This window comes from Peribacillus sp. R9-11, from assembly GCF_031345095.1.
In the GTDB taxonomy this organism is placed as follows: Bacteria; Bacillota; Bacilli; order Bacillales; family DSM-1321; genus Peribacillus; species Peribacillus butanolivorans.
This window is the reverse complement of sequence record NZ_CP133763.1, coordinates 3,319,264-3,434,606: the sequence shown is the minus strand read 5'-3', so window position 1 is coordinate 3,434,606 and position 115,343 is coordinate 3,319,264. Positions and strand designations below refer to the sequence as shown.

At 37.8% G+C, this 115,343-nt stretch carries 107 protein-coding genes, 1 pseudogene and 1 riboswitch (1 of these 109 running past the window's edge); of the genes and pseudogenes, 80 read left to right on the top strand and 28 right to left on the bottom strand.

Annotated elements, in window-relative coordinates; all coding sequences use genetic code 11:
* The first annotated feature begins 438 nt into the window (after positions 1 to 438).
* Positions 439 to 1,203, top strand: a complete 765-nt coding sequence (locus RE409_RS16570) for a CAP domain-containing protein (protein WP_309557819.1) — start codon at positions 439 to 441, stop codon at positions 1,201 to 1,203.
* A gap of 243 nt (positions 1,204 to 1,446) precedes the next feature.
* Here the strand turns inward: RE409_RS16570 and RE409_RS16565 are convergent, their stop codons facing one another.
* Positions 1,447 to 1,914 (bottom strand): Hsp20/alpha crystallin family protein, encoded by a 468-nt coding sequence (locus RE409_RS16565; RefSeq protein WP_201185383.1) that lies wholly within the window; start codon positions 1,912 to 1,914, stop codon positions 1,447 to 1,449.
* A 158-nt stretch (positions 1,915 to 2,072) separates the two neighbouring features.
* Between RE409_RS16565 and RE409_RS16560 the strand changes: the two genes are divergently transcribed.
* Positions 2,073 to 2,846, top strand: a complete 774-nt coding sequence (locus RE409_RS16560; protein ID WP_053346579.1) for an SDR family oxidoreductase — start codon at positions 2,073 to 2,075, stop codon at positions 2,844 to 2,846.
* 62 nt (positions 2,847 to 2,908) lie between these two features.
* Here RE409_RS16560 and RE409_RS16555 read toward each other — a convergent pair whose 3' ends face one another.
* Positions 2,909 to 4,264: an MATE family efflux transporter gene (locus RE409_RS16555; protein ID WP_201185381.1), complete on the bottom strand. Its 1,356-nt coding sequence runs from the start codon at positions 4,262 to 4,264 to the stop codon at positions 2,909 to 2,911.
* A 129-nt stretch (positions 4,265 to 4,393) separates the two neighbouring features.
* Positions 4,394 to 5,503 carry a mechanosensitive ion channel family protein gene (locus RE409_RS16550; RefSeq protein WP_207196109.1) on the bottom strand — a complete coding sequence of 370 codons (1,110 nt, stop codon included), beginning with the start codon at positions 5,501 to 5,503 and terminating at the stop codon, positions 4,394 to 4,396.
* Between the two features lie 201 nt (positions 5,504 to 5,704).
* Here RE409_RS16550 and RE409_RS16545 point away from each other — a divergent pair, with 201 nt between their 5' ends.
* The 6 genes from RE409_RS16545 to RE409_RS16520 all read left to right on the top strand — a co-directional run bounded on the left by RE409_RS16545 (position 5,705) and on the right by RE409_RS16520 (position 12,460).
* Positions 5,705 to 6,784 (top strand): undecaprenyldiphospho-muramoylpentapeptide beta-N-acetylglucosaminyltransferase, encoded by a 1,080-nt coding sequence (locus tag RE409_RS16545; RefSeq protein ID WP_309557818.1) that lies wholly within the window; start codon positions 5,705 to 5,707, stop codon positions 6,782 to 6,784.
* A gap of 52 nt (positions 6,785 to 6,836) precedes the next feature.
* Positions 6,837 to 6,986, top strand: coding sequence for a DUF2639 domain-containing protein (locus RE409_RS16540; RefSeq protein WP_082527397.1), 150 nt, complete (start codon positions 6,837 to 6,839; stop codon positions 6,984 to 6,986).
* 77 nt (positions 6,987 to 7,063) lie between these two features.
* Positions 7,064 to 8,412 (top strand): IS3 family transposase gene (locus RE409_RS16535; RefSeq protein ID WP_201182105.1). Its coding sequence is split into 2 segments (ribosomal slippage): positions 7,064 to 7,508 and positions 7,508 to 8,412, totalling 1,350 coding nucleotides; the frame shifts between segments, so codons are not numbered across the junction.
* A gap of 319 nt (positions 8,413 to 8,731) precedes the next feature.
* Positions 8,732 to 9,835, top strand: a complete 1,104-nt coding sequence (locus RE409_RS16530; protein WP_201224000.1) for a GerAB/ArcD/ProY family transporter — start codon at positions 8,732 to 8,734, stop codon at positions 9,833 to 9,835.
* Positions 9,816 to 11,288 (top strand): spore germination protein, encoded by a 1,473-nt coding sequence (locus tag RE409_RS16525; protein ID WP_309557817.1) that lies wholly within the window; start codon positions 9,816 to 9,818, stop codon positions 11,286 to 11,288. Before RE409_RS16530 ends, RE409_RS16525 begins: the two co-directional genes overlap by 20 nt.
* Before the next feature lie 2 nt (positions 11,289 to 11,290).
* Positions 11,291 to 12,460, top strand: a complete 1,170-nt coding sequence (locus RE409_RS16520; protein ID WP_201224004.1) for a Ger(x)C family spore germination protein — start codon at positions 11,291 to 11,293, stop codon at positions 12,458 to 12,460.
* 75 nt (positions 12,461 to 12,535) lie between these two features.
* Here the strand turns inward: RE409_RS16520 and RE409_RS16515 are convergent, their stop codons facing one another.
* The 4 genes from RE409_RS16515 to RE409_RS16500 all read right to left on the bottom strand — a co-directional run bounded on the left by RE409_RS16515 (position 12,536) and on the right by RE409_RS16500 (position 15,493).
* Positions 12,536 to 13,219 carry an LrgB family protein gene (locus RE409_RS16515; RefSeq protein WP_201224007.1) on the bottom strand — a complete coding sequence of 228 codons (684 nt, stop codon included), beginning with the start codon at positions 13,217 to 13,219 and terminating at the stop codon, positions 12,536 to 12,538.
* Positions 13,194 to 13,586 carry a CidA/LrgA family protein gene (locus tag RE409_RS16510; RefSeq protein WP_053346572.1) on the bottom strand — a complete coding sequence of 131 codons (393 nt, stop codon included), beginning with the start codon at positions 13,584 to 13,586 and terminating at the stop codon, positions 13,194 to 13,196. The genes RE409_RS16515 and RE409_RS16510 overlap by 26 nt, the downstream gene beginning before the upstream one ends.
* A 216-nt stretch (positions 13,587 to 13,802) precedes the next feature.
* Positions 13,803 to 14,357: a GNAT family N-acetyltransferase gene (locus tag RE409_RS16505; RefSeq protein ID WP_201224009.1), complete on the bottom strand. Its 555-nt coding sequence runs from the start codon at positions 14,355 to 14,357 to the stop codon at positions 13,803 to 13,805.
* A 353-nt stretch (positions 14,358 to 14,710) separates the two neighbouring features.
* A complete protein-coding gene (locus tag RE409_RS16500; protein WP_201224011.1) occupies positions 14,711 to 15,493 on the bottom strand; it encodes an undecaprenyl-diphosphate phosphatase in 783 nt (260 codons plus the stop codon).
* A gap of 222 nt (positions 15,494 to 15,715) precedes the next feature.
* Between RE409_RS16500 and RE409_RS16495 the strand changes: the two genes are divergently transcribed.
* From RE409_RS16495 to dapF, 5 genes are all read left to right on the top strand, one after another.
* Positions 15,716 to 16,036 carry a DUF4870 domain-containing protein gene (locus RE409_RS16495; RefSeq protein ID WP_056520737.1) on the top strand — a complete coding sequence of 107 codons (321 nt, stop codon included), beginning with the start codon at positions 15,716 to 15,718 and terminating at the stop codon, positions 16,034 to 16,036.
* 266 nt (positions 16,037 to 16,302) lie between these two features.
* Positions 16,303 to 17,097 (top strand): hypothetical protein, encoded by a 795-nt coding sequence (locus RE409_RS16490; protein ID WP_201224013.1) that lies wholly within the window; start codon positions 16,303 to 16,305, stop codon positions 17,095 to 17,097.
* Between the two features lie 77 nt (positions 17,098 to 17,174).
* Complete coding sequence (locus tag RE409_RS16485; protein WP_053346567.1) at positions 17,175 to 17,750, top strand: beta-class carbonic anhydrase; 576 nt, start codon at positions 17,175 to 17,177, stop codon at positions 17,748 to 17,750.
* Positions 17,751 to 17,913: 163 nt separating this feature from the next.
* Positions 17,914 to 19,215 (top strand): NCS2 family permease, encoded by a 1,302-nt coding sequence (locus RE409_RS16480; RefSeq protein ID WP_057219073.1) that lies wholly within the window; start codon positions 17,914 to 17,916, stop codon positions 19,213 to 19,215.
* A 249-nt stretch (positions 19,216 to 19,464) separates the two neighbouring features.
* Positions 19,465 to 20,451, top strand: a complete 987-nt coding sequence (gene dapF / locus RE409_RS16475; RefSeq protein ID WP_201224015.1) for a diaminopimelate epimerase — start codon at positions 19,465 to 19,467, stop codon at positions 20,449 to 20,451.
* Between the two features lie 13 nt (positions 20,452 to 20,464).
* On the opposite strand, the gene RE409_RS16470 is transcribed toward dapF, so the two are convergent.
* A complete protein-coding gene (locus RE409_RS16470) occupies positions 20,465 to 22,312 on the bottom strand; it encodes a DNA ligase D (RefSeq protein WP_201225143.1) in 1,848 nt (615 codons plus the stop codon).
* 149 nt (positions 22,313 to 22,461) lie between these two features.
* On the opposite strand from RE409_RS16470, the gene RE409_RS16465 reads away from it, so the two are divergent.
* From RE409_RS16465 to RE409_RS16415, 11 genes are all read left to right on the top strand, one after another.
* Positions 22,462 to 23,307 (top strand): non-homologous end joining protein Ku, encoded by an 846-nt coding sequence (locus RE409_RS16465; RefSeq protein WP_098176335.1) that lies wholly within the window; start codon positions 22,462 to 22,464, stop codon positions 23,305 to 23,307.
* Positions 23,308 to 24,059: 752 nt separating this feature from the next.
* Complete coding sequence (locus RE409_RS16460) at positions 24,060 to 24,695, top strand: MOSC domain-containing protein (protein ID WP_201224016.1); 636 nt, start codon at positions 24,060 to 24,062, stop codon at positions 24,693 to 24,695.
* 126 nt (positions 24,696 to 24,821) lie between these two features.
* Positions 24,822 to 24,920: riboswitch (SAM riboswitch) on the top strand.
* A 103-nt stretch (positions 24,921 to 25,023) separates the two neighbouring features.
* Positions 25,024 to 26,871: a bifunctional homocysteine S-methyltransferase/methylenetetrahydrofolate reductase gene (locus RE409_RS16455; protein ID WP_201185353.1), complete on the top strand. Its 1,848-nt coding sequence runs from the start codon at positions 25,024 to 25,026 to the stop codon at positions 26,869 to 26,871.
* Positions 26,864 to 30,313, top strand: coding sequence for a methionine synthase (gene metH, locus RE409_RS16450; protein WP_201224018.1), 3,450 nt, complete (start codon positions 26,864 to 26,866; stop codon positions 30,311 to 30,313). The genes RE409_RS16455 and metH overlap by 8 nt, the downstream gene beginning before the upstream one ends.
* Before the next feature lie 156 nt (positions 30,314 to 30,469).
* On the top strand, positions 30,470 to 31,177 hold the full coding sequence (locus RE409_RS16445; RefSeq protein ID WP_309557816.1) for a polysaccharide deacetylase family protein: 708 nt from the start codon (positions 30,470 to 30,472) through the stop codon (positions 31,175 to 31,177).
* On the top strand, positions 31,174 to 32,022 hold the full coding sequence (locus RE409_RS16440; protein ID WP_309557815.1) for a dioxygenase family protein: 849 nt from the start codon (positions 31,174 to 31,176) through the stop codon (positions 32,020 to 32,022). Before RE409_RS16445 ends, RE409_RS16440 begins: the two co-directional genes overlap by 4 nt.
* Before the next feature lie 362 nt (positions 32,023 to 32,384).
* Complete coding sequence (gene sucA, locus RE409_RS16435; protein ID WP_098176341.1) at positions 32,385 to 35,237, top strand: 2-oxoglutarate dehydrogenase E1 component; 2,853 nt, start codon at positions 32,385 to 32,387, stop codon at positions 35,235 to 35,237.
* A gap of 1 nt (position 35,238) precedes the next feature.
* Complete coding sequence (gene odhB / locus RE409_RS16430) at positions 35,239 to 36,510, top strand: 2-oxoglutarate dehydrogenase complex dihydrolipoyllysine-residue succinyltransferase (RefSeq protein WP_201224021.1); 1,272 nt, start codon at positions 35,239 to 35,241, stop codon at positions 36,508 to 36,510.
* Positions 36,511 to 36,757: 247 nt separating this feature from the next.
* Positions 36,758 to 37,570 (top strand): DeoR/GlpR family DNA-binding transcription regulator, encoded by an 813-nt coding sequence (locus tag RE409_RS16425; RefSeq protein ID WP_201224022.1) that lies wholly within the window; start codon positions 36,758 to 36,760, stop codon positions 37,568 to 37,570.
* The gene (pfkB, locus tag RE409_RS16420; RefSeq protein WP_056520708.1) at positions 37,570 to 38,490 is read left to right on the top strand and encodes a 1-phosphofructokinase; all 921 of its coding nucleotides are present in this window, start codon (positions 37,570 to 37,572) and stop codon (positions 38,488 to 38,490) included. Before RE409_RS16425 ends, pfkB begins: the two co-directional genes overlap by 1 nt.
* Before the next feature lie 4 nt (positions 38,491 to 38,494).
* Entirely contained in the window at positions 38,495 to 40,393 is a 1,899-nt protein-coding gene (locus RE409_RS16415; protein ID WP_201185345.1) for a PTS fructose transporter subunit IIABC, read from the top strand.
* A gap of 44 nt (positions 40,394 to 40,437) precedes the next feature.
* Here RE409_RS16415 and RE409_RS16410 read toward each other — a convergent pair whose 3' ends face one another.
* Positions 40,438 to 40,806, bottom strand: coding sequence for a VOC family protein (locus RE409_RS16410; protein WP_201185344.1), 369 nt, complete (start codon positions 40,804 to 40,806; stop codon positions 40,438 to 40,440).
* 196 nt (positions 40,807 to 41,002) lie between these two features.
* On the opposite strand from RE409_RS16410, the gene RE409_RS16405 reads away from it, so the two are divergent.
* The 5 genes from RE409_RS16405 to RE409_RS16385 all read left to right on the top strand — a co-directional run bounded on the left by RE409_RS16405 (position 41,003) and on the right by RE409_RS16385 (position 44,234).
* Positions 41,003 to 41,401, top strand: coding sequence for a secondary thiamine-phosphate synthase enzyme YjbQ (locus RE409_RS16405; RefSeq protein ID WP_201185343.1), 399 nt, complete (start codon positions 41,003 to 41,005; stop codon positions 41,399 to 41,401).
* A gap of 42 nt (positions 41,402 to 41,443) precedes the next feature.
* The gene (locus RE409_RS16400; RefSeq protein WP_201185342.1) at positions 41,444 to 42,022 is read left to right on the top strand and encodes a GNAT family N-acetyltransferase; all 579 of its coding nucleotides are present in this window, start codon (positions 41,444 to 41,446) and stop codon (positions 42,020 to 42,022) included.
* Positions 42,023 to 42,155: 133 nt separating this feature from the next.
* The gene (locus RE409_RS16395; RefSeq protein WP_201185341.1) at positions 42,156 to 42,755 is read left to right on the top strand and encodes a cell wall hydrolase; all 600 of its coding nucleotides are present in this window, start codon (positions 42,156 to 42,158) and stop codon (positions 42,753 to 42,755) included.
* 234 nt (positions 42,756 to 42,989) lie between these two features.
* A complete protein-coding gene (locus RE409_RS16390; protein WP_056520697.1) occupies positions 42,990 to 43,634 on the top strand; it encodes a PAQR family membrane homeostasis protein TrhA in 645 nt (214 codons plus the stop codon).
* A gap of 114 nt (positions 43,635 to 43,748) precedes the next feature.
* The gene (locus RE409_RS16385; RefSeq protein WP_201224025.1) at positions 43,749 to 44,234 is read left to right on the top strand and encodes a YusW family protein; all 486 of its coding nucleotides are present in this window, start codon (positions 43,749 to 43,751) and stop codon (positions 44,232 to 44,234) included.
* A 413-nt stretch (positions 44,235 to 44,647) separates the two neighbouring features.
* On the opposite strand, the gene RE409_RS16380 is transcribed toward RE409_RS16385, so the two are convergent.
* A complete protein-coding gene (locus tag RE409_RS16380) occupies positions 44,648 to 45,214 on the bottom strand; it encodes a biotin transporter BioY (RefSeq protein ID WP_201224026.1) in 567 nt (188 codons plus the stop codon).
* Positions 45,215 to 45,574: 360 nt separating this feature from the next.
* Between RE409_RS16380 and RE409_RS16375 the strand changes: the two genes are divergently transcribed.
* Positions 45,575 to 46,093 (top strand): NfeD family membrane protein, encoded by a 519-nt coding sequence (locus RE409_RS16375; RefSeq protein ID WP_309557814.1) that lies wholly within the window; start codon positions 45,575 to 45,577, stop codon positions 46,091 to 46,093.
* Positions 46,094 to 46,114: 21 nt separating this feature from the next.
* Entirely contained in the window at positions 46,115 to 47,656 is a 1,542-nt protein-coding gene (locus RE409_RS16370; RefSeq protein ID WP_309557813.1) for a flotillin lipid rafts scaffold protein FloT, read from the top strand.
* Between the two features lie 174 nt (positions 47,657 to 47,830).
* Here RE409_RS16370 and RE409_RS16365 read toward each other — a convergent pair whose 3' ends face one another.
* Entirely contained in the window at positions 47,831 to 48,436 is a 606-nt protein-coding gene (locus RE409_RS16365) for a TetR/AcrR family transcriptional regulator (RefSeq protein ID WP_201224074.1), read from the bottom strand.
* 445 nt (positions 48,437 to 48,881) lie between these two features.
* Here RE409_RS16365 and RE409_RS16360 point away from each other — a divergent pair, with 445 nt between their 5' ends.
* From RE409_RS16360 to RE409_RS16350, 3 genes are all read left to right on the top strand, one after another.
* On the top strand, positions 48,882 to 50,456 hold the full coding sequence (locus RE409_RS16360; RefSeq protein WP_309557812.1) for an AMP-binding protein: 1,575 nt from the start codon (positions 48,882 to 48,884) through the stop codon (positions 50,454 to 50,456).
* A 109-nt stretch (positions 50,457 to 50,565) separates the two neighbouring features.
* Complete coding sequence (locus tag RE409_RS16355; protein ID WP_056520683.1) at positions 50,566 to 51,873, top strand: MFS transporter; 1,308 nt, start codon at positions 50,566 to 50,568, stop codon at positions 51,871 to 51,873.
* A gap of 29 nt (positions 51,874 to 51,902) precedes the next feature.
* A complete protein-coding gene (locus tag RE409_RS16350; protein WP_201224078.1) occupies positions 51,903 to 52,040 on the top strand; it encodes a hypothetical protein in 138 nt (45 codons plus the stop codon).
* 80 nt (positions 52,041 to 52,120) lie between these two features.
* Here RE409_RS16350 and RE409_RS16345 read toward each other — a convergent pair whose 3' ends face one another.
* Positions 52,121 to 52,393 (bottom strand): hypothetical protein, encoded by a 273-nt coding sequence (locus RE409_RS16345; protein WP_201224080.1) that lies wholly within the window; start codon positions 52,391 to 52,393, stop codon positions 52,121 to 52,123.
* Positions 52,394 to 52,600: 207 nt separating this feature from the next.
* Entirely contained in the window at positions 52,601 to 54,220 is a 1,620-nt protein-coding gene (locus tag RE409_RS16340) for an ABC-F family ATP-binding cassette domain-containing protein (RefSeq protein ID WP_056520681.1), read from the bottom strand.
* A gap of 1,505 nt (positions 54,221 to 55,725) precedes the next feature.
* On the opposite strand from RE409_RS16340, the gene RE409_RS16335 reads away from it, so the two are divergent.
* Positions 55,726 to 58,053: a HelD family protein gene (locus RE409_RS16335; RefSeq protein WP_309557811.1), complete on the top strand. Its 2,328-nt coding sequence runs from the start codon at positions 55,726 to 55,728 to the stop codon at positions 58,051 to 58,053.
* A gap of 48 nt (positions 58,054 to 58,101) precedes the next feature.
* Here RE409_RS16335 and RE409_RS16330 read toward each other — a convergent pair whose 3' ends face one another.
* Positions 58,102 to 58,623 (bottom strand): GNAT family N-acetyltransferase, encoded by a 522-nt coding sequence (locus RE409_RS16330; protein WP_201224082.1) that lies wholly within the window; start codon positions 58,621 to 58,623, stop codon positions 58,102 to 58,104.
* 141 nt (positions 58,624 to 58,764) lie between these two features.
* Between RE409_RS16330 and RE409_RS16325 the strand changes: the two genes are divergently transcribed.
* Together RE409_RS16325 and RE409_RS16320 are read left to right on the top strand one after the other, a co-directional pair.
* Positions 58,765 to 58,956 carry a hypothetical protein gene (locus tag RE409_RS16325; protein WP_056520676.1) on the top strand — a complete coding sequence of 64 codons (192 nt, stop codon included), beginning with the start codon at positions 58,765 to 58,767 and terminating at the stop codon, positions 58,954 to 58,956.
* 77 nt (positions 58,957 to 59,033) lie between these two features.
* Positions 59,034 to 59,447 carry a hypothetical protein gene (locus tag RE409_RS16320; RefSeq protein WP_201185316.1) on the top strand — a complete coding sequence of 138 codons (414 nt, stop codon included), beginning with the start codon at positions 59,034 to 59,036 and terminating at the stop codon, positions 59,445 to 59,447.
* 119 nt (positions 59,448 to 59,566) lie between these two features.
* On the opposite strand, the gene RE409_RS16315 is transcribed toward RE409_RS16320, so the two are convergent.
* Entirely contained in the window at positions 59,567 to 60,760 is a 1,194-nt protein-coding gene (locus RE409_RS16315) for an alanyl-tRNA editing protein (protein WP_201224084.1), read from the bottom strand.
* Between the two features lie 401 nt (positions 60,761 to 61,161).
* Between RE409_RS16315 and RE409_RS16310 the strand changes: the two genes are divergently transcribed.
* Entirely contained in the window at positions 61,162 to 62,034 is an 873-nt protein-coding gene (locus tag RE409_RS16310) for a CvfB family protein (RefSeq protein ID WP_201185312.1), read from the top strand.
* Between the two features lie 47 nt (positions 62,035 to 62,081).
* On the opposite strand, the gene RE409_RS16305 is transcribed toward RE409_RS16310, so the two are convergent.
* Genes RE409_RS16305 through RE409_RS16295 form a run of 3 tightly spaced genes read right to left on the bottom strand, consistent with a single transcriptional unit; the run spans position 62,082 to position 63,164 of the window.
* Positions 62,082 to 62,651 carry a manganese catalase family protein gene (locus tag RE409_RS16305; protein ID WP_053346486.1) on the bottom strand — a complete coding sequence of 190 codons (570 nt, stop codon included), beginning with the start codon at positions 62,649 to 62,651 and terminating at the stop codon, positions 62,082 to 62,084.
* Positions 62,652 to 62,663: 12 nt separating this feature from the next.
* Positions 62,664 to 62,930, bottom strand: a complete 267-nt coding sequence (locus RE409_RS16300) for a spore coat protein CotJB (RefSeq protein WP_053346485.1) — start codon at positions 62,928 to 62,930, stop codon at positions 62,664 to 62,666.
* Positions 62,931 to 63,164 (bottom strand): spore coat associated protein CotJA, encoded by a 234-nt coding sequence (locus tag RE409_RS16295; protein ID WP_053346484.1) that lies wholly within the window; start codon positions 63,162 to 63,164, stop codon positions 62,931 to 62,933. It abuts the gene before it with no gap.
* A gap of 254 nt (positions 63,165 to 63,418) precedes the next feature.
* Here RE409_RS16295 and RE409_RS16290 point away from each other — a divergent pair, with 254 nt between their 5' ends.
* The 4 genes from RE409_RS16290 (at position 63,419) to RE409_RS16275 (ending at position 68,001) form a co-directional block, all read left to right on the top strand.
* On the top strand, positions 63,419 to 64,312 hold the full coding sequence (locus RE409_RS16290) for a 3D domain-containing protein (RefSeq protein ID WP_201224085.1): 894 nt from the start codon (positions 63,419 to 63,421) through the stop codon (positions 64,310 to 64,312).
* 145 nt (positions 64,313 to 64,457) lie between these two features.
* Entirely contained in the window at positions 64,458 to 66,578 is a 2,121-nt protein-coding gene (gene recQ / locus RE409_RS16285) for a DNA helicase RecQ (protein WP_201224087.1), read from the top strand.
* Between the two features lie 134 nt (positions 66,579 to 66,712).
* Positions 66,713 to 66,919, top strand: coding sequence for a cold-inducible protein YdjO-related protein (locus RE409_RS16280; RefSeq protein WP_053346482.1), 207 nt, complete (start codon positions 66,713 to 66,715; stop codon positions 66,917 to 66,919).
* Between the two features lie 887 nt (positions 66,920 to 67,806).
* Positions 67,807 to 68,001 carry a cold-shock protein gene (locus RE409_RS16275; RefSeq protein WP_053346481.1) on the top strand — a complete coding sequence of 65 codons (195 nt, stop codon included), beginning with the start codon at positions 67,807 to 67,809 and terminating at the stop codon, positions 67,999 to 68,001.
* A 106-nt stretch (positions 68,002 to 68,107) separates the two neighbouring features.
* Here the strand turns inward: RE409_RS16275 and RE409_RS16270 are convergent, their stop codons facing one another.
* Positions 68,108 to 69,016 carry a YitT family protein gene (locus RE409_RS16270; protein ID WP_053346480.1) on the bottom strand — a complete coding sequence of 303 codons (909 nt, stop codon included), beginning with the start codon at positions 69,014 to 69,016 and terminating at the stop codon, positions 68,108 to 68,110.
* Between the two features lie 387 nt (positions 69,017 to 69,403).
* On the opposite strand from RE409_RS16270, the gene RE409_RS16265 reads away from it, so the two are divergent.
* The 7 genes and pseudogenes from RE409_RS16265 (at position 69,404) to RE409_RS16235 (ending at position 76,788) form a co-directional block, all read left to right on the top strand.
* Positions 69,404 to 71,587 (top strand): PAS domain S-box protein, encoded by a 2,184-nt coding sequence (locus RE409_RS16265; RefSeq protein ID WP_201250782.1) that lies wholly within the window; start codon positions 69,404 to 69,406, stop codon positions 71,585 to 71,587.
* A 65-nt stretch (positions 71,588 to 71,652) separates the two neighbouring features.
* Positions 71,653 to 72,840 (top strand): MFS transporter, encoded by a 1,188-nt coding sequence (locus tag RE409_RS16260; RefSeq protein ID WP_242485404.1) that lies wholly within the window; start codon positions 71,653 to 71,655, stop codon positions 72,838 to 72,840.
* A gap of 278 nt (positions 72,841 to 73,118) precedes the next feature.
* Positions 73,119 to 73,309: pseudogene (locus RE409_RS16255) on the top strand (hypothetical protein); the annotation flags it as partial.
* Positions 73,310 to 73,354: 45 nt separating this feature from the next.
* Complete coding sequence (locus RE409_RS16250; RefSeq protein WP_053346478.1) at positions 73,355 to 74,143, top strand: GDSL-type esterase/lipase family protein; 789 nt, start codon at positions 73,355 to 73,357, stop codon at positions 74,141 to 74,143.
* Positions 74,143 to 75,057, top strand: coding sequence for an ABC transporter ATP-binding protein (locus RE409_RS16245; protein WP_201185305.1), 915 nt, complete (start codon positions 74,143 to 74,145; stop codon positions 75,055 to 75,057). The genes RE409_RS16250 and RE409_RS16245 overlap by 1 nt, the downstream gene beginning before the upstream one ends.
* Positions 75,050 to 76,030: an ABC transporter permease gene (locus tag RE409_RS16240; protein ID WP_309557810.1), complete on the top strand. Its 981-nt coding sequence runs from the start codon at positions 75,050 to 75,052 to the stop codon at positions 76,028 to 76,030. Before RE409_RS16245 ends, RE409_RS16240 begins: the two co-directional genes overlap by 8 nt.
* A 326-nt stretch (positions 76,031 to 76,356) precedes the next feature.
* Positions 76,357 to 76,788, top strand: a complete 432-nt coding sequence (locus tag RE409_RS16235) for a CBS domain-containing protein (RefSeq protein WP_201185302.1) — start codon at positions 76,357 to 76,359, stop codon at positions 76,786 to 76,788.
* 40 nt (positions 76,789 to 76,828) lie between these two features.
* On the opposite strand, the gene RE409_RS16230 is transcribed toward RE409_RS16235, so the two are convergent.
* Positions 76,829 to 78,805: a S9 family peptidase gene (locus tag RE409_RS16230; RefSeq protein WP_201185300.1), complete on the bottom strand. Its 1,977-nt coding sequence runs from the start codon at positions 78,803 to 78,805 to the stop codon at positions 76,829 to 76,831.
* A gap of 190 nt (positions 78,806 to 78,995) precedes the next feature.
* A complete protein-coding gene (locus RE409_RS16225; protein WP_201185299.1) occupies positions 78,996 to 79,325 on the bottom strand; it encodes a YckD family protein in 330 nt (109 codons plus the stop codon).
* 298 nt (positions 79,326 to 79,623) lie between these two features.
* On the opposite strand from RE409_RS16225, the gene RE409_RS16220 reads away from it, so the two are divergent.
* Entirely contained in the window at positions 79,624 to 79,764 is a 141-nt protein-coding gene (locus RE409_RS16220) for a lmo0937 family membrane protein (RefSeq protein WP_201185297.1), read from the top strand.
* A 116-nt stretch (positions 79,765 to 79,880) separates the two neighbouring features.
* Here the strand turns inward: RE409_RS16220 and RE409_RS16215 are convergent, their stop codons facing one another.
* On the bottom strand, positions 79,881 to 80,801 hold the full coding sequence (locus RE409_RS16215; RefSeq protein ID WP_309557809.1) for an NAD(P)/FAD-dependent oxidoreductase: 921 nt from the start codon (positions 80,799 to 80,801) through the stop codon (positions 79,881 to 79,883).
* 145 nt (positions 80,802 to 80,946) lie between these two features.
* The gene (locus RE409_RS16210; protein ID WP_053346472.1) at positions 80,947 to 81,270 is read right to left on the bottom strand and encodes a winged helix-turn-helix transcriptional regulator; all 324 of its coding nucleotides are present in this window, start codon (positions 81,268 to 81,270) and stop codon (positions 80,947 to 80,949) included.
* 273 nt (positions 81,271 to 81,543) lie between these two features.
* Between RE409_RS16210 and RE409_RS16205 the strand changes: the two genes are divergently transcribed.
* From RE409_RS16205 to RE409_RS16195, 3 genes are all read left to right on the top strand, one after another.
* Positions 81,544 to 82,623: a nitric oxide synthase oxygenase gene (locus RE409_RS16205; RefSeq protein ID WP_201253631.1), complete on the top strand. Its 1,080-nt coding sequence runs from the start codon at positions 81,544 to 81,546 to the stop codon at positions 82,621 to 82,623.
* Positions 82,624 to 82,685: 62 nt separating this feature from the next.
* A complete protein-coding gene (locus tag RE409_RS16200) occupies positions 82,686 to 82,955 on the top strand; it encodes a hypothetical protein (RefSeq protein ID WP_242486037.1) in 270 nt (89 codons plus the stop codon).
* Positions 82,956 to 83,301: 346 nt separating this feature from the next.
* Positions 83,302 to 84,240, top strand: a complete 939-nt coding sequence (locus RE409_RS16195) for a magnesium transporter CorA family protein (protein ID WP_201250785.1) — start codon at positions 83,302 to 83,304, stop codon at positions 84,238 to 84,240.
* 31 nt (positions 84,241 to 84,271) lie between these two features.
* Here RE409_RS16195 and RE409_RS16190 read toward each other — a convergent pair whose 3' ends face one another.
* Complete coding sequence (locus RE409_RS16190; RefSeq protein WP_201224103.1) at positions 84,272 to 84,466, bottom strand: hypothetical protein; 195 nt, start codon at positions 84,464 to 84,466, stop codon at positions 84,272 to 84,274.
* Positions 84,467 to 84,566: 100 nt separating this feature from the next.
* Between RE409_RS16190 and RE409_RS16185 the strand changes: the two genes are divergently transcribed.
* Positions 84,567 to 84,728, top strand: a complete 162-nt coding sequence (locus tag RE409_RS16185) for a hypothetical protein (protein ID WP_309557808.1) — start codon at positions 84,567 to 84,569, stop codon at positions 84,726 to 84,728.
* A 36-nt stretch (positions 84,729 to 84,764) separates the two neighbouring features.
* On the opposite strand, the gene RE409_RS16180 is transcribed toward RE409_RS16185, so the two are convergent.
* Entirely contained in the window at positions 84,765 to 84,899 is a 135-nt protein-coding gene (locus tag RE409_RS16180) for a YuzL family protein (RefSeq protein WP_098176396.1), read from the bottom strand.
* A 98-nt stretch (positions 84,900 to 84,997) separates the two neighbouring features.
* On the opposite strand from RE409_RS16180, the gene RE409_RS16175 reads away from it, so the two are divergent.
* The gene (locus RE409_RS16175; RefSeq protein ID WP_056520657.1) at positions 84,998 to 85,249 is read left to right on the top strand and encodes a YkuS family protein; all 252 of its coding nucleotides are present in this window, start codon (positions 84,998 to 85,000) and stop codon (positions 85,247 to 85,249) included.
* Between the two features lie 45 nt (positions 85,250 to 85,294).
* Here the strand turns inward: RE409_RS16175 and RE409_RS16170 are convergent, their stop codons facing one another.
* On the bottom strand, positions 85,295 to 85,747 hold the full coding sequence (locus RE409_RS16170) for an OsmC family protein (RefSeq protein WP_201224104.1): 453 nt from the start codon (positions 85,745 to 85,747) through the stop codon (positions 85,295 to 85,297).
* A gap of 266 nt (positions 85,748 to 86,013) precedes the next feature.
* Here RE409_RS16170 and RE409_RS16165 point away from each other — a divergent pair, with 266 nt between their 5' ends.
* Genes RE409_RS16165 through RE409_RS16155 form a run of 3 tightly spaced genes read left to right on the top strand, consistent with a single transcriptional unit; the run spans position 86,014 to position 88,375 of the window.
* Entirely contained in the window at positions 86,014 to 86,775 is a 762-nt protein-coding gene (locus tag RE409_RS16165; RefSeq protein ID WP_201250982.1) for an SDR family oxidoreductase, read from the top strand.
* 24 nt (positions 86,776 to 86,799) lie between these two features.
* Positions 86,800 to 87,327, top strand: a complete 528-nt coding sequence (locus tag RE409_RS16160; RefSeq protein ID WP_201250786.1) for a hypothetical protein — start codon at positions 86,800 to 86,802, stop codon at positions 87,325 to 87,327.
* Positions 87,320 to 88,375, top strand: a complete 1,056-nt coding sequence (locus tag RE409_RS16155; RefSeq protein ID WP_242485405.1) for an alpha/beta fold hydrolase — start codon at positions 87,320 to 87,322, stop codon at positions 88,373 to 88,375. The genes RE409_RS16160 and RE409_RS16155 overlap by 8 nt, the downstream gene beginning before the upstream one ends.
* A gap of 189 nt (positions 88,376 to 88,564) precedes the next feature.
* Here RE409_RS16155 and RE409_RS16150 read toward each other — a convergent pair whose 3' ends face one another.
* Positions 88,565 to 88,687, bottom strand: coding sequence for a hypothetical protein (locus RE409_RS16150; RefSeq protein ID WP_274608152.1), 123 nt, complete (start codon positions 88,685 to 88,687; stop codon positions 88,565 to 88,567).
* Between the two features lie 446 nt (positions 88,688 to 89,133).
* On the opposite strand from RE409_RS16150, the gene RE409_RS16145 reads away from it, so the two are divergent.
* The 9 genes from RE409_RS16145 (at position 89,134) to RE409_RS16105 (ending at position 97,916) form a co-directional block, all read left to right on the top strand.
* Entirely contained in the window at positions 89,134 to 90,111 is a 978-nt protein-coding gene (locus RE409_RS16145; RefSeq protein WP_201224106.1) for a ring-cleaving dioxygenase, read from the top strand.
* Positions 90,112 to 90,135: 24 nt separating this feature from the next.
* Positions 90,136 to 91,083, top strand: a complete 948-nt coding sequence (locus tag RE409_RS16140) for a ring-cleaving dioxygenase (RefSeq protein ID WP_201185281.1) — start codon at positions 90,136 to 90,138, stop codon at positions 91,081 to 91,083.
* A 5-nt stretch (positions 91,084 to 91,088) separates the two neighbouring features.
* Positions 91,089 to 91,703: an alpha/beta hydrolase gene (locus tag RE409_RS16135; RefSeq protein WP_201225151.1), complete on the top strand. Its 615-nt coding sequence runs from the start codon at positions 91,089 to 91,091 to the stop codon at positions 91,701 to 91,703.
* Positions 91,704 to 91,717: 14 nt separating this feature from the next.
* A complete protein-coding gene (locus RE409_RS16130; RefSeq protein WP_053348102.1) occupies positions 91,718 to 92,326 on the top strand; it encodes a flavin reductase family protein in 609 nt (202 codons plus the stop codon).
* 413 nt (positions 92,327 to 92,739) lie between these two features.
* Entirely contained in the window at positions 92,740 to 93,183 is a 444-nt protein-coding gene (locus RE409_RS16125; protein WP_053346460.1) for an SRPBCC family protein, read from the top strand.
* A gap of 184 nt (positions 93,184 to 93,367) precedes the next feature.
* A complete protein-coding gene (locus tag RE409_RS16120) occupies positions 93,368 to 93,631 on the top strand; it encodes a metal-sensitive transcriptional regulator (RefSeq protein ID WP_053346459.1) in 264 nt (87 codons plus the stop codon).
* Positions 93,632 to 93,879: 248 nt separating this feature from the next.
* A complete protein-coding gene (gene cls / locus RE409_RS16115; RefSeq protein WP_056520642.1) occupies positions 93,880 to 95,337 on the top strand; it encodes a cardiolipin synthase in 1,458 nt (485 codons plus the stop codon).
* A gap of 82 nt (positions 95,338 to 95,419) precedes the next feature.
* Entirely contained in the window at positions 95,420 to 96,169 is a 750-nt protein-coding gene (locus tag RE409_RS16110) for a (S)-benzoin forming benzil reductase (protein ID WP_309557807.1), read from the top strand.
* A gap of 484 nt (positions 96,170 to 96,653) precedes the next feature.
* Positions 96,654 to 97,916: a LysM peptidoglycan-binding domain-containing protein gene (locus RE409_RS16105; RefSeq protein ID WP_309557806.1), complete on the top strand. Its 1,263-nt coding sequence runs from the start codon at positions 96,654 to 96,656 to the stop codon at positions 97,914 to 97,916.
* A gap of 259 nt (positions 97,917 to 98,175) precedes the next feature.
* On the opposite strand, the gene RE409_RS16100 is transcribed toward RE409_RS16105, so the two are convergent.
* A complete protein-coding gene (locus RE409_RS16100) occupies positions 98,176 to 99,378 on the bottom strand; it encodes an MFS transporter (RefSeq protein ID WP_201185277.1) in 1,203 nt (400 codons plus the stop codon).
* 222 nt (positions 99,379 to 99,600) lie between these two features.
* On the opposite strand from RE409_RS16100, the gene RE409_RS16095 reads away from it, so the two are divergent.
* The 13 genes from RE409_RS16095 to gucD form a co-directional block, all read left to right on the top strand.
* Positions 99,601 to 101,316: an ABC transporter ATP-binding protein gene (locus tag RE409_RS16095; protein WP_201185276.1), complete on the top strand. Its 1,716-nt coding sequence runs from the start codon at positions 99,601 to 99,603 to the stop codon at positions 101,314 to 101,316.
* A 171-nt stretch (positions 101,317 to 101,487) separates the two neighbouring features.
* A complete protein-coding gene (locus tag RE409_RS16090) occupies positions 101,488 to 101,706 on the top strand; it encodes a hypothetical protein (protein ID WP_201185275.1) in 219 nt (72 codons plus the stop codon).
* Between the two features lie 1,469 nt (positions 101,707 to 103,175).
* On the top strand, positions 103,176 to 104,198 hold the full coding sequence (locus tag RE409_RS16085) for a TRAP transporter substrate-binding protein (RefSeq protein ID WP_201185273.1): 1,023 nt from the start codon (positions 103,176 to 103,178) through the stop codon (positions 104,196 to 104,198).
* Positions 104,199 to 104,229: 31 nt separating this feature from the next.
* Positions 104,230 to 104,805, top strand: a complete 576-nt coding sequence (locus RE409_RS16080) for a TRAP transporter small permease (protein WP_201185271.1) — start codon at positions 104,230 to 104,232, stop codon at positions 104,803 to 104,805.
* Positions 104,802 to 106,079 (top strand): TRAP transporter large permease subunit, encoded by a 1,278-nt coding sequence (locus tag RE409_RS16075; RefSeq protein WP_201224113.1) that lies wholly within the window; start codon positions 104,802 to 104,804, stop codon positions 106,077 to 106,079. The genes RE409_RS16080 and RE409_RS16075 overlap by 4 nt, the downstream gene beginning before the upstream one ends.
* A 62-nt stretch (positions 106,080 to 106,141) precedes the next feature.
* Positions 106,142 to 107,182 (top strand): TRAP transporter substrate-binding protein, encoded by a 1,041-nt coding sequence (locus tag RE409_RS16070; RefSeq protein WP_242485406.1) that lies wholly within the window; start codon positions 106,142 to 106,144, stop codon positions 107,180 to 107,182.
* Between the two features lie 27 nt (positions 107,183 to 107,209).
* Positions 107,210 to 108,460: a nickel pincer cofactor-dependent isomerase, group 22 gene (locus RE409_RS16065; protein WP_201224117.1), complete on the top strand. Its 1,251-nt coding sequence runs from the start codon at positions 107,210 to 107,212 to the stop codon at positions 108,458 to 108,460.
* Between the two features lie 64 nt (positions 108,461 to 108,524).
* A complete protein-coding gene (locus RE409_RS16060; RefSeq protein WP_201224119.1) occupies positions 108,525 to 110,729 on the top strand; it encodes a dihydroxy-acid dehydratase domain-containing protein in 2,205 nt (734 codons plus the stop codon).
* Positions 110,730 to 110,790: 61 nt separating this feature from the next.
* Positions 110,791 to 111,558 carry an IclR family transcriptional regulator gene (locus RE409_RS16055; RefSeq protein WP_057219004.1) on the top strand — a complete coding sequence of 256 codons (768 nt, stop codon included), beginning with the start codon at positions 110,791 to 110,793 and terminating at the stop codon, positions 111,556 to 111,558.
* 31 nt (positions 111,559 to 111,589) lie between these two features.
* Positions 111,590 to 112,477 carry a fumarylacetoacetate hydrolase family protein gene (locus RE409_RS16050; RefSeq protein ID WP_201224127.1) on the top strand — a complete coding sequence of 296 codons (888 nt, stop codon included), beginning with the start codon at positions 111,590 to 111,592 and terminating at the stop codon, positions 112,475 to 112,477.
* Positions 112,478 to 112,488: 11 nt separating this feature from the next.
* Entirely contained in the window at positions 112,489 to 112,794 is a 306-nt protein-coding gene (locus RE409_RS16045) for a UxaA family hydrolase (RefSeq protein WP_053346444.1), read from the top strand.
* Positions 112,795 to 112,798: 4 nt separating this feature from the next.
* Positions 112,799 to 113,956, top strand: a complete 1,158-nt coding sequence (locus RE409_RS16040) for a UxaA family hydrolase (RefSeq protein ID WP_056520625.1) — start codon at positions 112,799 to 112,801, stop codon at positions 113,954 to 113,956.
* Positions 113,957 to 113,977: 21 nt separating this feature from the next.
* Positions 113,978 to 115,343: the 5' portion of an alpha-ketoglutaric semialdehyde dehydrogenase GucD gene (gene gucD / locus RE409_RS16035; protein ID WP_201224129.1), read on the top strand. 104 nt of this gene lie beyond the right edge of the window; only the first 1,366 of its 1,470 coding nucleotides appear in the window; it begins with the start codon at positions 113,978 to 113,980; its stop codon lies beyond the right edge, outside the window.

Below are 115,343 nucleotides of genomic sequence, written 5' to 3'. Positions count from 1 at the left end.
TTTTTGTAAAAATTAAGGGTTTTAAAATAGTTTTAGAGTATATGAATTTTGAATTCTCATTACTTAAGAAAAAAGTACACATAAAAATGACGAAAATCAACTTTAAATCGATAAATTTGTAACATAAAAGTAAAGAAAGTCATACTAAAGGGTTTGGCAACGAGATGTCAACTAAAAGTTATTAGTATTCCATGGAAATGGTTCTATGTAACTACCATTGACAAGGATTGTCTGGAAAAATATGAGTATATGTACTAGATCCCAAAACATCGATAGAGAAAGCTTTTTTGATTACTTTCTCTGAAACTTGGATCGAAATTTTTTCACATTCGTTACCTGTAAAACATATGGAAATAGATGGTTCCTATATTACAAAAAACGCATGTTATGATGAATCCAGAAACAAAACACCAATGAACTTTACAGGAGGAATTACAAATGAAAAAGAAAATGTTTATGTCAGCAGCAGCAGCAGCAGCTATAATTTTCACTGGAGTGGGAGCTAACCAAGCAGAAGCAGCAAACTGTGATACTGTTAAACAAGTAACATATAAATCTATTAATCAAGAAGATATGCAAAAAGTCCTTAACCAATATTTAACTAAATACAACATAACATTACCTGCTTCACAATCCTTACAAGTTCAACAACCAGTTCAACAACCAGTTCAACAACCAGTTCAAAAACCAGCTCAAAAACCAGTTCAACAACCAGCTCAAGAACAAGCTCAAAAACCAGTTCAAAAACCAGTTCAAAAACCAGCTGGAACTACGAATTCACAACCTGAAAAAAATACTGATGAAAAAACAGAGACAAGCTCTGAATTAAGCGCTTTTGAACAACAAGTGGTTAAATTAACTAATGCAGAGCGTGCAAAACAAGGATTGGCAGCTCTTAAAATAGATACAGAATTGAGCAAGGTTGCTCGTTTGAAATCTCAAGATATGAAAGACAAAAATTACTTTGATCATAATAGCCCAACTTACGGCTCTCCATTTGATATGATGAAAAAATTTGGAATCAGCTACACATCAGCTGGGGAAAATATCGCACAAGGTCAAAAAACACCTGAAGAAGTAGTTGAAGCTTGGATGAACAGCCAAGGACATCGTGAAAACATCATGAACTCAAGCTTTACTCATATCGGAGTAGGCTACGTAGAATCTGGTAACTACTGGACTCAACAGTTCATCGGAAAATAATAAGAATGATAGATTAATAGTAGAGTGTACCCTGGGAATCATATGGGTGCACTCTTTTTTTTTATTAAGTCGTTGAAATATATAGGATAGATAAGGGAATTGATTCTAAATAGAATGAATTCCATCAAATCCGAATAAAATTTAGTCGATACTGCTATAAATAGCATCGATTTTACAAATACTCGCATCAACACAAAAGCAGGAACCGCACTTATTCATTAGTGAGGCTCCAGTAGCGCCAAATTAAATATCAGATACATCAATTTCCGAATACTGGGCATTGAAACTTTTCTGGAGACGGATTTCCAATGTTGATTCTTTAAATTGTGCGGATGCTCCTTTCTTCTTTACAAGAGCAGGCAATGTAATTACATGCCGGTCCGTCGCTTCTGGGATTCCCTCAACGATGGATTGATTAGATGTATGGTAAAGTTTCATTTTTTTTAGCCATGCTTCATCTTCTATGGGAATTCTTACAAAGACAAATAAATGGGTTTCAAATACCTCGGCATGTAAAGGGTGTTCAGTTCTAGTATTTTCTTTTTGTGAGCTAGTATCGTTTTGTTGCATCATTCCTTGCATATTTTCAGGGATCATCTGCGAAAATATCTTTTCAATGAACGACTGTACATCACTTTGCTGCATATTTTTCATGAAATCCTTTTGGTTTGAATTATTTTTTAAAGAAAAAAGTGAATTCCAAGGAAACATGTTGAATTCCTCTCTCCTGCAATCAACTGACAGGGTTATTTCTGTTATTTTATGCAGGCTGAAGCCTAGATGTTCATTTGTATATTTGCTAAATTATAGAAAATGAATCAAACTTATGTATAATTAAGTAAAATCCATTAGATAAAGAGGGAAAGCCTGTGGATGATAAAGTAGCTTTTATAACTGGAGGAGCAACGGGAATCGGCAAGAGAATCGCCTATTCACTCGCAAATAATGGAGTGTCTATTATCATTACGTATCGAAAAAGTAAAAAAGCAGCTTTAGCATTGGTGACTGAATTGCAGGAAAGGTACCATATTAAGGCGCTCGCTCTTGAAGGTGATGCTTCAAGTGAGAAAGATTGTAAACAGGTAACAGAATTGGTCATAGAAGCCTTCGGACATGTTGACATGTTCATTCATAATGCTGGGCCATATATGCATGAACGTAGGCCTATGACTGAATATAGCAGTGATGAGTGGAATTACATTATGAACGGTAATTTAAATGGTTTTTTCTATTTTGCTAAGGAAATAATTCCTCATATGCGCAGAAGAAGTTGGGGTAGGATCATTACTTTAGGGTTTGACCGCTGTGAGACGGCACCAGGTTGGATTTATCGTTCCGCTTTTGCCGCAGCCAAAAGCGGATTGACTTCCTTAACTAGAACTTTAGCGGTTGAAGAAGCAACAAATGGAATCACCGTGAATATGGTCTGTCCCGGCGATATTATTGGTGAATGGAAGGAAGAAGAGATAATAGTTGCAAAAGGACAAAAGGATGTAACTGTTCCAATTGGCAGACCGGGGACGGGAGAAGATTTAGCTCGAGTTATCACGTTCTTATGTGATGAACAATCCGATTTTATTACCGGAAGCATCATTCCGGTTACAGGTGGAAAAGATGTTTTGGGGAAAATTCACAAAGCTTAGTTTGTTTAATTTGGTTATTAAAATGGAAAAAGGTGAGTCCGTTAATTCGGCCTCACCTTTTTTTAAACCATTTTTTTATATTTTACTTGCTGTATATACCTTAAACGTGCTGCCAAACCTATAGCTCCAAGAGCCAAACCGGAAATTAAGCCAATCCAATATCCGAAGGCTCCCATACCTGTATATTTTGCAAATATAAAACCGATGGGTAGCCCTAGAATCCAATAGGATACTAGAGACATAGCGAAGGTAACATTTACATCTTTATATCCTCGTAGTATTCCTTGTATAGGTGCCTGGAGTGCATCAGAAATCTGAAAGAAGATTGCATATATTAAAAAATGTGATGTCAGCATCATTACATTATAGTCTTTTGTGTATGCCGACGCGACGGGTTCACGGAAGAGAAATAGAATGGCCGACAAAACAAGCGACATCGTTAATGCCATGGTAATCCCAATCCAGCTGTATTCTTTGGCATCTTTGTATCGAGCTGCCCCGATTTCAAATCCAATTACAATTGTCAATGCCATTGATATACTTAGCGGCATCATATAAAGCAATGATGCAAAATTCATTGCAATCTGGTGCGAAGCAATTGTCACGGTATCATATTTACTCATCAAAAGGGTAACCGCTGAGAAAATACTTGTTTCAAAAAAGATAGCCAGCCCGATAGGCACCCCAATTATTAATAGTGCACGCCACTCTTTCCAGGAAATCCGGAAAAACTCACGGAAAACTTTATAGGTTGAAAATGGGCTGATTTTCACCACAACAAGGATGGCAACCAGGGCAATTAACCAATAAGTAATTGCTGTTGCATACCCTGAACCAACGCCGCCAAGTTCAGGGAATCCAAACTTTCCGTATATTAACAGGTAATTAAATACGACGTTAATTGGCAGTGCACATAAGGTTATTATCATAGAAATTCTAGTTTGGCCAAGCGCATCAATGAAGGCTCTCAACGCATTATAAACGAATAGGGGAATAATCCCGATTGAAAGGGCGATCAAATAGTCATGGGCTACCCGGTGGACAGTATCTTCAAGATTCATGGCATTTAATATGGGGTTTAATGCAAACGCCCCAATGATTAAAATGACTAAAGCTAAAGTGACGGCTAAATAAACTGCCTGCATTACTGAATAGGAAACGGATTTCGACTGCTTGGAACCGACGAGCTGTGAGACCACCGGCGTTAAGGCAATCAAAATCCCGCTCAACCCCGTATAAACAGGTGTCCAAAGTGAACTACCGATTGATACGCCAGCAACGTCCTGCGTACTGTACTGTCCCGACATCATCACATCAAAAAATGTCATGGCATAAAGGCCAATTTGAGTGATCAGAATGGGGATTAATATATAAAATAATAGGCGGATCTTTTGTGATTTTGTATAAGTCTGATTCATCGATGTACCTCAATATCAATATTTGAAATTTTCCACACAATGAAAGAATTATATCACATAAGCTTGTGATGGTTTAAGTTTTTATTTGATACCAAAAAAGACTTACCGTAAAAACGGCAAGTCTTTTTGTCAGTCGCGCATGGATTCAAATTCATTCATGTCCGCGGTTGAGTCTTTTTGAAGGATGAATGCTTGTGAAGGGATGGCGATTTGAACGTCTTCATTTTCAAGTATCTCCATTATATTAAAGTTAACATCTTCTTTGAGTGATAGATATCCCCCAAAGTCTGTTGCATTTGAGAAGAAATATAGGTAGAGATTGAAACCAGAATGACTAAACTCGTCAAATTTCACAAGAATCGTTTCTGGATGTATTTCTGGGTGTTCAATGAGCATATTTTCTATTCTCTTAATGACGTTTTCCAACTTATCTTTTGGTGTTGTGAAATTTATACCTAGATGAAAAGCAATCTGTCTTTTACCCATTTTTGACCAGTTGATGATAGGTTCATTCGAAAGGGTAGCATTCGGGACAGTAACTAAAGCTTGGGCAAAAGTCCGTACTTTGGTACTTCGAAATGTGATATCTTCAATGGTTCCTTCCACGCTTGGTGTTTTGATCCAATCACCAATGGTAAAGGGTTTTTCTGTAACGATGACAATTCCTCCAAAGAAATTGCTGACGGTATCCTTAGCGGCAAGTGCAAAGGCTAATCCTCCTAAGCCAAGTCCGGCAACAAATCCATTGACGTTAAATCCCCACTCTTCCGCAATGATAGAGAAGCCCAAAGCCATGATGATTATTTTAATGATTTTTGTAAAGAATGGCATGACAATTAGATCTACCTCAAGACCGAATTTACTGACCAATTTCGGAAAAAGGATGGTTAAGATCGAACTGATATTGATCATCGTCCAAAAGAATAAGAAAGCAAAAAATGAACGGTATATCTTCGATTTTAATTCATCCGAAGGTATGTCAATCGGAAAATAATACAACGATAGAATCACACCGAGCAAAACGATAAGCCATCTCATCGGCTGTTCTAAGGCAAGCATTAAGTTGGCTGCAAATTCAACTTTGCGTTTTTTTGCAACTCGTAGAAAGAACTTGAATATATAGGTGGTAAATACTTTCCGAAGCAAAAGGACGATTAGAAAAATACCTATTGAAATTCCTAGTTTGGTCCATGCCTCTATTCCATCAAATTGATGGAGAGATTGAGAAACTTCTTGCAATGTATTACTCCTCCAATGTATCTTGTAGTATTGTAGAATACTAAGATTATAATATAATCATAATGAAAAAGGAAAATTAATCGATGATTACATTTATTACGTTACATTACGGTTCACTGAATACTTTTTCAAGTTATTAATGTTAGGGATATATGGTAATATGGATGCAAAGTGATTTTTTAAGTTTGGAAGGTGGAAATATTGACTAAGAAAATAGTGTTTACTGGAGGCGGCTCAGCCGGCCACGTGTCTGTTAATGCAGCCATTATCCCGGAATTTTTAGAGCATGATTGGGATATTACTTATATTGGTTCAAAAAAAGGTATAGAAAAAAATATTATCGAAAAGGAATTTCCTGAAATCCGTTATGAAACGATTTCAGTTGGGAAATTCAGACGATACCTATCAGCGGAGAACCTAAAAGATCCGTTCCGAGTCATTAAAGGGATTTTTGATGCACGAAAAATTTTAAAAAAGACAAAGCCTGATTTCATATTTTCAAAAGGCGGGTTCGTATCCGTACCAGTCGTATTGGCGGGAAGGATGCTGAGAATCCCGATTGCCATACATGAATCGGACTATACACCTGGCCTAGCTAATAAAATTGCAATGCCGCTTGCATCGAAAATTTTCACCACGTTCCAGGAGACAGAAAAGGACTTGCCAAAAGAGAAGGCCATGTATCTTGGAGCAGTATTACGGGATGGGATTTTTTCTGGAAACGCTTCGAGTGGAAAAGCATTTTGTGGTTTTACGAACAACAAGCCAGTGTTACTCGTTATGGGTGGCAGCCTTGGAGCTGTAAAAATCAATAAATTGATTACTGAAAACCTTGAAGCATTATTAAAGGACTACCAGATTATTCATATTTGTGGAAAAGGGAATGTCCAAACGGAATTGAAACAAAGAGGGTATGCTCCTTTTGAATATGTCCACGAAGAATTATTTGACCTTTTAGCAGCGGCTGATGTAGTTGTTTCAAGGGCTGGTTCAAATTCAATCTTTGAATTCCTTGGTCTGCAAAAGCCAATGTTGCTCATTCCGCTAAGTGCCAATGCATCTCGTGGGGATCAAATTTTAAATGCTTCAAGCTTTGAAAAACAAGGTTTTTGTAAAGTCATTCAAGAAGAAGATTTAAATGATCAAATCTTTAATAGCACATTAGCTGATTTAGTGAATAAATCAGATGAGTATCAAGCGAAAATGCGTCAAAAGCGCCCATTCAAAACGGCGGCTGAAATGTATGATTTATTAATTGATGTAATGACAGCAAAAAAATAAGTATCAATTCCCTCTTCAAAGCATATCTTTTTCGAACAGAGGAGGGGGTAGTATGGCTTATAAATATTCCAAAGGTTGGTTCGTTCAACAATTAAAAGATGCAGAAATAAGATACCATCCAATTGAGCGAAGAAAGCTGGAGCTTTATAAAACCCATATTTTGAGACGTTTATACGAAGACCTGCAAAAAGAGAAACCATAAAAGAACCGTAACTGCTAGTACGTTTGAACTGCACCCCAATTGTTAGACAACATCTAACAATTGGAGGTGCAGTTTTTTTGACTAAATATACGATAGACGAAAAATTACATGCAGTTTTAGAGTACTTGGAAGGGAAAAAATCCTATAAATCCATCGCACAAGAAAGAAATGTAGGTTTATCCCCTCTGAAGAGATGGGTCGCTCGCTATCTAGAACATGGGATGGAAGGAATTGCTTCATCCTATACAAATTACACTCTGCCCTTTAAACTAGAGGTACTTAATTATATGAACGAATATGGGGCATCGATCAGCGAGACCGCTGTACACTATAATCTTCCTTCCGATTCTACACTTTTGAAATGGTCAAATCAGTTGAAGGAAGGAGGTATAGACGCCCTTAAACCAAAGAAAAAGGGGCGTCTATCCATGAAAAAAGAAACCAAAAAAACATCACCAGCTAAAGGCTCTCAAGAAGCACTTCTTGCCGAATTAGAATACTTACGTGCAGAGAATGCCTATCTAAAAAAGTTGAATGCCTTAGTTCAAGAAAAGGAAGCCCTACAAAGAAAGACAAAGCGAAAGTAGTCCATGAACTAAGGAAACAATTTGATTTAAATCTGCTTCTATCCATTTCTAACATGGCACGGAGTACATACTATTATTGGGTAAACGCCTTCGGGCGTGAGGATAAATACACAGAAATGAAATCCCTTATCGAAGAGATTTTCCATACGCATAAAGGGCGCTATGGGTATCGGCGTATCACCCTAGAATTACGTAACAGAGGTGCTCGCATCAATCATAAAACAGTTCTCCGATTGATGAATGAACTAGGATTGAAGTCTTTAGTTCGCATGAAGAAATACCGTTCGTACAAAGGGAAAATCGGCAAGATTGCACCCAACATTCTAGCACGTGATTTCAAGGCAACAAACTCAAATGAAAAATGGGTGACAGACGTCACAGAATTCCATCTAGCTGGGGAGAAACTATACTTATCGGCCATTCTTGATCTGTTTAATGGAGAAATCATCGCCTATAATGTCGAATCTCGGCCTGTTTATCCCCTCGTTTCCAAAATGCTGGAGAAAGCCTTTGACCGCTTGGAATCGAAAGATTCACCCATTCTTCATTCAGATCAGGGCTGGCATTACCAGATGAAACAATATTCGCATGATTTGAAAAGACATAACATTACACAAAGCATGTCCCGTAAAGGAAATTGTCTCGATAATGCGGTCATAGAAAACTTCTTTGGCCTATTAAAATCAGAGTTACTTTATCTTCAAGAATTTGAAAGCATGGAGCATTTCAAACAAGAATTAGAAGAATATATCCATTACTACAATCATCAACGAATCAAGGTAAAATTAAAAGGCATGAGCCCGGTAGAATTCCGGGTTCATGCCCTCAAGGCTGCCTAATTAAATAAAGTGTCTAACTTTTTGGGTTCACTTCAGTTGCGGTTCTTTTTTCTAAACGTCGTTAACTTTTTGTGAGGAGATTAGTAAACCTAAAAAAATTTGTGAAAAGTCTATAATAGTAGAATAGTACGAAACTAGAATAAATAATAAAGAAGCCGACTCTTTTTGGGAATTTCTAACTAGAGGATCGGCTTCTTTTTTTGTATGAAAAACAATCCTTGGATATAAACCCAATATTCAGCAAAAGATAAACCTCAATAATAAACAGTAAACAGTTGCTGGTTCCTATATAAAATACTTTAAGTTCGGAGTTTAAAACATGACAAAGATTAATTCCAAATCCTCACTAAATATTGTTGTCCTTTCAGTAGGATTGCTGAATCACGTTATGATTATTCCTCTCGTACTAGAGGTAGCGGGAAGAGATGCTTGGTTATTTGCCGCTCTTACAGGACTTTTATCAATAGCTTGGGGGTTCCTTTTATATTGGATATTAAAAAAGAAAAAAAAAGAACACCTCTTTCCCTGGCTGGAAAATCGGATTGGTAAACGATTTACCAAGCTGATATTCTTTTTCCTCGTAATTTATTTGATTACGATCATCTTGACGACAGCTAAAGATATGGTTGACTGGATCAATACAACTTCTTTAAATCAAACACCACCATTTGCCATTATTATTCCTTTTGCGTTGATATGTGCTGCACTTTCTTACTCGAATCTTAGATCAATTGCTATTAATTCAGCTATTTTATTACCTTTTGTCATTATCCTTGGTATCTTTGTAGCCACTGGTAATATTCCCGAAAAAAATTATGATTTTCTATTTCCTCTATTCGAACAAGGCTATTTTCATGGCATTAAGTCAATGTACTACATAGCAAATGGATATTTGGAGTTGATTATCATTATATTGTTCCAGCATCACCTATCTAATGGGGATTCCATTAAGCTGAAAACAGTTATTGGAATGATGGTTATTGTAACTATATTAATTCTCGGGCCGCTTACTGGTGCCATTGTTGAGTTTGGACCCGTCCTGTCTAATGAAATGCGCTATCCGGCTTATGAACAATGGCGACTGTTGACAATTGGAAAATATATTGCCCATACTGACTTCTTTTCCATATATCAATGGCTTTCAGGCGCATTTATTCGAATTTCTATAGCCATGTTTTTAATTCCTGATTTATTAAGAGTCAAATCACTGCTCATTAAAAAGGGGATACTCATGAGTCTTGCCATTATGATGGTTATCATCACTATTATTCCTCTTAGTAATATCATTTTTTATGATTTTTTAAAGAACTATTATTTTCAAGGAACTTTCTTTTTCCTTGTAACCCTAATTCTTTTGTTTACAGTTACCGCAGTTATACAACCTAAACGGAAGGAGGTTTCTGATGAAACTATTCAAAAATAAACAAATTGAACAGTCATTTTATAACGAAGAGTTCTTCAGGCAGCTTTTCAGCAATAGTCCGGACGTATCATTTAAGGTGATATTAGGTGAAAATGACGAAACAGCTAAAATCACTTTATTTTTTTATCCTGGAATGGTAGATACTCTTGAGTTGAATGGCAATGTATTACGAAACCTCAAATCAATGTTAGATAAGAAAGATAATATTAGAAATATGATAACGGCATTTCATCCTTCATTAGCATTGACAGAAATTTCTTGCAGTCCAGTTGACAACGACGATGTAAATAGACGGATTTTTAGCGGCGAAGTGTTAATTTTCTTTCAACAATCACAACAGCTATTTTCATTACCTTTGCCTGATGTTCCCAACCGGAAGCCAGAGGAATCTTCATTTGAAGTATCCCTTCGTGGACCACGTGATGGATTTGTTGAAGACCTTTCGACAAACGTTGCTCTCATTCGTAAACGGCTGAGAACAGGTTCCCTCTCTTACGAAGAGTTTATTATTGGGAATCGCAGTCAAACTACAGTAGCACTGATGTATATAGATGACATCATCAATCCTGAACTTGTTAGGCTCGTCCGTGAAAGACTGAATACTCTAGATGTTGATGTGTTAATTAGTAGCCATCAGCTTGAGGAACTCATCTCTAAAGGGAAATTCAAATTATTTCCTTTGACTCATTATACAAGCAGACCCGATTTTTGTGTCGGATCATTAACCCAAGGCAGGTTTATAGTACTTATGAACGGTGCACCTACTGTTATCATAGCCCCGACCACTTTATTGCTTCAGATTAAAGCAGCTGAAGATTCGAGTCTTCCTTTTCTATTCGTTTCTTTTGAACGGTTTCTTCGAGTATTTGGTTTGATTTTTTCTATTTTACTTCCAGGGTTTTGGGTAGCTTTATCAGCATATAACATTGACCAGATGCCTTTTCCTTTACTTGCAACAGTCAGCATCTCAAGGTTGGGCCTTCCTGTTTCTGTTGCCATTGAAATGTTCCTTATGCTCGGTTTATTTGAGCTATTTCGAGAATCTGGAGTAAGGCTGCCACAAGCAGTTGGTCAAACTGTGGCGGTTGTAGGTGGTTTAATTGTCGGTGATGCAGCTATCCGTGCCGGTTTGACGTCCCCAACGATGCTTGTTATCGCTTCGGTCACATCAGTCGCATCCTATACATTAGTTAATCAATCTTTAACGGGGACTGTATCTGTGCTTCGTTTATTTATCTTAATATTAGGTTCTGTTCTAGGCATCTATGGTCTTCTTGTTGGTTTCTTAATTGTTACTTGTTGCGTCTCTTGTCTTGAGTCATTTGGAGTTCCATATATGAATGAATTTTCACCGCCTAATTTCCAAAAACTCACAGATGCTATTTTCAAAAGACCGTGGTATTCAAAGAAAAAAAATGAAGGTGCTCTTGATCGCACGCAAAAGGGGGAGTAACAATGACACGACGTTTGTCGAAGCTTTTCCTTATCTTTTCGGTCTTGTTCATTTTAACAGGTTGCTGGGATTATAAAGACATTCAGGATATCCATTATGTAACTGCTTTAGGAGTAGATTATGAAGACGGTAAGTATGTTGTGTATGTGCAACTTGTTGATTTGTCTGCTGTTGCCAAAACTGAAGCTAAAAGTTCGGAACCAACAAAAGTTTATATAGGCAAACATAGTGGAAAATCCATATCAGAAGCCATTAATCACTTATATCAAACAGCTCAACAGCGATTATATCTTGGACAAGTTTCAACATTTGTGCTCACAGATAAAGCAATAGAGCATAATATTAATGATATAGTGGATGCCGCCTTCAGGTTTAATTTAATCAGGTATTCAAGTAATATTTTTGCGACAAAAAAACCTTTGGATGAATTGTTTTCTATAAAAGGGTTTTTTAATTTAACCCCTTTATACTCAGAGTTGCATTTTCCAAAACCTATCTATGAAAACCTTTCCTATATTGAACCGATTACATTGAGAACCTTTATTTCCACCTACAGGGATGTATCTATCACAACAACACTCCCAACTATTTCATGGAGTGGCAATGATTGGACTGAAGATAAAAAAAAGCGGAAGACCTTTACAATTGACGGGGCTTATGTGATTTATTATAAAAAATCCATGAATTGGTATTCAGTTGAAGACTTGAAAGGATCGCGTTGGATTACAAAGAAAACGAATAGAACACCAATCGAATTCACAAAAGCGAATGGGACAACTTATATTTCGTTAACTCACCCTCATGTAAAAATTAAACCGATTGTGAAAAATAATGAAGCTAAATTCACCTTAGATGTTGACATTAAGGGGAGTATTTTAGAATTATCAACAAACGATAGCTTGAAAAACCTTGAAAAATTTGTTCAGGATTATATAAAAAAAGACATTGAACAAACATTTGAAATTGGCTTAAAACGCAATGGGGATCCACTTGGTCTTGGCCAAAAATTGTACCGAAAAGACTTGCGATTTTGGAAGAACAACAATATTAATGAACCGAAGGATTATTTGCATGCAAATTCTTTCGAACAAATTAACATAAATGTTAACCTTGCCAATGCTGGTACTCTCGAATACAATCCGTTTAAAAATGAAAAACTCCCTAATAACTAAGTTCAGCATTAAAAAAACAGGGACTGGCAGTTTCAAAAGAACCGCAACGTCTCTTGACGTTGCGGTTCTTTTATTTTATAAAAAATTATCTATTAGAGGAAAGAAGCAGGAAATAAGGATACCGGCGATAGCCATGGCTGCGCCTGCGACAGCACCAGTAAATTCACTTTCCTGTGTAGCTTGCGCAGTACCGAGACCATGAGCAATAGTACCATAAGCAATGCCGCGAGCGAATGGCATAGTAATGTTAAGTTTATCCATCATTCTAGGGGCAATCATCGTACCTAATACTCCGGTCAAAATAACGAAGGCGGCTGAAACATTAGGGTTACCTCCATAAAGTTCGGTGATTTCTACAGCGATTGGTACTGTAATTGACTTAACCGCTAATCCTTGAAGAATGAACTGTGGAAGAGAAAAGGCATTGGCGATGACGAAGGCAAGAATTAATGTTACCGTAAGCCCTAAAAGCATGCCGCTAATAGCAGGAATTCCATATTTAACAATTATGGTCCTATTTTTATAAAGTGGTACGGCCAAGGCAACGGTAGCTGGGCCCAGGAAATAGGTAATGATGTCTTTACCTGTTGAATAATCATTGAAATCTAAACCGCTGAACAGAAGCACAAGAATAATTGTTACCGTACTAAAAAATACGGGAGTCGTAAAGGGTGATGGATGTTTAGCATATATTTTCCTTCCAATAAAATAGGCAAGGATTGTTATTAATATGCTATAAATGGTAATGAGCGTTGTCATGCTGTTTAACCTCTCCTCTATGGGATAACTTCTGAACCGTCCAGGCTGAAACGATAAATCCAAAAATTAAACTGACGCCCAATGTGAGTGCTAACGGCAGACCAAATTTTATGAAAAGCCACCCCATGGTCATTAAGCTAATAGAAATAGGGATAAAGAAAAAGGCAAGGTGCTTCACCAGAAATCCTGAAGTAAGTTCAATCCACTCGACTTTTAGAATTCTTGTCTGTAACAAAATGAATAAAAGAATCATGCCGATTACATTACCTGGAATAGGCAATTGAAGGTGATCAGATAAATAATAGCCAAGCTTGCAAAGGATAAGCAACATTAAAAGTTGCATGATAAAAGTAAATGATTTTTTCATGATTAGTTCCTTTCAAAAACGGTTTGAATATATTTGTGAATAAGTCAAGTGTATTCATTATAAAAAAATAATCCTAAAAATAATAGGGTATTGCAACATTCTTTTATATCTTCCTGTAAAAATTGAAAAAGGAGCGTTCCAATTTAGGAAGCTCCTATCTTATATGAATAATAAGTAACCTATCTTATCCAAGGATATTAACTTGCGTTATTTCTTTTATGCTTCAAGTAACTGCTGTTCGTCATCATCGTTCTGTCTAAGGATGTGAAAGGTGTATAAATCTTTAGGAATTTCATACAAATCAAAGATATCTTCACCATGATTAATTTGATCATAAAGGGACTTTCTTGTTCCGTTTGCATTGACGGCATAGGGGAGCTTTTCAGCGGCTTTCAAAGAGCGGATATTTTTTTTGCGAATACGCATGAAGACTGTTTCCATACCGAGCTCGAAAAAAAGCTCTTTAAAGAAAGCATCTTTTGCGATGGCATTATATCCTTTACCATGATAGGGTTTGCCAAGCCACGTGCCAAGGAAACCTGCACCATTTTCAATATCGTATAAAGAAATACAACCGATGGGGTTTTCCCATTCATCTAAAATTGTTCGTGAAATGAGTTCACCAGTTTCTTCGGCCTCGATCGTTTGCTTAGTAACGAATACATATTCTTCATATGAATCTACTTTATGGCGCACGAAAGGGAAGACATCTGGATGCGTCATTTGTTCATAAAGAGAAAAACAATCTGTAAAATCTCTCTTTTTTAACATTTCCGTCCCTCCGTTTGAGGGCAGTTCTTATGCGTAGTCGCTGCCCACCCTCGAAATTTTTTAAGTCGTTCGTCAAAAAATTTCGGGGTGGGAATCGAACCCACTAGAACCGGAAACCGGTGGCGCACCATTTGCCTTCCCTATTTTTATTGTCTGAAAATATATAAATCTAAAGAACCTTACGAAGGTATAATACTAAAAAAAAAACGGTTTGGGAATAGGTTTTTTGCCTTTTTTTTTCGTCAAATTTCAACTTTTTTATGAAGGTTAAAATTGGAAGGCAAACGCGTGCTTTTTTCTTTAGAAAAATTGATTTTATTCCCTATTTTTTTGAGAAATGCTTTTTGTTTTTATTAAAATTTCCCTGTAATTTGCATGAATAAAATGATCGTACCGAGTGCCCAAACATAAATAGAAAATATTTTCAGTGAACGCTTCTTTAAAAAATCAATCATCCACACAACGGCGATATAGCCAAAGATTGCTGCGGCCAGGGTACCGACAAAAAGGGCTGTGATTGGAAGCCGTTCAACATCTCCTGTAAAAATGGGTTTCATCTGAAATACGATGCCCCCTGTAATTGCAGGAATCGATAACAAAAAGGAAAAATAGGCGGCAGTGGCTCTGTCAAGCTTGCAGAAAAGTCCAGCGGCGATGGTCAATCCAGAACGTGATAGGGCAGGCATGATGGCAGCGGCTTGAAATGTCCCGATAATAAGGGCATCTTTTATGGAAATTTCATTCAGCGATTTGCTCCCTTTTCTTACCCCGTCTGCTAACCATAAAATCAGTCCGGTGACTAAAAATTCCCAGGCGATTGTCACTCCTGTTTTTGATAGGCCGTCAAACCAATCGCCTAGTAAAAGACCGGCAACCACAGCAGGGAATGTTCCTGCAATCAAGAGCAGCGTCATTTTGGAGAAAGGGTTTTTCAGTAAGAAAATAATGTCATCCTTGTAGACAACTAATAAGGCAAGCAAGGTTCCGATATGAAGCATGGTATCTAGAAAAATGCCTGCCTCGTCAAGATGGAATAAATGCCGCCCTAAATATAAATGTCCTGTACTTGAAATAGGTAAAAACTCAGTCAAGCCTTGAATGATTCCAAGGATAAAGGCTTGAAATTGATTTAGCAAAAAAACATCACCCCAGTCTAGGTGTTTTAGGACAATCCTTTATTTTATCTGTATGCACAAGAAGGATGAAAATGTTCAGATTTTTTGGAAATTAAATTACCAACAAGATTTGTGAAGGAAAAGATAGTCCTCTTCAACTTTTTTCGAATATAATGAAAGGAAAATGAAACTATTTGTTATTTGATTCGTAATTATTCATATGAGAGAGGAGGAGAAGACACTATGCCTACTAAAGATGAAAGAGTGTTTGCTGCCCTTATATATGTCATCAGCTTTTTTACAGCTTTTGTCGGTCCTTTGGTCATTTGGCTACTTAAGAAGGACTCGTCACAATTTGTAGATTATCACGGAAGGGAATATCTGAACTTTTTTATTTCCTACACCGTATATTCGATTGTTGCAGGGATTCTGTCACTGGTACTGATTGGATTCTTACTATTGCCGGTTATCGGAATAGCTTTAATCGTATTTACTATCATTGCTGCAGTCAGGGCTTATGAAGGAACAGACTATCGCTTTCCACTAATTTTTAGAATTTTATAGAATGTAAAAAGGGGTTCGTTATACACGAGTCCCTTTTTATCATCTGGGAATATTTACTTTGTTAGGAAAAATAATTACGACGCTGTGTTTAGTTCGATAATTGCCTTATTATTAAAAAAGGGAATAGGTCACATTAAAGCGAATAAAGTATTATAATATTTCCTTCAATAACCTTTAAGAGAAATGAGTGACAGGCTGCTTGACACCTTGCCGATAATTGTCAATTCAGACGGTGATTCTTCTATATAAGGAGTAAGGAGCAGAATATGAATATTCGCGAATATTATCAAAAAACGAGCAATTCAAATTTTCATGCATCTTGGATCTCTCTTGTATTGGCCATTGTTTTTTTTATTTGTCATGCTTTTACAATAATTCCTGGTAACATTTTATTGATAACGGCTCCATTTATTTTTTTAAGTATTGCCCAATTTGTAAGTCATCGGATTTATGAAAATAGAATAAAGGAATTGCCTATCGAACTAATTGAAACGAATACAGGTTTATTACAAACTAAACATGTACTACTGACTTTTATGCCTGCTCCAACTTTACGGCTACTCCTATTTGCGCCTAATGGGTCTCTTTTGGGCGAAATTCGAGATTTAAATATGAAGTGGTTCATGTGGATGGTTCCGAATTTCTTATCGATGCTATTGCCTAAGCGATATGAATTGGTCGACCATGAGGGGCATTTACTTGCTAAGTACTATATTAAAAGAGGCCTTTTTAATAAGGTTACGATTTTGGATCATCAAGGTGGGGTTATTGGGTTTTATCAAGAAAATAAGTCACTCGTGAAAATTAATGGAATGATTTATAAGTTTGACGGGACAGAATGGATGCCTGTTCAAACATCGGGAAGTTTAACTTCTTTTGAGATTAAGACAAAAGAAGGAGAAAAGGTTGTTTCGTACCAAGAAGGGTGGATGCCCTTAGAGTGGGGGAAAAGATTTAAGACAAATACACCTATTCTTACCTTTTCATCTAACGTTGAAGAAAGTCCAAAGATCATCATATTTGGGTTTTGTGCAGCTACTCTAAACCATCGCTCTAATTGACTAAAATATCTTTTTAACCAATCTTCGAAATATTTGATATAATAAAAGTGAAATACATAGAAAAAAGGGTGGTAATTATGAGTTTACTTAATGAAATTCTTGAATTTAATGAACAGTTTGTAGAAGAAGGTGAATATGTTAAGTACACAACTGATAAGTACCCTGAGAAACGTATGGTTATTATCAGTTGTATGGATACTCGGCTTGTCGAGTTATTGCCAAAATCTATGAATGTCAAAAATGGCGATGTGAAAATATTGAAAACTGCTGGCGCAATCGTCTCCCATCCATTTGGAAGCGTCATGCGGAGTATTCTTGTAGCTATTTATGAGCTAAAAGCAGATGAAGTTTTTGTTATACCTCATCATGACTGTGGAATGGCATCAGTTGATGCTGATTCTGTAGTTGAAAAGATGATTGATCGTGATATTCCGAAAAGTACCATTGATACACTTGGAGCTGCGGGAATAGATATCCGTAGTTGGCTTCGCGGATTTGATGATGTATATGAAAGTGTTAAAAAAAGCGTGGAAGTAATCAAAGGCCATCCTTTAATTCCAAAGAATATTCCTGTACATGGACTGATTATTTCGCCGGATACAGGTAAATTAGAATTGGTTGTTGATGGTTATGCGGTAGAAGAAAACCAATAAAAACAATTGGTTCGTTGAAAAAACTGTCGGAATTATTTCCGACAGTTTTTTTAAGTTTGAGAAATGCTATTTATTTTTATCAGTTTTTTTGTTAAAATCACCAAGTGTAGTTTGTCACAGATACAAACGGGTGGGTGAGGGATAAATTTAGTAAGGATACAACATGAATAAAAAAAACTTGGAAGCGTTTTTTCATTTTTCCAAATATGAAACGAATGGAAAACGTGAAATCCTCGCCGGAGTTGTCGGCTATTTTACGATAGTGTATATTCTCGTCGTGAATTCTCTGATTTTATCAGAGGCGGGCATACCGATTAATGGTGCAGTAATTGCCACAATTCTTCTATCAGCTTTAAGCTGTATCATGATAGGGCTTTGGGCAAATGTTCCAATCCTTATCGTTCCAGGCATGGGTGTCAATGCCCTTTTTGCATATACAATGGTTCAAGGAATGGGTCTGTCTTGGCAATCGGCACTTGGTGCTGTTTTTATCTCGGGGTTTATTTTTGTAGTCATCGCTTTTACAAAATACTCGAAATTAATTAGTGATTCAATCCCAAGTTCGATAAAAGATGCCATCTCTGTGGGTCTAGGTTTATTTTTGATGCTAATCGGTCTCGAAAAGGGCGGGATTATAACAGGCGGTTCGTCGTCAATTGTTGCCCTTGGAGATTTAGGTGATCCAGCTGTGCTTTCGACGGTGCTGACATTTTTACTGGCCATCACGTTATTTATCAAGAATGTTCCAGGTAATTTTATGATTACCATCATAGCAGGTAGTCTTATTGCTTACTGGTTTGGTACAGTTCAACTCTCGGATATCCAATTTTCAGGTTTAGACACAGCCTCCTATAGTGATCTCTTCTTTTCATTATCGTTCATTGAGGCAGGCAGAATTGAATTCTGGATAAGCGTCTTTGCTATGACAATGGTTCTTGTCTTTGAAAATATTGGTCTTGTACACGGACATGTACAAAGTATCAACCGTCCTGAAGCTTATAAAAAGTCACTGCAAGCTACAAGTGTTTCCGTTCTTCTTTCAGGTATCTTCGGTTCTAGTCCTACGGTTGCAACTGTCGAAACAGCAGCTGGAATCGCATCAGGAGGCAGAACTGGTTTGACATCAGTAGTGACAGGCCTGTTATTCATTCTTTCCCTATTATTTATACCGGTAATTAAAGTGATCCCAGACAGTGCCATTGCTCCAATATTAATTATTATTGGCATTCTGATGCTAGAAAATATTAAAAAGCTAGATTTTAGCGACTTTACCGAAAGCATACCGGCAATCTTAATTATCACAATCATTCCATTTACTTACAGTATTGCAGATGGAATGGCTTTTGGTTTTATCCTTTACCCGTTCTTGAAACTGGTAACTGGAAAAGCAAAAGAGGTCTCAACTCCGATGTATGTGAGTGCGGGATTGTTTATCGTCTATTTTATTATCGGAATGATTGGTTGACATTTTGGAAGAGCGGTTGGAATAAGAAACTTCTTATTCTAGCCGCTCTTTATTGCATATAGTAACTAAAATGGAGTGGACTATAATGTTGCTTACACTCTGTGCCTTTAATAGGTGAGATGAAAAAAACTCCTGAAGGAAATTTCGATTTATTGTAAATTTCGCAATGACACATCTGTTCTGAAAATGCTATGATAAAAGATATTAAAATAATGATATATAAAAGTAGCAAATTGAGGAAGTGACAGGATGATTATTGAAGGTTTAAAAAGCCATGGATCAGGCAATGATTTTTTAATCATTGATGAATTAACAACAACCTTGACGTTTACTGAAGAAGAACGCAAAAATTTAGCCCAGACTCTTTGTAATAGGGAAAAGCTCGGAGCGGATGGTATTTTATTTGTAATGAAAAGTGAACATGCAGATGCAAGAATGCGTGTCTTTAATGCGGATGGGTCGGAAGCATCAATGTGTGGTAATGGACTTCGTTGTGTGGCTCGTTATGCATATGACGTTCTAGGGCTTGATAAAATGATTGTGGAGACGATGAAAGCAAATTTACTCGTTGAAAAAACGGAAGATATCTATAAAGGGATTCCAACTTTCAAGGTGGAAATTTCCCCAGTTAGTTTTAAGGTAAAGGACCTTCCGCTTATCGTTGAAAAGGAACAATTGCAAAATGAACCATTGCCGGAGCTACATGATTCCCTTTTATTTTCGGCATTGGCAGTTCCTAATCCGCATTTAATTACTTTGGTCGATAGTGATGTGCTGCAAAGTGAATTGCAGGCAGAACTTTCAATGAAGGTCAATCAGTCGAACGAGCTGTTCCCTGATGGTGTCAATGTCAGTTTTGTGAAAGAGCTGGAGCCAGGTAGTATTTATGTCCGGACATTTGAACGAGGCGTAGGATTCACAAATGCCTGCGGAACAGCGATGTCGGCTTCTAGTCTGATTACATGTTCTGTTGGACTAAACTCATTAGAAAGTGAAATTTCCGTTTATAATAATGGCGGGAAAGTTAAATGTGTTGTGCATTATGATAAAGAAAGCAAAAAATATTCGATTGATTTAATCGGGAACGCAACCTATGAATATAAGGCGTTGATTGAAATTGACTTAAATCAGCCGGAAAAGTTTGAACTACTTGAAAAACATGACTATGACGCGGAAACAAGTCTGTATGCTAAGTTGCAGGCAGAAGTACAAAGCTATTTAAAAACTACGCTATAAAGTACGAGACCAACTATGAGTTGGTCTTTTTTTGTTTGAGAAAGGACAAAACCTCAAGAAAAGCAGGGCCATTATTGACATGTCTGTAATCCTTAAAGGCACACCCCAATCTTTTAATTCTATTTGGTACGGTTTCAATCGTAAAGTCTTTGAGCTGAAGTCTTTCGCCCACTTCTTCCCAATATAATGGTGTAGCAACACCAGCAAACGGATTACCGCGCGGGGAATAAGGGGCAATAATGGTTTTCCCTTCACTATGCTGTACAAAGTCAAGGTAGAGTCGATTTTGCCGATTTTTCTTCAATCGTTCCATTGTAAAATCATCTGGGTAAGAGCTTATTAAGTAATGACCGAGAAAATCGGTGAACATACGTGTTTCTTGATAGGAAAAGATGTCTTCCGGTAGTGGAATATGAATTTGCAGCCCTTTGTTTCCGGAAGTTTTTACAAATGCTTTGATATTTAAAGAATCCATTACCTTCTTTATTTCAAGTGCAGCTTTAATTGCTAAAGAAAAAAATTCAATCGAGGGTGGATCTAAATCCAGGACGATTTCATCAGGTTTTACTTTTCCCGCTTTCTGAAATGGAGTATGAAACTCTAGTGCAAGTTGGTTGCCAAACCACAGCAATGTTTCAATATCATTACACAACATATACTCAATATCCTCATCCCAGAACGTTTTAATAGATGCAGGCGCATAATCTGGTTTGTTTTTTTGGAAAAATTTTTCATTGTCCATAGATCCATGGGGATAACGAATCGTTGTTAGCAGTTTATCCTTTAAAAAGGGTAAGAAAAATGCAGAAACCTCTCGTAAATATTGAAGGTATTCAACTTTTATCACCTGTTTGTCATCGATTATCCAAAGTGGTTTATCCCGGGAAGATATTTGTATTGAATCTGGAAATGTAAATTGGCTGATTACGAATTTTTCCCAAGTACATTCATTGGGGGATGTCTGTAAAAGCCATTGTGAAAACTGAGGTTCACGTAATTCATTTTCCTCGTATACATGTAAAAATTGAACTTCAATACAAATGGACGGATGTATATAAAAGAATTGTTCGTCTTCTTCTGAAGCATTTTGTTTTATCAGTTCGTGTAAGATACTTTTATCATGAGCGCTAAGCCCATTTTTGACACTACCAATTTTCGTGATTTCATTCCCTTTATATACTGCGAGGGAAACATATCCGTTTTCTTTATTCAAAGCTGTGATGAAGCAGGAAACAGCCCTCCAATTTTTCACTTTGATCCAGGAAGTGGAACGTTTTCCTTCTTGCCAAGTACTTTGAATTTCCTTGGCGACTATCCCTTCTCCATCTAAGAGGATGACTTTATTTATTGCCTTATCTAAATCGACATAACTCTCAATCAATTGAATTAAAGCCTTATCATTTGGATTAGGAGGCATAGGCAATTCAAGTATTTCTCCAAGGTTTTTAATCATTTTCCTTCGTTCTGACATTGAATTAGTGGTAAGGTCATTTCCGTTGATCCTAAGCAGGTCAAACACGATAAACCGGCATGGGGTAAAATTAGCTTTTTCAGAAATCAGGGATTGTTTCCGTAGGCGGCCACGCCATTGTACCTCAAAAAAGTCTGCTTTTGCTTCATTTGTGAGCCAGACTAATTCACCATCTAACTGCAGTGGTAGAAAACTTTTAAGATCTAGGTCATTAATAAATGTACTGATTTCTGGGAAAAGGGAAGATAATTCCTTCCCGTTTCGACTCGTAATTTTTACCGTATGGGCATCTATTGTTAAAATGGCACGAAAACCGTCATATTTGACTTCATAACGCCAATCCGTGGATTTCGGGGCTTCGGGGTAATATGTTGGCAGCATCGGTTTCATTTTATTTGTACCTCCGCAATAAGTGATTGACATTATTTTTGCCAAAATAATGAGGTGTTAGAGTTGGCAAATGTTTTTTCGAATTATTTTAGACAAGAGGGAATAATAAGCCTGTACTTCTATTTATAAAAAGTTATGAGGTGATGAATATGCATACCATTTGGAAGGGAAGCATTTCTTTCGGTTTGGTGAACATTCCGATAAAACTTCATGCCGCAACGGAAGATAAGGACATATCCTTGCGAACGTTGCATAAGGAATGCCACTCACCAATTAAATACGAAAAAGTTTGTCCGGTCTGCCAGAAGGAAGTAGGCAAGGAAGACATTGTTCGTGCTTTTGAATATACAAAAGGAAAGTTTGTTGTATTAGAAGACAATGAGCTAGAAGAACTTAAAAAACAAAATGAAGAAAAATCAGTGGAAATCATGGATTTTGTTAAAATTGAAGAAATAGATCCGATATATTTTAACCGTAGTTATTTTATGTCTCCAAATGATGGTGGCATAAAAGCCTATTCCCTATTGCGGCAAGCACTCAAGGAATCGAATAAAGTTGGGTTAGCAAAAATCATCATCCGTTCAAAGGAACAAATGGCGGTTATAAGGGTTGTAGATAACACCTTGTTGATGGAAACGATTCATTATCCAGATGAAGTACGCTCCGCAGCAGATGTTCCGAATATCCCTGCAAATGATACAATTGTAAAAAAAGAAATTGATACGGCAATTTTATTAATAGATCAATTAACGACGACTTTCGATCCGACAAAATACAATGATGATTATCGAACGGCGTTACTTGAGCTGATTGAATCAAAGAAGACAGGACAGAAGACGATTACAGCCAAAACAAAAGAAACAGTGTCCAACAATGTTACCGATTTAATGGAAGCTTTACAAGCATCCATTGATCGAACGAAACCTGATAAACTGGAAGGGAAAAAAACGACGACCCGGAAAAAAGCGGCACCGAAAAAAAAGAAACAAGCGTAAAAAAAGAAGCTGAGTGGAAGACGAACCAATGTCTCTCAGCTTCTTTTTGTTTTTTCAGAAGGGGAACAAAGTGAATACAGTGGTTAAAGAGGTACACATAGCTGAAGAGTTTAAACGGAATACATATTAATAAAGTTTGTGTTTTGTATAGATAATTGGGTTGCCCGTGGAGATATTTGTAGGACTAATCTATGCGGTAGAGGAAGAATGTGAATTAAAACCCTTGGTTTTTTTAGTAAGAAAAACGAAATGGTTCTTTTTGACAGAGAAGAAGCTGAGAATTTAAAAAGAAAAGGTAGTGTTTTAGGCTGATGTGTTTTAATGGAGTGATTCTGAGCAGAGCAAAATATTATTCTGAAGATGATAGTGTCATTCAGTAAGGCGATATATGGCTGATCTTTATTGTAGGGATTGAGTAGTGGATTTGAAGAAGGCAAAAAAATTCGCTCCCTGAAGAGCGACAAAGAGGAAATTAATCGTGAAATCAACATATAGGCGACCAATTTTGTTTTTCGACTATATATTGTGTTCATATTCTACCATATTTAATTCTGAAATAGCAACCAAATTACCGAAACTATAGTACGATTTTTCTGAAAATCAGTAATTTTCCACCATTTCTCCCGGAAGTAGACGTTTTTATCTTCTCTGAAATAGTAAAGTAATTAAAATAGATGCAGAATAAAATGAATTTTTAGTATAATGTATTCATATAAGGATGATATAAAGTAAATAGGATTGGAAGATGTTAATTGGAAAATGGAAAAATCGTGTCCCTTCAAGCCGGAAAGCCTAAACAGGAAATGTTTTCGAATGTTAAGATTTTATCAGCTATGGATAAAAAAACTTTGGATAATGTGACCGTAACAAAATCAGGAATAGTTGGAGACGGAGTAGGGAATCTAAAGTTCCATGGAGGCCCTGACCGTGCATTGTGCATTTATCCTTTTGAGCATTACTCATTTTGGAATGAAAAATTCTCTAAACAGCTTGATATCCCTGCTTTTGGTGAGAATTTAACAGTAGCTGGGATGATGGAAACTCAAACGTATATCGGTGATATCTATCAAATAGGTGGGACAATTGTTCAGATCACCCAAGGACGAATTCCTTGCTCGACTATTTCTCATTTTAACCAAGAACCTAAGTTTTTGACATCAGTGATGAAAACAAGTTTTACTGGTTATTTTGCAAAGGTCATTCAAGAAGGAGTTATTAAAAAACAAGATGAAATTGTTTTATTAGATCGACTTCAAGAAAACATCTCTGTATATTATGCAACTGAAGTGATCCTGCATAATCGAGACGGACAGGATGGAGCTCATGCTCTACTTTCTGTAGATTCGTTAGCGGTGGACTGGAAACAAAGGATATTAAAGAGAGTTTAAACTTTGAAGGATGTATGATCTTAGTAGAAAAGAAAAAAATGACTATCAAACTATTGAAATTGACAGATTATTAATGTAAATTAAATATAAACAAATTTTGAAATGTTAAGAAAACTTTATAAATGGATCTTATCGAGAGAGGTGGAGGGACTGGCCCGAGGAAACCTCAGCAACCAGCTTAGGCAAAGGTGCTAAATCCAGCAAGCAGAGCTTGATAGATGAGGAGAATGTTTCAAAAAACCTTCTTCTTTGAGAAGGTTTTTTTTCTTTTCTCTCATACTCATAGAAAACGACAAAAACAGAATTGTTTTTGAGAGAGGGTGTACATATGGATTTTCGTAAAGAATTGAAAGAAAGAATGCTGGTTGGAGAAGGAGCAATGGGAACATTATTATACTCATATGGAATCGATCAATGTTATGAGGAATTAAACTGCACTAATCCTGATCAAATTGAATCCATTCATCGTGCCTATTTAGAAGCAGGTGCTGATATTCTACAATCGAATACTTACGGAGCCAACTTTAATAAATTGAAAAGGCATGGTCTTGAAGATGAAGTAAGCCGAATTAACCGACAGGGAGTTATCCTTGCTAAAAAAGCTGCAAAAGGCAATGCATTTGTATTTGGTACTATAGGGGCTCAGCGAAGTATCCGTAAATCGGATTTAAGCATGGAAGAAATTAAGCGAGGTTTTCGTGAGCAGCTATATAGTCTGCTTATAGAAAATCCTGATGGGATTCTCCTTGAAACATTTTATGATCTGGAAGAACTTGAAACCGTGTTGCAAATTGCTAAAAAAGAAACGGAATTGCCAATTATTGCAAATGTATCGATGCATGAATTAGGTAATCTTCAAAATGGGATCCATTTAAATGAAGCATTTCAAAAACTCGAGCAATTGGGTGCTGATGTTGTTGGTGTGAATTGCCGTCTAGGTCCACATCATATGATTCGCGCCTTGGAAGAAGTGACTTTGCCAAAGCATGCGGCTATCGCTATCTATCCAAATGCTAGCCTACCGGATTACGTGGATGGAAGACTAGTTTATAAAGCAGTGCCTGAATATTTTGGCTCAAGTGCCCTTGAGCTTCGTGAGCAGGGTGCCACGATAATCGGTGGGTGTTGTGGAACAACACCACTTCATATTCAATCTGTGAAAAATGCGATTGGGAGTTTAGTTCCAGTAGAAGAAAAAATGACGAAAGCACGTGAAATCGAAATAATTGAAGTGAATCATAGAGAACTGGAACTACCCCTGCATGAGCAGGCCAAAACTGAAAGAACGATTCTTGTTGAACTTGATCCGCCGAAAAAATTAGGAATTGAAGGTTTTATGGCTGGTGCGGAGGCATTAAAAAATGCGGGTGTTGATTCGATTACATTAGCTGATAATTCACTTGCTTCGCCGAGGATATCTAATGAGGCGCTGGCCAATTTGTTGAAAAACCAATTAGATGTAAATCCAATGGTGCATATTACGTGCCGTGATAGGAACTTAATTGGCCTTCAATCACATTTAATGGGGCTTCAAACGGTGGGGTTGAACGAGATTCTGATTATCACTGGTGATCCTTCAAAAATAGGGGACTTCCCAGGTGCAACTTCAGTCTATGATTTATCGTCATTTGACTTAATTAGTATGGTAAAACAATTTAATGAAGGTCTTTCCTATTCCGGTCAAAGTCTTGGTCAACGGGCAAATTTTAAAATTGCGGCTGCCTTTAACCCAAATGTGAAATATTTGAATAAGGCCGTTCAGCGGATGGAAAAGAAGATTGCTTGCGGTGCTCAGTCCTTTTTGACCCAACCGATTTATTCAGTCGATCAGATTGAAGAGGTTTATGAAGCGACAAAACATATAGATACTCCGATTTTCGTCGGAATTATGCCGTTAACGAGCACACGAAATGCGGAATTTATCCATAACGAAATACCGGGTATTAAATTACCTGATAATGTAAGGCGGGCTATGGCTTTAGCAGGGGATGACCCGATAAAGTCAAGAATGGAAGGTGTGAATATCGCCAGAGAACTGGTGGACGCCGCAAGAGAAAAATTCAAGGGGATTTATTTAATTACACCATTCCTTCGCTATGAAATGACTGCGGAACTTACAAAATATATTAGAGAAGTCGATAGTAAACATACATCAGAGGTGGCAGTACATGAATAAAAAAGCGATTCAAGAACAGTTAAAGTCTAAGATTCTCCTTCTTGATGGTGCAATGGGAACCATGCTACAAGCTGAGAATTTAACAGCAAAGGACTTTGGGGGAGAACAATTCGAGGGATGTAATGAATATTTATCACTGACGCAACCTGAAATCATCCAAACCATCCATGAAAAATACTTAGCAGCAGGTGCCGATATTATTGAGACAAATACCTTCGGAGCCACGAGCATCGTTCTTGAGGAATACCAAATAAGTACGATTGCTTATAAGCTTAATAAAATTTCAGCTGAACTTGCCGTGAAAGCTTGTGAAAAATATTCAAATGATAAATGGCCAAGATATGTTGCTGGTTCAATGGGACCAACAACAAAAACACTTTCTGTTACAGGAGGAACCACATTTGATATTTTAACCGATTCTTATGAAGAACAGGCACTCGGTCTATTAGACGGTGGTGTGGACCTGTTGTTAGTGGAAACCTGTCAGGATATGCTTAATGTTAAGGCTGCCTTTTCTGGAATAAAAGCGGCCTTTGCTAAAACAGGGAAAGAAGTGCCTGTCATCATTTCGGGGACAATCGAACCGATGGGTACTACCCTAGCCGGTCAGTCCATTGAAGCGTTCTATTTATCAGTTGAACATATGAAGCCTGTGGCTGTTGGTTTGAACTGTGCGACAGGACCAGAGTTCATGATAGACCATATTCGGACGCTTGCAGATATATCAAACAGCGCCATTAGCTGTTATCCGAATGCAGGCCTACCTGATGAAGAAGGTCATTATCATGAATCCCCGACTTCCCTTGCAGAGAAAATGAAGCAATTTGCAGAAAAAGGCTGGGTCAATATCATTGGGGGCTGCTGTGGAACAACACCAGAACATATTAAAGAGCTTTCTAAGGTTCTAGAAGGCGTACAGCCCCGTGAAATGAAGGAATCAGCACATGGTCATGCCGTATCAGGAATTGAGCCACTTATTTATGATGATTCAATGCGTCCCTTGTTCGTCGGTGAGAGAACGAACGTCATCGGATCTCGTAAATTCAAGGAGTTAATTCGTGGGAAGCATTATGAGCCAGCTGCCGAAATTGCTCGTGCTCAGGTGAAGAAAGGCGCCCATGTCATTGATATTTGTCTTGCTGATCCTGATGGTGATGAGTTAGGTGATATGAAGGAATTCGTCGAAGAAGTTGTCAAAAAAGTGAAAGTACCATTAGTCATTGATACTACAGATGAAGCCGTTCTTGAACAGGCTTTAAAGCATTCTCAAGGAAAGTCAATTATTAATTCTATCAACCTTGAAGATGGTGAAGAGCGCTTTGAAAAAATTGTTCCACTCGTTCATCAATACGGTGCTGCCGTTGTGGTAGGAACAATTGACGAGATTGGAATGGCCGTTGATGCTGAACGGAAAATTGAAGTGGCTACCCGCTCTGTGGACTTGCTAGTAAATAAATATGGCCTAAACGAAAGCGACCTCATTTTTGATCCGCTTGTTTTCCCTGTAGGTACGGGAGATGAGCAATATATAGGCTCTGCTTTAGAAACGGTTAAAGGAATTAAGGCAATCAAAGAGAAATTTCCAGAATGCTTAACGATTCTTGGAATTTCAAATGTGTCATTCGGCCTCCCATCACGCGGAAGGGAAATTCTAAATGCCGTTTTCTTATATCACTGTACAAAGGCTGGTCTTGACTACGCAATTGTGAATACGGAAAAACTTGAACGTTTTGCTTTGATACCGGAAGAGGAAGTGAAACTGGCCGAAGCACTCCTGTTTAATACCTCCACAGAAACATTAGCTATCTTCACTGAATTTTATCGTGGAAAAAAAGCGGAGAAGAAAGATAATGGTGTTATCCTTCCGTTAAACGAACGTTTAGGTAACTATATTATTGAGGGAACGAAAGAAGGCTTAATTGAAGATTTAAATAAAGCAATCGAGCGTGGGGACGCTCCATTAGAAATCATCAATGGACCATTGATGGATGGGATGAGTGAAGTGGGTAGGTTATTTAATGATAATCAGCTCATTGTCGCGGAAGTACTTCAAAGTGCCGAGGCGATGAAGGCTGCTGTCTCACATCTTGAACCACTCATGGAAAATGCTGAAGATAGTGCTAAGAAAGGTAAGATCCTTTTAGCGACTGTCAAGGGTGACGTACATGATATTGGTAAAAACCTAGTGGATATCATTCTTTCCAATAATGGCTATGAAGTCATTGACCTTGGAATTAAAGTCGCACCACAACAAATTATTGAAGAGGTCCGAAAACATGAGCCTACTATCATAGGCCTGTCTGGATTACTTGTAAAATCAGCACAGCAAATGGTTTTAACTGCCCAGGATTTAAAACAGGCAGGGATTGATACTCCAATATTAGTGGGGGGAGCAGCATTATCCCGTAAATTCACTGATTTCAAAATTTCACCAGAATATGGCGGTCCTGTTTTATATTCCAAAGATGCTATGGATGGATTAGCTGTCACGAATATTTTACATGATTCCAACAAAAAGGTTGTCTACTTAGAGGAGTTAGTTGCAAAACGGGAAAAATCGAAAGCCAATGCGGCAATTGCAGCAACCATGGAAAAACCAGTTCGCAAGCAAACACCAGCAGCTCCGTTAAGCAATGTCCCGGTTCAAAAACCGCGTGACATCAAAAGACATGTTTTGAAAAATTATCCATTAGATGTCATCCAACCATATATTAATAGGCAAATGTTAATTGGTCATCATTTAGGATTAAAAGGTAAAGTTGCTGAGCTGGTGAAGCAAGGGAATGAAAAAGCAATTCAACTGAATGATTTGGTTGATGAGCTGATTGAATTCTTAAAGGCAGAACCAGACTACGGGTTAAATGCTATTTATCAATTTTTCCCTGCTCAAAGTGATGGAGACCAGTTATTCATTTATAATCCGGATAATCATCAGGAAGTATTGGAAACTTTTGATTTTCCTAGACAAGATACAAGTCCACACCTTTGTTTGGCGGATTTTGCGAAGCCGGTTTCTTCCGGGGAAATGGATTATGTTGGTTTCTTCCTCGTTACAGCTGGTAGAGGTATCAGAAAATGGGCAGAACAACTAAAACTTGAAGGTGATTTCTTGAAAAACCATGCTCTTCAATCACTGGCTCTTGAAACTGCAGAAGGATTTGCAGAAAGAATCCACCAATTGATGAGAGATGACCTGGGTATAAGCGATCCTATAGAAATGTCAATGAAAGAGCGGTTCGCAGCCAAGTATACCGGTCAAAGGTTTTCATTTGGTTATCCAGCTTGTCCAAATCTGGAAGACCAAGAAAAGCTATTCCGTTTGTTACAACCGCAGGATATTGGAGTAGAATTGACTGAAGGATTCATGATGGAACCAGAGGCTTCTGTTTCAGCTATTGTATTTGCTCATCCTGAAGCGCGTTACTTTAATGTCGATCGATAAGCAGTGAGGAGACAGCGGTATTTTTTACCGCTGTCTTATTGCGCATGAAACCCCTGAATTAGTACACCTTAATGGTCAAAAGGAAGGGGATACAACTATATGAGGAGTCTATTCCGACTATATCTTTTCATAATGTGTGCTTTCATTATCTTGGTTATGACAGGTGAACCGCCAGTTCTTGTACACGCAACAATTCCGGAAGAAATAACACCGCTTGTAAAAAGTAAAGAAGATCAGAAAATTGCATATTTGACATTCGATGATGGACCGTCTACGAATACGATGGATATTTTAGATATATTAGATCGATATCATGTTAAAGCTACCTTTTTTGTAAAAGGTAATGAAGAACCTTACGCAAAACAATGCTATAAAGAAATGATTTCCCGGGGTCATGAAATCGCCCTCCATTCCTATACACATGATTATTCTATTGTTTATCGGTCAACGGAAAGTTTTTTTCAAGATCTGAATAGGCTTGAAACCATGCTTGAAAAAGAGTATGGGGTAAAGAGCCGTATTGTACGTATACCGGGTGGTTCAAATAATCATCTTAGACATCAGGTTACAACTAGACCAATCATTAATGGAATCCTTCAACAATTATCAGAAAAAGGTTATATTTACTTTGATTGGAACATCGATTCAACAGATGGCATCAGTCCGTCGATAAGTGAGCAACAAATCATTACCTCTGTGAAAAGAGGATTGAAAGATCAAAAGCAGGTTAATATCTTATTACATGATATCAATAGTATGAAAAATACGGTAAAAGCATTGCCGGATATTATAGAAAACCTAAAAAGAGAAGGGTATACCTTTGATACGATTGATGAGACAACTCCTAAAATACAATTTAAATGATGAACTTAGTGTTTATATATAGTAAATTAAGGTATAGGGATAAGAGATTACATGGGAAAGGATATATCGTTTCTATGATGCCATCATTGTTTTTATCACATGGAACACCTCTATTAGCATTGGAAAAGAACAGCTACACTTCTTTTTTAAAGGAATATATGAAAGTTATGAATAAACCAACTGCAATCGTTATCCTGTCAGCACATTGGGAAAGTAAGGAGCAGTTGATTTCAGCAGTCAGTAAACATGAAGTTATTTATGATTTTGCCGGTTTTCCTGAAGAAATATATCAGGTGACATATCCCGCTTCGGGATGTCTAGAGTTATCCGATAAAATATTAACCCTATTGTCAAAAATAGGGGTATTAGGGGAACTAGATGATAGGCGTCCGCTCGATCACGGGGCATGGGGACTTTTGCATATTATGTACCCTGAAGCCGATATCCCTATCGTATCATTGTCTATTAGTCCCTATCTTCCATTTGCGAAGCAATATGAGATCGGCAAAGTATTGGGGGATCTTAAGAAAAGTAATGTCCTTATTATCGGGAGCGGTGGAATTGTCCATAACTTTAACCATATTCAGGAAGATATGCATGTGGCAGAGGGATGGGCAATCAGTTTTGAGGAATGGGTAGAAGAAAGGATCATGAATTGGGATATGGAGACTTTGGTTAACTATGAGCAAATGGCTCCTTATAGTAAAGATGCTGTACCTACAAAAGAGCATTTTATTCCATTAGTCATCGCCATGGGATCAGGGGATGACAACAAAAAGCCAAAGCTGTTACACCGGACTTTCCAATATGGGAATCTGAGTTTAACAGCTTGGCAGTTTGACTGATTTTAAAGGGTTTTTGGTATGGTAAAATATACCTGGTAATAATCAAAATGCAAAAATACAAAAATCTTTTTTTAGCGAAAAAGGACTTAAATGAGCAATAAAGTCTGTTAAAGGCGTAATATGACGAATTAAGCAGAAAAATAGTTTCAAAAAGGGTGAATAAAGTGTTTTAACCTTTGGATATTTCGACAAAAACATGTTAATATAACATCTGAAAACGTTTTATCCTTTAAAATTTTATTATTCAATAACCAAATTTGTTTATTATATATTATATATTTGGGGAAAATTTAGAAGTAAGAATTTGGGGATGGATAAAACGAAATGAAAAAAATTATGAGAAAAATTTGGGGGTTTACAAAATGACCATCAAGGACGCTAAGGCATACGACCCATGGAAAACTTTTTCAGGTCCAAACCTTGGGTATGTCATGGAGCAATACGATCTATTTCAAGCCAATCCGGAAGAAGTAGATCCGGAACTGAGAAACTTTTTTGAAGTATCAGGTCCTCCTTCATTAGATGTATCGGCTGAAGTAACTATCGGAAATGCACCAACTGTACAAACTGGAGAAGTTCTTCCTATGAAGAAAATAATGTCTGCAGTAAAATTAGCGGAAAATATCCGTGCATATGGACATCTAGCTGCAAATATTTATCCTTTAAAAGAAGAAGCATTAGACACGGAACAAATTCACTTCGAAAAATATGGGTTGACTGCAGATGATTTAAGAAAAATCCCGGCTGACTTTATTTGTCCCGAATCACCTAATGATGTGAAAGACGGATACGAAGCCGTACAATACCTAAAACAACTTTATACAAAAACGATAGCCTTTGAATTTCACCATGTTAATGACCTGGACGAAAAGCAATGGCTTACTGATATGGTCGAATCCGGAAACATGTTCCCGGAAGTGGCTAAAGAGAAAAAAGCATTATTACTTAAACGCTTGAATGAAGTTGAAGGTTTCGAAAAATTCCTTCATCGCACATATGTAGGGCAAAAACGTTTCTCTATTGAAGGACTAGATACTTTAGTACCGATTTTAGATGAAATGATTTCACAGACTGTTCAAAATGGAACTGGAAATGTAAATATTGCGATGGCTCACCGAGGACGTTTAAATGTACTTGCACATGTTCTAGGAAAACCATATGAGGTTATTTTTTCAGAATTCCAACATTCACCTAATAAAGATTTAGTTCCTTCCGAAGGTTCAACCGGCATTAATTACGGATGGACAGGAGATGTTAAATACCATTTAGGTCTGGATAAACAAATTACTAAAGCAAATATACAAAAAGCAAGAATTACTCTTGCCAATAACCCAAGTCACTTGGAAGTAGTTGGTCCAATCGTGGAAGGGTATTCTCGTGCGGCCCAAGAAGACCGTACAGAAAAAGGCTTCCCAGTTCAAGATATTTCAAAATCACTTGCAATCCTGATTCATGGTGATGCAGCATTCCCTGGTGAAGGAATTGTACCGGAAACGTTTAACTTAAGCCGTCTGCGCGGTTACCAAGTTGGCGGAGCTATTCATATCATCGCTAATAACATGATTGGTTTTACAACGGAAAGTGAAGATTCACGCTCAACTAAATATGCTAGTGATTTGGCTAAAGGCTTTGAAGTGCCTATCGTGCATGTGAATGCTGACGATCCAGAAGCATGTATGGCTGCAGTAAACCTTGCTAACCAATATCGCGAAAAATATAATAAAGATTTCTTGATCGATTTAATCGGTTACAGACGTTTCGGTCATAATGAAATGGATGAGCCATTGGTTACTCAACCTGAAATGTATGCATTGATTCATAAGCATCCAACAGTTAAAGAACTTTATGCTAAAAAACTAATTCAATCTGGCGAGTTCACAGAAGATGAAGTTAAAACAGTGGCAGAGCAAGTAGATACAAAACTGGCAGATGCTTATGCGAGAATTTCTGGAAATAAACCAGAAGCTACTAAAGAATGTAACCCGCCGGGCATTATTGAAAAAGGACTTCCTACTATTGAAACAGCTGTATCAAAAGGAGAACTTGTTTCAATTAATGAAGAACTTGTTAAATGGCCAGAAGGATTTACACCTAATAAAAAATTAGGAAAAATCCTATCACGTCGCTTAGATTCATTTGGAGATGACGGTAAAATTGACTGGGCGCATGCTGAAACACTTGCATTTGCATCCATTTTGAATGACGGTACTCCAATTCGTCTAACTGGACAAGATTCAGAGCGTGGAACATTCGCACAGCGTAACATTATGTTGCATGACAGTGTTAATGGAAAAACATATTCACCACTTCACACACTTGAAACTGCTAAAGCTTCTTTCGCTGTTCATAACAGCCCGCTTACTGAAACAGCAGTTCTAGCGTATGAATATGGTTATAATGTATTCGCACCTGAAACACTTGTTCTTTGGGAAGGTCAATTCGGTGACTTTGCAAATACAGCACAAGTAATCTTTGACCAATTTATCGCGGCAGGCCGTGCAAAATGGGGTCAAAGATCAGGTCTTGTTATGCTGCTTCCACACGGATATGAAGGACAAGGACCAGAGCATTCAAGTGCCCGCTTGGAACGTTTCCTTCAATTAGCAGCTGAAAACAACTGGACAGTTGCTAACTTAAGTTCGGCAGCTCAATACTTCCATATCCTTAGAAGACAAGCTAAGATACTGGAACAAGAGCAAGTACGTCCACTTGTCATCATGACACCGAAGAGTATGCTTCGTAATCAGGTGATGGCTTCTACAGCTGAAGAATTCAGTGAAGGTAGTTTTGAATCATTCGTTGAAACAAAAGCATTGGGCAAAAAACCAAAAGCAGTAGAGCGCATTGTTTTTGCAACAGGTAAATTGGTTGTTGAACTTCGTGAAAAAGCAGCAGCTGAAAAAAATACGGATTGGTTGCAAATCATCAGTATCGAAGAGATTTATCCATTCCCGTTCACTGGCGTTCAAGAAGCATTGAAAAAATATACCAACCTAAAAGAAATCTTCTGGGCACAAGAAGAACCGAAAAACATGGGAGCTTGGACATTTGTTGAACCTCGCTTAAATGCAGCGGCACCAGGTAACCTTTCTGTAACATATATCGGCAGAAAACGCAGATCCAGTCCGGCTGAGGGAGATCCACTAGTCCATAAAAACGAACAACAACGGATTATGACTCAAGCAATAACACGCAATAATGAGGGGGAGAAATAAAATGGCTGAAGTAAAAGTACCTGAATTAGCAGAATCAATTTCTGAAGGATCTATTGCGCAATGGTTAAAACAACCCGGTGACCGTGTTGAAAAAGGTGAATATGTCCTTGAACTGGAAACTGATAAAGTAAACGTAGAAATCATTTCAGATTATACTGGTACGCTTACAGAACTTTTAGCAGAAGAAGGCGATACAGTCCAAGTTGGACAATCTATCGCTATCGTTGATGAAAATGGAACAGCAGCAGCAGCAGCGCCAAAGGCGGAAGCTCCTAAGACTGAAGAAGTGAAAGCAGAACCAGTTAAAGCGGAACAAGCGGCACCTGCACAAGAAGCTCCTAAAGCAGAAACGAAAGAAGCATCTTCAACTCAGCAAGTTATTGCTTCACCAGCGGCAAGAAAATTGGCTCGTGAAAAAGGAATTGACTTAACTCAAGTGCCTGTTGTTGATCCACTAGGTCGTGTACGTGTACAAGACGTAGAAGCAGCAAGTAATGCCCCTGCACCTGTAGCAGCACCTAAGCAAGCAGCTCCTGCAGCTAAACAAGCAGCAGCTCCTGTTGAAGTGAACGATGACCGTATTGAAGTAGTGAAAATGACTCGCCGTCGTCAAACTATCGCTAAACGTCTAGTTCAAGTTCAATCTGAAGCTGCCATGCTTACAACTTTCAACGAAGTCGACCTTTCTGCTGTTATGGAATTACGTAGCCGTCATAAAGATTCTTTCGTTAAAGCTAATGATGTTAAACTTGGTTTTATGTCATTCTTTACTAAAGCTGTTATTGGAGCTTTGAAAAAGTATCCATTATTGAATGCTGAAATCAAAGGCGACCATATTCTGAAAAAGAACTTCTATGATATCGGTGTAGCAGTATCCACTGATGAAGGATTAGTTGTTCCTGTAGTAAGAGACGCTGACCGTAAAAGCTTTGCTGAAATCGAACAAAACATTTCGGATTTAGCTGTTAAAGCGCGTAACAACAAATTAGGACTTTCAGATTTATCTGGTGGTACTTTTACTATCACAAACGGTGGAACTTTCGGTTCCCTTTTATCTACACCAATTTTGAATGCTCCACAAGTTGGTATCCTAGGGATGCATACAATTAAGACACGTCCAATCGCTGTTGGAGATCAAATCGAAAACAGACCAATGATGTATCTTGCATTATCATATGATCACCGTATCGTTGATGGAAAAGAAGCAGTTGGTTTCTTAGTAGCAATCAAGGATATGCTTGAAGATCCAGAACAACTTTTACTTCAAGGTTAATTAGTAAAATTATTAAAACCCTCTGTCATCATGACAGAGGGTTTTTTTGATGCAGGAAAATAAATACATATTTTCATAGGGAAGAACCGTCTAATCAAGGTAATAGGAAATGAAATTCTTGAAAGGGTAAATGAAAAAATTAATAAATGCTTAAATAAATAATGATTTTGATTTTAATCTTTAAATGAATGTTTTTGAATGAATTAGATGGAGAAAAGTGAATGAATTTGAATAAATTTAAACGTTTATGATTGATTATTCTATCTTTTTCATATATGATGATGGTATTAAACTGGAGGTGGGCGAATTGTTGACAACAGAAAGGCACCAGTTCATCATATCGCTTCTTAAGAAACAAGGAACGATTAAGTTGCAGGAGCTTGTAGATCTGTTACATGCATCAGAATCAACCATTCGAAGAGATTTAGTGCAGCTCGAAGAAATGAAGGCATTAAAACGTGTGCATGGCGGAGCGGCATTGCTTCAAAGAAAAGGCCTGGAGCCTTCAACAATGGAAAAGCAAAATAAAGCAATAGTTGAAAAACAAAGTATAGCCAAGTTAGGCTCATCATTTGTTGAGAAGAATGATTGTATTTACCTTGATGCAGGTACGACCATATCAGAAATGATTCCCTATTTAAAAGATAAAAATGTAACGGTCTTAACAAATGGCCTTATGCATATTCCAAAATTGATCGAGTTAGAAATCAAAACTGTTTTAGTAGGTGGAACGATTAAATTCTCCACTAATGCAGTTATAGGCAGCACCGCTGTACAGTTTCTAAACGAATATCGCTTCGATAAATGTTTCTTAGGTATGAATGGTATCCATCAAGAAATGGGTTTCACCACTCCAGACCCTGAGGAAGCTTTGTTGAAGAAAATAGCATTGCGACTCTCTAACGAAAGTTACGTGCTTGCTGACAGTTCTAAATTGAATGAAGCTACTTTCGCTAAGGTTGCGGATGTAAGCGATGCCATAATCCTAACTGATAGGAATAATGAAGATGCTATTGCTCAATTCAAAAAAAATCCCAAGATAAAGGTCGTGACTATTTAATGATTTATACAGTAACACTCAACCCATCCATCGATTATCTGGTTGAGGTGGAAAATTTTCAAATGGGCAAGGTGAATCGAACAAGCTATGAAGTTAAATTTCCTGGTGGGAAAGGAATTAATGTTTCCCGGGTGCTGAAAAGACTTGGAAATGATACAACAGCTTTTGGTTTCATTGGCGGACAAACTGGAGAGTTTGTAAAAAGGTATTTAAGACAAGAAGAGATTTTTACGGACTTTACAGAGATAGCAGGAGATACGAGAATCAACATTAAGTTGAAAACGGGAATGGAGACGGAAATTAATAGCCAAGGACCAGTTATTTCAAAGGCGAATTATCAACAGTTATTTAGTCAAATCGAACAGCTGAAAAACAACGATATTCTTGTTTTATCAGGGAGCATTCCATCAAGCGTTCCTTCTGATGTATACGAATCTATGGCTAAAACGTGTTCAGATAATGGCATTAAATTAGTAGTGGATACGAGCGGAAAAGAGTTGTTGAGCGTACTTCAACATCGACCCTTTCTTATTAAGCCTAATCATCATGAACTTGGTGAACTTTTCTCTACTAAAATTAAAAATGTTGAGGATGCAAGCAAATACGGATCTAAATTGGTTGAATCCGGTGCTCAGCACGTAATAGTTTCAATGGCAGGAAGCGGTGCTGTACTTTGCACAGATGGCGATTCATATACCGCTAATGTTCCAAAAGGAAAAGTTATAAACTCGGTGGGTGCCGGTGATTCCATGGTGGCTGGGTTTATTGGAACATATGAAAAAACAGAGGATATTTTCTCTTCTTTTTGTTTCAGTCTTGCATCAGGAAGTGCTACAGCCTTTTCATCCGATCTCTGTACATTGGATAAAATCGAAGAATTATTACCGCAAATTGAAATAAATAAGATAACTGGGGGCTAACTCTATGAAAATTACAGACTTGTTGAAATTAGATACAATTATTATCGATTTACAAAGTGATACAAAGCAAGCTGTTATTGATGAATTGTCTGGGAAGTTAGCCAAAGCCGACAAATTAAATGATGAAAATACTTTCAAAGCAGCCATTTTAAAACGTGAAGAACAAAGCACCACAGGGATTGGTGAGGGAATAGCTATTCCACACGCAAAAACAAGTGCTGTGAAAACACCGGCTATCTGTTTCGGTAAATCGGTATCAGGTATTGATTATGAGTCGCTTGACGGTCAGCCAGCACATCTATTTTTTATGATTGCAGCTAGCGAAGGGGCCAATACAGACCACTTAGAGACACTCTCCCGGCTTTCTTCATTACTAATGGATACAAACTTCAGGTCCCGTCTGATTTCTGCTACTTCCAAAGAGGAAGTGCTAGGCATAATCAATCAAAAAGAACAGGAAGCGGATGAAGAAGAAAGAGAAGAACAAGAAGAACAACGAACAAGTGCCACTGCTATAAGTACCAAAGGAAAAGTTCTTGCCGTTACAGCTTGTCCAACCGGGATTGCCCATACTTATATGGCGGCCGATGCCTTGAAGGCGAAGGCAAAAGAAATGGGAATCGATTTCAAAGTAGAGACAAATGGTTCAACGGGAATCAAAAATGGGTTAACAGCTAGAGATATTGCAGATGCTGATGCGATTATTGTTGCTGCGGATAAGCAGGTCGAGATGGATCGTTTTAATGGAAAACATGTCATTATCGTCCCAGTTGCCCATGGTATTAGGAAGCCTGAAGAACTGCTAAATCGGGCCATAAATCAGGATACACCAGTTTATAAAGGAACCGGGAATGAAAGAAGTGAGGATGGTGATTCATCAAAAGGAGGGCTTGGGATTTACAAGCATTTAATGAACGGTGTAAGTAATATGCTTCCATTTGTTGTAGGAGGCGGAATCTTGGTTGCGCTTTCTTTCTTTTTCGGAATTGAAGCAGCAGATCCAACAAAGCCTGAATTTAATCCCATTGCCAAAGCATTAAGTGATATTGGCGGAGGGGCTAGCGGTGCCTTCTTCTTGCTTGTCCCGGTACTAGCCGGTTTCATTGCCTCAAGTATCGCTGATCGTCCAGGTTTTGCTCCTGGTATGGTTGGAGGGTTATTGGCAGCACAAGCTAATGCTGGTTTTCTAGGTGGTCTAATTGCTGGTTTTCTTGCCGGATATGTCGTTTTATTATTGAAAAAATTGTTTTCCAAGTTGCCACAGAACTTCGAAGGGATTAAGCCAGTTTTACTTTATCCTGTATTCGGCATGTTAATTACAGGTTTAATCATGATATTTGTAATAAATGAGCCAGTAACTGCAGTAAACATAGGCTTAACCAACTGGCTACAAGGTTTATCAGGTACGAATGCTATTTTGCTTGGATTGATTTTAGGAGGTATGATGGCTGTAGATATGGGTGGACCCCTGAATAAAGCCGCTTTCACTTTCGGACTTGCAGCTATTGAAGCACAAAGTTTCGGGCCTCATGCTGCCGTAATGGCAGGTGGAATGGTACCTCCTCTCGGAATTGCCTTTGCGACTACATTCTTTAAAAGTAAATTCAGTGAAATGGAAAGAAAATCTGGATTCACTAATTACTTTATGGGTGCATCATTCATTACAGAAGGAGCTATTCCTTTTGCGGCAGCTGACCCTTTTCGAGTTATCGTAAGCAGTGTAATCGGGGCTGCAACAGCTGGTGCACTGTCGATGGCTTTTAACGTCACTCTTCCGGCACCACATGGCGGTATATTTGTTATCCCGCTAGTCAATCATCCATTTCGCTATATGCTGGCAATATTAATAGGTTCTCTTATTACTGCGTTTATATTGGGAATCTGGAAAAAGAAACAGAAATAAATCACGAAAAAAGGCGGGTTCAATAATCATTGAACCCGCTTTTTTCATATCCACTCTAAAATTTCAATTCGATTACCAAAGGGGTCGGATACATAAATTCGATTTGCTCCTGGTAGCTTTTTATCTTCAATAAAAGGTATATGATTACTTATTAGATGTTGTTTAAGGTCTACTAGATTTTCAACTTCTAGAGCTGGATGGGCTTTCCGTGCTGGAATAAAATGATCTTCGGTTCCAATATGAATTTGGATCGATCCAGATTTAAACCATACTCCTCCATTGGACTTTAAAGTTTCAGGCTTATCAATTTCCTGAAACTTTAATACATTAGTGAAAAACTTCCTTGCTATCTCTTCTGTATTTTTAGGAGATGCTAATTGGAAATGATCGATGGATATAAAATTAAAGCTCATCTTAATACGCCTCCTCATTCCTTATATATCCAATTTTAATGCAATACTGTTAATAAGAACAGATTAATCTATTTATTAATGTCGATAAGTTATTCTTATTTTTACTATTTAATTCTGCATAATTAAACGAACAAAAGCATGTTTTCAAATGTTTTTGGGTATGTGTATAAAAAGGTATTAAAGGAGTGGAACGTTCATGCTGAAGAAAAATTCATTAAAAACTACTAAAAGGGATGATATGATTGATGTTACAACAGAAGTGCAGGCATTTATCACGGAAACTGGTATTCAAGAGGGTATAGCTCTTGTATATTGTTCACATACTACTGCTGGAATCACGATTAATGAAAATGCGGATCCAAACGTCAAAAAGGATATGCTAAGGAGGCTGGACGAGCAATATCCATGGAATCATACTCTAGATCTACATATGGAAGGGAATACTGCAGCCCATTTGAAATCAAGTACGGTAGGTTCGTCACAACAAGTGATTATTCATAAAGGAAGTTTGATTCTGGGTACATGGCAGGGTCTTTATTTTTGTGAATTCGATGGTCCTAGAGAGAGGCAGTACTTTATCAAATTGACTAGTTAAGGCTAGGAATAGTCAGGTAAGGGTAAAATAGGAGGAATCAGATTGGATGATGTTTGGATTAAAGGAAGAAATGTAGTATTGAGAAACGTAAAAAAAGATGATTTAAAACTTTTGTGGAGCTTAAAGTATGGGGAAGAGAATCCAGAGTGGAAAAAATGGGATGCACCATATTATCCTCACGAACTCATTGATTTTAATACGTATATCGATAAAGAAGAGAAACATCGGAACTATGATGAGAAAATGGGAGTATACTCCGAGTTAATAATGGAAAAGGATCATCAAATAATCGGATCAATTGTATATTATTGGGAACATGAACCATCGCGTTGGCTTGAAATCGGTATTACTATTTTTGAGACCAATTATTGGAATGGCGGATATGGCACGGAAGCCATAAAGTTGTTTATCACCTATTTATTTGAAAACATTGAAATCGAACGGGTTGGACTGACGACCTGGTCAGGAAATGAGCGGATGATGGCTGTTGCATTAAAAGTAGGTATGCAGCTTGAAGGAAGAATGAGGAAATGCCGTTATTTTGATGGTTATTATTACGATTCCATAAGGATGGGAATTTTACGTGAAGAATGGGAATCCCTTCAAAAAATAAATAATTAAGCGGATTTGAAAGAGTTAAATAAAAATTCAAAGTGTGTAATATTTTACCTGGATTCCCTTGGAAATAATTTAGCACTGTTTTCTCCAATTGGGTCTGTTATCCTAGGTAGATGCTTAACAAGGAGGTTACAGGATGAAATTATCAGCATTATTAACAGTGATAATAACTCTAAGCGTCATCGTACTTGGAATAGCATTCCCTTTTGGAACCATAAGTAAAGCTTCTAATGGCGCAAAAAAACATGTCATTAAGCAAGGTGAATCGATATGGGATATTGCGAAGCAATACGGAGTGCCAATTGGTACGTTAAAAGAAGTCAATCATAATGAAAATAATGTTGCCGATCCAGGTAAAACATTGATTATTCCTCATGTAATGAGTGAAAATGATAAAGATCTATTAGCTAGGCTGGTGCATGCTGAAGCAAAAGGAGAGCCATACCGAGGAAAGGTCGAGGTTGCGGGAGTTGTTTTGAATCGCCTAGATAGCAATGAATTTCCCGATACGATCCGTGAAGTGATTTATCAAAAAAATCAATTCTCCCCTGTTGGTGATGGTAGTATTAATAAAGCAGCAGGAGCTGATGCTAAGAGAGCTGTAAATGAAGCTATAGCGATCCATGGCTACACAAATGATGCATTGTATTTCTGGAACCCAAGTATATCGGACAGCGAATGGATGAAACAATTGGAGGTAATCAAAATTATTGGCGGCCACCATTTTGCCATTTAACTAAAATTCTCAAGGACCGGCTCACCATTTAATGGAGCCGGTCCTTTTTTCTATACCGGCTACAGTTAGACGATAATTGGTGGTGGAACGACATGGTGGAAAATCTTTTTCTTGATAATTACATATATATAAGTCAAAGATTGAATTACTTTCCTATATTGCTTTGAAGAACTGATGTATAATTGAGAAGAATTTCAAAACAATAATTTTTTCCTAAGATTAAGGAGCTGTAACGTGGCTAATACACATGTTTATACAAAAAAAGAAGAAGTGGTAAATGCAATTACTCATGGAGTAGGTGTCTTGTTAAGTATTGCCGCTCTTGTGTTTTTAATAATTTTCTCAGTTCAGAAGGGGTCGGCCTGGCATGTAGTGATTTCAGTCATTTATGGGGTTTCCATGCTACTCTTATATGTTTCTTCAACTTTAGTTCATAGCTTTCCAGCAGGGAAAACGAAGGACCTATTTGAAATCTTTGATCATTCAGCAATTTATCTCTTCATAGCAGGAACGTACACGCCTATCATGCTGCTTGTAATCCAAGGGACACTAGGATGGACACTGCTTGGAATTGTATGGGGAGTGGCAGTTATAGGCGTTGTATTCAAAGCTTTCTTTGTGAAGAAGTTTCTTTTCCTTTCTACAATTCTTTATATCGCGATGGGGTGGTTGATTGTTATTGCATGGGGTCCACTATCAGCAGCAATGCCTTCAACAGGTATCCAGCTATTGGTTGCAGGGGGATTGCTTTATACGTTTGGGGCTGTCTTTTATGTTTGGCGCGGTTTCCCTTATCATCATGCTGTTTGGCATCTATTTGTGCTTGCAGGCTCTGTCGCGCACTTCTTTGCTGTATTGTTTTATATCATTCCCCTTTAATCCTAGAAGGACTTTATTCTTTAATCTGCTCTACCTTATGACACTTGGAAGAGGTTTTAATTGCATTCTTTTAGGAAATAAATAAGCTATACAGACTAAGGAAGGAAATGACTTATGAGAAAAACAATAAAAGTACTATCACTCCCATTTGCAGCCATGCTTGTTATGGCTGGGTGCGGGGAAGATAACGATGAAGTTAAGAATCGACCGGTTGAGGAAAATGAAAACAAAGCAGAAACCAATTCTGAAACAGGAACGGATAATAATAAAAAGCTGCCTTTTACTTTTAAGGATTTTCAATTAGAAGTTGACTATGCAGGTAATGACAACGAATATGAAGCAGAATATGATGCGATGGGAGTCCAAACAGAAGCCTCTATTGATGACCAACTAAATAAACACGAAGTCCACAGTGAAGAAGCGTTGGAAGAGCTAACGCCGATATTAGAAAAGCTGACATTCACCAAAGATTCTTCTGATGATGAGGTCATTCAAGATGTAACAAAGGCTTTTAATTTGAAAGATGATTATGAAGAATTCGACTTAGAAGTGAATTACGATGATGGTACGAAAAAAGAATATAAAGTGTATAATAAATAATTCAATATCAGCTACATAATCCTATATGAAATAGTATTTTTTTGCCCAATATCGTAGCGAATTCATGTTCCTTCAATAGTTGTCAAAACACTATTACTATAGTAAAATGATTACGGTTAGCAAAGGGGTTAACATACATTTGCTATTCATATTCGGACTTATGGGGATAGGACCGCAATAATTACTTGTAAAAAAAGATTCTTTTTCAGAAAGAGTCTTTTTTTTTTCCTTCCTTTAACTTCAAAAAAACTTGATCAAGATGGATTAATTGCGAATTACTTGAAATAGTATTTATAGAGATATAACAGACAGGAACTTCAAGAATTCAGGGGTTGATAATTCTTTTTTAAAATGTAAGAGAGGATACCACATTTGTGGTATCCTGTTTTCTGATTACCTGGATAGAAATATTATTAGATTGTTGCATTTTTTTTAGGTAGCATTTTAGCAGATGCTAACCTTGAACGAATCGTAATGCCAAGCCATGAGGCAAGGAAGGCTTTTAGGGTACCGACAATTACAAATGGAGCAAATCCACTAGCTATGGCTGCTGTCCATGTTAATGAAGCCATATATTTTAGCCATACCGTCCCTATGATTAAGGTAATAATCATCCCGATGATATTTGCAAGGAAAGCTATTGCAACTGTAAAACGGGTCTTTTCTAAAATCAGACCGGTAATATAGACTGTTGGTATATAGGATAATAAATAACCGCCAGTCGGACCGAATATTTTTGCAAGTCCTCCAGACATTTCAGCAAATACCGGTACACCTGCAGCCCCAATAAACAAGTACAATAAAACTGAAGAGGTTCCATAACGTGAACCAAGTATAGTAGCCGCCAGTCCAATGGCCAGAGTCTGACCTGTAATCGGAACCAAAGGCAGTGGGATAGTAATTTGGGCGAATATTCCTATTAGTGCTGCAAATAAGGCTGTAACCATCATCATTCTTAATTTTTCATGACTTTCCTTCATAATGTTGCCTCCTATTGTAAACCCATCTGTTAGTTAAGTTAACATATAAGAATTTTAATATGATAAGTAAACGCTGTCAATAATATTTTGAATTTTTCTTTTTATAAAGCTGTTTTTAAAAGGTCAAGTATTAAAATGTACTGAAAGGGTGTGTCCGGATTTAAAAGAGAATGATAAAAAAATGAAACCTTTAAAGCTTTAATTCGTATAATTTGGTAGGGAAAGTATTTAAAGGGGGAATATAACAATACTTTTTTTGCATATATAGGTTAGAACAATACATAAACTAATCAGTTAGAAGCTTACTTCAAGCTGTTTAGGTATTGGGGCATAAAAAATCCAATTTAAAGGATGAAAGAGATGGAGTTATTTGGGGTTCCATTAGAAACAATTTATTTATATGGATTAATTATTTCCGGTGTACTAACTTTTTTATTTATTTTGTTTAATGATATATTTTCCGGATTAGAATTACCGGACCAATTTAATCCAACTCTCATTTTTAGTTTTTTAACTGTATTTTTTGCAAGTGGTTTTTTGTTTGAATCGGTCACAGGTCTTAATAGTGGAGTGATTGCGGCGATTTCCTTGCTTATATCATTGTCCACTGTCACCTTATTGAATGTATTTGTTTTGATTCCCATCTCATCAGCAGAGGAAAGTTTAGTATTTCATGATAATGACCTGAGAGGAAGGGTTGGAAGGGTGCTGACATCCATCCCAGTTGACGGGTTTGGCGAAGTCTTAATTGAGAGTATTAGTGGCAGCATTGCGAAGACCGCTGCCAGTTTTAAAAATGAAGGAATTGCATCAGATACTAAAGTCTTAATCATTGAAGTCAAAAATGGGGTTGTCTATGTGATGCCTCATCAAAATTAATAAAAGGTTCGGAGGTAGTTTATGTTTAGTTTAATTTGGGTTGTTGTTGCTATTGTTGCTTTTTTACTTATTGCACTTATTGCTGTCTTTGTTACGAAATACCGTACGGCTGGTCCTGATGAAGCATTGATCGTAACTGGAAGCTACTTAGGTAGCAAAAATGTTCATATCGATGAATCAGGGAATAAAATTAAGATTGTCCGTGGTGGAGGGGCATTCGTTTTACCAGTGTTCCAACAAGCAGAGCCATTGAGCTTGCTGTCAAGCAAACTTGAAGTCTCTACTCCCGAAGTGTACACAGAGCAGGGTGTTCCGGTCATGGCTGATGGTGTATCAATTATAAAAATTGGTGGTTCAATCACTGATATTGCCACTGCGGCAGAGCAATTTCTTGGAAAATCCAAGGATGATCGTGAACAGGAAGCACGTGAGGTACTTGAGGGACATCTTCGTTCCATTCTTGGCTCGATGACAGTCGAGGAGATTTATAAAAATCGCGAAAAGTTTTCCCAGGAAGTACAGAGGGTGGCTTCACAAGATTTGGCGAAAATGGGACTCATCATCGTATCGTTCACAATTAAAGATGTCCGAGATAAAAATGGATATCTTGAATCCCTTGGTAAACCAAGAATTGCACAAGTAAAGAGAGATGCAGATATTGCAACAGCGGAGGCAGAGAAAGAAACGCGAATCAAGCGTGCAGAAGCTTCAAAGGAAGCCCAGCGTGCTGAAGTCGAACGGGCTACAGAAATAGCGGAAGCCGAAAAAATCAACAAGCTAAAGGTCGCCGAGTTCCGACGCGAGCAAGATATTGCCAAAGCCCGAGCTGACCAAGCTTATGACCTAGAAACTGCAAGGTCAAAACAGGAAGTTACGGAACAGGAAATGCAAATCAGAATCATCGAGCGGCAAAAGCAAATCGAGCTTGAAGAAAAAGAAATTCTCCGCCGTGAAAAGCAATATGATTCTGAGGTGAAGAAAAAGGCGGATGCTGACCGCTATGCGGTAGAGCAAGCAGCCTCTGCTAATAAGATGAAACAGATTACAGAAGCGGATGCCGATAAATATAAAATTGAAGCTATGGCGAAAGCAGAAGCAGAACGTGTAAGAATGGATGGACTTGCAAAAGCGGATGCACAAAGGGCCCAAGGTACGTCGGAAGCAGAAATTATCCGGTTAAAAGGGGTGGCAGAAGCGGAAGCTAAGCAGAAGATAGCGGAAGCCTTTGAACAGTTTGGGCAAGCGGCAGTGATGGATATGATTTTGAAAATGCTACCGGAATATGCTAAACAAGTAGCAGGTCCACTTAGTAATATCGACAAAATTACCGTAGTGGATACGGGTGGAAGTGGTGCGAATGGTGGTGCGAATAAAGTGACTGGGTATGCAACAAATTTAATGGCAACATTGCAGGAGTCATTAAAGGCTTCTTCAGGCATTGATGTCAAAGACTTACTTGAGAATTTCTCAGGTAAGCGTAATTTGTTCCCGACTACAATCAATCAAGAGAATGCTGAAACTAATATGAATATGGCGGCAGCGAAAGAAGAAGTAGCAAAGTGAAGTTGAAAAAGGTAAGAGCATAATTATGCTCTTACCTTTTTTTGTGGAGTGGTGTTAGGATGTCTAAGCGCACTTTCTATATGTCTAAAAGGTTTTATAGATTTCTGTGGTTTTATTTAGCTTTTAATAGGCTAGTAAAAATATGACATGTTAACAATAAGTGTGAAATTTCTATTACTTTGTCGATATGTTTTCAACTAAAATGGTACGAATAAATTTTTGAATTTCCTCTACAAGATCAAAATCCCCTCCAAATATAAGCCAATCATAAAGTGTTCCTCGCATGCAACGTGTGATCAGCATAGTAATTTCTTCAGATGGAATCTCTTTTCTAAATTCTCCTGCAACTTGTCCTTCTTGAACAAATGAATGAACGATTCTGTATAGGGTTCTATCTGTGTCTGAAAGAGATTTAGGTTGATTTGGAATCAATGCACTAACGTAAACTGTTCTCATCAAATCCTTTCCTAAGTCATCTCTCAAAAAAACCATTTGAGATTTGGTTAAGAGAAGAATTTTCTCACTACAGCTAAGGTCTTTAGGTATTGATTTAGTGAAAGAGGCATAAAAATCATCAATCTCTTTAAACTTTTCAATGAAGATTTCATACTTAGATTTAAAATGCACGTAGAACGCACCTTTTGATGTATTGCTAACACTTACAATTTCATCAACTGAAACCTGATTGAATCCTTTTTTGCTAAAAAGATCCAGAGCAACTTCTAAAATTTTCTTTTTAGTTTGTTGGGATTTAATTTGTCTTGGGGTAGAACGTGCCATTTATATCTCTCCTTTTTAAAAGGTGGTTTAAAAATTGCCATTCGAAGAACTTCTCATAACTATAAACCTCATTTTATTTTGGCGATTACAATGAATAACAACTTTGTTAATTTATATCTATCAGCCGCTATTAATTAGGAATAGGGCCTCACTCGAGTCAGTTGGTAGTTTTTTAATAAGGTTAATTATACAGGATTTGAGGAGATGTTCTTTATTTATTTCTTAAATACCTTGATACAATAGAGCTTGGGAATATCGAATTATCATAATTATAATAGAATTATAAATATTCTGAAAATTAATTGACTGTGATGCGATGTATAATTATAATTAAATCGAAGACTGTAGTTTGTGAATATAGTCTCTATTTTGTATTCTTTGGTGAGAAATGTAAGCGTTTTATTTGGGTGTGTCAAACATGCTGGGATTTAAAGGGGGAAAATGGATGGATATTGTCGGAAATAGAACATTGAAAGAGTTATTAAACGAGCAAGCAGCTAGGCACAAAGATAAAACGTTTCTACTTTTTGAAGATATAGAACAGAAGAGATTTGAATTAACTTATGGTGAATTTGCTGATACAGTAAATCGTTTAAGTAACGTATTTATTGATTTAGGTGTAACGAAAGGTAAACATGTAACATTGCATCTCCCAAATTGTCTAGAGTTTATGACTTCGTGGTTTGCATTGGCTAAAATCGGAGCTATTATGGTCCCAACCAACATTTTATCTACTAAAGATGAAATGGAATATCTACTGAATCATTCGGAGTCAATACTTCTCATTACGGAAGAGAAATATTTAGACAAATTTACAAACACACGTGAAAGTCTACCGTATTTACAGGAAATATTGCTAGTTCGTTGTGAAAGTGAGAAATATGTGGATAAAGACTTAAAGCACTTAATAGCAAAAGCTAAATCTGATTTACCGGATATTTATGTAGATTCCGAGGATGTGGCTGCATTACTTTATACATCAGGTACAACATCAAAACCAAAGGGGGTTCAGATTACACACGCGAACTATCTATTCACAGGAGAAGTTATGTCAAAATCAATTCGCTTAGCTCCGAATGATAGGCAATTAATCGTTCTTCCATTGTTTCATGGAAATGCACAGTATTATTCTACAATGTCTGCTCTAGTAGTAGGGGGCAGTATTGCAATAACCGAACGATTTAGTGCTTCGCGTTATTTCAAACAAGCCAAAAGCTTAGGTGCAACGGTAGGTTCCTTATTCGCTGCACCTATAAGAATGATTCTTGCAAAGAAATTCGACCAAACTGATATTCATCATTCTTTAAGAGTTATCTGGTTTGCTCAGTCGGTTGCGGAAGAACAATTAAAGGATTTTGAAGGGAAGTATAATGTCTCTTTACTACAGATGTATGGGATGACTGAAACTGTGGGAGTACCACTAATGAATCCATTAGATGGGATTCGCAATAATAATAGTATTGGAAAGCCTACCATTGGTTATGAAGTAAAAATAGTCGATGAAATAGGAAATGAAGTACAAAATGGACAATCAGGTCAAATCGTAGTTAAAGGGATTCCGGGTCGTTCATTAATGAAGGGGTATTATAAAAATTTAGAGGCAACGAAAGAAACATTAAGAGATGGTTGGTTGTACACAGGCGATAATGGCAGAATCGGGGATGATGGTTACTTTTATTTTGTTGATCGAATTAAAGATATGATTAAACGGGCAGGCGAAAATGTTGCGGCAAACGAGGTTGAAAGTGCTCTGGCAGATTATGAAGGGGTTTATGAGGCTGCTGTAATCAGCATTCCTGATGAGATGCGCGACGAAGCTATTAAGGCATATGTTATTTTACATAAAAATTCCAATGTTTACGAAGATGAACTTATTCTTTACTGTCGCAAACGCTTAGCCAAATTTAAAGTCCCTGATACAATAGAATTTGTTGATGAATTTCCTAGAACTGCAGTGGGAAAAGTGCAGAAACACATCTTAAGACAAATGCATAATCAAAGATTTAAAACTCATTCCTAAAGATTTGTTAATTATAACGAAACTTAAATACCAACAGATTTTATAAATTAATAGAATTGGGTCAATGTTATTTGAAAAAGACAGAGGTCGTCAAAAGGGGATGTTCTATATGAATAAGAATCGAGTTCTATTGGCAAGTCTTTCCGGTTCAGTTATTGAATGGTATGACTTTTACTTGTACGGTACCGCTACGGGCTTAGTATTTTCAACTCTCTTTTTTTCAGGTCAAGATCCATCAATTGCCCTTCTTCTTGCATTCGCCACCTTTGGGATAGGTTATGCTGCGAGACCAATAGGAAGTATTATTTTTGGACACTTTGGAGATAGAATAGGACGAAAAGCTACACTAATGTGGACTCTTATCGGTATGGGAGGTAGTTCATTTCTTATTGGTTTACTCCCTACGTATAATCAAGTTGGCCTGCTAGCACCTATATTATTGGTTGTCCTAAGGCTTATTCAGGGAATCTCCTTAGGAGGAGAATGGGGAGGAGCAGTCCTCCTGGCGACCGAATCCGCACCGAAGGGACGTCGGGGACTTTACGGTTCTGTTCCACAATTAGGGGTTCCATTAGGTTTGGTAGCGGGTTCTTTCAGTCTTACTCTTATAGCCTACTTGACTACCGATGCCCAGTTTTTAGCCTGGGGTTGGCGGATTCCTTTCCTTTTTAGTGCTGTTCTAATCGTTTTGGCTCTTTGGATCAGAGGGGGGATAGAGGAAACTTCGGCTTTCCAAAAACAGAAGGAAAGCGGAGAAATTGCGAAAGTACCTATTGTAGAAACATTCCGCAATCATCGTAAAAGCCTCTTTCATGTGATTGGACTCAAAATTGGAGATGGGTTCTTCAATGTATTTCTTATGTCTTTTGTACTCGTCTATACTACTACCTATTTGGGTTATTCAAACGAAATAGCCTTAACGGCTCTAACAATTGGCTGTGCTACGATGATTATTACGATTCCAGTGGTGGGATATATTTCTGACTTTATCGGTAGGAAAGTTATCTATATTAGTGGATTGGTACTTATGTTTCTTCTTGCAATACCTTACTTTTTCATGATTGAACAAGGAGCGACTTGGTTGTACTATATGCAAGCTGCCATGCTCGGTATAATTTGGGCGGCAATTTTCGCTACACAAGGAACATTGTTCTCTGAACTCTTTCCAGCTAAAGTTCGTTATACTGGGCTATCTTTCGGCTATCAAATGGCCGCAGCTATAGTAGGTTTTGGTCCTATGTTATGGACAACAATGGTAGATTCATTTGGCCCATCGCATTGGGTATTTGGAGGATTCATGATGGGAGGGCTTACACTTTCTTTGGTATTAAGCCTGTTTGTTCCCAACACTAAAAATGTATCACAATATGAAGAAAGTATAGAAAAGTTTAAAAAAGATAATTCACTTCAAATTTAATTATTATCTGAATACTGGTAAAAGCTATAGTGTCAATTTCTTTAACAATCATTATTTTCGAACCAGGGGGCTTCAGCATTGGTTTTGGACGTCTTTATGTTTGCACACTGTTAGGAGGTTTGCCTGCGGGCCTATTAATTGGTCCTGCTTTTGGCGGCTACGGATAAGCCTATCCTTACTCCCCCATCTCCTATCTTTTTTTAAAATGTTAATTATATGGCCGGGTCTATAACCCGGTTTTTTGATTTCAGCAAATATGTTCATCATAATCGGGTTTTAGGAAAGTTGACCACTTCTGTTTTTGATAGGAATAATGAAAACAATTAAAGAAAAACGAAAAATCGTCAAAAAAGAGTGAACCTTTATCATCAAAGCTATAGGAATTTAAAAAATCAACAATAATAGCTTGTTGATCCACTAGGTCAAATATTCCGGTTACATAAAATTGATAACTGAATTTATCATATAAAAAAAGATAGCCTGTCTCCTCAAAAGCATTTTTTACTGAAATCTCATCCAATTTAACTCACTCCTTTCTTAACAATATACCTTTTACTTCTCAATATTATTCAGTGCTAAAAGGAAAAGATTACTATTGATTAATAATTATTAAAGATTGTTTTTTATCTTCTATACGTAGGATAAAAAAAGAACTGTATGGTAGGGGAACTGAGGAAATGAAAACAGCACATCCATTATAAAAGGATGTGCTGCTTTCATTAATCTATTATTTGTACATTTCAGCAACTTGTTTTTGCAATTGAGTATCTTCAAGGTACTCATCGTAACTAATTTGCTTATCGATAGTACCTTTTGGTGTAAGTTCAATAATTCGGTTTGCTACCGTTTGAATAAATTGATGATCATGAGAAGAGAAAATCATAGACCCTTTAAAGCTGATTAATCCATTATTCAATGCCGTAATTGACTCTAAGTCAAGATGGTTAGTCGGTTCGTCAAGCATTAGAACGTTTGAACCGCTTAGCATCATTTTAGAAAGCATGCAGCGGACTTTTTCGCCCCCTGAAAGAACACTAGCCTTTTTCGTAACTTCATCACCAGAGAATAACATTCTGCCTAGGAAGCCGCGAAGGAAGCTTTCGCTCTGATCATTAGGAGAATATTGACGCAGCCAATCGACAAGAGTTAAGTCAACACCATCGAAGAATTCAGCGTTATCTTTAGGGAAGTATGCCTGAGAAGTCGTAACACCCCATTTGAAAGATCCGCTATCCGGCTCTATTTCACCTGCTAAGATCTTGAACATGGTGGTTTTTGCAATTTCATCTTTACCGACAAAAGCAATCTTGTCACCTTTATTCATCGTGAAGCTGACGTTTTCCAATATTTTTATACCATCAATTGTTTTTGTAATTCCATCTACACGAAGCAAGTCGTTTCCGATTTCACGCTCCGGTGTAAAGCCAACATATGGATAGCGGCGGGAAGAAGGTTGAATATCATCTAAGCTGATTTTATCCAATAATTTCTTACGGGAAGTTGCCTGACTCGATTTAGATGCATTGGCACTGAATCGAGCGATGAAATTTTGAAGTTCTTTGATTTTTTCTTCTTTTTTCTTATTGGCATCTTGTGTTAATTTAAGAGCAAGCTGGCTTGATTCATACCAGAAGTCATAGTTACCAATATAAACTTTGATTTTACCGAAATCAAGATCCGCGATATGCGTACAAACTTTGTTAAGGAAGTAACGATCATGGGAAACTACGATAACTGTGTTTTCAAAGTTGATTAAGAACTCTTCCAACCATTTAATCGCTTTTAAATCCAAATGGTTGGTAGGCTCATCTAGTAAAAGAACGTCTGGTTTTCCGAATAGTGCTTGAGCAAGTAATACTTTAACTTTGTCGCCACCGTTTAATTCAGCCATTTTCTTTGTATGAAGGTCCTCAGTAATACCAAGGCCTTTCAAAAGGATCGAAGCTTCAGGTTCAGCTTCCCAACCGTTTAATTCTGCAAATTCACCTTCAAGTTCGGCTGCTTTCATTCCGTCTTCATCAGTGAAGTTTTCTTTCATATAGATTGCATCTTTTTCTTGCATGACTTCATATAATCTTTCATGCCCCATTATAACTACTTTAAGAACTTCCTCTTCTTCAAAAGCGAAGTGATCTTGTTTTAAAACGGCTAGGCGCTCGCCAGGCCCCATATGAACATCACCGGATTGTGCTTCAATTTCACCGGAAAGAATTTTTAAGAACGTGGATTTACCGGCACCATTTGCCCCAATTAGTCCGTAGCAGTTACCAGGCGTGAATTTTATATTAACATCTTCAAACAGTTTACGATCGCCATAGCGTAAACCAACATTATTTACAGTAATCATTTATTTACATTCCTCCAAAACTATGTTTGCATCAACGTTTTTAGCAACTTTTTATTTTTTTTAAGACACTGAATAACATGAGCAGAAATTTACACTTGTATATTTTTAAAACTTTGCCGTAAGTTAGATTGTATCTTATTTCAGAGGAAAATTAAAGTTAGATTAGCAAAAACAAACGCTTAGGGGCAAAAATTTAACGAGCATTTTTGTTTTAAGATATAATTTGAAAAATTTCATCAAATATTTTTGACATACATGTATATTTTTCGTCATTCACACAAAATTCAATCGACATGAGAAAATCGTAGCCACTTTTTTATATTTTTATGTAGTAGTGGAAGAGATATTTGGTGTCGGTATGAGGTTGGATGCTTTCCGAATTATGCATAATAAGTTAAATAAAATGAGGTTAATAATTAATCATTTCTAATATGTTTATTCCTTTCACGCAAATAGATTACTTTAGCGCGTTAACTAATCTGCAAATAAAGAAATTGCTGAGCAATTAGACGTTAAGCTACACAAATTAATGCAAGGAAATATGAAGATAATATTTTGCAAAAAGAGAAGTTAAGTGAAAACAGATACTTGTCCACACCTTCTATCAAAATATACATATACAGTATAAAGGAGGTTGTTAGGATGAAAAAAAATCCGTTTTGGTTTCCTGAAATACATTGTGAATTCGAACACAAATGTAAAAGTGAACACAAATGTAAATCTAAATGGAAATGGGAATGGAAATTCTAACACAAATATAAAAAAATCGTTTCTATTTATCTTATAATTTACAAAAAAGCTATTAAACTAGTATGGGTGAGTTTGCAGATGAGAATTTAGTATGTAGGCATCCGAATAAATGGGTGCTTTTTTAATAGATTAAATCATAATCGATTCTTTGAGAAAAAAAGCACCTGTCAATCCAGATATCCTTTTCAACCTTGTTAAAGAACGACTTAACTATGCATCCGAAAATGTCTTTATATCTGGACGGCTAAATTTTGTCGTTTCTACATCTCCTGCAAGTAATACAGTAGGTATGGTTGCTCCCAAATAGTATACAATGTAAGTTCGTCTTCTTGCTAATAATAAGGAATTTTGTGCAGTCGTGTAAGCAGTTTGAAGGGAAGCAAGAAAGGAAGGGTTTATCTGTTACAATTCAAGCTTGATTGGCTTAACATCTTTTTGATAAGCAAGATGTTCACTAATTTCTGATAAAGAGATATACAATGGACGGAAACAACAATAAACTTCCGCCTCCCAACATGGTAATGAATTTCCTGGGATGTAGTTTTTATATATTTATCTCTTGAATTTCTGAAAGGTATTCAATTAATTGCCTACTGAGAGCATTTAGATGCTCTTTCATAAGTCAACATATAAAAACAAAATTCAATCAGGAATATATCATTTATCCTTCAAATATTGGGTAATATTCTGGGATTTTTGTTTTGAAAAATAAATCTATGTTAAGGGATTTGTCAACCCATTGGTTTTCTGATAGTATGAATGTCCATTTCATCGTTGTATCGGTATTTTTTCTCCCGTTTAATCAATCAAAAGTAGGAAGGAGAATGGTTCTTTTGGTAAGACATCCTGATTTTGAACAAGAACGTCAGAGGTTGGATTTCACTAAGCGCTATATAGATGTAGTCATCAAAACATCAGAAACCAGCAAAGATCAATTTCAACGGAATATGCAAGAGGCTTTTGGTGATGCGGATTGGTCTGAGTCGGGCTTATATTCTCAGTTGTTGACAACTGCCAACTTTTTTGAAATGTCTAGATCTGAACTGGAAAGCTTACGCAAGGCAAGCAAAAAGCCTTATTTTGCAAGAGTTGATTTTGAACGAAATGATGGTGATCTAGGCGAAGTACTTTATTTCGGGAAAACTTCCCTTTATCAGAGGGAAAGCCAGGAACAGATTATCGTCGATTGGAGATCTCCAATAGCTAATCTTTATTACGAGGGTCGGATTGGTGAAATTGAATATGAAGCAGAAGGGGAAACATTTAGCGGGAACATCACTTTAAAGAGGCAGTTAATGATAGAAGATGGTGAGTTAGAAGAGGTCAGGGACATTGATTTAACAACAACGGATGAATTATTACAGGAATCCCTTTCCAAAAGTTCGAGCAATCGTTTGACCGATATCATTACCACGATACAGGAAGAACAAAATAGAATCATTCGTGCTGATTTAAATAAACCAATCATTGTTCAGGGAGCTGCGGGCAGTGGTAAAACAACAATAGCCTTACATAGGATTTCTTATTTTATATACCATTATAAAGACTTGTTTGACCCACGCCAGTTGATGATTCTTGCCCCGAGCCGGGTATTCATTGATTACATTTCTGAAGCATTGCCGGAATTAGGTGTTGAAAAAGTAAAACAATTCACATTCGCCGAGTATGTTCAGGTAGCAATCGGAAAGCAACTGAAGCTAGTAGCTGATAATAAATTGACACGTTTGTTGGAAAAGGATGATGAAGAAACAAAAGCAGCGATCTGGATATCTGGATTTAAGGGTTCTCCATTATTTAAATTAATTTTGGACGAATATGTGAAGGATATTTTCAGGAGTTTTCATCCGGAAGAAGATTTTTATTGTGACAAATATCGCCTCTATTCTGCAAAGAAGTTCATTAGGCTACTGGAAGAGGATTATTGGTATTTACCATTATACAGCAGGCTCGACAAGCTAAAGGCCATTTTACAAAATGAAGTAAAGCTGAAAAAGAAAAAAATGCTTGAACGAGTAACGGATTTTTATGACGTCAAAATAGAAAAGGCCCTCTATAAGAATATTGATCCAGTAATACGCAAGGAATTTGTAACAAAATGTCTCGATAAAAAGGAGGAACGAATCGGACAGATTAAAAAAGCAATCCGTTCCTCTGTAAAAGGCTATTTTAAGCATTTTAAAAATAAAAACCTTCTTCAATACTATCAGGAATTGTACCAAGATCCCGAGCAACTGGCTTCGTACAGTAGCGGTAAACTTAGTCGTGAAGATGCATGTGCTTTATGTAATTATAATCAAAAGTTAATTCATGAGAAAAGTTATGAATTGGAGGACTTGGGTGCATTATTATATTTACAGGAGCTACTTTTTGGTGTGGATAAAGATAACAAAGCAAAAAATGTCGTCATAGATGAAGCTCAGGATTATAGCTTCATGCAATTGCAGGCGCTAAAAACGGCAGTAGATACTGATATGTTCACTCTAGTAGGTGATCTTGCTCAAGGTATCCACTCATATCGAGGACTTCAAACATGGGAAGAGGTCCATCGTCGTATTTTTCCGAGGGCGACATACACAGAACTACAAAAAAGCTACAGAACGACTGTTGAAATAATGAAACAGGCTAATCAAATTCTTCAATTGTTACAATATGATTTCCCAGAAGTTGAGCCTGTAGTCCGCCATGGGACAGAACCAGAATTCATTTCTATCGATAAGGATGATTGGGGAGAAGAGTTGATTAAACATATCGAAGAATTAAAAGGAGAAGGTTTCAAAACGTTTGCCGTTATTGCCAAAACGATGAAAGATTGTAAGCTAGCAAACGAGAAATTGAGTAGATGTCATAATGGCTTCCATTTAGTAGATGAAGCAGGAATTATTCCGAAAGATAAAACGTTAATTGTACCCTCATATCAAGCAAAAGGTCTAGAATTCGATGTAGTCTTTGCGATATCTCTGGAGGAAATTTATAGTCGGAAGAATGAACTCGATATTAAACTACTTTACGTCACAATGACAAGACCATTACACCGGCTTTATTTTTTGGGAAGTGAAAAAGAGGATTTCCTTCTGAGGAAATGATAGGAGGGGGATTTTAATTTTAATCTACCTCCTATTGCCATGATTTTCTTACAAATGCAAAAGAATTTCGTGAATGTCATCCCATCCATAACCGACTTCGATTAACTCAATTCCGGCCATTTTAACAGTTTTTTCAGCGATTACATGACCACCGAGAGCTTTGTAAAAACCGCATGAAGGATTATCTTTTAAAGCCCAGATAATTAAATTTTTATGTTCCTTATCTATGAGTTCATCAACAACCGTTTTAATCATTTTTCGACCAATTCCTTGTCTTTGATACTCTTTTAATAAATAGATGGCATATACTTCTCCTTGAATATGGGAATCATTAGTTTGTTCGGGGCCACCAGCTACAAAACCAATAATTTGTCCTTCACCATTTTCAGCTACATAAGTGGCATTATGCAGCATCTTTAAATTTCTTAGCCAATTTTTTTTTCTGGTTTCTAGATTCAAAGAAGCCAGATATTGATTCGGCAGGATTCCTTTATACGTCGATTGCCAACTGTTTATATGTACATAGGCTATTCCGGTTACATCTTTTTCTGTAGCCTTCCTTATTTTCATAAAAATCACCTTCTGATTTCGTTATTTTTTCTAGAATATCATGTAAAAAGTGAATAAGCATTTAATTTATGTTTATTACTACTCTAAAAAGGATAAGAAATAAGAGAGTGATTCAACCAGATGAAGGGAAGGATGAGAAAGATGAAATTGAAAGTTAGTTTTTATTTTCCGGGCGGCAAAGAAATAGAGCATGAGGTAGACGGCGATGACTCAACTCAAATGATTTCAAATATTCAAAAACACCGCTATTATAATTTAGTTAAAGGCGATTGCCATTATGTCGTAGATACTGAAAAAGCAGCTTATTTTTCTGTAACTGAAATATTGGATTGATTATAAACCGTATTGGACTTTTGTTCCAATACGGTTTATTCTTTTTGTTGTAGAGATGACCTGAAAAGGAGTAAACAATGAAAATTAATTTTACGAAAAAACAATATGAAACATTGTTCAAAATGGTTCAGTATGGATATTGGGTTGCTTCCGATATTGAAAATAATAAAGAGTTTAGTGACTTAGAACAATACCTGAATTCCTATGCAAAGGATTTTGGCATGGAAGGAATCCACTTTGTGAAGGAATATGAAATATATGATTTAAGTCATGACTTGGAAAATAAACTTCATGAAGTTATAGATGAATATGAAGAAGGGGTTTTCAGGGATAAGCTTGCCTATCATATGGCAAGAAAAGAGTTTGCAAAGGAATCGAACCTTCAAGAGTATACTCAAGAGGAAGCATTTAAACGAATTATGGAACTCGAAGAAAAATATCACCTTCATATTGAAGAACGTGGGTTAGAGAATCTAAAGATAGAAGAATAAGGGGTGAAAGGGAGAGAGGGCATTATTTGTCCTCTCTCCTTTATTTTCGGTACTATAACTTCGAAGTGAAAATAATATGAATTCCACCACTATAATGATTTTTTTACCACATAAGCTTTTTATTCATCATGACCAAATTTTGAGCGGATTTGTTCAGCTGTGAATTCGTAAAAAGCCATTAAATCTTTTTGTGAAGCAAACCCCGCTTGAGCAGACTTTTCATTACCCCCGCCTTTACCATTATACGAGCTGAGTGTTTCTTTAAAATATTGTCCGCAATGAATGGAGGAGGACCCATTGTGCGCGAGCAGGATCTTTTGTTCCTTATATGATGCAAATAACACGAGCACTTTTTCTTTTTGAACCATTGTAGCTGTAAGAAATTGGAGTTCTTTCAATGAGCTGTCTTCGAAAATATGAGATATGAACCCATCCCCATTATTTTCAAGCAGGGAATCAGCAAGGAACTTTGCATTTTCAAGTTTGAGTTTTTCATGTGTTGCTGCTAGTTGTTTGTAGTCATCTTCTAGTTTTTCCACCCTGTTGATTATTTCTTTTCGTCCGGTATTAAATTTAGTTGATAATGCTGAAAGAACATTAAGACTATCAGAAAAATCGTTCAATGCCCTTAATCCGCATTTGAAATATAGACGTGTATGTTCTTTTTGTTTCTCCGTTTTGAGGATTTTAATTAGGCCAATCTCCCCGGTTTGTTCTACATGCGTTCCGCCACAAGGATTATACTCAATCCCTTTAATTTCAACAATACGGATATTCTCTGACACCTTTGGCATTTTGACGACAGGAAGTGCCTGTATTTGCTCTTTTGTCACAAAATATGTGAGAAGCTTGCGATTCTCATAGATATATTGATTAACCTGCTTTTCAGTAGCTATCGTATGTTCCTCGGTCCATTGGGGCGCGATTATATCAATAGTTATATTTTCCGTTCCAAGATGAAAACTGACAGTATTCGCATCAAACAGTTCCCGGCAGACAGCCGAGAGTAGATGCTGACCGCTATGCTGTTGCATATGATCGAAGCGGCGTTCCCAATTGAGTTCACAATGAACAAATTCAGAACCTGGCCTACATTCAAGCTTGTGAAGGATATTTCCATCCTCGCTTTTTGTAACGTCAAGGACAGTGATTCCTTCTATACTGCCTGTATCGGAAGGTTGACCACCTCCTTCTGGATAAAAAGCAGTTTCTTCAAGAGTGATGTAATAAAAGCCATTTTCTTCGAAAATCTGCTGGATTTTTGTATCCCATTGAGATGTCTTTGATGACGTGTAATACAATTTTCTAGTCATGAATAATTCCTTTCCCTTTCAGTTGGTCATTAAATTATAACATCGCAAGTCATTTTTATGAAAAAGCAAGGTTTGTAGATTGGCAAAGGTTTTTATGGTTAGTAGGTGTGTTAGAGTTGGACGAATCCAAGACTATTACGACGTAAAAGGTATTTCGGAACACTAGTTAAACCATACAAACCCAGTCACTTTTCAAAATTCATTATGCAAACTTTGTGGTAATGGAAAACGAGTTCAAATTTTAGTTCCTCAAACAACCATGGAAGTTGACAAGGAGCAAAAAATAAAAAACCGTAATAGGTATACAGAACAACAAAAAAATGATAAATTCAAATATGTTGGAAAAATAAATAATTGGGTACAATTGTAGGTAAAGGTAAGTTACAGGAGGATTTTTATACATGCAAAAAATTCAGGCCGGTTTGGCTGTAGAGTTAGAAGTAGAACGTAAGGCAGATTTCGGTTGGTTCTTGACGGATGGTTCGGAAGATGTCTTACTTCATCATAATGAAATGAATGAAGAAACTGAGCTTGAAATTGGTGATGAAGTAACGGTATTTATCTATCATGATAAACAAGCCAGGTTGACAGCAACAATGAAAATTCCTGAAATTCAGATCGATCAGTATGGCTGGGCAGAAGTAGTCAATGTGAAAAAGAAACTAGGGGTCTTTGTCAACATCGGCCTTTCCAAAGATATTCTGGTATCACTGGATGATCTGCCAAACATTGACCATTTATGGCCTGAAGTTGGTGATCGACTATATGTTTCCCTGAAAACCGATCGTAATGAACGGTTGTTCGGTAAACTTGCAACAGAAGATGTAATTCAAGAGATTGCTGTTAAAGCTCCTTTAAAAGGAGTCCGTAACACGACCGTGAAAGGGAATGTCTATCGTTTGCTAATGGTTGGTTCTTTCTTTGTTTCACAAGAAGGGTATCGCTGCTTTATTCACGAAAGTGAACGCAAACAGGAGCCCCGCCTAGGAGAATTAGTTGAAGGGCGTGTCATTGATAGTAAAGAAGATGGTACCCTCAATGTTTCTTTATTTCCGTTTAAGCAAGATTTAATGGAAGAAGATGCAGATGTCATCTTCACTTATTTATTGAACCGTGGTGGCGCGATGCCTTATGGCGATAAGACTCCACCTGATGATATCCAGTTCCACTTCGGATTAAGTAAGGGAGCATTCAAACGTGCTCTGGGCAAACTGATGAAAGAAGAAAAGATTTATCAGGAAGATGGATGGACCTATTCTTCAGACCGAAAATGACAAAAAGGCAGCGGGAAATTTCCGTTGCCTTTTTTATATGGATTTTATTAAAAAAACTTTTTTTTCCCTTTGTCCTCTTTTAGAATTTCTACAGCTTCTCTGAACCTCATGGAATGTACAATCTCTCTTTCCCTTAAAAATCTTAGTGAATCATTAATATCCGGGTCATCCGAGATGTCAATCAACCATTGATAGGTTGCACGGGCTTTCTCTTCAGCGGCAATATCTTCATATAAATCAGCAATAGGATCGCCTTTAGCTTGGATGTATGTGGCTGTCCATGGATCACCTGCTGCATTTTGATAGAAAAGGGCACCATCATGATTCGCATAATGTTCGCCAAGACCAGCTGCAACCATCTGCTGTGGTGTGGCGTCCTTTGTAAGCTTATAAACCATTGTGGCAATCATTTCTAAGTGAGCGAATTCTTCTGTTCCGATATCCGTAAGTAATCCGATGACTTTATCAGGTATTGTATAGCGTTGATTTAAGTATCGGAGTGCGGCAGCCAACTCACCATCAGCTCCCCCATATTGTTCTATTAAATATTTTGCCAGTCTGGGGTTACAGTTGCTAACCCTTACTGGGTATTGTAGCTTTTTTTCATAAACCCACATAGATATCTCTCCTTATACTTGCCATGGCCAAGGGCCTTGGCCCCATTCCCATTTATTTTCCCCTCCAGGACTATTTCCGAATCCAAGTAATGGCCCATATTTAGGCTCGAATACTGCTTTCAATTGTTTGGAGTACAGTTGGAATTGATTGAATTGCTGCAGTGCCTGCTGGTCAGTGGGATGTGTATCTAAATAATGGGTTAGTTCGACAAGTACGAAATCTGCAGCCTGTATTTGCTCAAGCAACTGATAATATTCATCATCCAGTTTCTTATTCATTTACGTCTCCCTTTCGCGATAAGGATTATCATAAAAATCGTAAAAGAATTTCCAAAGGGTACCGTATTTGAGTGCCTCTTCTGGTGTGAACTGTTCTAGATTTGGTGGCTGGAAATTTATATACAATTGGGGAGGTGTACTGAAATACTTTCTTCCAATCGGTGGGCAGGGATCGAATTTGCTATGGAACGGTTTATAAGACTTGATTAGGGTGAAAGTCTTTGCTCGTGTCAAGTTGAAACCTCCTTTTTAAAAGGTACATCCTTAAATAATTATGCTTGGATAAAAAAAATATGACCCAAAAAGGGGGGGATCAGTTAAATACAAGCCATTATTCATTGTAATATTCAGACTATTTGTTATCGGCTCGTTATCTTACTGTGATGTTTGTCATCTATTCTTTATCTGTTTGTTCTTTGTATAGGAAATAACTATGGTAATATTGAAAACGTTAGCTTATGAAAAAGCTCACAAGGAGGTAACAACATATGAAAAAATCAATCTTATCGTTAGCGGCAGCGGCTGCAATATCCGGTGCATTCACTATTCCGGTACAAGCAGAAGATGTCAATGTGAAAGATGGAGACACATTATGGGGGATATCTCAAACATATAAAGTATCAATAGAAGATATTAAGGATTGGAACCATTTGTCTTCAGATACGATTTATTCAGGAGAAACATTACATATTTCTCAAGAAAAGCATTATAAGGTCAAGTCCGGGGACACGTTATGGGAAATTGCAGGCAAATATCATGTATCAGTAAATGACCTTAAATCTTGGAACGGTTTAAATTCAGATACAATCCATCCAAAGCAGGAACTAGTTATTAAACCTGCGACGTACAAAGATGAGGCAGCGAGCGTTAAGCCTGAACAGCCATCAGCGCCAGCTGAGCAAGCGAAACCATCAGCGCCAACTAAGCAAGCGAAACCAGCAGCACCAGCTGAGCAAGCAAAGCCAGCAGCACCAGCTGAGCAAGCAAAGCCAGCAGCACCAGCTGAGCAAGCAAAGCCAGCAGCACCAGCTGAAAAAGCAGAAAAAGAAAAAACAGTATCTAACAGTGAATCTACGAATCAATCAGGCATAGAAAAAGAGATTACTGTAAGAGCAACTGCATATACTGCTGATTGTCAAGGTTGTAGCGGTACTACAGCTACTGGAATCGACTTAAAAGCAAATCCGGATACAAAAGTTATATCAGTAGACCCATCAGTTATCCCACTTGGTTCAAAAGTTTATGTGGAGGGTTATGGCTACGCAACAGCGGCTGATACAGGCAGTGCCATAAAGGGAAATAAAGTAGACATCTTTATTCCAAATGAGCAGGATGCTATTAATTGGGGCGTTAAAAACGTTAAATTACAAATCTTAAACTAATTTAGTCATGTAAAACATGTTTATATATAGAAAAAGTAGGCACAGAGTTTTCAGGTGTCTACTTTTTTTGTCCTTTTGGTTCACGGAAAAAGCAGGTACAATGAAAGTAATAAATCCTTACAAGTTAAATAGGAGGAGTAGTACATTGATAGAAAAAGCACGTGATTATTTACAAAAGTATTTTGGATATGAGTCATTCCGTACCGGTCAGGAACAGATAATTGAACAAGTTTTAGGAGGAATAAATACAGCAGGAATCATGCCGACTGGCGGAGGCAAATCAATATGCTATCAGATTCCAGCTCTTCTATTGCCTGGTGTCACCCTCGTCATATCCCCACTTATTTCCTTGATGAAGGACCAAGTAGATGCCCTCGAACAAAATGGTATAGATGCCACATTACTTAACAGCTCTATTTCAGGGATAGAAGCTTCCAATAGAATGAACGATATTAAGCAGGGAAGGTACAAGCTTGTTTATGTGGCACCTGAACGATTGGAAAACCCTGCTTTTCAGAGGGAACTGGCTAATGTTGATATTTCATTGGTGGCCATTGATGAAGCTCACTGTATCTCGCAATGGGGTCATGATTTCAGACCAAGCTATTTAAAAATCAAAAACTTGTTGAAAGAAATGCCCTCAGCTCCGACCGTTCTAGCATTAACGGCGACAGCCACACCACATGTGACGAAGGACATTTGTCAGTCACTTGGAATATCTGAACAACATACAATATCAACAGGATTTGCAAGAGATAATTTGTTTTTTTCCGTCGTCAAGGAAGAGAACCGCGGACGGTTTTTAATGCGCTATATTGAAAAAAACAAAAATGAGTCGGGTATCATATATGCAGCAACAAGGAAAGAAGTCGATTCATTGTACGCCAAGCTTAATAAAGCTGGCTTCAAAACAGGCAGATATCACGCTGGTATGAATGAACAAGACCGTTCGGAACAGCAGGAGCAATTTATTCGTGATGATGTTCCTTTGATAGTAGCGACATCAGCTTTTGGAATGGGTATCGATAAGTCGAATGTTCGTTACGTCATTCATTATCAAACCCCTAAGAATATGGAGAGCTATTATCAAGAAGCAGGTCGTGCAGGTCGAGATGGTTTGGATAGCGAATGTATTCTTTTATACTCCCCTCAAGATATACAGATACAACGCTTCCTAATCGATCAATCGAACCCTTCGCAAGAGTGGCAGGCACAAGAACTGAAGAAATTGAATAGAATGAAGGATTATTGCTTTACTGAAGGTTGTTTACAAGCCTATATTCTTCAATACTTTGGAGAAGAGAATCCTGAAGATTGCGGCCACTGTGAAAACTGTACAGATAAACGTGACTCAGTTGAAGTAACGACTCAGGCACAGATGGTTCTTTCGTGTATGTTACGAATGGGTGAAAGATTTGGCAAAACGATGATTAGTCAGGTACTCACTGGTTCCCGGAATAAGAAAATTGAAGAGTTTGGCTTTCAAAAGATTTCAACTTATGGAATTATCAAAAATCAATCGGCAAAGGATGTTGCTGACTTCATTGATTTCCTGACTGCTAAACAGTATATCGAAATGACAGGCGGGCAATATCCAGTTCTTAAAGTAACCAATGCTGGACGAGAAGTGCTTTTAGGACAGAAAAAAGTCCTGCGAAAAGAAATAAAACAAGTAAGCAGCATTAGTATCGATCATGGATTGTTCGAAGAATTGAGACATTTAAGAAAAGAAATCGCAAGCAAGGAAAATGTACCGCCTTTCATTATTTTTTCCGATGCATCCTTGAAAGATATGGCAGCAAAACTGCCGAGAACAGAACAGGAATTCCTTGATGTTAAGGGTGTAGGCACTCAGAAATACGACCGCTTTGGAGCAGTGTTCTTAGAAGTGATTTCTCATTATTTACAAGCACATCCTGAAATAGAAGTGAATACAATGGTTAAAAAAGAAACAACAAAGCGAACCACGGTACCATCTCATCTAGAAAGCTACCGTTTCTATCAGGAAGGCAAATCCCTCAAAGAAATTGCGACATTAAGAGGACTGTCTTCGATCTCCATTGAAAATCATCTATTAAAGTGTGCAGAAGAACGTTTGGAGATCAAGTGGGAAGAGTTTTTCTTAGATGAGGAGTATGACCTTGTACTGGAAACAGCCAAACAATTGGATTCTGAGAAACTAAAACCATTGAAAGAGGCCCTTCCTGACCATTTTTCATACTTTATGATAAAAGCAATCATGGTAAAAGCAGGATTAAAAAACTAATAGAATAAGGTTTTTGGATAATTTTTTCATTGGATAAATAAGAATTTGATTTGATGCGTATACTAGGAATGAAAAAAGGTAAAAAACTCAGTGCCTTTAATCAGAATCTTTATATAAAAAAGAGGAGGTTGCTCATGTATTTTGGTAAAAAGAATTCAGAGGAACCAGAAATCATTATGGAAGATACAATTGTATATGCATGCGGATCAGCAGATTGTAATGGATGGATGAGGAAAGATTTTGCCTCTGAAAACTATGATTGTCCAATGTGCGGCAGTCAATTAGTTGAAGAAGTAAGGGAACTGCCAAAAATTGAAAATGAATATAATGCGTTTAAATAAAAGAGGTGAATTATTGCCTCTTTTATTTTTTATTTTATAGTATGAGTATCACGCGGTGTTCTGTTTTAGTCGCATCCTTTACATATAAAATCATATGTGGTATGATAGAGATTCAGTGTTATTAAGAGTAAACACTGGAGGGTAATTTAAAGTAACATTTTTATTAATAAAATATTTTTCATCATCTTTATGATGGAGTAGAATCAAGTTAAACACATCTAGAAAAAGAAATACGTCTAATCACCAAGTATTTTCCTCGATCCATTTTTGTTCTTCATTAACTTACTTCTATGTACCATTTATCTTTTGGAATTTAAGTTTCCCAATTGGAATTACGGACGGTTTTAATTAATAAACATGTACTTACAAGCTTTTATCTGATTCTATCAGGCACGGTCTAGGAACCGTATGGATGGGAGAGAGGCAGGGCTTTCATTGTTTTAGGTTTTGGCACTAAAATTACTCTCATGCTTGATTCGCATTCTATTCATTCGAATGAGCAGGAAGAATCATGTGAAATTGATTCTTCAATAACGCAGTCTTGATTGCCTTAGGGAAATCAGAGACTGTGTTTCATGATTATCTGATCTATGGATACGAGGATATAAAGAATAATGGCTTTCATTTCTTCATAAGAAGTTTTACTCAATTATAATATGCATATATATGATATAATGGTTTCTGGGATACTAAAAATTCATGGTTGTGATCTCAAGTTCTTTCCACTCAATGAGTTTGAGTGTATAGAATAACAACAAATCTTAGATAAGTGAATGAGTGTTTACTCACAATTATTTAGATTAATCGCCATCTATTCTTCTTTTATCTTTATGGCTTGGGATCTGTTATGCAGGACGGAGTCAATTCAATTCTAAGGAGTGAGATACATGTATAGAAGAAATAATACGGAAGAAATCATTCCTGAAGAAACAAAGGTGTGGGAATGTACATCAGAAGATTGTAAAGGCTGGATCCGCGATAACTTTACAAGTAATGATGAGCACGTTTGTCCACTATGTGGCAGCGAAATGAAACCCGGCACTAGAATGCTTCAAGCAATCAACAATCCAAGAAACTATTAAGTCTTTATAAAAAAAGCTGAAGGGGGATTCCCCTTCAGCTTTTTTTATCTTTTTGCTTATTTAAGTAGATGTAGCAAAAAGCCAGAAAAATTAAAGATAAGGAAGATTAGTGAATATCCTTTTTCTTGAACCGGCCCCCACGAACTTCAGCAATATCTCCGACTGCAAGGAAGGCAGATGGATCAAAGCTTTTGACTATATCTTTAAGCTTTGCTTCCTCAAGGCGATTTATTACACAAAAGATAACCTTTTTATCGTCTCCCGAATAAGCACCTTCGCCAGCTAAAAAGGTCACACCTCGACCAAGCCGACTCATAATTGCATCACCGATATCTCCAAACTCATCGCTGATAATCCAAACAAATTTAGATTCATCCAAACCAGCGATAACAATATCCATCGTTTTATAAGCTACGAAATACGCTATAATCGAATACATGGCACGGTCCCATGAAAAAACAAAGCCAGCACTGCCAAGGATGAATAAATTAAAGAACATGACAATCTCTCCAACAGAAAAAGGAAGCTTCTTGCTAGCTAGAATAGCTAGAATTTCTGTTCCATCTAGAGAACCGCCATATCGAATAACCATTCCAACACCAATTCCAAGAATCATTCCGCCAAAAGCGGACGCAAGGAGGATATCTTGAGTGAAAGCTGGTACGTGGTGAAGCAATGTAGTGGTTATGGAAAGGACTAAAATCCCATATAGAGTAGATAATGCGAAGGTTTTTCCAATTTGTTTATAACCGATAAAAAAGAAAGGGAGATTCAAAACAAAAAGAAAGATACCGAGCTTCCAGCCCGTGATATAAGATAGCATAATAGATATACCTGTTATACCACCATCTATTACATTATTTGGTACTAAAAAAATCTCGAGGCCGACAGCCATTAAAACAGCACCGATTGTAATTAAAAGACCTCTTTGTAATATTTGCCTTAGTGTTAATTTTTTATGCTGGGTCTTCTTTTGCATAATTTCTGTTGTATTTGTATTTGCCAAGTCTGACATAATCATGCCCCCACTCCTTCTCTCTATATATGTACTATTTAATTATAAACCTATAGGTATAATTAAATAAAGAAATTAACATTCTTAATTAATATACTTTTTAAATAATAACCAGTGTAATTGTACATTTAAGTGTTTCATGCAATAAAAAACCGTATATGAATGCTTGTCAATTCACAAGCCCTTTCTATTTTACTCTATACAGAAGAATAGTATTTCTCATTTTACTGCATTTATTAAAAAAACTTCTCTTTTTCTTTAGAAAAATGATGAGCAGGAAGATAGTATATGTAAATAGATAGGTATTAGGAAATAAAAGTCTTTAAGGTACAACATATTTCCATTACAATATAGGAGAATAGAATGACAGAGGTGACAATGTAAACAATGGAACAATCAATAGTATCATTTAATCCTATCCTTTTTATGATTGCCGTACTGTTGGTATTTATGGCGTGTTATACAGCGTTAGATTTACTGACAACATTAATTACAATAGTAAAATACAAACGTCTTTTGTATGTAGGGAGCATTTGCTCTATGGGAGTAGCTATCTGGACGCTTAATTTTGTGGTCATTTTTACTTTTGAGAATACGGGAATGGCATCGTACAATTTTGCTTCGATAATGCTTTCATTAGCAATAGGGGTTGTTCTTGCAGGGGTAGGATTATTAGCTATTTCTTATAAACAACAGTTACTACAAATGATTTTTTGCAGTTTTATGTTTACCATGGCGATTTTGTCGAATTATATAATGGGCATGTTTGTTTTAAACAACTCTGTGCAATTTAACCCTTTGTTACTTGTTATTACACTACTCATTATTTTTAGCTTATTTTTAATCTCACTGTTAGTCTTATTTTATATAAATAAAGTAAGTCAATCTTCCCTTAAGCCAGTCAGTACACTGATTATGAGTGCGGCAATCATCGAAGGGTATTTTCTTTTTTTGAGAGTGTTTCCGGTTACTGGAGAAAAGGAGAAAAATGAATTTGTTCAACTTAGCCCGTTTATTTTATATCTAGTCAGTTTTGTTTCGTTATTTATCCTTGCCAGTTTAATTGGTTCTAGCACGATTGTTGGAAGGCGTTTGGCAAAGAGTGATAGCACAGTGAGTGATATCCGTTATGCTTTGGATCAATCTTCTATTGTAGCTATAACTGATGCAGAAGGAATCATTACATATGTTAACGAAAAATTTATAGAAATCTCACAATATGAAGAACATGAACTGATTGGAAAAAGTCATTCTATCATTAATTCGGGTTATCATCCTCAAGAGTTTTTCGCTGACCTTTGGTGCACAATCAAACAAGGAAAAACGTGGAATGGGGAAATCTGTAATCGGGCAAAAGATGGCGAGATTTATTGGGTGGATACTACAATCGTACCATTTATGAAAAAGGGAAAACCATATCAATATATTTCAATTCGTTCGGATATTTCCCGTCGAAAAAGAGCGGAAAGCGACCTAAGGGTCTCAATTAAGGAATTAGAGGATATGTATTATGCTATTAACCAATCATCCATAGTGGCGATTACCGATGAGAAAGGGATCATTGTCGATGTAAACGATAAATTCTCAGAAGTTTCCGGGTACAAGAGAAGTGAGTTAATTGGTCATACTCACCAATTGGTTAATTCCGGATATCACTCAAAGGAATTCTTCGATGATATGTGGAAGACCATTCAAAATCGTAAAGTATGGAATGGTGAAATTAGAAACAGAGCGAAAGATGGCAGTTATTATTGGGTCGATACAACAATCGTTCCATTTTACACTGTGGAAGGTAAACCATTTCAGTTTTTGGCGCTTAGGTATGATATAACGGAGCGTAAACAAACAGAAGAGATGCTTCATCGACAGGATAAACTAGCTGCAGTCGGCCAGCTTGCTGCTGGTGTCGCACATGAAATTCGGAATCCACTTACCTCGATGAAAGGGTATACTGAATACTTACAATTAGATGAAAAAGATGAAAATAGACTTGAGTATTTGGGAATTATTATGGATGAGATTAACCGTGTAAATGAGATAGTTGAAGAATTCTTAGAACTATCCAAACCGCAGTCCCTGATTTTGGAAACGAAGAATATAGTACCAATTATTCAAAATGTTTTATCTCTAACAGAGTTTGATGCACGGAAGAAGAATGTTATTCTCTTCTTTGATTGTTATCACGAGGAAATCCTAATTCGATGTGATGAGAATCGTTTAAAACAAGTCTTATTGAACTTTGTTATAAATGGGATAGAAGCAATGCCTGACGGGGGAGAAATAAAAGTCGTTACAGAACTTAAAGAAGAGAAAGTACATATCTCCATAATCGACACGGGAGTTGGTATGCCACCCGATCAGCTCAGGAGGATTGGAGAACCATTTTTCACGACGAAAAAATCCGGTAATGGGTTAGGACTTATGATTAGCTTTAAAATCATTGAAAGCCACCTAGGGCGAGTATTTGTAGAAAGCGAAGTTAACAAAGGTACAGTTTTTAATATTGTCCTTCCTATGGAAATAGTAAAGGATTTTTCCAATGATGGAATCGAAAAAGTGGGGCTTGTATAATATCTGGTATTTGATGCATGTATATGATAATTTTGAAGAAGATGACCGCATGGGGGATACTGGATTTGGAAAAACAAAAACAAGCTAATATCTTAAGTTTGAAGATTTTTTATCTTTTTTCGTTTTTTGCTGTGGGAAGTTTAACACCGCTCTTAAGTGTTTATTTAGCAAATGAGGCAGGGTTAAATGGAATTGAAATAGGTACTATTATGTCTGTCGGGCCGATAGTAATGATCGTTTTTCAGCCAATTTGGGGTATTGTCTGTGATTGGAGCGGAAAACCTGCTAAAATTCTTGCAATGACATCGTTGCTCGCTGGTTTGTTTGGCTTAGGATACTTGCTCTTCGAACCCTATTTACTTTTAGTATCTGTCGCAGTTGTATTGGCAATCTTTCAAAGTGCCATTATACCGGTTTCAGATAGTATTACCCTTCAATATACAACAAGAATCAAATCGAATTATGGAAAAATACGTTTATTCGGTTCGCTTGGTTTTGGTGTGGCTGTTTTTGTAATGGGAAAGTTATCGGAATCATTTATTGGTCCTTCTGTTATATTTTACGCCTTTTTTATCGGCCTATTAATTGCGGCACTTCTAGCTTTACGCTTGCCTGAAGAGCCTCCTCAAGTAAAGGCAAAACTTTTCAGTGGGATGAAAGAACTGTTAACAATGAAACGTTTCCTAATCTTTCTTGCTGTAACATTTCTAATCTTCGGCCCTAACCTTGCTAATAATGTCTATTATGGCCTATTTGTTGAGGCAAGGGGCGGGACATATACAGGAATTGGTATTGCGTTCCTGCTAGCTGTATTGTCGGAAATACCATTTATGAGAATGGCAGGCAGCTGGATAAATAAATTAGGCCTGCTGCCAATCACATTATTAGCTGGAATTGCTTCGTTGGTTCGTTGGTTGTTTTATTTTACGGAACCAAGTTTGGCAATAGTATATGTGACTTCCATGATCCAAGGTTTTTCACTGGGGTTATTCATTCCTGCAGCTTTACAATATATTAGAGAAGTCGTCCCACCTCATATAACAGTTACTGCAGTAACGCTTTATTCTGCAATAGGTAATGGGTTAGGTAACTGGTTCAGTACCTTTAGCGGCGGAATAATCTTGGATAAATCAGGGATTTATATGGTGTACTTATTTTACAGTTTGCTCACACTTATGGGGATGCTTCTAACAGTGTGGCTCATGAGGCTTGAGAAAGTACCTGGAAGAATGAAAACTATTTTTTGGAAATAATTTTGTTCAGCATGAAGGTGTATTTTATATATTGTTTTGTTTATTAAATAGACCTATTCGTTATAGCGAATAGGTCTATTTTCAGTGGAAATATTTTATTGCAAAAAGGTTTAGTATTTTACTGAAAATCCCATAGAGATTATTAATGTATAATTGTGTATTTGATTCAGCGTCTGATGTAGCTAAGAAAAATAAAAAAAGTATTAAAAAGATAAAGAAATTAGTTCTTATCGTTAATTTTATTTTTAAAGAAAAAGTAAATCTGGGGACAAAAGAAGTTAGGTGTTGCGTTGGCCACTGCTCATTTTTCACCTCTTGCTGCAGTTCCTATAGGGCTAACTTCAGTGCCTGGCATAATATTTTCGAACACTTGCTTACAACGTATTTGTCAAAAAGAGCAGAATTACGGTGTGGTGATTTCCTCTGTTTTTGTAATGAGACCCATTCAGTTTTTTATTTTTGGAAATAATATGTTTTAATGGAAGGAAGAGAATGTATGGAAGGATGAGTGTTATTGAGCAAAACCAAAGTGCTCGCTGTTACCGTTGTATCAGTAGTTATCGGACTGTTTTTTTTATTTTGTCTTGGATGGGCGATAATTGATTATTATGGAAAAAAGGCTTCTGATATAGGTTTAAATGAAACAAACCCCATTGAAAAGAACCTCCCCGAAGACTTTACAGTAGTTGCATTAGGGGATTCGTTGACGCGCGGAACTGGTGATGAAACAGGGAAGGGCTATGTCGGCCTTGTCGTGGAAGATTTGGAAAGTAAATATAATAGCAAACCGCTTATTCATAATCTTGGGATTAATGGACAAGTGTCTCAAGAATTGGTGCAGCAGGTGAAACAAACGGAAGTGAAACGCCAATTGCATACAGCTGATGTTATTTTAATTACTATTGGCGGGAACGATTTATTTCAACAAGGCCAAACCCTGTTTGATTATGATCTTACTGCGACTTCTGAGTTACAAGAGAATTATCTGGAAAACTTGAATACCATTTTTAAAGAAATCAATAATGTCAATGATAAGGCAGCCATTTTATTGATTGGCTTATATAATCCATTCATAGAGTTGGATGAAGATTTTGATACAAACCGAATTGTCCGGGACTGGAATAATGAAACCGCTGAAGTGGTGGCTCTTTATAAAAATGCTATTTTTGTTCCTACATTTGATTTGTTTCAATTGTCGGTCAATGACTATTTGTATTCAGACAAATTTCATCCAAACAAGGCAGGATATCGTTTAATTGCTGATAGGGTTGCTCCTTTAATACAATGGGAGGATGAGAAATAATGAGTAATGTGACATTGTCTGTTAAGGGCCTGAAAAAAAGGATTGGTAAACGGGAAATTATTAAGGGAATAGATTTTGAGTTAAATGAAGGAGAGGTTTTTGGTTTTCTTGGACCGAATGGAGCTGGAAAAACGACGACGATTCGCATGTTGGTCGGTTTGATAAAGCCAACTTCAGGATCCATTCAAATATGTGGGTATGATGTGCGCCAGGACTTCACGAAAGCGATGCAACATCTGGGATGTATAGTTGAAAATCCAGAGCTATATCCTTTTTTGAACGGCTGGGATAACTTGCTTCATTTTGCACGAATGCTACCTGATGTTGAAGAGTCAAGGATCAATGAGGTAGTGGAACTCGTCGGTCTACAATCGAGAATTTACGATAAAGTGAAAACCTATTCCTTAGGTATGAGGCAGCGTCTAGGGATAGCTCAGGCAATGCTGAACCGTCCAAAGGTATTGGTCTTGGATGAACCAACTAACGGCCTAGATCCTGCTGGAATTCGTGAAATGCGCCAATTCATTAGAAAGCTTGCGGAAGAAGAAGGGATGAGTGTTCTGGTTTCTTCCCACTTATTAAGTGAAATCCAGCTCCTATGTGACCGGGTGGCCATCATTAAAAGTGGAGAGATTATTCAAACCGATACGGTGGAAAGTTTATTAACCACTCAAGAGCGGTTAATTTGGCGGGTGTGGCCTTTAGAAAAGGGAAAAGAAATTCTTAGCAGTTTTACGGAAATTACCGTAGATCAGGACAATATCATTACAGCTTTTAATGAACATGAAACGCCTAAGTGGAATGCTGCACTTAACGAAGCTGGTGTAAAGGTGTATGAAATGAATCGTAAGCTTCCGGGATTGGAAGAGTTATTTTTACAAATAACTGGTGGCGGAGGTGCTGGTATTGAATAACCTGATCCAAAATGAAATGATGAAGCTTCTGGCAAAGAAACGGTTAGTCATCATTGGTATCATTGTGGGTGTTTTAGTGCTGATGTTTACATATGCGCAATACAAACAAGTGAAAGAGCAACAGGAGAAGTTAGGTACGGATGATTGGCGTGCAGCTCTTCAGCAGCAAATCATTGATACCCAAAATCGGTTAGGATCAAACAGGATGCTAGATGAGTGGCGTGAACAGCTCCAGGTAAGTTTAAAACAGCAGCAATATTACCTAGATCATGACATTAACCCTTCAGAACCAGGGGCCACGACATTTACGCGTATGTTTTTAGAAAATGCTATTGATTTGTTCATCCCACTGCTGGTCATGATTGTAGCAAGCGATATGGTTTCTTTCGAAAACAGTCAGGGCACGATTAAACTTCTGCTTACAAGACCAGTGAATCGCTGGAAAATACTAATGAGCAAATATGTGACATTATTATTGTCCGTTTCTATTATCGTGGCTATGACAGCGTTATTGTCATATTTTTTATCGGGACTTGTTTTTGGGTATCATGGATGGGGAGCCCCTGTAATAACCGGTTTTGGATTGAATGGCAGCGATGTGGATGTCAGTCAGGTTAGAATAGTTGAGCAATGGAGATTTCTATTAATGGATATGGGGCTTGTCTGGCTGGTAGCAGTAGTTGTAGGGACTCTCTCTTTCATGTTATCGGTTTTAGTTCGAAGTACACCTGCGGGTATGGGCATAATGCTTGCGGCACTCATATCAGGGGCTATTTTGAACAATATGGTGTCGTCATGGGAATCGGCGAAGTACTTCTTTATGGTAAATTTAAAATTAACCACTTATGTTAGCGGAACAGCACCACCTATTGAGGGAATGACCTTATTATCCTCCGTCATTACTCTTTTAGTCTGGTGGGCGCTTGCTTTGATTGTTTCTTTTGCAGTATTTACCAGAAGGGATGTTTATTAAGTAAGGACAGCTTTGTAAAAATCAAGGCTGTCTTTTATTTTTTTTTACAGGGTATCCTTTTAAGTAGATAAAATGGATGATCTTCATTTGAATGAAAAATTCCTTCCAATGACTTCAGTTTCCAGTGAGAAGTTAAAATTGTTAAAGATGATATTTATTGTCTCCGATTCAAATTGTTAATATTATTTTTGTAGGCTCCCCAAAAGATGAAAATAGCTAGACCGGATTATGGTAAGTATGTGAATTGAATGCTATTGGGGTTTTGAATAATATCTTTTAAATTGTCAACAATAATCAAGCAACTATTGCTAAATGGAGGGGTTTCTATGACTACACTAAGAGAAATTATGACAACAGACGTGGACTGTTGCACTGTGGAAGATAATATATATGAAGCAGCAGTCAAAATGAAGGATGCTGATGTTGGAGTCATTCCTGTATTGGAGAATAACCATTTAATTGGTGTCATTACAGACAGGGATATCGTTATCCGTTGTGTTGCCGAGAAAAAGCCGAATTCAACTAGAATAACCGATGTTATTTCCACGGATCTTGTAACAGGCACCCCTGATATGTCCGTAGAAGAAGCAGAGGATTTAATGGGGAATGAACAAATCAGAAGGCTCCCTATAGTTGAAAATGACAAGCTGGTCGGAGTTGTAGCATTAGGTGATCTTGCTGTACACCATCAGACAAATTCAATTGCGGGAAATGCTTTAAGTTCAATTTCCGAGGACAGAGATCAAATTCAACACTAAAAACAAAACTCTGTTAGCTTTTGCTAACAGAGTTTTGTTTTTAAAAATATTTATTGAACCAACCTTTGATTTCTTCAACATGTTGAAGACGCATCTTTGGAGAACCGCTTCGCGATACTTCATGGGTTTCTCCTGGAAATGAAACGAGTTGAGCTTCTTTCTTTTGTCGTTTTAAAGCAACAAAAAATTGTTCGCTCTGTTCAATTGGGCATCGATGATCCTTTTCGCCATGCAGTAAAAGCAAAGGGGTATTCACATTAGAGACATACTTTAAGGGCGAGTGTTGCCACAATTTATCCGCCGAGTCAAAAATATCACCCTCAATTTCCCACTCCGTAAAATAATAGCCAATGTCGCTTACGCCATAAAAGCTTAGCCAATTACTGATGCAGCGCTGAGTCACAGCTGCCTTGAAACGATTCGTATGACCGACAATCCAGTTTGTCATGAACCCTCCGTAACTGCCGCCGGATACTCCTAATTTTTCATGGTCTATAAAATCATAGGTCGCTAAAGTATAGTCTACAGCGGCCATTAAGTCCTTATAATCCATTCCTCCATAATCTCCTCGACATGCATTAACAAAGTCCTGACCGTATCCCACACTCCCACGTGGGTTGGTGAATAAGACAGTATAACCTTCATTAGCCAATGTCTGGAATTCGTGAACGTAACTATTAGCATACATCATATGTGGCCCGCCATGGATTTCTAAAATGAGTGGATACTTTTGGTTGTCTTTAAATTCGGTCGGTCTCATAATCCAGCCGTGGATGGTAAGCCCATCAACAGATGGAAAAGAAATAGGTTCAGGTTGTGATAAATATTTATGCTGTAAAAATTCATCATTCACAAAACTGATTTGTGCTTTTTCTCCATTCGTAAGGTTATAAACAAAAAGGTCACCGGGATGAACAGGTGTACTGATGGCGACAATGGCACGGTGACTTTCAGGATCTATGGTTAGACCGTATATATGCTGTGGGTCAAGGATTGATGGATACATGGCTCCTTCAATCGATCCATAATAAACTCCGGTATTTCCATAATCGCTTATTAAAAAATAAAAGCCTTGGCTATCGTTTGTCCATAAAATTCCTGGGTCTACTGCCCCGATTTGGAAATCGCCGATTGCAGAATCTCCTATTTGAACGTCCCATCCTTCCGTCAGGCACTGTATGGTTTGATCAAACATAGAGTATAGCCAAATTTTTGAAAAGGTAGCCCCGGCAAACTCTTTGTTATGACCAATGAAGGAGAGATACTGACCATTTGGAGACCACTTCGGATCTTTAAAAAAACCAGAACTGCCCGTTATTTTCTTTGAAGATTTTGTTTCAAGATCCATGATAAAAATATCGCTGAAAAGATCGTCATCGCTTTTTTCAGCTTCTCCGCATATGTAAGCAATCTGCTTCCCGTCAGGAGACCAGGCATTTGGGCGATAATCGATGTTATTTTTTGTTAGCAAGATGGTTTCGTCTTTTTCTATATCTACTATAACAAGCTGTTGATATAGCTGATCAAAATAGCCTCTGCCATCCCATTTATACTTAAGTTGGTCATAGCGCTGAACTTCTTTGGACAGGTCCTTTTCTTCTTCCACAGTAAAAAGGGCTTCACCCTCCTTTAACCCGGTTGAAAGTAACAGCTTTGTAGAGCACGGGGACCAAATCGGATTTGTTGCTCCGTTGATAAAATGGGTTATTTGTTGAGATTCCCCGCCAACGGTAGAGATTAAATGGACTTGTTTTTTTCCTGACCGGTCTGATATAAAGGCTATATTCTTTCCATCTGGGGACCAGCATGGAGATGTGTCTCGGTTTTCTCCAAATGTCCATTGCTGTGTTTCATTCGTAATCAAGCTGAACATATACAAGTTGGAAACGTATTTTTCTGTTTTTTCATCAATTCTTGTTTGAACATAAACCGCCATGCTACCATCAGGTGATAACTTTGGATCGGTCGCTGATTTCAAGTGGAATAAGTCTTTTGCTGCTATTCCTATTTTGTTCATGCTTTTCACCCTTTCATGTTTCTCATAGTTATGTATTTCGCTAAAGAGAAATATAAACCCTTTAGTAAATATTTAACTCTTAAGTATTATTTATTGAGAAACGAAGGATTAAAAAAATCCGACCTTTTTATAATGGACGGATTGATCAAGATATATGGATAAATAAATTGTTAATAGGTTGTTTCCTTGATTAATTAGACTTGTGTTGTGTATGTGGACGGTGAGGCGGAATTTGGAAATTGTGTTCTTCCATCATTTTATAATGCTTTTCAAAGTGTGAAAACATTTTATCGGCTTCTTCCTTGGAAAGTGCCCCGAACTCTACGTATTTTTCAATTAATTTCTTTTTGTCCGCCAGAATCTGCTGTTGGATTTTTGCGAGTTCTGCCTTTTGGGCATCGGTGAATTGTACGCTTTCTGGTTTATCAGATTTTTGAGTATCCATTGCTGAAGCCGGGTGATTCAAACTTAAAAAGAATAGAGAACAAACGGCAAAACAAATGACTAAAAACTTTTTCATGAATAAACGTCTCCTTTGTTATTTGTCTTATTAAAGCTGTGGAACCTATTTAAAAAACTTACTATTGTGCCTTCTAATAGGTTTCTCAGCTGCAGGAAGAATTACTTTATACCTTTTTATCTTTTACAGCATTAACAGATATATGTAATATTTTTCTGTTCATTCGCTAGATGGTTTGTAAGAGGCTGAAATGGGTAATGTAAATTTAAGGTTGAAACTTTTGCAGGAACTCATCATCACGGAAGTGAAATTTATGGAGTCAGATGATGAATATGACTGAGAAGAAAGGAAGATTATAATGTTTTGGACGATAATAGGGGCATTAATATTAATATGGGTACTTGGTTTAGTGTTTAAAGTGGCCGCGGGCTTTATTCATATATTGCTTATCATAGCGGTCATTCTTATACTTGTTAAGGTTTTTCAAGGGAGAAGATGAGTGTAGATTTACTTGCGATTCGATGGTCATACGCAATAGCATTTATAAGTGTACAAATACAAAGAGCGCCCTCGCATATAGGGCGCATTTTTGAGTTTTCTATAAGTTAACTTGCTTTAATCCATGTAAGGAGGTGGTTCACCCATCAGTCTTTTGTGTATCCATATTGCGGCCTGAGTCCCGTCTCCCATGGAAATGGTGACTTGTTCGGAATGGGCAACAAGGTCGCCACCAGCCCAGACACCGTTAATATTAGTTTCTTTTGTACGTGGATGGATAACGACGTGATTACTATCATTTACCTTCACACCTAATTGCAAGGCAAGATTATTATTCAGTTTGTTACCTTTAAAAGCGGTGAATGCCTTTTCAGCTTCAATTATTTTCCCATTTACTAATTGAATCGCTGTCAACTGTTGTTTAGCATCAATAATTGCTTCTTGTACTTCTTCTTCGTATACAGGAATCTTATTTTCCTCCAGCTTTTTTCTATACTTATCATCAATTTTTGATTTTAAGTGATTTACGTAAACGATATCTTTTGACCAATATAATAGAGTAAGGGCCATACCTGCACCCGCATTTCCCCCGCCGAGAACCACCGTTTGCTTATTCATAATTTCATAACCATCGCAGTCGGGGCAAATATAGGTGGATGTTCCAAGAGTGGGATAGAGGTTTTTAATCGGAGGGATGTTATCGGTAATGCCTGTTCCGAGAAAAATTGTTTTTGCTTGGTATTCCAGGCTATTCGCTGTACGAATGAAAAACTTGTCCTGTCTTTTTTCCAGTAATGTCACAGAATCATTAAAGAATTCGACACCGAATTTTTCTGCGTGCTGTCTGCCGAGACGTCTTAATTGGCTGCCGCTCACTCCGTCTGGCCATCCAAGTATATTATGGTAAGCCTTAGCTATTGTAGATCGGCCGTGTGCAGAATCAATTACGATAATATCATGTTTATATCTACCGAGCTGAATGGCTGCTTGGATACCGGCGATTCCCCCGCCAATAATAATGCAGTCTGCTTGCTTCATAAATTCACCGCCCATAATTTTAGGAATAAACCTAGTTTTATTCTTTCTGTAAAAAATATACCACCAGACATAGATCGGTAAACTATTGGAAGACATAAAAAGAGGATAATCGCCATTTGCGACCTTCCTCTTTTTCTTGCATATGCTATTGATTCTGTATTGGTTCGAGCCATTCTTGTGCCCAGTGTTGAATTTCAGTCATTACGGGCGCAAGAGCTTTGCCTTTTTCTGTTAAAGAATATTCAATCCTGACAGGTGTCTCTGGATAAACGTCTCTTTTTACAATACCTTCAAATTCCAAGTCCTTTAAACGTTCAGAAAGAATCCTGCCACTGATTGGGAAGGCAGATTCAATATTACAAAACCGTTGAGGGCCAGTAAGCAATTGATTGACAATCAATCCAGTCCAACGTTTACTCAAGATTTGCATGCCTTTTTCAAATCGCGGACAAAGTGTCGTATTATTCATCATATCACCCCATTATTATATATTATAATGCATTTACCGCTTCTGTAACAACTTTACCGAATATTATTTAGTTACTAGAGACGTTTTAGTATAAAAAATATATTAGCTTACTTAAGGTATAATATAAGATGTTAGAAAAATTTTCGCCTCGAAAATGCCACATTTTAAAAGAAATGATCATTCAAAAAGAAGTTCCTTTAGAGATAAAATGAGAAATGTGGTACTTTATTAGTGAACTAAAAGTTTGTGTAAATGGAAGGATTCGTGGGATAGATGAGTGATTTACTGCAAGAGGCCGTATCCTTTATCAGGAAATGCTATTCAGAATTAGTAAAAACAGAAGAAGAAACGAATAGTAGAATTGAACATATTAAAAAGGAAATTATAGATACAGGTAGATATGAACATACATTAGAAGAATTAGAACATGGTGCTAAATTAGCATGGCGTAATAGCAATCGCTGCATTGGTCGCTTTTTTTGGGAGTCGTTGAGAGTGATTGATAAAAGGATGCTTCAAAGCGAAGAAGATATTTCATCCGCTCTTTTTGAACATATTGGTTACGCTACGAATAATGGAAACATCAGACCTGTGATTACGATTTTCAAACAAAAAGATGATGAAAAAAAGGTGGATATTTGGAATCACCAGCTTATCCGCTACGCAGGGTATGAAACAGAACATGGTGTTATTGGAGATCCAAGTTCAGTAGAATTTACGAAGCAATGCCAAGCATTAGGGTGGGAAGGGAAATTTGGATCTTTCGATGTTTTACCACTTGTAGTCCAGTTGGACGGAGAAGAACCGAAACTTTATGAAATTCCTAAAGAACTAGTTAAAGAAGTTCCAATCAGCCATCCTGAATTTTCCTGGTTCACAGATCTTGAGATTAAATGGTATGCAGTTCCAATCATTTCAGGCATGAGACTTGAAATCGGCGGTATTACATATACTGCTGCACCATTTAATGGCTGGTATATGGGGACGGAGATTGGTGCGAGAAACCTTGCAGATGAGGATCGCTACAATATGCTTCCCAAAATAGGCGAGAAGATGGGTTTGAATATTAAACGAGAATCTAATCTATGGAAAGATCGAGCCTTGATTGAATTAAATGAAGCGGTCCTTTATTCCTTTAAAAAATATGGCGTTAGCATTGTGGATCACCATACAGCCGCTAAACAGTTCAAGAAATTTGAGGAAAGAGAATCCTCTTGTAACCGAAAAGTAACGGGGGATTGGACATGGCTAATTCCCCCAGTCTCACCAGCTACGACACACGTTTTTCATAAACCGTATAACAATGAAATAATAAAGCCGAATTTCTTTTATCAAAAGCCTCCATATAATTAGAGGTTTACGTTAACTTACACTGGGTATATTTATATTAATCCAACGTAAGGAGGAAGGTAATGATGGCATTAGGAAGAAACGTAGTATTGCTAGGAGTCGGAGTTGCCGGAGTCTCGTTTTTATCAACAAAAACGAACAGAGGAAAAGTGAAGGATATATGGTCCAATGCAAAAGATAAGACTATGAGCTTATGGCAAAAAAAACATTCAAATTTGGATCCTTTAATTGAAAAGGCAGGTCACCCGGATCCATATGATCATGAAGATAATAAAATGGTTGACGAAGGCGCTATGTACAGTGTGAACTACTATAATAATGCGAAGCATGGATAATTAAGTGAAGAATCGCTTGGGGATGTCCCCAAGCGATTTTTTTATGATATTATTCTTTGGCATATTTATAAAATTTCTTGCTTTTAAAAGTAAATAATCAGAAAATTCTAAATTTATATTAGGTAGTTTCAAGGTGGGAAATTCGTTATTGTGCTTTATTAGAATAAGGATTAAGATAAAAGAATCGAAAGGAAGTGGATACAAGTGAGCAGCAGTTCTTATGATCCTGAACCCAGAAAGCAAGAGGAAGCCAATATGATGCTAGACGTCGAGACTGTTATTCTTCCTGAGTATCTGCTCGAAGAAGGTAAATAGTGCTTTCTCTATAGAAGAGGAGGTCAACTAAATGATTGAAATCTACAAGACGAATGAAAACCGTATTCTGAATAAAACCGGGGAAATGACAAAAGGTTCTTGGGTGAACATTGTTACACCGACAGAAGCCGAAATTGAATATATATGTACGACTTTGCAATTACCGATTAATTTCATGAAAGATCCGCTAGATGATGAGGAACGGCCACGAATCGAAAAAGAAGATGATAATGTGTTAATTATCGTCGATTTTCCTTATTTGACTCAAGACGAAGCGAACCTGCCTATCTATGAAACGATTCCCATTGGGATGATCTTTACCAAAGACTGTTTTATTACAGTATCATTAAAAGAGACTCCTATATTAACAAACTTTAAAAACAATAAAATCAAAGGGTTTTTTACAAACAAGAAGACAAGGTTTGCCTTGCAATTATTATTTGAAATTTCATCTTATTATTTACGTTATTTAAAACAAATTAACAAGATGACTAATGAAGCGGAACGTGAATTGCACCAGTCAATGAAAAACAAAGAACTATATACATTCTTAGCATTGGAAAAAAGCCTGGTTTATTTTACGACATCATTGAAATCTAATAGGGTTGTTCTTGATAAAATTCTCCGTTTTAATTATTTGAAAATGTATGAGGAAGATAAAGATTTACTAGAGGACGTAATTATCGAAAATGCACAAGCTATTGAAATGGCAGAAGTGTATCTATCGATTCTTAGCGGGATGATGGATGCGTTCGCTTCCATTATATCCAATAATGTTAATAATGCTATGAAGTTCCTAACATCAGTTACGATTATATTAACACTCCCAACCATGGTGGCGAGTTTTTACGGAATGAATGTAGAACTCCCGTTTGAACATAGTTCGTTTGCATTTATCTTTACTTTATTAATTGCTATTACTTTAGCGGGTACAACAGCATTTATTTTTTGGAAAAAGAAATATTTTTAAGGTTAACCGGCTTACAAGTAAGCCGGTTTTGTTATGATTCCTCAAAATATTCTTCAAAGCCTTCACTGCTTATTCTATCGGTATAGGGGTTCTTATCCGTTACATTCTTTGTATCTAAATTTGTTTTAATGACTAGTCTGGGGCTTTGTGATGATTGCGCAATGATACGGTCATTTAAATCCTTAAAATCTGGTAACTCCTTATTGCCGGGATTGTTTGGTTCCAAAAAAATCACCTCCACTTGTATCTTTGGAAAAAATGATGCAATGTATTCATGAATATGCTCGTTGATGGAAATCATAAAAGAACAAGAGGAGGAGATTATGATGACTACATGGAATGAGCAGGCAGCTCCTGATAATAATTTAAAGGCAACTGATATAAAACCAGAAAGAGCTGTAAAAGCAAAATCGAAAACAATGATCATTGATGAAAATCAATTGAATGATGTGAAAATTCAACAGGAAATCATGAAACAGAATATATAATAACAAAATGGGCCTAGTTTTAGGCCCATTTTGTTATTATGAACGTTTCTGCTTTTTTTGTGATGAGGATTGGGTAAAGGAACCAGTTTCTTTCGTTGTTGTACCTTGTCCCTCTATTTGTGAAGAACCTAAACGAGTTTGCGATGCGTCTTTTTTATTTTTTCCATTCATATTTATCACCTCGACATTACTTTTCCTATTTCCTTTGCATCCTATACATATATTGAAGGTAAAAAGGACAGCTTAGCAAGTAGAGGAGGTGTGTGTTGATGTCAAAAATCGGTGTTGAAGAATCATTAACGAATATTCAGGAAGCACTTCGTGAAAAAGGTTTTGATGTTGTAGAGATTAAACAAGAAGCTGACGCAAAAAACTTGGACTGTTGTGTGGTAACAGGTTTGGAAACTAATGTGATGGGAATAATCGATACTTCATCTAAAGCTTCTATCATAGAGGCAAATGGTTTATCGGCTGATGAAGTGTGCCGCGAGGTTGAAAATAAAATTAACTCTATTCAATAGTACAAAAAGTGCCTAACCCTCTATAGGGTTAGGCACTTCTTCTGTTCAGGGCTGAGCTATGGAAATAGTAGCGATTAATTCAACTTCTACATTGCCTTTGATGGCTCGGGAAATCATACAACTTGATTCCGCTTTTACTGCAAGTTTCCGGGCTTTTTCTGCCTCCTTTTCCGATGTAATGGATGCTAATACGAGAGTTGGCCGATGAATGATTTTCTTGTAAGTGAATACACCATTCGTAACATCCACTAAGGCTTCTGATTGCATAGTCAAACTGACCTTTTCAATTTTACTTCGCTCTAACATGGCAGCAAAGGTAATGATATAGCAAGTCGAAGCTGCTCCGAGCAGCATTTCATCCGGATTAGTTCCAATCCCAGGTCCTTCCATTTCGGTTGGCACGCTTATTTGGGTCTGAAGATTCCCCGATTGAATCGTGCCGATATCATTTCTTCCGCCTGGCCATTCCGCGCTTAAATGAAAGTGATGCATCGTCATATCTAAAACCTCCTTAATATTCTTTTAGTGTAAACGAATAAACAGGGTATGTATTCGATTTTGCTCGTAAATCAGGAAGTAATCTCATACATATTGAATTCATATGGAAAGCAAAAATTAATAAAGCTAGTGAAACAAAAAGGCAGAGGCATTAGGCTATTTTAAGCACCATAATGGATAGGCTTTTCTATAATAATATAAATCGCTTTATAAAAAGATAGATATTTCATTACGGGAGGGTTGATAAGTTGACAACATTAAGTAATATGTTCGATTTAACGAATAAAACGGCTATTATTACCGGAGGCGGTAGAGGGCTAGGCAAACAGATAGCTTTGGCGCTGGCAGAGGCAGGAGCTAATATTGTTATTGCCTCACGCAATCTTTCTGTATGTAAAGAGGTTTGTGATCACCTACAATCATTAGGAATTAAAGCGATCGCCTTTGAATGTGATATTACCAATAAGAGTGACATCGAACATGTTGTAAAAGAAACTGTTTCTCAATTCGGTGCCATTGATATTCTTGTCAATAATAGCGGTACATCTTGGTCAGGCCCGCTATTGGATGTTCCTGAGGATAAATGGGAGAAAGTGTTGAAGGTAAATGTTACGGGTACGTTCTTGTTTTCGCAAGCTGTAGCAAAGGTCATGTTACAGCAAAAGGCCGGTAAAATCATTAATATTGCATCTGTGTCGGGTCTTGGCGGTTCGATACCTGAAGTATTGGATACCATTGCTTATAACACAAGTAAGGGCGCTGTGATAACAATGACTAAGGATCTAGGGGTTAAACTTGCTAGACACGGGATTCAAGTCAACGCGATAGCACCAGGCTTTTTCCCGACTAAAATCACAAAAAAAATCCTTGAAGAATCCAACTTTGACATCGTAGGTCAAACTCCGGCTGGCCGGTTTGGTAATGAAGAGGATTTAAAAGGAGCCGCCGTTTTTTTAGCCTCGAAAGCGTCCGATTATTTGGTTGGACATGTTTTAATCGTTGACGGAGGTATAGCAGCATTAGCATAATCCGAGAAGAGAGGAACGATATATATGGCAGAAAAATCAGATTTATATAAAGAGCTAAAAGTGTTTGGCAAACAAAAAGAGCAACAGTTGAATAGTAAAATTCAGGAGTTAATAAATAATAGGGAGTTAATAGAATCAGTTAGTAGAAGTTCACAAATGCAGGTTCCAGAGATAATAAAGATGCAGGAGGCCTCAGAAAGAAGGTCCATTATCATGAATTATCCCACAAAAAAAGATGTAGCCAATATTGCGAAATTAGTCCTCCAGCTCGAAGAAAAAATTGACAAATTAGAAGAGCTACTTTCCACTGTAATTCCACAAAGGGATGGGTTTCTTAGAAGTCAACCTTCTTTGAGTGATTTAGGGGTCGTTTATTCATTAGGTAGTAAAAAAATGAACTCAAGAGAGGAATCTAATAAAAAGGAAGTTAGTAAAAAAATGAACTCAAGAGGGGAATCTAACAAAAAGGAAGAGAATAGAAAAAGGATTTTAGATTTAATAAACCAATTACAAGATTTAAAGTTTGTTGGACAGGGGAATAGAAATGTCTAAACGAAAAGTGCCAAAAAATCAACCTGAATCGATTTCTAAATGGAAACATTTTTCGGATATTCCCAATCAGCCTATGCCGGAAATGGGATTAACACCAAAAATTTCGGTGTGGAAAAAAAATAAATCTACACTTTGGTATTATCCGGCGGTAAAAAAAAAATATAACGTGCCGGTTTTTCTAATTTATTCACTCATCAATACCCCGTTAATTCTCGATTTAGCTCCAGGTAATAGTTTAATAGAAGCTTTTGTAAATGAAGGGTTTGAAGTGTATTTGCTTGATTTTGGAAGTCCAGGCTATGAAGATGGGGACATCTCGATTGATGATTATATCGTCGATTACATTCAAAAAGGAGTCCAGCGCGCATTGCGACACTCCGGAGCGTCAGAGATAACTGTGATGGGTTTTTGTCTTGGAGGTACAATAGCTGCTATGTATGCGGCTATTGCAGACGAGCCTGTTAAGAATTTAATTCTCTCCGTTACACCTATAGATTTTAGTGCCTCCCAATCTTTTGATCAATGGCAAGCTGCAATAAAAGATGGTACCGCAGATTTTGACGAGACGATTGACATTTTTAAAACGATCCCAGCTAGTGAGGTTAAATATGGAATCCGCTTGATCACATCACCTATCTATATATCACCCTATCTGTCTTTATTAAATCAAGCTGATGATGAAGAATATGTTCAACATTGGCGTCGATTCAATGCGTGGACAAATGGACACGTGCCTTTAGCTGGAGCGACTGCAAAACAGATAGGTCAAGATCTTGTGATAAACAATCGTTTGGTTAAGGGGAGTTTAAGAATCAGAGGAAAAAAAGCTAGGCTATCCAATATTGACGCTAGTGTATTAGTATCAGCAAATGAAAATGACCGTCTGGTACCGCAGGAAATGATTAATCCGGTTATGAAGCATTTGACTTGTAAGGATAAGACGTACATTCTCCTACCAAGTGGACATGCTTCCAAGGAGTATGTGAGTGGACTCCCACTTTACCTTAAGGAATGGCTTCCGAAGCGATCCTCTCCAATAAATAATTAACAGTTTTTGAAGGGAGATGTATGATGTACGTGGTAAATGAATATGAAAATTTTAAAATTATGCCAATTATAGGTTATTTAGGGTTTGCACCTGTAGTATTCACAAGATTTTTTGGAACAATTCCAGATTATATCGGTTGAAAATAGTAGGGCTGGCTCGGAAGTTGAGCCAGCCCTACTACTTTATGAGTTATATTTTTACTCGATCTTCAAGTGGGGAGAAGGTTTTATCACCTGGATAGGCAGTGGGTTTTCCAAATGGCATCGGTGCAGTCAGCTTCCAATTCTGATGAATGTTCAATGTCTTGCTCATTTCGACACCAATTTAGGGATTATAGTGCTGAAGGCTGCTCTGAACCCTTTAATTTCTAAGGCTGTCCAAACGACAAACTGAAAAATACCTGACGATTAGTTGGACCAAATCGGGAAGTTTTCAGCATACAATTTAAATGGCTCTTGAAGACCTTTAATAAAAGCCTGATAATCAACAAATAAAAACTTACCATATCCATTTTCTCTACTGATTGTCTGAAATTTTTTTTATAATAAGTAGAAATAAATGGTCGTATTTTTTTCATAGTATTTTCTATAAGTGAAAGGCAAGAATGGTTGACAAAAATATCACTCTAGTTTATCTTTAAATCAAGATATTTGGATTAAAAGTATTGTTCTTTATGCTGATACCTCGAAGTCGAGATATTAATCACAGGTTAATTTATCTCTCTAAAGGGGAGATATATATAGAAAGGAGTGGTGCAGATGGAATTAAAAGGATTGCATCACGTTTCGGCGATTACGGCTAGAGCGGGTGGGAATTTTGATTTCTACACGAAAACGTTAGGGTTTCGATTAATCAAAAAAACGGTGAATCAGGATGATATTCGTGTGTATCACTTATTTTACGGAGACGAGGCAGGTTCTCCGGGGACAGAACTAACGTTTTTTGAAATACCTCAAGCTGCCCGTACACATGAGGGGAACAATAGTATTTCAGAAATTGCTCTAAGAGTGAAAGATAATAAAGCGCTGGATTTTTGGAAAAAACGGTTTGTAGAATATAATGTTGAGCACGGCGAAGTAACGACTCGTTTTCAACGACAGGTACTTGCATTTAAAGATCCAGAAGGGCAGAGACTACTACTGGTTTCCGATCAGGATAATAAAGGCGTTCACGGAGGAGTGCCATGGGATAAGAGCCCGGTACCGAAGGAATTTTCTATCCTTGGATTAGGACCAGTTAAGCTTACAGTTCCTAATATTGAACCGACTGAAAGAGTACTTACTGAGGTGTTGGGGTTCAGGAAATCAGGCGCTTATTCATCATCTATAAGGGGTCAAAGCAAGATTATCGTTTATGAGACAGGCAAAGGTGGAACTGGTGCAGAAATTCATATTGAAGAGCGGAATGACTTGCCGCGTGAACGACTAGGAAGGGGAGGCGTACACCATGTTGCCTTTCGTGTCGATAACGAAGAAGAACTGAGAAAATGGATAGCAAAATTAAATGAATCAAGTTTAATAAACTCTGGGTTTATTGACCGTTTTTACTTTCGTTCCCTCTATTTTAGGGAACCAAATGGTATATTGTTTGAACTAGCAACAGACGGACCTGGTTTTGCAACGGATGAAGAAGAGCAATACCTAGGAGAGTCTTTGGCCTTGCCACCCTTTTTAGAATCAAAAAGAGCGGATATAGAGGCGAATTTAAAACCACTAAATACAAAATCTACATTTTAATTGAATTGAAAGGTGGTTGACACCATGCGAAAGCAGACAAAAGGAATTCATCATATAACCGCCATAGTAGGTAATCCGCAAGAGAATGTGGATTTCTATGCAGGGGTATTGGGAATGCGAATGGTGAAAAAAACTGTGAATTTTGATGATCCAGGTACCTATCATTTATATTTCGGAGATGAATCAGGTTCACCTGGCTCCATCATCACTTTCTTTCCGTGGCCTGATGCATACCAAGGAAGAATTGGTTCCGGACAAGTAGGGATTACGACATATGTCGTTCCAGAAGGATCTATTGAATTCTGGGAACTACGTTTATCCAAATTTAATATTGAATTCGAGAAAGCCACCCGTTTCGGAGAGGAATATCTCGAATTTAACGATCCTCATGGTTTGCACCTTGAACTTGTCGCTCGTAAAGAGGGTAAAAATAGCGAGTGGTCATTTGGCGGTGTGCCTGCTGATAAGGCGGTCAAAGGGTTCGGTGGCGCGATATTATTGACGGCAAAACCGGACAAAACGATGAAATTATTAGAAGAAGTGATGGGATTGAAGAGAATTGCAGAAGAAGGGGACTTTATTCGCTTCAAATCCAATTCAGACATCGGGAATTTGATTGATATCAAAAAAACTATTATGCCAATTGGGAAAATAGGAGTAGGGACAGTACATCATCTCGCATGGCGTGCGAATGATTTTGATGATCATAAGGATTGGAGAGAGCATATCGGAAGCTTTGGCTATGGAGTGACACCTTTTACGGACCGTCAATATTTCGATGCCATTTATTTCCGTGAAGAAGGCGGCATTCTTTTTGAAGTTGCCACAGATCCACCCGGATTTGCTCACGATGAATCGAAGGAAACAATGGGAAGTAAATTAATGCTGCCACAATGGTTGGAAGAAAAGCGAGAAATTATGGAAAAAACGTTACTTCCGGCTGTACCAAGGGTTCTTAAGGAGGATATATAATGTTAATGAAACATATTTTTGAAAAAGGAAGTAATCCAGGAGCTCCGTTACTTTTGCTTTTGCATGGTACAGGGGGAACGGAAACAGACCTTTTACCATTAGTAGAAATGGTTTCACCAGGTTCATCCGTATTGAGTGTGCGCGGAAATGTTCTTGAAAACGGTATGCCACGTTTTTTTCGAAGGTTGGCTGAGGGTATTTTTGATGAAGAGGATTTGATTTTTCGTACAAAAGAGCTTAATGACTTCTTGGATATAGCAGCCGAAAAGTACGATTTTGACCGTGAGAATGTGGTAGCATTAGGTTATTCTAATGGTGCTAATATCGCTGCAAGTTTGATGTTTCATTTTGAAGGGGCATTAAAAGGGGCAATTCTTCACCATCCAATGGTTCCTAGACGAGGGATGACTTTGCCGTCACTTTCCGATGTACCTATCTTTATTGCCGCTGGGAAAAACGATCCGATTTGCCCGGCTCAAGAAACGGGTGAACTTTTGCAACTCTTACAGCAAGCAGGTGCGACAGTCGACATTCACTGGGAAAATCACGGACATCAGTTAACACGATCAGAGGTCGAAGCAGCTAGTTCATGGTTTCAAAAACATTTATTTAAAGATTGAAAGAGGGAGAGAAGATGATTTCAGTAAATCCTGAAGGTCTAAGTGAACGGGAAAATTATAAATTTTTGACTGGAAGTATTATTCCAAGACCCGTAGCCCTTGTTACCACACAATCTGAAACTGGAGTATTCAATATAGCGCCGTTTAGTTTTTTTAATATAGTCAGTTCTAATCCTCCAATGATTTCAGTATCCGTTCAAAGGAAAAAAGGAGTGTCAAAAGATACTGCACGAAATGCGATTGAAACCGGTGAATTTGTTGTTCACATCACTGATGAAGACAATGTTGTAGATGCAAATCAAACTGCAGCAGAACTCCCAGCTGAGGAAAGTGAATTAAGGCTAACTAATTTCACGACGACGGCTAGTGATAAGGTTGCGGTTCCTGGGTTACGAGAAGCGAAGGTGCGCCTTGAATGCAAACTTGAACGGGCTATACCATTAGCTGGTTCATCAGATAAACCAGGTTGCGATTTGTTGATAGGGAAAGTAGTGTGCTACCATATCAAGCAAGACATCTATCACAATGGTCGAATTGACCAGAATGGACTCAAACCAGTAGCCCGGTTAGCCGGTCATACGTATACTAAACTAGGCGAGTTATTTGATCTTGAGCGTCCTTAAAAATCACATTTGGATACAACAAATGGCGACATCTTTATTAGATGTCGCCATTGTTCTTACTGTTATTTTTTAAGATAAAGACTTTATTCATGTAGTTACATGTATTTTTTGTTTGTCCCTTAGTGGGGCAAGTAGACCCTTAATGCCTAATGCCGACAGGACCTAATGGGATGCTGAATGCAAGTGCGTTTATATCTTTTGTAATAACAAGTAACCCTGTTAAATCAACATTTTCATTTTAGGCTCATCTTTTGACGTATCATCTGTCATTACAGTCCTTCTTTTTAAATGGTCAAAATTGCAAGCGATATTGAGAAATTTGTTTCGGACTCTTTTCTAATATCAGGTCTAACCTAAAAGCTGCAATGAATACATTAAAAAGATGTAAGTAAAATGATTAAGGGGGAACTCAGTTGTCAGAAGGATTACATAGTATCATCTTACCCGTTTCAATTGAAAATGTATGGGGGTTTGTCAGTGTCATTGATCTATGGGCGCCTCTGGTCCCAGGATATATTAGTCATGAGATAATAAATGATGAGACACTCGTATGGGAGTTTAAAAGCGATTTGGGATTAATGAAAAAGAAAATTAAACTTGAAGTTGATATATTAGAATGGAACGAACCTAATAAGGTAACATTTAACCTTCGGGGATTAAATGAAAAATTTGATGGATATGGTTACTTTTTTGCTGAACAGATCGGGAAAGGACAGACTAAGATGACTGGTTGTCTTGCGATAATGGCTAAAGGAGCTAAAGCGCCGATTGTAAATGCGTTGTTAAAATCCTACGTTCCCCAAATGACTGTTGAATTTTCAGAGGCTATTGCACAAAATCTCCTTGTACAAAAATAGAGTATTTACCTATCGAATAAGGGTTATTTGAGATAAATACTTGACAAGTATACCTGAGAGGTATGTATTATGAATTGTAAGGCGATAAGATTATTTTTTTACATTCATTCCATATGGGACTAAACGTGGATGATATGCCTGATAAGAATAATAAGTTACAAGGGATAGGAGGTCAACCTCACACATGGAATATGAAAAGCAAATGAAAAATAGAGTTAAACGAATTGAAGGACAGCTTCGTGGGATTTTGAAAATGATGGAAGAAAATAAAGACTGTAGAGATGTCGTAACACAGTTATCTGCCACTCGATCTGCAATCGACCGTACAATTGGTGTAATTGTGAGCTCCAATCTTGTAGAATGTGTCCGGGAAGCTAATGAGACAGGTGAAAAGAACCCTGAAGAACTTGTTAAAGAGGCAGTTAATTTATTAGTGAAAAGCCGATAAAATAAATGAGTTAAATACAATGTATCCTGTATATTGCAATGAAAGTTTGTATAAGAAGATTAAAAGTCACCCTGGCAGTTATGGATGTTTTAAGGGTTGGTTCGAAAATACTTAAATAGAGATAGGCCCCTACAGGAAGGGGCCTATTTTTGCGAATTTTTGTTTTCTTTTTTCTAATAGGCAAATCCTTTGATATAAAGAATTTGCATGTTATCCTTAAAGGGATAAAAATTGAGTGAGGGTATGCTATGGAATTTACGCATGTTACATCGGTTTTGTTAGGCCTCGTTATTATTCTTAATATTCTATTTGCAACGATTGTTATATTTTTTGAAAGAAGAGAAGCCAGCACGACCTGGGCTTGGTTATTGGTGTTATATTTTTTACCTGTAGTCGGTTTTATTTTATATCTTCTTTTTGGAACAAGTTTGAGGCACGCTCACTTATTCCAATGGGAGGATAAGAAAAAAATTGGGATTGAAGAAATCCTTGATAAACAGATGGAAGAGCTTTCTACGGATCACTTTCCTTTTCGAAATACCTCTTCGAGCAATTACCGTGATTTGATTTATATGCACCTTCGAAATAATGATGCAGTTCTGACGGAAGATAATCATGTCGATATTTTTTCGGATGGAAGAAAGAAGTTTGAACAGCTTTTTAAAGATATCGAAGAGGCAGAAAACCATATACATATACAATATTATATTATTCAAAGAGACGGTCTCGGAAAACGGTTCATTGAGGCTTTGACGAAAAAAGCAAATGAAGGTGTCAAAGTCCGCCTGCTTTATGATGAATTAGGGTCAAGGGGAATGACAAAAAGTTTTTTCAAGGACTTTAGGCAGGCAGGCGGCAGAGTGGAAGCATTTTTTCCATCCAAGTTAAAATTTATTAATTTACGTTTGAATTTCCGTAATCATCGAAAGCTCGTCATCATAGATGGAAAAGTAGGGTATGTTGGGGGCTTTAATGTCGGAGATGAATATTTGGGGCTTAATCCAAAGTTCGGTTATTGGCGTGATACACACCTTAGAATAAAGGGATCGGCGGTCAAAGCCATTCAAACTCGTTTTATTCTTGATTGGAATCAGGCTTCAAAAAATCATGATATTATTTATCAGCCACATTATTTTCCTAATTTGAAGCCTCAGGGTAATATTGATTTGCAAATTGTGACAAGTGGTCCTGATTCTGAATGGGAACAAATAAAAAATGGCTATATTAAATTAATTTCTTCAGCAAAGAAATCGATTCTGATTCAAACACCTTACTTTATACCGGATGCTAGTTTATTGGATGCACTCCGGATTGCCAGCTTGTCAGGGCTGGATGTGAAAATCATGATTCCAAATAAACCTGATCATCTTTTCGTTTATTGGGCAACAACCTTTAATGCAGGGCAGTTATTAAGAGCGGGAGCTAAGGTATACATCTATGATAACGGTTTTATACATGCGAAAATGATTGTTGTGGACGAAGAGGTCTCTTCGGTCGGTACTGCTAACATTGATGTCCGGAGTTTTAAATTGAATTTTGAAGTCAATGCCTTTATTTATGATGAAGGAATGGCCGAAACGCTGACGAAAAATTTTTATAATGATGTAGAAGTTTGTAGACAACTAACAATTGAAGAGTTTGAAAAACGTTCAAAGTGGATTCGTTTTAAAGAGTCCATAGCAAGGCTGTTATCACCCATTTTATAATTTTTATTCGGAGCAGCCAAACACTATACGGGCTGCTTCTTTTGGTACAATAAATAATAATCAATGAAAGGGAGGAATTGTGGTGAAGACTTTTATAATCACAGGAGCTTCGAGAGGATTAGGTGCAGCTATTGCTAAGCAATGCTTGCAGAAAAGTGACCATTGTATTTTATTATCCCGTACAGCTCATCCTGAAATGGTGGAAATAGCTGCTCAATCCGGAACAAAACTTACTTTTATTTCCGTTGATTTAATTGAAATTGAGCAGCTTACTTCGTTAGTCAATAAGATTCTTGAAGAGGTCGATGAAAAAAGCGAGATTTACTTTGTTAATAATGCTGGTGTAATTGAACCAATCAAGCCGGTAGGAAATCTGGGACAGGAAAGTTTGGAAACCAGCATGCGAGTAAATTTTATGGCACCAGTAGTATTAGCAGATGCATTCGTTAAACGAACAAAGCATTGGGACCGAAAGAAGGTTATGGTCAACATTTCTTCAGGAGCAGCGAAAAATCCCTATCATGGCTGGGCTGCCTACTGTAGTACAAAGGCGGGACTTGAAATGTTCACCCGTGTTGCAGGGTTGGAACAGGATAAGGCGCCTTTCCCTATGACTCTCATATCTTTTTCACCAGGTGTAATGGACACAGGGATGCAAGAAACAATTCGTTCAGCTAATGAACAGGACTTTTCCGACAGGGAAAAATTTCATGACTATAAAGAAAAAGGCAATCTAAGAAGCCCAGAATTCGTTGCGGAAAAACTATTGGAGCTACTCGAAGTGGATGAGTTGGAAAATGGGAAGTTTTACGATATTAAAAGTTTACTTTGAGGTATAGAAGAAAAGCTGGGATGGAAACTTAGCAAATAGTATTAAAAGTAAGAGGTTGTCCTTTTGGACAGCCTCTTTTCATTTTAAACAGTGATGATAATATATTTTTCTCTTTGTACACTTCTCTCATTTTGACAAGGTTCTATCTATGTAAACCAATTTTCTTTGCTTCATATGATTTTCGAAGTACATTTCATAAAGAGTGTAAGTAGTTTGCAGCCAGACCAATAGAAATGGTTTTGTTGACAATTTGATAATTCCTTTAAATTAGCCTCCTATGACTGTTTTTTTGCGTCATGTATAAAAGTGCGGGGAGACTGGAATATTGTAAGTTTTATTTACAAATCAATCAGTATAGATTAATAACATGGCGACTCTGAGTGTCAATATATTCAGAATATGCAACACGATGAAAATTTGATAATTCGTTCTATATAAATGCCCGAATAACATACACTTTTTCAAGGGAGTGGGAGGGTTTTGAATGACGATCGTTATTGTGAAAAAAGGTGATAGCCTATGGGGAATTGCGAAAATGAATAAGGTTGACCCATCGAGGATAGTCGAAGTTAACGGATTGGAATCAACAGCACTGGTTCCGGGTCTGGCGTTGTATATCCCGGATGACAAAGTGGTGAATCGAACGTATCTTATAAAAAATGGTGATACGCTCTCTGAAATTGCCCGACGTTTTGGAACAAGTATAGCGGCCATCATGAAAGCAAATCCAGGGCTTGTTGCAAGCTCACTTAAGGTCGACACGGAAATTTTGATTCCGTCTCCTTATAAAAATCAATTGATCACGCTTGGGTTTGCCTTCCCAACTTCAGGTGGAGTAGTGTTTAAAACGCTTGAGGAGAATGGTGATAAGTTATCCTATTTAGCAATTGTAGCTTATTCCTTTACCAAGGAAGGCTATGCATTCGTTGATGGTGATGATCTCCCTCTTATCGCGAAATGCGAACAGACCGGGGTGACGCCACTATTGATGATCCGGAATTTTCAAGACGGTGATTTTGATGCTGACTTGGCGGGTGAAGTTCTCACTAGTTCGATTTACAGAGGGAATTTGATTAATAGTATGCTGAATATCGTAAGGGAGAAAGGCTATGGGGGGGTCAGTATGGACATCGAATTCATCCCTCCTGCAAGACGGTCTGATTATGTGCTTTTTTTAAAAGAATTAAAAGAGGGGTTGAACGAACTAATTCTTCATGTTAACGTACATGCAAAAACTTCAGATAATCCTGACAATCGAATTGTAGGCGGTCATGATTATCGGGGAATTGGAGAGGTAGCCGACCTTGTTGCCGTGATGACAATTGATTTTGGGTATCCAACGGGCCCACCCGAACCAATTTCTCCACTTTGGTGGATGGTCGAGGTTCTTCGTTACGCTTTAACGAATATCCCTGCGTATAAATTGCAGTCGGCATTTCCTATGTATGGATACGATTGGATTGTACCAAGCAATGAGACGAAGGCATTATCAGCGCAAAATGCACAAAATCTTGCCATTGCGACTGGCTCGGAAATCTCTTTCGACACGTCAGCGGCATCACCTACCTATTCTTATAGAAAAGAAAACTTGGATCATGTCGTTTGGTTTGAAGATATCCGTTCGATAAGCGCAAAATATGAAGTGATTGATTCCTATGAACTGATAGGTGCCACCTATTGGCAGATTGGTTTGGAATTTCCGCAGAATTGGGCGTATATGGAACAGAATATTATAATTATAAAATAGAATGTTTTGGTGTAAGTAATGAGCATTAAAAAGAGAATATCGATCAACCGTGCAATTTTGGATCGTTCTGTTGGCATGCTGTTAACGGGTCCAAGCAAGTTCCTACCGAGGAAAAATATGAGGACAGGACAGCCAATCATGATCAACACAGCCTTGGGTGTCATAAAAAGGGAAAGGAGCTACGAAATGAAAGCTCCTTTCAAATACAGAAACAAATGGAGGTACAGTTACACAGACAAGAAGGCTTGCAGTGAGGATTTTATATTTCTTTCCCTTGAAAGTCCTTCCTTTTCCAAATCGCATAAAGAAAGGCAATGAATATTAAAATTGAAGAGAATTGGAAAGTTGTTTTGACACCGTATGTTTCCGTTATATAGCCTAGAAGCAGAACGGAACTTGCAAAGGTAAGATTGATAACAGCTCCCCAAACCGCATATATTTTTGCTAATGTTTTTTCCGATGCTTGATCTTGGATAAGCTTGGTGTAAAATACATCCCGAATTTGTTCTGGGAGGCCGTACAGACATGCTAGCAGCAAAGCAATTGCTGGATTAGTGTTGGCACCGAATAGCAGTGTCAGTAGGGCACTGAGAAATAGTCCGAAAACAATGAAAAAGCAGATATATCTTTCTAGTAACTTTGCAAAACGGATGACAAGCAATCCACTAACAATCATGCCGATAAAGTAGCTTGTGTTAATATACCCCCACCATTGCTCTCCTAGTTTTAAGTTCTGTTCGACATATACATATATAATAGCAGCGATCCAGACGCTAGATGCTAAAGTTGTTATAAAATCAAGGGAGATGAGTGTACGGATAGTTGGTTTTTTTCGGATCGCCACCCATCCGGATTTAATCGAATCCCGACTTGATGAAAGAATGGTTTCTGCTGTTTGTTCAGTGATTTCAATTTTTATGGTACAGATTGTTGAAACGGCATAAAGTATAACTGTCATCCAAATAATAAAGCTACTGTTGGTGGATATTAATAAAACAGAACCAAGTGGCCACCCTGAGACAAAGATTGTCTGGGTGATTACATTCAAAAAACCATTTGCCCTTATCAATTCTTCTTTTGGAACTAATTGAGGAGTCAAAGCTGCACTTACCGGGGCAGCTACTCCATCTAATAATGAAATCATGGCGATAAAGATTAGAGCTACCACAGCAAAAGCTTGATTAAAATTAGTTATATTGATTCCTAGTATAATGAGTAAGATAGTTTTCCACAATTGTGATAGTACAAGGATTCGTTTTAAAGTAAATCTGTCAATAATGAGAGGTGCAAGTAAACTGCTGATAAACCGAAAAATCGTTGTTGTGAACGGAAGCAAGCTCAAATAAAGAGCCGATCCTGTTAAGGCATATATAAGTGAAATCAACCCGACTACATAAAATATATCTCCAAGATTAGCAAACGCCTGACCAATCCAAAGGTGGCGAAACGATTTGTTCTTCATGATTACCATCCTTTTGAATGAATAATGTTATATGGTATTAGAATGGATTTTTAAAATTACACTGGATTTCACTCCTTAAAATTAATAGGTTTATGAGCCGGGTTAGTGGCTGTTTAATATAGATAATTTTACCATAATTTTAGCTTCGTAATCCGAAATACTTGAAGATTAATGAATATGGAATTATACTCCTTTATATATGTTTAAAAGGAGAATAATTTGATGATTCGACGTTTTGCTTCATATTACCTGCCACATAAGCGGTTATTCATTATTGATTTCTTCAGTGCAGTGGTTGTTGCTGTGCTTGAACTTGCTTTTCCGCTAGCTGTTCAATGGTTTATAGATACACTGTTGCCGGGGGACGATTGGTCGGCAATTGTTTCTGTGAGTGCGGGCTTATTACTTCTCTATATTATTAGTACATTCTTGCAGTTTATCGTAGGTTACTGGGGGCATAAACTGGGGATTAATATCGAAACTGATATGCGCGAAGAGCTATTTGAACATGTTCAAAAACAGTCTTTTAGATTTTTCGATAACACAAAAACTGGCCATATCATGAGCCGAATCACGAATGATTTGTTTGATATCGGAGAACTAGCACACCATGGTCCCGAAGATTTATTCATTGCTATTATGACCTTTATTGGAGCTTTTTGGATTATGTTGACGATCAATGTGAAGTTGGCGCTCATATCCGTTTGTATATTGCCATTCCTTGTTTTGCTAATTGTTATAAGTAATTTAAAGATGAATAAAGCATGGAAGCAAATGTACAAAGAAGTTGCAGATGTTAATGCACGTGTGGAAGACAGCGTCTCAGGTGTTAGGGTCGTTCAGTCTTTTACTAATGAAACATATGAAATGGAACGATTTTCGACGAATAATCGCAGATTCCGTAAGGCGAAGTTACTTGGATATAAGGTAATGTCCTTCAGCTTATCAGGCATTTACATGATGACAAGGTTTATGACACTCGCAGTGTTAGTAATGGGTGCTTGGCTTACTTTTCATGGACAGCTCTCATATGGGGAACTAGTCGCGTTTGTCTTATATGTGAACGTTTTATTTAAGCCAATCGATAAAATCAGTGCGTTGATGGAAATATATCCGAAAGGGATGGCTGGATTTAAGCGTTTTACTGAACTTCTGGATATAGAGCCAGATGTCGAGGATAAAAAGAATGCATTTGCCGTTAATGCTCTTTTAGGTGATATTTCTTTTAATGATGTCACTTTTAATTATGAAGACAAAAAAACTGTTTTAAAAGGCATTGATTTGAATATCAAAGCTGGTGAAACCATTGCTTTTGTAGGTCCATCCGGAGCTGGAAAAACGACTATCTGTTCGTTAATCCCTAGATTCTATGATGTTATTTCCGGTTCAATTTCTATTGATGGAATTGATATTCGAGAGATGACAAAAAAATCACTACGGTCACAAATAGGCATAGTCCAGCAAGATGTGTTTCTTTTTACAGGAACATTAAAAGAGAATATCTCATACGGATTGCTTAATGCAACGCATGAACAAATTCAAGAAGCAGCAAGAAAAGCCCATCTAGAGGCTTTCATTGAAGGATTACCAGAAGGATATGAAACTCAAATAGGTGAGCGAGGTTTAAAGTTATCGGGAGGACAGAAACAAAGAATTGCAATCGCCAGGATGTTCTTAAAAAATCCACCGATATTAATTCTCGATGAGGCAACATCTGCGCTTGATACTGAAACCGAAAGAATCATCCAGCAGGCACTTACCGAACTTGCTGAAAATAGAACTACACTCATTATCGCCCACCGATTAGCAACGATTCGAAACGCCGACAAAATTATTGTTGTTACAGAAGAAGGAATTGCTGAAGAGGGCCGCCATGAAGACTTACTTAAGCAAGGTGGTATCTTTGCTAATCTGCATAAATTACAATTTCAAAAATAATAGTGATCTAAAGCTACATGTCCATTCATTGAGGATATGTAGCTTTCTTAATTTATTTGAATTATTCCTCAGTTATTGAAGTAATTTTAATTAATGATAACAAAGTTACGGGAAAAAAGTTTGCAAGGGAATTATAAATTTTTACTATATAAACATGTAGGGGTGCGTTAATTGGTTACGGATATCATTAAAAGAATGGAAGATTTCATGAATGAAATGGAGGGAAAATGGGGGGCAATGGATAAAGAGTTTGATAAAGTACAATTTCAGGAGGATATCTCAAAAAGGTTCCAAACAACTTTATACACCCTTAAGGACTCACTTTTTATGCAAGAGCAAATCGAAATTGAAAAATGGAAGAATCATGTGCAGAAACAATTGGAAGGATAGCTTGCTCAAGTATCAAGATTTATTTAAAGAAGAATCTCCCGCAAGTAAAAAAAGCATCAGTAATCTCTTTGAATAAAAGGGGTTACTGATGCTTTTTGATTTGCTTTATAGGCCTAAGATTAAGGCCATATCGAAAGTGGCGGAAACTTCATCAAGTTGCTGAGCATTATTGCATACCTAAAAGAGAAACTGACTTTTCGATATTAGTGCTTAAAAACGGAACGTATCATGCGTTAAGTAACCGGAACCCTGAATTCAGAAGGCAAGATTAACTATTAAAATGGCTCCATCAAAAATCCGGCGATTAAGCATGAGAGCTATCGTAAAATATAAAAAGTTCAAGAAAACTCCGTCCATGTCAGATTCATTGGAATAGTGCGAAGGAAGGTGAAGTTAAGTACCTCCGAATGTCACCATAATGAAAAATAAAAGAATGGATTGATAAATCGTAACTTGCTAACAGGTATAGGAATACTTTTTTATAGAATCGATAAGGCTAGGAGGATGCCGATAATCCCCGATAGCTCTATATATTATGAAAAATTATCATAATGTCAATCTCCGCCAAAATTAACTCGGGGGGAGGTCCGAATGCGAGAATAATTACCAGACATACCCTATAGTAACCCATTACCTCTCCAAGACGTTTAGGTCGAAAGAGGTTTAAACGATTGTCGAAACATGTGTTCTGGATGTTCCCCAGCCTACATTCTGAAGGTACCAAAACTTTATCTTTTTAGAAACATGTGATTCTGCTAGAGAATTGATTGATGCTATGGACAACAAAAATAACATCAAGAAGGTTTCTGTTAAAGAGAGTAGGAAAGAGCGACTTTAATGTCGACTAATCAATGTCTTAAGAAATCTTAAAAATATCCTAATATAGAAAAAATGAAACTTCTATTCATTCTTCAAATGGTTTAAATATTTATTGTTTAATTAATTTAGTGAAATTTCCAGAATGTTGTTATTCCACTTGTGAGTAAAAATCTTTGTGCTTGGGCTCAGTTGAAATAACTTCCTCCACCGAACCGAAAATGACAGATAGGGCAACAGAATTATGCTTTGTTTCCTTGAGGACATCGGGAGGAGATGTTTAAATATAGACTGGAAAGAAGAGTATCTATTGTATTTTGTTAAGTTGTTAAAAAATTCAAAAAATGGTTTGACAAGGATAAAAACAGAAGCTTATAATCAACGTAAGTTCTAATTTTGAAAACTGAGTTTTACATTATAGAACACATTTAATCTATATTTTAATACTGAAGAAAAACTTAGGTCTAAAAATTGTATAAATAATGGGTAAACAGATATTTATTGATAAACAATCTTCCTTGCTCCGGTTAAAACAAAACGGAGTTTTATATTATAAAACAAGATTCTGTGAAACTAACAAGAAATAGTAAGGGGAAGTTCTTAATATCAGTCTATAATGATAACGCTTACAAAAACTATTGGGGGTGTTTTAAATGAAAAAAAGAAAGTTTTATGGATTTGCCACAAGCGTAACTCTTGCTGGGGTATTACTTCTTTCAGGATGTGGAAGTGAGGGAGAAAAGACTAGCGGTGGGATTGAAAAGAAAACCATTAAAGTTGCACATTATTTTGCTGAAGATCATCCTCAAAATATTGCATTAAAAGAAAAATTCAAAACACAGGTTGAAAAGGAAAGCAATGGAGAATTAGAGGTCCAAATTTATGCTAACAGTACATTAGGAGCGGAAAAAGAATTTTATGATGGTGTCAGAAACGGAACAATCGAAATGGGTATCCCAGGTCTAATAATGCAGGCTGACATTCCTAAAATGGGGGTTCCTGAATGGCCATTCCTATTTAGAGATTTCGAACATGTAAAATCGGTACTGAATGGCCCGATCGGTGAAGAATTGACAGCTGACCTAAATCCAAAACATGGAGTAACACCACTAGCATGGAGTGCAAATGGATTTAGAATGTTTTCGAGCAATCGTACGATAGAAAGTATGGATGACTTTGATGGTCTTCGACTTAGAATGCCCAACATTCCAAACTACATAAAACTAGGTGAATCGCTCGGAACAAACGTTAGTCCACTGCCTATTTCTGAAGTATTTACTGCTCTTGAACAAAAGGTAGTAGATGCTCAAGAAAACCCTATTGCTACTCTTAGATCCTCAGGATGGAATGAAGTACAAAGTGATGTACTAGAATCAAAGCATATGTTTAGCCCTAATATTTACATTATTAATAGCAAATTCTTTAACGGTTTGACTAAGGAACAACAAAAGATTATTGAAACAGCAGCAAAAGAAGCAGCAGCATATGAGTTTGAATTACTGGAACAAAGCTATGAAGATGATAAAAAATTCCTCCAGGATAATGGAATCAAATTTACTACGCCTGACGAAAGATTTACCCAAGAAATGGTAGAGGCGTCTCAACCTGTATATGATGAAGTCTTTGCAGAAAATGATTGGGCAAAAGAGCTAGTTGGAAAAATTAAAGCAGAATAAAGCAAGGTCATAGGAAGGGGGAGATGTAAAGATGAGTAAAATATCCAGACTATTAGAAAATACTTTGAACATTGTTATGGCTGCTGCATTAGCGATCATGGTTGTTCTCGTCTTTGGCAATGTAGTTCTTCGATATTTCTTTAATTCAGGTATCACTTGGTCAGAAGAAATGTCAAGGTACCTTTTTATCTGGCTGACGTTCCTCGGTGCCATTGGTGCTTATAAAAACAAAGAACACTTGGGTGTTGACATGGTCATTAAAAGGCTTCCAAATAAGATGAAAAAAGTGGTGCTCGTTATTAGTGATTTGATGATATTGTTTGTCCTTCTCCTTGTCCTGGATGGTAGCTGGAAAATGACTTTGATTAACATTGATAGTACAGCGCCTGCTACTGGTATGCCATTAGCATTTGTATATGGGACAGGTATCCTTGTTAGTGTTTCCATGGGTTTATTGATCATTAACAATTTATATAGGATCTTTTTCAATAAGATTAAGGACGAAGAATTAGTCAGTATTAGTGAGTCTGAAGAGCTAATCTCTCTCCATGGTGATGAATTTATAACAGAAGGAATTATAGAAGGGAAGGAGGAGAAACAAGGATGATAGGTGTATTTGTCGGATCTTTACTAGGAGCAATGTCTTTGGGAATGCCTATTGCTTTTGCCTTACTCGTAAGTAGCGTAGTGTTAATGTACGCTCTTGGTATTTTTGACAGTCAAATCATCGCGCAAAACTTAATCAGTGGTGCTGATAATTTCCCACTCATGGCGATTCCGTTCTTTATGTTGGCGGGGGAGGCAATGAATCGGGGTGGATTGTCACGGCGTATCGTTGAGATGGCAATGTCTATGGTTGGGCATATCAAAGGAGGACTTGGCTATGTTGCAATAATTGCGAGTGTATTATTTGCAAGTTTATCAGGTTCAGCCGTTGCTGATACAGCAGCTCTTGGGGCTATCTTAATACCAATGATGACAAAAGCTGGCTATAATGTGAACCGTTCAAGCGGGTTGATAGCATCTGGTGGAATTATTGCCCCAATCATCCCACCGAGTATTGGTTTTATTATTTTCGGTGTAGCCAGTGGTGTGTCCATTACAAAGCTATTTATGGCAGGGATCGTTCCGGGGATTCTACTTGCGGTCGGACTTACTATTACCTGGGCCATTATAGCACGCAAAGATAATGTAGCCGTTAAACCTCGTGCCTCAATTAAAGAAATACTTATTTCACTTCGTCAAGGGATATGGGCTCTATTCCTACCCGTCATTATCATTGGGGGATTGAAATTCGGATTATTTACACCGACTGAAGCTGCAGTCGTGGCTGCAGTGTACGCAATATTTGTCGGTCTAGTAATCTATCGTGAAATGAAAGTGACAGATTTGTACGATGTCTTTGTTCATGCCGGAAAAATGACAAGTGTGGTCATGTTTCTGGTCGCAGCAGCACTCGTGTCATCTTGGCTGATTACTGTAGCTGATTTACCTGGTCAGGTAATTGGCTTGTTGGAACCATTTTTGGATCATCCACTCCTTCTATTAATAATGATTAACTTGCTAGTTATTGTAGTTGGAACAGCGATGGATATGACGCCGACGATCCTAATTCTCACACCTGTTTTGATGCCGCTAGTTGAAGCAGCAGGAATTGACCCAGTATACTTTGGTGTCCTGTTTATCCTGAATAATGCCATTGGTTTGCTTACACCACCGGTTGGAACCGTTTTAAATGTCATGTGTGGGATAAGTAAAATCAGTATGGAAGACATCATGAAAGGGATATGGCCTTTCTTGCTCGTTGAAGTAATTGTTTTGATTTTGTTAATCTTGTTCCCATCCTTAGTGTTAGTCCCCCTAGGATGGTTTACATCCTAATGGAATGAAACCAGTAATTGGATTTGTATGCTCAGAGTTATAACATTTTAGGAGGAAATATGATGAATAATTGGCTTAAGCGTTTGGCAGCTGGTGTGATTTTGCCGGGAATATTACTTTTAAGTGCTTGTGGAAGTGCACAAAATGAAAGCGCTACAACAGACGGTATCCAGGAAAGAACAATCAAAGCAGGTATCGGAAATAGTAAAATGCACCCACAAGGGCAGGGGATGGTCAAATTTAAAGAACTGCTTGAAGAAAAAAGTGGAGGGAAAATGAAAGTCCAAAACTTCTTTGATGCCACCCTTGGAGATGATCAAAAAATGACAGAAGCTCTTCAAGGAGGCTTACAGGAAGTAACAGTTCCTTCAACTTCTCCACTTGTGGGGATGATAAAGGAATTTGGAATCTATGACTTTCCATTTGTCTTTAATAATGAAGAAGAAGCCTATTCAGTACTTGATGGTGCTATAGGTAAAAAGCTTTTGGATAAATTACCGGAACATGATTTAGTAGGTCTGGGATATTGGGAAAACGGCTTCCGAAACTTAACAAACAGCAAACACCCAGTTGTAACAGCTGATGATTTCAAGGGCCTTAAGATACGTACTATGCAAAATGAAGTGCACTTAGATGCATTTTCAAAGTTAGGGGCTAATCCATCTCCCATGGCTTTCTCTGAAGTATTCACCGCATTAGAAACAGGCACTGTTGATGGTCAAGAGAATCCTCTCGCGACAATTCAAACGCAAAAATACAATGAAGTACAAGACTACTTAAGCCTTACAAAGCATGTTTATACACCATTTGTATTCCTTGTCAGCAAAAAGTTCTGGGATGACTTATCGGAAGAAGAACAAAAAATCATGAGTGAGGCTGCACAAGAGGCTGGAGAGTACCAACGGTCACTTAATAGAAAGGAAAATGAGAAAGCACTTAAATATCTAGAAGAAGAAGGAATGAAAATCAACGAAGTAAAGCCGGAAGAAATGGCAAAAATGAAGGAAGTTATTCAACCAGTGACGGACAAGTTTGCCCAAAAATTCGGCCCGGATCTTGTTGAAGAAATGATGACCGAAGTTGAAAAAGTGCGCGGTAATTAAACAGCACTGCAGTATGGAGGAATGATAATGAATATTATCTCTGAGCTTTTACGAGAAATTCAATTACCGAAAATGGTCAAAGTGCGGCAGGTATTTCATGCACCTCAACTCGCTGATGTAGCGGGTGAGGTGCAAAAGGCGATAAAAGAAGCTGGGGTCTTATCAAGAATAATTGAAAATGACAATGTGGCTATTGCTGTAGGAAGCAGGGGGCTAGCAGATCTCCCTATATTGGTAAGAGAAACAGCAGCTGCAGTTAAGAATGCAGGAGGCAATCCATTTATTGTACCTGCAATGGGGAGCCATGGCGGAGCAACAGCGGAAGGGCAAATTGACGTGTTGCATCAGCTGGGTGTGACAGAAGAAGTGGTTGGAGCGCCAATAAGGTCTTCAATGGAAGTGGTGAAACTGGATGAGTTGCCTAATGGGCTCCCTATATATATCGATAAATTTGCCTATGAATCGGACAAAATTATAGTCATTAATCGGATAAAACCACACACTGCATTTCGTGGGCCGGTTGAAAGTGGTCTAATGAAAATGATCACAATTGGTTTAGGTAAACAAAAAGGAGCCGAAGCAGCTCATGCATATAGTTTTAAGTATATGGCTGAGCATGTACCTGAGATGGCGAAAATTTCCTTATCGAAAGCTCCGATTATATTCGGCATTGCGACTATTGAGAATGCCTACGATAAACCTGCGAAAATCGTAGCTGTACCGGCGGAGGATTTAGAAAAGGTTGAGCCGGGACTGTTGATAGAAGCGAAATCGTTAATGCCAAAGATTCATTTCGATAAGATGGATGTACTTATTGTAAATGAACTAGGAAAAGACATTTCCGGAGATGGAATGGATCCAAACATAACGGGCAACTTCGCCACTCCTTATGCTTCTGGCGGTCCAGAAGTTAAACGGACCGTTGTCCTTGGACTTACCGAGAAAACTCATGGGAATGCAAACGGCATCGGTATGGCTGATATGACGACGAAAGCGGTCATGAATGAAATTGAATGGGAAAAAGGGTATGCCAATGCACTCACCAGCACCGTGACAGATGTTGTAAAGCTCCCTATGTTTTTAGATACTCAGGAATTGGCTGTAAAAGCTGCAATTAAAACGTGCAATGCCTTCGATTTAAATCAAGTAAGAGTCGTAAGAATAAAAAATACACTTGAGATCGGTGAAATTTGGATTTCTGAAAGCATGATGGAAGAGGCTGAAAGAAATAGCAAGTTAGAAATCTTGTCAGAATTAGAAGACTTGGTTTTAGACTAATAGATACCCTTCTTTATTTCTTTTAATAGATTTCATTTGAAAATAGTGAAAAGGAGTGCTTTAAATGACTCACCTATATCCGCTCATTGATAACGAAGTTAACCCTTACCGAGATAACGTACAGGGAAAAGCAAATGAACCGATTACGGTCGCGGGTCTGCTTGACCGCTCCAAATTGACACTTGGTTCTACCTATGAAGGTGGCAAGCCGGACTGGACGCTGGAAGAAATTTATATGCGGCTTGAAAGAAATGCGCCGCGTATTGCGATTATCGGCGGTTCATCCGATCACCCGGCGCACATTATGGATTACCAAACGTCCGCACGGGCAGCAATCCGCATCTGGCAAAATGGCGGTGTGCCGTTTCACTTCTCGACACCGGTAATGTGTGATGGAACTGCACAAAGCAATCAAGGGATGAGTTACTCACTTCAAAGCAGAAATGCGGTTGCACAAATGGTTGTCAATCAGCTTGAAGCTCACAGTTATCATGGTGCATTCGTTATTCAAGGGTGTGATAAACAGCCTCTTGGTGTTGTAAGCGCGCTCGCGCATGTCGACCGTGTGCGTCGCAACCGCGGTGAAGCGCCCTTTTTCGCGACATTCGCACCTGCTCACGTATTAGAAGGTGGTTCAATTCCTGCCGACGTGATAGAAGAATTGGAAGCACTGGCGAAAAAAGCGGAAAGTGAAGGTGTAGCTGATGTAGCGGTTGATTTACGTGATACGATGGCGTATATCTTGCAATGTTCATCGAATACTGCATTTCAGGGTGTATTCGAACGTGCATATGAACGTGGCATCTTGACGAAAGAACAGCATAAATATTTTGAAATGAGGCTTGCTGTGGCTACTTGTGATGGCCAGGGAGGCGTGTGTGCCTTTAACGGAACAGGCAATAGTTCACGTCATCTAGTTGCAGGCATGGGACTCGTTCATCCAGCAGTTGAGCTATTAACAGATCCACCATCACAGCGCCAGATTAACGCCGTGCTTGATAGCTTTTCTGTAATGATTAACGACGAGCGATACGGAGTGGCCAACATTGTCGCATCGAATATAAAAAATGCAATACGCATTCACAGCGCTTCGGGTGGTTCTACGAACTTAATGATGCATATCGTAGCTGCCATGCTATATGCAGGATACAAATTCAGCTTATGGGATCTTGACCGCATTCACCATTTACATCCGATTCCTGATTTATTTGATTACAGCTTGACTGAAGGACGTGACATTTATTCACTTGCAATGCAGTGTTGCAGTGGCACAAGCCGTGGGATGGAAACGCTTGTTTACGAACTTATTGAAAATGGTGTACCAATGGATCAGGATGTTCCAACAGTCGCCGCAAAAACGTGGAAAGAACGTCTTGCGATTACACGCAGCCTTCAGGCAGTAAATGTAAAGAATAATCAAGTTATTTTATCCACTCCACGCCGTGGATTCAGCGGTGTAGATGTATTAAAAGGAAACTTTTTTGAAAGTGCTGTTGTGAAAATTAGCGGGATGCCGACACCGCAGCTTAATCAGTTCGATGATAAGCTAGCATTCGTTCTTTATTACGAAAATGAAGATGATGCCAATAGAGGCCTGCTTGATTCAAGCCTGCTCTCGAAAATAAAAGAGCAAAAGCTGTTCGAGCATGATCATCTTCTTGCATCACTTAAATACAATAATGAGCCTGAATGGTCACGAATAAAAGATGCACCTTACGAGGAATTATTTGACGAGATGGCTGATCAAGGTACTTTGAAAATTGCCGTCATTATCGCAGGGCAGGGTCCCATTGCTTTCGGTATGCCAGAAATGTTTACACCGATGCAACATATTAATGCTAACCGTGTTATGAAAAAACTCGCAACAATCATTAGCGACGGCCGCTATTCGGGTGTCACTTACGGCGCCGCTATTGGTCATATGACACCAGAAGCATATGAAGATGGAGGCATTGGTTTCCTCCAAACGGGTGATGTTGTTCATCTTCAGCTTCGCGAGGGCCGCATTGATTTTGTCAATGCCGCTCAACTTCTTACCGGAAAGGTTGTGCATGAGTTTGAGGATTATATAAAAGAAGAAAGACAATCATTGGTCACGGAACGTAAGCAACGAATGAAAGATCGTCAAAAAATGGTTGCGGCCAGCAACCGGATGTATGGACATACAGATGCGGCAAATGGGGTTGTACCAATCGCCGTCGTAGAAGATGCTACACTTGATTATGAACAGGATATTTTGCTTCTGGAAAAAAACATAGTAATAAAGTAAGGAACGCTCGTCATAAATCCGATAAAATAAAGATAGACAGAAAATGAAGGAGTGAAGAACAATGCCTATCATCCAATCAGTGGAGCGCGCATTGAAAATATTGGATTTATTTGACGAGCGTGACAGGGAATTAACTATCACAGAAATAAGCAAACGAATGAATTTGCATAAAAGCACGGTTCATTCGCTTTTAAAAACCTTACAGTTGCATCAATATATTTCACAAGGTGAAGAAAATGGCAAATACTCTCTAGGTTTAAAGCTATTAGAGAGGGGGAGCGTGGTGGTGACCCATCTCGATTTGCGTAATGTCGCAAGAAAACATCTTGAATGGCTTTCCGAGACCACAAACTTAACGCTCCACCTCGTCATATTAGACGGGCAGGAAGGTGTATATATCGATAAAGTGGAAGGCAGAGGGGTTACGGTTTTGTATTCTCGTATTGGCCGCCGTGTCCCGATACATACAAGTGCAGTAGGTAAATCACTAGTGGCAACTAAAACCGATAGTGAACTAGATTTGCTCTTGGACGGCTATGTATATACAGGACCAACCGAAAGATCAATAAGGTCAAAAGAACAGTTCTTAGCTGAAATCGAAAAAGCACGTATTGCTGGGTATTCAATGGATAATGAAGAAAACGAACCAGGAATTTTCTGTCTGGCTGTGCCAATAAAAGATTATTCAGGCAAAGTAATAGCCGCTATGAGCGTATCGATGCCTTCATCGAAAGTAAATGAAGAAACACACGAGTATTATGTACGTATATTAAAGGAATGCAGCAGTAAAATTTCGCAGGAGCTTGGATATGAATATCAAAAAATATAAAACGTGACTGCCATTTAGGAGGGACTAGCAAATGAGAATTATTCGCTATGTAAAAGAAAACGAGAAACAACTTGCTGCCGTGACAAACGAAAACAAGGTGGTGGATCTTCCGTTTATAGATTTTATGTCGTTGATTGAAACGGCACGTCAGAAAAACAAAACTGCGTTTGATATTGTAAAACAAATAGTTGCCGAAGAAGAAAAACAGCCATTAGAAGGTCTTAAATTAACAACGCCCATCGACGCACCAGAAGTATGGGCATCTGGTGTAACGTATAAAAAAAGCAAGGAAGCACGTAATTACGAAGCAACGCAAGGAAAGCTTGACCGCCAAACGTTCTATGACAAAGTTTATGATGCAGTGCGTCCCGAGATTTTCTTTAAATCGACTGCAGCAAGAACCGTAGGACCGAATGATCCAGTTTACTTACGTTCAGATTCACACTGGCAAATCCCGGAGCCAGAGCTTGGTCTTGTCATCGACAAAGAAGGGACGATACTCGGATACATCGCAGGTAATGATATGAGCTGCAGGGACATTGAAGGTGAGAATCCACTTTATCTTCCACAGGCAAAAGTATGGAAAAATTCTTGCTCTATCGGACCGGCCATCTTATTAAAAGAGGCTGTTTCGGATCCATATGACCTTAAAATAATGTGCCGTATCTATCGAAATGAAGAAAAGGTATTTGACGGAGAAGCAAAAGTAAACCAACTGAAACGTAAACTGGAAGAGCTTGTAGAGTATTTAGTGTTAGATAACATTATTTTTGACGGAACAGTTCTGCTCACAGGTACATGCGTGGTTCCACCGAATGAATTTACATTGTATGACAACGATCGGATTGAAATTGAAATTCCAGGCATTGGAATTTTGAATAACCCCGTCATCCAAAGTAATGCCGTACAAACAATTTAAGGAGTGACAAAATGAGCGAATATAAAACCCTGTATTTAAGTAAGGAAGATAGTGTAGCTGTTGCCTTATCCGAAATTCCTGAAAAGACATCAGTGGTTGTGAAAGTAGGTCAAGATGACCTCGCTGTAACCGTAACCATTCTTGAACCGATTCGCTTTGGCCATAAGTTCGCAGTTAAAGCGATCGAACATGGAGCAGACATCATTAAATACGGTGAAGTCATCGGTGCAGCCTCCGCTTTTATTCCTGCTGGAGCACACGTTCATGTACACAATTTAGAAGGCAAAAGAGGAAGGGGTGACAAGATTGCTGAATGAAAAAATGCAGTTTTGGGGCTACCGCCGTCAGGATGGACGCGTAGGTGTCCGGAATCATGTTCTGATTTTACCGACGATTACTTGCGCAACGCAAACAGCTCAGCGCGTAACAGAGCTGGTAAGCGGAACAGTCACATTTATTCACCAGCATGGCTGTGCGCAAGTAGGCACTGATTATGATCAAACGGCCAGAACCTATGCGGGAATGGGTATGAATCCAAATGTATACGGTGTCATTGTACTTGGCCTTGGCTGTGAAACACATCAGGCGCATCGAATTGGAGATGAGATTGCCAAATGCGGCAAACCAGTCGAAACGGTGTCGATACAGGATCATGGCGGCACACTTCAAACCATTGCAGAAGTAGCTAAAATTGCAGTCAAAATGGTACAGGATGCCTCGATGGTACAACGAGAATTATGTGATTTTAGCGAGCTGATTGTCGGCACAGAATGCGGTGGGTCGGATGCATGCTCTGGATTATCGGCGAACCCAGCAGTCGGGCGTACGAGCGATTTGGTTGTCCAACAGGGGGGAACGGCTATTTTAGCAGAAACGACTGAACTCATCGGAGCAGAGCATTTGATAGCTAACCGGGCAGCAAACGACCAGGTAGCTAAAAAAGCTTATGCGGTTATTAAAATGATGGAAAACCGCTCGATTCAAATGGGCGTAGACATTCGCACCGGAAATCCAAGTCCGGGCAACATTGAGGGAGGTCTCAGCTCACTCGAAGAAAAATCACTAGGGGCTGCGACAAAATCAGGTACAACCCGGCTGGAGGAAGTCATTGATTATGCACAGGTACCGACGAAAAAAGGGCTCGTATGGATGGATACGCCTGGCCACGACATTGAGCAATTGACGGGCATGGTCGCAGGCGGTGCCCAAATCGTTCTCTTTACAAGTGGACGAGGCACGCCAACTGGTTCTCCGATTGCACCTGTTATTAAAATTTCAACGAATACGCCAATGTTTGAGCGGATGAATGAAAATATGGATTTAAATGCAGGTACGATTGTCGATGGTATAGAAACCGTTGATGAAGTGGGCCGGCGCATTATGGATGAAATTCAACACGTTTCAAACGGAAAACTCACAAAAGCGGAAATATTAAAGCAGCATGACTTTGGGATTTGGAGAATTGGACCAACATTTTAATATAAAAAGGAGCCAAAAACAATGATATCAACTACATTTGCAACGAAAACATATAAAAATTTTATTAACAATGAGTGGGTAAACGCATCTTCTATGGAGACGATTAAAAGCATTAATCCGGCGGATAAAGAACCGGTTGGCTACGTTCAGAGCTCAACGGAAGATGACTTGAACAAAGCGGTAGTATCTGCGGATAAGGCGAAGAAAGCTTGGCGTAAGCTTGGACAGTCTGCACGTAGCCAACTTCTTTTCAAAACGGCCAATATCTTAGAAGAAAACCTCGATGAAATTGCTGAAACAATGACCCGCGAAATGGGTAAAACATTACCCGAAGCAAAAGGCGAAACGGCACGAGGTGTTGCGATCTTACGTTACTATGCAGGGGAAGGAATGCGCAAAGATGGCGATGTTATTCCATCATCTGATAAAGATGCCCTTATGTTTACAAAACGTACACCACTTGGTGTTGTCGGCGTTATCACGCCATGGAACTTCCCAGTTGCGATTCCCATATGGAAAATGGCTCCGGCCCTTGTATATGGCAATTCCATCGTGTGGAAACCTGCTACGGAGGGAGCTGTTACAGCAGCAAAAGTGATGGAATGCTTCACAAAAGCCGGCTTCCCAGAGGGTGTTGTGAACTTCATTACCGGTACAGGATCTATCATCGGCCAAGGACTCATCGATCATCCGCTTTTAAATGCAATCACATTTACCGGTTCTGAAAGTGTCGGGCAAGGTGTAGCGAAGTCAGCTTCCGCGCGTGGCATTAAATATCAGCTTGAAATGGGTGGCAAGAATCCAGTTATCGTGACGAAAGATGCGAACATCGATCAAGCAGTCGAAGCAGTCATCAGCGGTGGATTTCGTTCTTCTGGCCAAAAATGTACAGCTTCAAGTCGTGTGGTCGTTGAATCAAAAGTCTATGATGAATTTAAACAAAAACTTGTAGACGCAACTGCAAAAATTACCGTTGGCAATGGTCTACAAGAGGGTATTTGGATGGGTCCGTGTGCAAGCGAAAGCCAGTTTAATACGGTGAAAGAATACATTGAAAAAGGCAAGCAGGAAGGCGCAAAACTCATACATGGCGGAGAGATATTAACTGGCGGAGATTACGATAGGGGCTTTTTCATTACTCCAGCGATTTTTGAAGACGTCACGACGGATATGGTGATTGCACAGGAAGAAATTTTTGGACCAGTTATTGCACTTATAAAAGCAACCGATCTTGTCGAAGCAATTGACATGGCAAATAATACGAAATACGGATTGAGTGCATCGATCTTTACTTCAAATATTAGCTCAATTTTAGAATTCATCGATGAAATCGAAGTAGGGCTTGTCCGCATTAACGCAGAAAGCGCAGGCGTTGAGTTGCAAGCAC

Bases quoted from the DNA above. Each gene is read 5' to 3' on its own strand.
- RE409_RS16075 (WP_201224113.1), top strand. From the start codon at position 104,802: ATGATAGGTGTATTTGTCGGATCTTTACTAGGAGCAATGTCTTTGGGA.
- RE409_RS16210 (WP_053346472.1), bottom strand. From the start codon at position 81,270: ATGAATAATACGACACTTTGTCCGCGATTTGAAAAAGGCATGCAAATC.
- RE409_RS16395 (WP_201185341.1), top strand. From the start codon at position 42,156: ATGAAATTATCAGCATTATTAACAGTGATAATAACTCTAAGCGTCATC.
- RE409_RS16195 (WP_201250785.1), top strand. From the start codon at position 83,302: ATGATTGAAATCTACAAGACGAATGAAAACCGTATTCTGAATAAAACC.
- RE409_RS16320 (WP_201185316.1), top strand. From the start codon at position 59,034: ATGAAAATTAATTTTACGAAAAAACAATATGAAACATTGTTCAAAATG.
- RE409_RS16155 (WP_242485405.1), top strand. From the start codon at position 87,320: ATGTCTAAACGAAAAGTGCCAAAAAATCAACCTGAATCGATTTCTAAA.
- RE409_RS16495 (WP_056520737.1), top strand. From the start codon at position 15,716: ATGCCTACTAAAGATGAAAGAGTGTTTGCTGCCCTTATATATGTCATC.
- RE409_RS16440 (WP_309557815.1), top strand. From the start codon at position 31,174: ATGATGAACTTAGTGTTTATATATAGTAAATTAAGGTATAGGGATAAG.
- RE409_RS16140 (WP_201185281.1), top strand. From the start codon at position 90,136: ATGCGAAAGCAGACAAAAGGAATTCATCATATAACCGCCATAGTAGGT.
- RE409_RS16305 (WP_053346486.1), bottom strand. From the start codon at position 62,651: ATGTGGGTTTATGAAAAAAAGCTACAATACCCAGTAAGGGTTAGCAAC.
- RE409_RS16065 (WP_201224117.1), top strand. From the start codon at position 107,210: ATGAATATTATCTCTGAGCTTTTACGAGAAATTCAATTACCGAAAATG.
- RE409_RS16105 (WP_309557806.1), top strand. From the start codon at position 96,654: ATGACGATCGTTATTGTGAAAAAAGGTGATAGCCTATGGGGAATTGCG.
- RE409_RS16130 (WP_053348102.1), top strand. From the start codon at position 91,718: ATGATTTCAGTAAATCCTGAAGGTCTAAGTGAACGGGAAAATTATAAA.
- RE409_RS16270 (WP_053346480.1), bottom strand. From the start codon at position 69,016: ATGTCAGACTTGGCAAATACAAATACAACAGAAATTATGCAAAAGAAG.
- RE409_RS16380 (WP_201224026.1), bottom strand. From the start codon at position 45,214: ATGAAGGAAAGTCATGAAAAATTAAGAATGATGATGGTTACAGCCTTA.
- RE409_RS16385 (WP_201224025.1), top strand. From the start codon at position 43,749: ATGAGAAAAACAATAAAAGTACTATCACTCCCATTTGCAGCCATGCTT.
- RE409_RS16300 (WP_053346485.1), bottom strand. From the start codon at position 62,930: ATGAATAAGAAACTGGATGATGAATATTATCAGTTGCTTGAGCAAATA.
- RE409_RS16215 (WP_309557809.1), bottom strand. From the start codon at position 80,801: ATGAAGCAAGCAGACTGCATTATTATTGGCGGGGGAATCGCCGGTATC.
- RE409_RS16340 (WP_056520681.1), bottom strand. From the start codon at position 54,220: ATGATTACTGTAAATAATGTTGGTTTACGCTATGGCGATCGTAAACTG.
- RE409_RS16490 (WP_201224013.1), top strand. From the start codon at position 16,303: ATGAATATTCGCGAATATTATCAAAAAACGAGCAATTCAAATTTTCAT.
- sucA (WP_098176341.1), top strand. From the start codon at position 32,385: ATGACCATCAAGGACGCTAAGGCATACGACCCATGGAAAACTTTTTCA.
- RE409_RS16180 (WP_098176396.1), bottom strand. From the start codon at position 84,899: ATGAATGGAAAAAATAAAAAAGACGCATCGCAAACTCGTTTAGGTTCT.
- RE409_RS16555 (WP_201185381.1), bottom strand. From the start codon at position 4,264: ATGAATCAGACTTATACAAAATCACAAAAGATCCGCCTATTATTTTAT.
- metH (WP_201224018.1), top strand. From the start codon at position 26,864: ATGAATAAAAAAGCGATTCAAGAACAGTTAAAGTCTAAGATTCTCCTT.
- RE409_RS16470 (WP_201225143.1), bottom strand. From the start codon at position 22,312: ATGAAACCGATGCTGCCAACATATTACCCCGAAGCCCCGAAATCCACG.
- RE409_RS16410 (WP_201185344.1), bottom strand. From the start codon at position 40,806: ATGAGCTTTAATTTTATATCCATCGATCATTTCCAATTAGCATCTCCT.
- RE409_RS16060 (WP_201224119.1), top strand. From the start codon at position 108,525: ATGACTCACCTATATCCGCTCATTGATAACGAAGTTAACCCTTACCGA.
- RE409_RS16530 (WP_201224000.1), top strand. From the start codon at position 8,732: ATGACAAAGATTAATTCCAAATCCTCACTAAATATTGTTGTCCTTTCA.
- RE409_RS16290 (WP_201224085.1), top strand. From the start codon at position 63,419: ATGAAAAAATCAATCTTATCGTTAGCGGCAGCGGCTGCAATATCCGGT.
- RE409_RS16565 (WP_201185383.1), bottom strand. From the start codon at position 1,914: ATGTTTCCTTGGAATTCACTTTTTTCTTTAAAAAATAATTCAAACCAA.
- RE409_RS16205 (WP_201253631.1), top strand. From the start codon at position 81,544: ATGAGTGATTTACTGCAAGAGGCCGTATCCTTTATCAGGAAATGCTAT.
- cls (WP_056520642.1), top strand. From the start codon at position 93,880: ATGGAATTTACGCATGTTACATCGGTTTTGTTAGGCCTCGTTATTATT.
- pfkB (WP_056520708.1), top strand. From the start codon at position 37,570: ATGATTTATACAGTAACACTCAACCCATCCATCGATTATCTGGTTGAG.
- RE409_RS16405 (WP_201185343.1), top strand. From the start codon at position 41,003: ATGCTGAAGAAAAATTCATTAAAAACTACTAAAAGGGATGATATGATT.
- dapF (WP_201224015.1), top strand. From the start codon at position 19,465: ATGATTATTGAAGGTTTAAAAAGCCATGGATCAGGCAATGATTTTTTA.
- RE409_RS16040 (WP_056520625.1), top strand. From the start codon at position 112,799: ATGCAGTTTTGGGGCTACCGCCGTCAGGATGGACGCGTAGGTGTCCGG.
- RE409_RS16570 (WP_309557819.1), top strand. From the start codon at position 439: ATGAAAAAGAAAATGTTTATGTCAGCAGCAGCAGCAGCAGCTATAATT.
- RE409_RS16165 (WP_201250982.1), top strand. From the start codon at position 86,014: ATGTTCGATTTAACGAATAAAACGGCTATTATTACCGGAGGCGGTAGA.
- RE409_RS16315 (WP_201224084.1), bottom strand. From the start codon at position 60,760: ATGACTAGAAAATTGTATTACACGTCATCAAAGACATCTCAATGGGAT.
- RE409_RS16370 (WP_309557813.1), top strand. From the start codon at position 46,115: ATGTTTAGTTTAATTTGGGTTGTTGTTGCTATTGTTGCTTTTTTACTT.
- RE409_RS16355 (WP_056520683.1), top strand. From the start codon at position 50,566: ATGAATAAGAATCGAGTTCTATTGGCAAGTCTTTCCGGTTCAGTTATT.
- RE409_RS16050 (WP_201224127.1), top strand. From the start codon at position 111,590: ATGAGAATTATTCGCTATGTAAAAGAAAACGAGAAACAACTTGCTGCC.
- RE409_RS16310 (WP_201185312.1), top strand. From the start codon at position 61,162: ATGCAAAAAATTCAGGCCGGTTTGGCTGTAGAGTTAGAAGTAGAACGT.
- RE409_RS16515 (WP_201224007.1), bottom strand. From the start codon at position 13,219: ATGACAACGCTCATTACCATTTATAGCATATTAATAACAATCCTTGCC.
- RE409_RS16135 (WP_201225151.1), top strand. From the start codon at position 91,089: ATGAAACATATTTTTGAAAAAGGAAGTAATCCAGGAGCTCCGTTACTT.
- RE409_RS16335 (WP_309557811.1), top strand. From the start codon at position 55,726: ATGAATGTCCATTTCATCGTTGTATCGGTATTTTTTCTCCCGTTTAAT.
- RE409_RS16220 (WP_201185297.1), top strand. From the start codon at position 79,624: ATGTTTTGGACGATAATAGGGGCATTAATATTAATATGGGTACTTGGT.
- RE409_RS16095 (WP_201185276.1), top strand. From the start codon at position 99,601: ATGATTCGACGTTTTGCTTCATATTACCTGCCACATAAGCGGTTATTC.
- RE409_RS16415 (WP_201185345.1), top strand. From the start codon at position 38,495: ATGAAAATTACAGACTTGTTGAAATTAGATACAATTATTATCGATTTA.
- RE409_RS16235 (WP_201185302.1), top strand. From the start codon at position 76,357: ATGACTACACTAAGAGAAATTATGACAACAGACGTGGACTGTTGCACT.
- RE409_RS16265 (WP_201250782.1), top strand. From the start codon at position 69,404: ATGGAACAATCAATAGTATCATTTAATCCTATCCTTTTTATGATTGCC.
- RE409_RS16485 (WP_053346567.1), top strand. From the start codon at position 17,175: ATGAGTTTACTTAATGAAATTCTTGAATTTAATGAACAGTTTGTAGAA.
- RE409_RS16360 (WP_309557812.1), top strand. From the start codon at position 48,882: ATGGATATTGTCGGAAATAGAACATTGAAAGAGTTATTAAACGAGCAA.
- RE409_RS16455 (WP_201185353.1), top strand. From the start codon at position 25,024: ATGGATTTTCGTAAAGAATTGAAAGAAAGAATGCTGGTTGGAGAAGGA.
- RE409_RS16170 (WP_201224104.1), bottom strand. From the start codon at position 85,747: ATGACGATGCATCACTTTCATTTAAGCGCGGAATGGCCAGGCGGAAGA.
- RE409_RS16375 (WP_309557814.1), top strand. From the start codon at position 45,575: ATGGAGTTATTTGGGGTTCCATTAGAAACAATTTATTTATATGGATTA.
- RE409_RS16505 (WP_201224009.1), bottom strand. From the start codon at position 14,357: ATGTTAAAAAAGAGAGATTTTACAGATTGTTTTTCTCTTTATGAACAA.
- RE409_RS16085 (WP_201185273.1), top strand. From the start codon at position 103,176: ATGAAAAAAAGAAAGTTTTATGGATTTGCCACAAGCGTAACTCTTGCT.
- RE409_RS16325 (WP_056520676.1), top strand. From the start codon at position 58,765: ATGAAATTGAAAGTTAGTTTTTATTTTCCGGGCGGCAAAGAAATAGAG.
- RE409_RS16520 (WP_201224004.1), top strand. From the start codon at position 11,291: ATGACACGACGTTTGTCGAAGCTTTTCCTTATCTTTTCGGTCTTGTTC.
- RE409_RS16445 (WP_309557816.1), top strand. From the start codon at position 30,470: ATGACAGGTGAACCGCCAGTTCTTGTACACGCAACAATTCCGGAAGAA.
- RE409_RS16510 (WP_053346572.1), bottom strand. From the start codon at position 13,586: ATGAAAAAATCATTTACTTTTATCATGCAACTTTTAATGTTGCTTATC.
- RE409_RS16330 (WP_201224082.1), bottom strand. From the start codon at position 58,623: ATGAAAATAAGGAAGGCTACAGAAAAAGATGTAACCGGAATAGCCTAT.
- odhB (WP_201224021.1), top strand. From the start codon at position 35,239: ATGGCTGAAGTAAAAGTACCTGAATTAGCAGAATCAATTTCTGAAGGA.
- RE409_RS16150 (WP_274608152.1), bottom strand. From the start codon at position 88,687: ATGAGCAAGACATTGAACATTCATCAGAATTGGAAGCTGACTGCACCG.
- RE409_RS16200 (WP_242486037.1), top strand. From the start codon at position 82,686: ATGGCATTAGGAAGAAACGTAGTATTGCTAGGAGTCGGAGTTGCCGGA.
- RE409_RS16525 (WP_309557817.1), top strand. From the start codon at position 9,816: ATGAAACTATTCAAAAATAAACAAATTGAACAGTCATTTTATAACGAA.
- RE409_RS16175 (WP_056520657.1), top strand. From the start codon at position 84,998: ATGTCAAAAATCGGTGTTGAAGAATCATTAACGAATATTCAGGAAGCA.
- RE409_RS16245 (WP_201185305.1), top strand. From the start codon at position 74,143: ATGAGTAATGTGACATTGTCTGTTAAGGGCCTGAAAAAAAGGATTGGT.
- RE409_RS16160 (WP_201250786.1), top strand. From the start codon at position 86,800: ATGGCAGAAAAATCAGATTTATATAAAGAGCTAAAAGTGTTTGGCAAA.
- RE409_RS16280 (WP_053346482.1), top strand. From the start codon at position 66,713: ATGTATTTTGGTAAAAAGAATTCAGAGGAACCAGAAATCATTATGGAA.
- RE409_RS16225 (WP_201185299.1), bottom strand. From the start codon at position 79,325: ATGAAAAAGTTTTTAGTCATTTGTTTTGCCGTTTGTTCTCTATTCTTT.
- RE409_RS16275 (WP_053346481.1), top strand. From the start codon at position 67,807: ATGTATAGAAGAAATAATACGGAAGAAATCATTCCTGAAGAAACAAAG.
- RE409_RS16080 (WP_201185271.1), top strand. From the start codon at position 104,230: ATGAGTAAAATATCCAGACTATTAGAAAATACTTTGAACATTGTTATG.
- RE409_RS16120 (WP_053346459.1), top strand. From the start codon at position 93,368: ATGGAATATGAAAAGCAAATGAAAAATAGAGTTAAACGAATTGAAGGA.
- RE409_RS16540 (WP_082527397.1), top strand. From the start codon at position 6,837: ATGGCTTATAAATATTCCAAAGGTTGGTTCGTTCAACAATTAAAAGAT.
- RE409_RS16100 (WP_201185277.1), bottom strand. From the start codon at position 99,378: ATGAAGAACAAATCGTTTCGCCACCTTTGGATTGGTCAGGCGTTTGCT.
- RE409_RS16480 (WP_057219073.1), top strand. From the start codon at position 17,914: ATGAATAAAAAAAACTTGGAAGCGTTTTTTCATTTTTCCAAATATGAA.
- RE409_RS16365 (WP_201224074.1), bottom strand. From the start codon at position 48,436: ATGGCACGTTCTACCCCAAGACAAATTAAATCCCAACAAACTAAAAAG.
- RE409_RS16425 (WP_201224022.1), top strand. From the start codon at position 36,758: ATGATTGATTATTCTATCTTTTTCATATATGATGATGGTATTAAACTG.
- RE409_RS16145 (WP_201224106.1), top strand. From the start codon at position 89,134: ATGGAATTAAAAGGATTGCATCACGTTTCGGCGATTACGGCTAGAGCG.
- RE409_RS16465 (WP_098176335.1), top strand. From the start codon at position 22,462: ATGCATACCATTTGGAAGGGAAGCATTTCTTTCGGTTTGGTGAACATT.
- RE409_RS16070 (WP_242485406.1), top strand. From the start codon at position 106,142: ATGAATAATTGGCTTAAGCGTTTGGCAGCTGGTGTGATTTTGCCGGGA.
- RE409_RS16045 (WP_053346444.1), top strand. From the start codon at position 112,489: ATGAGCGAATATAAAACCCTGTATTTAAGTAAGGAAGATAGTGTAGCT.
- RE409_RS16230 (WP_201185300.1), bottom strand. From the start codon at position 78,805: ATGAACAAAATAGGAATAGCAGCAAAAGACTTATTCCACTTGAAATCA.
- RE409_RS16185 (WP_309557808.1), top strand. From the start codon at position 84,567: ATGACTACATGGAATGAGCAGGCAGCTCCTGATAATAATTTAAAGGCA.
- RE409_RS16055 (WP_057219004.1), top strand. From the start codon at position 110,791: ATGCCTATCATCCAATCAGTGGAGCGCGCATTGAAAATATTGGATTTA.